Origin of the sequence: Cryobacterium gelidum, assembly GCF_004403985.1 — a bacterium.
Classification (GTDB): Bacteria; Actinomycetota; Actinomycetes; order Actinomycetales; family Microbacteriaceae; genus Cryobacterium; species Cryobacterium gelidum.
In genome coordinates this window covers 228,947-344,005 of the sequence record NZ_SOHL01000003.1, presented here as the reverse complement: position 1 = coordinate 344,005, position 115,059 = coordinate 228,947, and the positions used below count along the sequence as shown (strand labels likewise).

Sequence of the window (115,059 nt, the reverse complement as noted above, 5' to 3'; positions counted from 1 at the left end):
TCCGTTGGGGTGCCAACGTCGTGCACAAAGGCAACGCCAAGGTACACGTCTCCGGCCACGCCAGCGCCGGCGAGCTCGTCTACTGCTACAACATCGTCAAGCCGGTCAACGTCATGCCCATCCACGGTGAATGGCGTCACCTCACGGCCAACGCCGACCTCGCCATCCAGACCGGTGTCCCCGAAGAGAACGTCATCGTCGTCGAAGACGGCGTCGTCGTCGACCTCATCGACGGCCACGCCAAGGTCACCGGCCGTGTCGTCGCCGACTACATCTTCGTCGACGGTATGACCGTCGGTGGCGCATCCACTGCCGCGATGGAAGACCGTCGCAAGCTCGCCGAAGACGGCACCATCACCATCCTCGGCATTCTCAACGCCAAGACCGGCACGCTCTCCGAGCCCGTCGAGTTCCTGGCGCGCGGATTCGTGCACGACGACGAGTGGGTCAAGGGCGCGACCAAGGTCATCGATGAGGCCATGAAGGCCGCGAACCGCATCAAGATCGTCGACGGCGCCGAGCTCGAAGACCTCTTCACGCAGTCGGTGAGCCGTTGGATGAACCGCAAGTACCGTCGCAGCCCGGTTATCACCTCCGTGGTCGTCGACGCGTAACCAGCACTGACAGACACGCAAAAGGCCGCATCCTCAACGAGGATGCGGCCTTTCTTTTTCATCGAACCAGTTACATGAAGTCGTCGGCCGTGGCGTTGGCAATGTCGATCAGCACGAGCTTCGGGTTCTCCTTGGCGATCGCCTGCAACCGCCACGGGGTGCTGAACAGAGCGAGCAGCGTGCCGTCCGAGCGGGTGAAGACTTCCACCTGACGGGTTCCGGCAAGCACGAGAGCGCTCTCCCTGTCGGTCTTGCGGGCCACCTGGTACGGGAGCGCTTCCATGCGGATATCAGCGTGGAAATCGTGCACCATGCGGTCTTCGACGACCTCGAACTGCATCGGACCGACCGCTCCGAGCACCGGTGCCTGTTCGCCGCGCACCTCGGAGCGCATCACCTGGATGATGCCCTCATGGTCGAGCTGGTCGATGCCACGGCGAAACTGTTTGTGCTTGCTGCTGTCGACCGGACGAATCGCCCGAAAGTGTTCGGGGGAGAACAACGGGAGCGGCGGAAACTCCACGCGCTCGTCTTCGAAGATCGAGTCGCCCACGCGCAGCGCCGACGCGTTCACCAGCCCGACGATGTCGCCCGGCCAGGCCTGGTCGGTGACGGTGCGTTCCTTGCCGAAGAGCTGCTGGGCGTATTTGGTGGCAAAGGGGCGACCGGTTGCCGCGTGGGTGACGACCATGCCACGTCGAAATTCGCCGGAGCAGACGCGCACGAAGGCCACGTGGTCGCGGTGCGCCGAGTTCATCCCGGACTGCACCTTGAAGACGAAACCGGAGAACGGCGACGTGACCTTGCGCGGGTTGCCGTCGATGTCGATGCGGGCTTCGGCGGGCGGTGCGAACTCGACCAGGGTGTCGAGCAGCTGCTGCACCCCAAAGTTTGCTACGGCGGCGCAGAACAGCACCGGGGTGGTCTGCCCGTCGAGGAACAGCTCGGAGTCGTGATTCTGGGACTCCGCGTCGAGCAGTTCAGATTCTTCGACAGCGGATGTCCAGGCCGGGCCCTCCTCGATCGCCGCGTCGGCCGCATCCAGCCGCACCGATTCGGCCACGGTCGCGCCGCCCGCGGTGCGGGTGTAGCGCAGAAAGTCGCCCGAGCGGCGATCGAGCACGCCGCGCAGGTCGCCGGCTTCGCCGACCGGCCAGTTCAGTGGAGTCGGCAGCAGTCCGGTGCGGGTTTGGATCTCATCCATCAGGGCCAGGGGAGCGTCGCCAGGGCGGTCCCACTTGTTGATGACGGTAATGACGGGAAGCCCGCGCTGCTTGCAGACCGCGAACAGCTTCATCGTCTGCGGCTCGAGGCCCTTGGCCGCGTCGACGAGCATCACCGCGGCATCCACTGCGGACAGCACTCGAAACGTGTCTTCGGAGAAGTCGGCGTGGCCGGGGGTGTCGACCAGGTTGATCACGGCGTCGTGGTATTCGAACTGAATCGCGGCGCTCGTCACGGAGATGCCGCGGGCCTTTTCCATCTCCATCCAGTCCGAGACGGTGCCACTGCGGCCGGCCTTACCGTGCGTGGCGCCGGCGGAGGTGATTGCGCGGGCGTGCAGCAGCAGGGCTTCGGTCAAGGTCGACTTGCCGGCGTCGGGGTGGGAGATCACGGCGAAGGTGCGGCGCCGGAGGGCTTCACGGGGAACCTGGGGGTTGGGCACGTCGGCGAGGGTGGTCATGGCTGCTTTCCTGCGGCTGGTTCGGGCAGGATACCTCGCCAGCAATCAGTCGATTCGGTGGCCGGCGGCCCAGGGCGGATGTGCACCTGCACACTCGGCCCAATTTTCGCGCAACGGCAAGTCTAACAAATCAAGCGTGTACCGACTTGCGGGACCCGACCGACTCGCAGAACACCAGTCGCAGAAACTGCGCGCATGCCGACTGGTCGCCATCGACGCCAATGTGCCCGCAATCGACGTACATTTTGGTAACGATTAGGCGTGCCGTCCGGAAATGTCGGTGGGCTCGTCTATGGTCGGGCCAAGAGCAGATGACGAAGAGAAAAAGCGGTAGACGACCGATCCGGGCTAACCCGCCAAGAGGAGAACATCATGACCCGACAGGCTGTTTCGTCCTCTCTCGATGCGATGGCGATCGACCGATCGGAGCAGGACGAGACCACGGTCGGCGCAGGCCCGGTTCGTCGCCGGATAGCGGGAACCGACTTGTGCGTGCACCCTCTGGCCCTGGGCTGCAACGCCTTCGGCTGGACGGCGAGCAATGAAGCGTCCCTGGCTATTCTCGACGCACACCACGACCTCGGCGGCAACTTTCTCGATACCGCCGACAGCTTCGCCGCTGGGCGCAGCGAAGTGATCATCGGGTCGTGGCTGCGTTCGCGCGGCACGCGCGCCGACACCGTACTGGCCACCAAGATTGGTCACAATCTCGACAATCCCGGACTGACCCAGCGCAGCATCGTGGCCGCCGTCGAAGCCAGCCTGGTGCGGCTCGGAACCGACTATCTCGACCTGCTCTACTTTCACTTCGACGACAAAACCGTCAATCTCGAAGAAAGTCTCGTTGCCGTTGACGCCCTCGTGCGCGCCGGCAAGGTGCGTTATCTCGGGGCCAGCAATTTCTCGGCGGAACGGCTCATGGAAGCCCGTGTGCTCTCGGCCCTCGGCCTGCCCAAATTCGTCGCCGCCGAAACGCCCTACAACCTCGTGCACCGCGCCGAGCTCGAGAAAGACGTCGCCGTCGTGGCCCGCGCCCAGGACCTCGCCATTATGCCGGGCTTTGCTCTCGCCCACGGTTTTCTGGCCGGCGCGTTCCGCACCAAAGCGGATGCCGCCGGTACCGCACGCGGGCAGCTCGCTGCGGTCTACCTGAACCGTCGATCGCTGCGCGTGCTCTCCGTGGTCGACCGCATTGCGGCCGCGCATACCGCGGCGCCGGCGTCGATCGCCCTGGCATGGCTGCTCGCTCGGCCCAACGTGGTGGCGCCGGTCGCCGGCGCTGGACGGGGCGACCAGGTACTCTCCCTGGTCGCGGCGGCCGGCATCCGTCTCGGCCGTAACGACCTGATCGATCTCGACCGGGTGTCGGCCCACTGAGCGCTGACACTACTGGGCGTTTGTACTACTGAGCGCCGGCACTACTGAGCGCTGGTCCTCGTCTGTTAGGCGCCGGACTCGTCGAGTACGCGCTGGATGGCGCGCAGCAGAGCGGTATGGGCACCGATCGGGTCGCCGAGGTTGGCGCCGGCGAAAGCGCCGTCTCGGGCGAGAAAGAAGTCGTCGGCCGCGTCTCCGGGGCGAGCGTGGCCCATGCCGCGGAACATGTCTTCGATCGATCGAACGTACCAGTCGCGGTGTGCGGTGACCGCCTGGCGCACCGGGTGGGTCGGGTCGGTGAACTGAGCGGCGGCGTTGATGAAGGGGCAGCCGTGAAAGCCGTCGCGAATGACCTGCGCCGAGATCTCGCTGACGACGCCGCGCAACCGCTGCTCAGGGGTATCGAAGCGGGTGTCGAGGTTGGCGAGAAAATCGCGGGCGATCCGGTCCCTGCCCTGCAGGTACACCACGATGAGGGCGTCTTTCGAACGGTAGTACTTATAGAAAGTGGCTTTGGTGACCTTGGATTCACTGATGATGCGGTCCACACCCACGGTGTGCACTCCCGCGGTATAGAACAGACGGTCGGCGGTGGCGAGAATGCGCACTTTGGCGTGCGTCGCCGGCCGAACGGGTTCGGTTGTCATCGTGGTCATTCGGCACTCCTTCGTCGGGGGATGACATCAGCCCCAGCTGAGCGCAAATCCGGAAGTTTCCCGGCCGGCTCCCAGACTGTAACACACCCTAGACAGACCAGTCTGTGGTAACGGACCACCCGGGCAGTTTCGGCCAAACTGGGGGGTCGCACTCCGGCACCGGTCTCCCCGATCGGGTCTTGTAAGGTGGTGGATGATATGAACGGTGCAGTCGACTTTCCCCTAGATCAGGCCGAACTCTCGTTTCGGGCCGCCGGCGATGCTCTGGTACGTCGCACCGTTCTGCCGAGCGGGGTACGCATTCTCAGTGAGCAGGTACCGGGTGCTCGCAGCCTGACCATTGGCTACTGGGTAGCCGTCGGGTCCCGTGACGAACAACCGGGGCACTTCGGCTCCACCCATTTTCTCGAGCACCTGCTCTTCAAGGGCACGCCAACGAGGTCCGCCCTCGACATCGCGATCTCCTTCGACGCGGTCGGCGGTGAACACAACGCCATGACCGCCAAGGAATACACCTGCTACTACGCCAAGGTGCAAGACCGCGACCTCGGCATGGCCATTGACGTTCTCACCGACATGCTGACCTCCTCAAAATTGGACGCCGGTGAGTTCGAAACCGAACGCGGTGTCATCCTCGAGGAACTCGCCATGGCCGACGACGACCCGGCCGACGTGGCCAACGAGCGATTCTTCGAAGCCGTGCTGGGCACGCATCCGCTCGGGCGACCGATCGGCGGCAGTGCCGACGATATTCGCGGCGCCACCCGCACCGCCGTGTGGGAGCACTACCAGGCCAACTATCGCCCGCAAGACCTCGTCGTCACCGTCGCCGGTGCCGTCGACCACGATGTGCTCGTCGCCGCCGTCACTCGCGCACTCGACCGTGCCGGCTGGGACCTCAGCATTCGCCACACCCCGGTCAGTCGTCGCGGCGGTGCCCCCGCCGAGATTCAGCAGGGCCAGGCACTGACCATCGTCAAACGTCCGCTGGAGCAGGCAAACCTGCTGCTGGGCATGCCCGGACTGCTGGCTACCGACGAGCGTCGCGTCACCATGAGCGTGCTCACCTCGATCTTCGGCGGTGGCATGTCGAGCCGCCTGTTTCAGGAAGTGCGGGAGAAGCGTGGTTTGGCCTACTCGGTCTATTCGTTCGCGCCCGGTTACTCCGACGCGGGCCTGTTCGGCATGTATGCCGGCTGTACTCCGGCCAAAGCCGGGCAGGTCGCCGAGCTCATGCTCAGCGAACTGCACCGCCTTGCCGATGGCGGCGTCACCGCCGACGAGATGCAGCGGGCGTCTGGCCAGCTGAGCGGAGCATCTGCTCTGGCCCTGGAAGACTCCGACACTCGCATGTCACGGTTGGGACGCTCCGAGATCACCCTCGGCGAGTTCGCCGACCTGGACGAAGCACTGCGCCGTCTTGCGCGCGTCACCGCGGCCGACGTGCGGGAGCTCGCCGCTGAGCTCGCGAGCGGCCCGGTATCGATTTCCGCGGTCGGCGCCCTCGAAGACGACGCGTTCTCGGCTATCCTCCCGGGCTGATCGCCCCAACACAGCTTCTGAACGCTCCGGCCCGACCGGATTCCCCACACGTGAAATGGACAATGATGCCCCAGTACATCTACCTGGTACGCCACGGCGAGCAGCAGGATGCCGAACACGGCCTGCACGACGGCCCGCTGTCGCCGCGGGGCAAACGCCAGGCACTCTTGATCGCCGACCGGCTCAGCGGTGTGCCATTCTCGGGGGCCTGGCATTCGCCGCTCCAGCGGGCCGCTGAAACCGCCGAACTCATCACCAAACGCCTGCCGGCCCTGCACAGCGAGGCCTCCCCGTTGCTGTTTGATTGCATTCCGTCCGGGCGGGCACCCGAAACACCGTCGGCCTACCATCCCTTCTTCGGCTCGGTCACCGACGATGAGATCGACGCCGGTCGCGCCCAGATGGAAGACGCCGTCGCGGAATTTCTGCAGCCCCGCCGCACTCAGCGCCACGACCTGTTGATCACCCACAATTTCGTGATCGCCTGGTTTGTTCGTGAGGTGCTCGGGGCTCCCGACTGGCGTTGGGTCGGTATCAACCAGGCCAATTGTGGCTTGACCGTGCTGCAGCAAAAACCTGGCCGCCCGTGGACACTGGTCACCCACAACGACCTCGGCCACCTGCCGGTCGAGCTGCGTACCGGGCTGCCCGAACCGTTGATGTTCTAAATATCCAGACGCTTGCCGTACCAGTGCGTGGCATTGGGATTGTCATTGTAGGAGGGGATGCTCTCGTACCCGGTGCTGTGATACAGCGCCCCGGCGATGGCGAGGCCCACATTCGTGTCGAGCACAACCTCGGCGGCTCCGAGGTGCGCCGCCCGTTGCTCGAGCTCAGTCAGTAGCATGCGCCCCCACCCACGCCGGCGGGAACTGGGTTGCATCCACAGGTGCTTGACCTCGAACCGCACCGGCTCGTTCTCGGCATTTTCCAGCCGGCGGATGCCCCCGCACCCGACGTACGCGCCGCTCGCGTCGTCGGCCCGGTCGTCTTTTTCATCGAGTACCACGAGGAACACGCCGTGCGGGGGCACGAATTGCTCGGCCAGCGGATAGGTCGGGTGGTAGGTGCCCTGAGCTTGCCGAAACGACAATTCGGGGCTGCGAAAATATTCGGTGAGCAGGGTGAGGGCGGCGGCATCCGCGACGGACACGGCCTGAAACTGAGGCATCTCCCTAGGCTATGGCGCGGGCACGTGATGCCGGATTGAATTGATAGATTGGTGTCATGACAACGACGGTGGCCATTATCGGCGCAACGGGCAAGATGGGCCGCCTGGTCTCCGACTTGATCGACCGAACCGAGGGCTTCGAGGTCGTCGCCCGGCTCGACTCGCACAGCGAGCTGAGCGAAATGCTCGGGGCGCAGATCGCCGTCGATCTGACCCGGCCCGACGTGAGTCGTGATGTCGTCGACTATGCAACCGCGCACGGTTTGCGGGTGCTTGTCGGCACCTCCGGCTGGAGCCAGGACGGTATCGCGTCCCTCAGCCGCAGACTCGCGGGCCGCGACGACACCGGCGTCATCATCATTCCGAACTTCTCAATCGGGTCGGTGCTCGCAACGGCGTTCGCTGCCCTGGCCGCCCGGTTCTACGACTCCATTGAGATCGTCGAGGCTCATCAGCCATCCAAGGTGGATTCGCCGTCGGGCACGGCCGTGCGCACCGCCGAATTGATCGGTCGGGCACGCGCCGACCTCGGCCCGGTCTCGGCGCCGCATACCGACCAGCGTGCCCGCGGCCAGCAGGTCTCGAGCGTGCCCGTGCACAGCCTGCGCCTGTCCGGCCTGCTGGCCCGCCAGGACGTGTTTCTGGGCGGCAACGGGGAGACCATCACCATCAGCCACAACACGCTGTCCCCGAGCGCCTACGAGAGCGGCATCCTGCTGGCCCTCGCGGCAGCACGAACCATTACGGGTGTGACAGTCGGCCTCGACCAGATCGTCGACCTGGGGTTTGATTCCGCCGTTGCTCCTGCCAACGATTCGGGAGCCTCCTGATGAAGGGCAAGATCGCTGTCATCGTCATGGCGGTACTGCTCGTCTTCTACCTCGTTCTGGCCGGAGTGCGCGCCACGCTCTTTATTCAAAGCGGTGAGCCGGTCGGTATCCTCATCGGGTTGGGGCTGCTCATTTTGCCGCTGATTGGCTTCTGGGCGCTCGTGCGTGAGGTTGCGTTCGGCATCCGCTCGGAACGTCTCGTGCGTCAACTCGACGCGCTCGGGGGACTTCCGGCCGCCGACCTGCCAACACGCCCGAGCGGTCGTCCCTACCGGGACGCCGCCGACGAGCATTTTCCAGCCGCGCGGGCCGAGGTCGAGGCCGAACCCGGGAACTGGCACGCCTGGCTGCGGCTCGGCCTCGCTTATGACGCGTCGGGCGACCGCAAGCGTGCCCGCCGAGCGATCCGCACCGCGATCGCCCTCGAGCGCGCCCCGAAGTAGCCGCAGGCTACCAGCTACGGCTGGCGCAGCATCCAGGCGATCGGCTACGGCTGGCGCAGCATCCAGGCGATCGCGGTGGCCGGCGTGCGATGGGCGAACTCGAACCCGTCGCCCAGTAGTTTCTGGGCGCTGACCTGCTGGTCGGCGAGCAGCAGTTGGCGGGCGGCGTCCTGCAGCAGCAGAGTCAGGATTCGCTCAGGAACCGGCAGGAAAAACGGTCGGTGGAGGGTGGTGGCGAGCCGGCTGAGGATGTCGTTTGAGGTCGCCGGGGTGGGCCCGACCAGGTTGACCGGGCCGACGAGCGTCGAGGTCAGCAGATGCACGATGGCGGCAGCCTCGTCGTGCAGGCTCACCCAGGCCCAGTGCTGGGTTCCGCCGCCGAGCGGTCCGGCCAGGCCGAGTTTGGCCAGGGGCAGTACCGGTTTGAGTGCACCGCCCTTGGCGAGCACGAGGCCGGTGCGCAGCGTCACCACCCGCGTCGGTTCCGGCGCGAGCTGGGCCGCGGCCTCCCACTGGATGACGACATCGGCCAGAAAATCGGTTCCGACAGCGGATGTCTCGCTCAGGATTTCCCCCGGCCGATTGCCGTAGACCCCCACGGCCGAGCCGTTCAGCAGGACCGTCGGCGGAGTGGCCGCCTGCCCCAGCGCGTCGGTGATGGTACGGGTGGCCAGCAGCCGGGAGCTCAGGATTTCTTTGCGATAGCCCGTCGTCCACGGCAGCCGCGCCAGCGAGGCCCCCGAGAGGTTGACCACCGCGTCAATGGTGTCAAGCACGCGCGTATCCAGAATCCGGGCGGCCGGATCCCACCGAATCTCGTTCTTGCCGACGGCTTCCCGGCGTACCAGACGTACCGGGGTGTGGCCAGCGCCGGCCAGCTGCCGGCTCAGCTCCCGGCCGATGAGGCCGGATGCACCGGCGATCAGAACGCGCACCGCAGGGTCCTAGGCCAGCTCGGCTTCAATGGTGATGGGGATGCCCGCGAGTGCCTTGGAGATTGGGCAGTTGGCCTTGGCGTCTTGGGCGAAGACCTCGAACTCGGCCTCGGTCATACCGGGGATCTTAGCGCTCACCAGCAGGTGGCTGCCGATAACCCCGGTGCCGGCGGCGAACGTCACGGCGGCCGTGGCCTGGATGCTCTCTGGCGAGTAGCCGGCTTTGCCGAGCGCGTTGGCGAGGGCCATGGAGAAACAGGACGCGTGGGCGGCACCGAGCAGTTCTTCGGGGTTGGTGGTGCCGGAGACCCCCTCAGCGCGCGCTTTCCAATTCACGGAGAATTCGGCGGCGTGCGAGGAATCCAGAGTGACGGTGCCGGAGCCGGACATAAGATCGCCGGTCCAGACGGTGGTTGCTTCACTGGTGAGCGTCGTGGGCATGGTGTTACCTCCAGGTGATGTGCGTCCCACCCTATCCGTCGCGCGTGCCCCGTGAACGTGTCCCGTCTGAGAATTGCCTGAGGCCGCAGACGAGCCCGCACCACAGCCAATGCACCAGGTTCGGTGCGTCCTTAGCTGTAGTAGGGCGTTCTGGCGGTGTGACTCATGCTTGCCTGGCCGGTCGGCCGCCCCGGTTCAGCACACCGAACCGCACGAGCAGAAGGAAGATCTGGCAGCCCAGGCAGTAATCGAAGACCGCGTTCAGAAAAGCCGCGACGAACGCCGCGGCCGCAGCGATGCCGATGGAACCGGGCACTCCGGCCAGGCCCAGAACGAGACCAACCAGGCACACTGCCAGGCCGACAGCCTGCGCGAAGGTTGGTGGGGCAGCATCCTCGAGCTCGGTCGGAGGTGCGAGGCGCGGTCGAACGAAGCGCTTGAACACCAGGCCGTACGGGTGACGCCCGGCCCCGGCCAGGGCGCCCCACGCAAACAGCGCGGTAATGGCCGCCAACAGAGCCAGCGCGGCAGCGGATTCACCGGTAAGCGAGAGAAATACCACAGCCAGCAACAGCACAGCCGTGATGGCCGCGCCGAAGCGGGGCCCACGAGGATCGAGTGGGGGGCGACGGCCCGTGGGCGCGGTCGCTGCCTTAGCGGTTGATGTTTCAGCGGTCGACATGCGAGCTCCCTGGCGTGGTGGTGAGTGTGCGGGTGGCGGTGTTCTGCGCGATCGCATCGAGCGTCGCGCTGATGTCGGCCCGGTTCGGCGGGCCGCCCACGCGGGCCCGTACCCGGCCGGCCCCGTCCAGAATCAGTGTCGTGGGTGTTTGCAGGATCGAATACCGCTTGGCGAGATCGGCGCGGTGGGTGAGATCCACGTCCACGTGCACGACACCGGGGCGGGAATCCGCCACGGTGCCCAGCAGCCGGCGGGTGCCAGGGCAGCGGGCGCATAACTCGGTCGAAAATTGCAGCAGGGTTGCCGCGGGACCGAATGCGGTCGTGGTGGCGACATCCGCTGGCGTGACGATGTCACCGGTCACGCGGGATACTCGCCCCTGGCGTGCCCGCCACAGGAGCCCCAGAACGGTCGTGGCAGTCAGTAGCGCGAACAGCAGTCCGATCGCTTCGAGTGGTTTCATATCCTCGACGCTACGTGGGTGCGGGCCTGTTCGGGGGACTGTGACGAGACATTACGGGCACGCCCGGGCGGGACGGCCGGCAGACCGGCTAGCCTGAGGCCGTGGCCGATGTTGAGTTCCGATCTGAAATGACCGTGGAGCTGGTGCGCGCGAGCGCCCACGACTCCGACGTATTGTTTGCCGCCCGGGTGTCGACCCTGGGGGAGCAGACCCTGGAGCAGAGCCAGCTCGACGGCTTCGAGAGCGAGGCTGACGAGAAGCGTGATCGCGGGCTGATCAACTACCTCATGCGCGATCGGCACGGTTCGCCGTTCGAACACAACTCGATGACGTTCTATGTGCGCGCGCCTATTTTTGTGTTTCGCGAGTTCATGCGGCACCGCATCGCCTCGTACAACGAAGAGTCGGGCCGGTACCGGGAGCTCAATCCGGTATTTTATGTGCCGTCCGCCGAACGCAACCTCCTCCAGGTCGGTAAGCCGGGCGCGTACGACTTTCTGCCCGGCTCTGCCGAGCAGACCGCGCTGGTGCAGCAGCAGACCCGCGTCGCCGCAATCCATGCCTACGAGGCGTACCAGCGGATGCTTGAAGCCGGCATCGCCCGCGAGGTCGCTCGTATCGTGCTGCCGCTCAACATCTACTCGTCGATGTACGTCACGCTCAACGCGCGCTCACTGATGAACTTTCTCAGCCTGCGCACCAAACGCGAGGGCTCATCGTTTCCATCGTTCCCGCAGCGCGAGATCGAAATGTGTGCCGAGCAGATGGAAACCCACTTCGAGACGCTGATGCCACTGACCTACGCCGCCTTCAACAAGAACGGGCGCGTCTCGCCGTAGCGCTTCGCGAGAGTAGGAAATATGCCGGTCTGACCGATTCGATCGGGCCTTTTTTTGCGCGCTCACGGGGCACCGAGCGAGGAGGCGATAGCCTGTACCTCGTGTCTACCTCTACGAATCCCTTTGGCCAGGTGCTGGTCGCACTGGTCACCCCGTTTACTTTTGATGGCGAAGTGGACTGGGCCGGGGTGGAGAAGCACATCGACGACGTCATCAATGCTGGCGCCGACGGCATCGTCGTCACCGGAACAACCGGCGAGACCAGTACCCTGACCGACCCAGAGAAGATCCGCCTGGTCGAGGTCGGCAAGTCCGTCGCTGACGGCCGTGCCAAGATCATCACCGGCGGTGGTTCCAACGAGACCGCCCACGCCATGCAGCTCGCCCGCCAGAGTGAGAAGGCCGGTGCCGACGGCAACATGATCGTCACCCCGTATTACAACAAGCCGACCCAAGCCGGCATCCTCACCCACTTCCGCATGATCGCGGATGCGACCGACCTCCCCGTCATTCTCTACGACATCCCCGGCCGCACCGGTGTCGCTATCGCCTACGAGACCATCCTGCGCGCGGCCAAGCACCCCAACATCCTGGCCATGAAAGACGCCAAGGGCGACTTCGCCCAGGTCAGCCGGGTGCTCAACCAGACCGACCTCATGTACTTCTCCGGCGACGATCCCAACGTGCTGGCCCACTTGTCGATCGGCGCGACGGGACTGATCGGCGTCACCGGGAACATCACAGCGACCCCGTACCGGCACATGGTCGACGCGGTCAACCGGGGCGACCTCAGAGTCGCCACCGCCGCCCATCAGCAGCTCGAACCGCTCGTGCGCGCCGTGATGACCCACGTACCCGGCACCGTTGCCGTGAAGTACATCCTGCACGGCCTCGGTCGCATCGGCAGCCCACGGGTGCGCCTGCCCCTGGTCGGCCCTGAAGACTCCGAAGCGGCCCAGATCGAAGATGAACTCTCGCTGGTGCAGAACATTCCCGGCGTGGACTTTTCCAACTTCAGGCCCGACCGAAACGCGGCCGCCGGTGGATCGTTGCCCAAGGTAGCCGGTACTACGCGCTGAAGGCGCAGAGCTGGCGCAGGGCTGGCGCAGTCGGGCGACTCAACCCGACGCGGTGTCGCGTCCCCGCTCACTCCGGATATGGCCGGCCATCCCGGGAGCCAGCCATTTCTCCGGGTCGAGTCGGCCACAACCGCCGTCGACCGGCGTGCGTCGGACCCGGGAACGTGCAATCCTGTCCGAACGCACGTTCGCACAGAAATCCAAATATATCTGAGAAACTCTCGACTCTGGCTCAGGGTTTTGGTAAAATGAGGGCATGAGCCAGAGCGGCGACATCCCCGAATCGGGCTTCGTCGATGCGTTCTTCGCGGCCCACGGAACCTGGCCGGTCACGGCCGAGGAGCGCGCCGAGTTCAACGCTGCCGAGTTCAACGCTGCCGAGTTCAACGCTGCCGAGTTCAACGCTGCCGAGTTCAACGCTGCCGAGTTCAACGCTGCCGAGTTCAACGCTGCCGAGTTCAACGCTGCCGAGTTCAACGCTGCCGAGTTCAACGCTGCCGAGTTCAACGCTGCCGAGTTCAACGCTGCCGAGTTCAACGCTGCCGAGTTCAACGCTGCCGAGTTCAACGCTGCCGAGTTCAACGCTGCCGAGTTCAACGCTGCCGAGTTCAACGCTGCCGAGTTCAACGCTGCCGAGTTCAACGCTGCCGAGTTCAACGCTGCCGAGTTCAACGCTGCCGAGTTCAACGCTGCCGAGTTCAACGCTGCCGAGTTCAACGCTGCCGAGTTCAACGCTGCCGAGTTCAACGCTGCCGAGTTCAACGCTGCCGAGTTCAACGCTGCCGAGTTCAACGCTGCCGAGTTCAACGCTGCCGAGTTCAACGCTGCCGAGTTCAACGCTGCCGAGTTCAACGCTGCCGAGTTCAACGCTGCCGAGTTCAACGCTGCCGAGTTCAACGCTGCCGAGTTCAACGCTGCCGAGTTCAACGCTGCCGAGTTCAACGCTGCCGAGTTCAACGCTGCCGAGTTCAACGCTGCCGAGTTCAACGCTGCCGAGTTCAACGCTGCCGAGTTCAACGCTGCCGAGTTCAACGCTGCCGATGATAATGCGGAGGGCTGCAACTCGGAGGGCGGCAACGCTAACGGTTCCGCCTCCAGCCCAGCGGGTGACCTGGATCCGTTCCAGTGTCGACAATCGCAGTTCGTGGATCGGGCGGTGTATTTCGAGAGGGTCATCGCATGGGCGCAGGCGGGCAAAGCGGATACCCTCGCCGAGGCCTGGCATTACACGTCCAGTACCGCCGAGACGGGTCGGCCCCTGGCAGGTCCGGGCCGGGAGCATGACTGGGATGCGACGTTTGCAGCGCAGCAGGGCCTGATCGCGGAGATGGCGTGCGCGTTGCGCATCCCGTATGGCACCGCGTCTGGGTTGATTCGGCAGAGCCGGACCCTGGTCGAAGACCGGCCCCGCACCCTGGGCGCCCTCCGGTGCGGGCAGATTTCGCTGCGGCAGGCGGGGCTGCTGCTGGACCAGCTTGATTCGGTGCCGAAGCCCGCGCAAGCCGGGCTGGAGGCGGTGTTGCTGCCGCACGCGATGAAACTCACCGCGGCGCAAATCGAGGGTACGGCCCGCAAGATCCGCGAACACTTCCATCCCGACAGCATCACCGTTCGCCGGGCTCGGTGTCTGGCAGACCGAAAAGTCCTGCTCTACCCCGATAACGACGGCATGGCCACGCTCTGGATGCGCGCCGCCAGCGATGACCTCACGGCCGTGTATCACCGCGTCACCGACGCCGCCCTCAGCTTGCAGGGTCCGGATGAATCACGCACCCTCAGCCAGCTCCGGGCAGATGTCGCCATCGACCTGCTCGCCCGCGGCGTCACCGCCACCGGCCTCGGCGCCGGTATCGGAGCCACGGTGAACGTGACCGTGCCGGTGCTGACCCTGATGGGTAAGAGCGAGGAGCCGGGCGAGTTGGACGGGTACGGGCCGATCGATGCGGAAACCGCCCGCCGGCTCGCCGGCACCGCGACGAGCTTCCTGCGCATCCTCACCCACCCGCACACCGGCATCGTCCTGGACGTCAGTGCTACCGCGTTTCGGGTGCCGGCGGCGCTGAAGAAGTACCTGCAACTACGCGATGGAACCTGCCGGTTCCCCGGCTGCAACCGCTCCGCCCGGCACTGCGACCTCGACCACACCCGCGACACCCAATTCGGCGGCCACACCACCGCCACCAACCTGCATCATCTCTGCCCGGCCAACCACAACCTGAAGCACTTCAGCGCCTGGACCGTCACCGCCACACCCGACGGCACCCTGAACTGGACCAGCCCCGCCGGCAAGCACTACGCCACCGACCCCACCACCCGCATTCGCCCCCACCCACAACACACAGCACCACCAGCACCACCAACGCCAGCAGCACCAACACCACCAACACCAGCACCGCCCGCACTGGCCCAGCCGAATCCGCCCCTGCTCGACCCATGGAACTCCGCTTGGCACATCGACGACCCCGTCCCCCAACCGTTCTAATCCGCCCGATCGCCGGTGCGCCCGGCCGCATGCCCTCGCCTGCTCGCGGACAGAAATCTCACCTCGATAGACTGTGCCAACGCTTACCCCTCCTCAACCGCATCGACGCGGAAAGGTCTTTCATGCCCCGAACGGATTCGATTGACAGCCACTCGGGTGAGAAGACGGTCGCGGCGCCCAGTGCTGGCGCCGCATCCGTTGGCACAGACGATGAGGTGCTGCTGCAGCGTGGCGGACAGCTGGCCCGCATCATTCTGAACCGGCCACAGGCCCTGAACGCGCTGACCCACGGCATGATCCGCTCCATTGCCGCCGCCCTCACCGAGTGGGCCGACGATCCCGCCGTGCACACCGTTCTCCTCACCGGGAACGGAGACCGCGCCCTCTGCGCCGGCGGCGACATTGTGTCGATCTACCGCGACGCCCGCACGGATACCGGCGGCGACCCCGACGAGAATGCCCGATTCTGGGCCGACGAGTACACGTTGAACGCCCAGATCAAACGGTATGCCAAACCATTCGTCGCCCTCATGGACCGCATCGTGCTCGGCGGCGGAGTCGGCCTCTCCTGCCACGCGTCCCACCGCGTCGTGACCGAACGCACCACAGTCGGCATGCCCGAAACCACCATCGGTTTCGTGCCCGACGTCGGTGGAACCTTCCTCTACTCGCGGATACCCGGCGAACTCGGCACCCACCTCGCCCTCACGGCCGCGACCATGACGGGCACCGATGCGATCGCCCTCGGCCTCGCCGACAGCTACGTCGACTCCGCCCGGCTCGATTCCCTGGTCGACGCCCTCAAACGGATGCCCGCTGCCGCTGCCATCGCCCAGCACGCCGCGTCGGCTGTGCCGCCGGCACCGCTCCTGGCGGAGCGCGCCTGGATCGACGAGTGCTACGCCGGCACCGACCTGCCCACCATCATTGACCGGTTGCAGAAATCGCCCGTCGCAGCAGCCCGCGAGGCGTCCGCCGCGATCCTAGCCAAGTCGCCGACCGCCGTCACGGTCACCCTCGAATCGCTCCGCCGCGCCCGCGCCCTCGGCAGTCTCGAGGAGGTCCTCGAACAGGAATACCGGGTGTCCCTGCGCATGGTGGCCGGCCACGATGTCCTTGAGGGTATTCGCGCCCAGGTCATCGACAAGGACCGCAATCCCTTGTGGCAACCGAGCACACTTGACGCCGTTTCCGGCGCCGACGTACAGGCACGCTTCGCATCGCTGGGGGAGCGCGAGCTGCGCTTGCCGCGCGTGCATACCAGCGGCAACGAACCCAGCGAGCAAGAATCCACCGAACGAGAGGCTACGGCGTGAGCGACACGACCCCGACTGACACGACCCCGACTGACACGACCCCGACTGACACCCATTTCTACGAAAACATTCTGCTGGAACGTCACGGACGCGTCGGCGTGATCACACTCAACCGGCCCAAGGCGCTCAATGCCCTCAACTTCGCCACGATGCAGGACGTCGTCGGTGCCGCCACCCAGCTCGACGCCGACCCCGAGATCGGCGCGATCGTCATCACCGGGTCGGAGCGGGCCTTCGCGGCCGGCGCCGACATCAAGGAGATGTCGACGATGAGCTATATGGACATGTATCTCAAGGATTGGTTCGCCGGCTGGGACACACTCGCCGCCGTGCGCACCCCGGTCATCGCCGCGGTCTCCGGTCACGCCCTCGGCGGCGGCTGCGAGCTGGCCCTGATCTGCGATTTCATCATCGCCTCCGACACTGCCACCTTCGGGCAGCCCGAGATCAAGCTCGGTGTGATTCCCGGCATGGGCGGATCCCAGCGTCTCACTCGCGCCGTCGGCAAGGCCAAGGCGATGGAAATGATCCTCACCGGCCGCACCATTGACGCGGTCGAAGCTGAACGCATCGGCCTCGTCGCCCGCATCGTGCCCGCCACCGACCTGCTCGCCGATGCCCTCGCGACCGCGGCCGACATCGCCGCGAAATCGGCGCCGATCGCCATGCTCGCCAAGGAGGTCGTCAACGCGGCCTACGAGTCGATGCTGAGCGGCGGCATCCACTTGGAACGACGCCTGTTTCACTCGGTGTTCGCCACCGACGACCAGAGCGAGGGCATGGCCGCCTTCATCGAGAAGCGGCCACCGGTTTTCACAAACCGCTAACGCCCGCTCGTCCAGCGGTACTCGTTCTCGGGCCGCCCCGGCGTGCCGTAGCGCGGTGCGCGCAGCACGAGGCCGGAGTCGGCGAGATACTCGAGGTAGCGCCTCGCGGTCACCCGTGACAGCCCGAGTGGCTCCACCAGCTCACTCGCCGACACCGGCGCGGCTTGGGCCTGCAGGAAGGAGACCACCGGGCTCAGCGTCGAGTCGGCCAGACCCTTCGGCCGCGGGATATCGGTCGGTGCGCGCAGGCTCGCAAACGCGTGATCAACTGCGGACTGCGTCACGACGGATGCCTGCGCGTCAAGTTTCGTACGAAAGTTCCGGTAACTAGACAATTTCGCAGCGAAGGTCGAATAGGTGAAGGGCTTGATCAGGTACTGCACGACGCCGGCCGCGATCGCTCCGCGCACATTGTCGAGGTCGCGGACGGCGGTGATGGCGATGATGTCCGTGGCGAGGCCGGCCGAACGGATGCGCCGACTCACGTCGAGCCCGTGGCTGTCGGGCAGGTTCATGTCCATGAGCACGAGGTCGATCGGGTTTCCGGCCGAGGCAGCGGCAGCGACGCGACGAAACGCGTCCTGCCCGGTGCTCGCCGTGCCGACGAGCTCGAAACCCGCCAGACGGCCGATATAGGCCGCGTGCGCCTCGGCGGCGAGCGGTTCGTCCTCAACGACGAGCACGCGAATGACCGCAAGCCCGCCGTCAACCATGATCGCCCCCCGCCGTGGTCACGACCGAACGAGTAAGGGCCGGAATCGTCACGGTGAAGACGGCGCCCTCGCGCCGGGCGATGGTGAGCGTGCCGCCGAGGCGGGTCACCGCCTGCCGAACCAAAGCCAGGCCGAGACCGCGGCCGCCGATCGAACGGCCCGGCGCCGGGCCGCCCATCCCGTGTTCGCCCGTGGGGCCTGTTTCCGTGAAGCCGGCGCCCTTGGTGCTGAAGCCGAGACGAAGCACATCGTCAATGATATCGGGAGCCACGCCACAGCCGCTGTCGGCGACCTCGATCATCACGGCCTGCTCGGTAGATGACACCGTGACAGACACCCGACGAGGGTCCGGGCCAGCGGCCGCCGCATCAAGAGCATTGTCGACCAGATTGCCGAGCACGGTCACCAGATCCTGAATCGACAGCCCGGACTGGGCGAGCGTGCCCGACGCCGTGACGGTCAGGGCGATTCCCAGCTCATTGGCCTGCGCCGATTTGCCCATGATCAGGGCGCTGATCACCGGTTCGTCTACCGAACCGACCATCTCATCGGCGAGCCGTTGGCTCAGCTCGAGATCTTTCGTGGCGAATTCGAGGGCCTGATCGGTGCGGCCGAGCTCCATCAGCGACACGATCGTGTGCAAGCGGTTGGAATGTTCGTGGGTCTGCGCCCGCAACGCGTCAGACAGGGTCTGCATCGACTGCAACTCGCTGCCGAGGTTCTGCAGGTCGGTGTGGTCGCGAATCGTCGCCACGAATCCCATCGGGGTTGCCCTGGGTCGAGTCGCCGAAGTCGACGAGGCGATCGCTGGCTCCTGGCTGACCACGAGTACCCGCGTGCCGGTGATATGAATCTCATCGAGCGCGGTTCGGCCGCTGCGCAGTAACTCGCCGAGGCTCGGCGGCAGACTCAATTCGGTGAGGGTTGGCGGTCGCTCGTCGCTGCCCGCAGTCGGCCGCGGCGGAATTCCGAGCAGGCGCGACGCCTGATCGTTGTACAGGACGAGGTCACCGCGCAGGTCGACCAGCACAAGCCCCTCACGAACCGAGCGCAGTACCGAATCGTAATAGACGAATAGTTGCGCGAGACGTTCCGGTCCCCAGCCCAGGGTCACCCGGCGTAGGTAGCGCCCGAGCAGCCAGGTCACCGCTGACCCCGACGCGAGCAGCCCGAGAGCCAGACCGAGCACCGAGGGCAACCGGGCGTTCAGAGCGATCGTGATGTTGCTCGTCGTGGTGCCCACCGCGACGAGCGAGCGCACGGTGCCGTCGGTATCCGTTACCGGCACCACGGCACGAACGGATGGCCCGAGCGTTCCCGTGCTGATTTCGGTGAAGGAGGTTCCGGAAAGAGCCGGCTCGATGGCGCCGATGTAGTCCCTGCCGATCTCTGTGTCGGTGGGGTGGGTCCAGCGGGTACGGTCCGGGGCCATGATCGTGATGAAATCGAGCCCCGCGTCGGCGCTCAGCTGGAGCGCATAGGGCTGCAGGGACGCGCTCGGGTCGGCCGACTCACTCGCCGCGAGCACGAGTGGACTGTCGGCGATGGCGGTGGCGACCGCGAGCATCCGGTTGCCGGTCTCGATGTAGCCGCGATCACGCGCGTCGACGAAGAAGGCCGTTCCGACGAAGACCGTGAGCACGACGATGAACAGTGCGTGCGCGAAAAAGAGCCGTCGAGCGATGCTCCATTCCTTACGCACTGCCTGCCTCTTTCGTGAGCTCGTGAACAATATGACCGTAACCGTGCGCGAGTGCGCTGCGTCGACCAGTGTGGAACGACTTGCACCGACCGGAGCCCGTGGTGGGCCAGGTTAAGCCTAGACATAGGAGTCTGACATGGCATCGACGCCATCAACCGAAACCAAACTCAACAAATCCGGTAAGCCGAAGAAGCGAATCGACTCATCCCACTACCTCTACATGGCCGTCATCGTCGCGGTTATTCTGGGTATCATCGTCGGCTTGGCCTGGGGCGGACCGGAGGGATTCGCGGTCTCGCTCAAGCCGCTCGGAGATCTGTTCATCGCCCTGATCAAGATGATGATCGCCCCGATCATCTTCTGCACGATCATTCTCGGCATCGGCTCCATCGCCAAGGCAGCCACCGTCGGCAAGATCGGTGGCCTGGCCCTCGGCTACTTTCTGATCATGTCGACCTTCGCACTCGGCATCGGACTGGTCGTGGGAAACATGATTCATCCGGGCGAGGGCATCAACCTGTCGGATGCCACCTTTGAGGCCACCGAATCAGCCGACACCAAGTCGTTCCTGCTCGGGATCGTTCCCACCACCCTGTTCTCTTCGCTGACCAGCGGTAATATTCTGCAGACGCTGCTCGTGGCACTCATCGCCGGCTTCGCGCTGCAGCGCATGGGCCCGGCCGGCAAGCCGATTCTCGATGGGCTAGCCCACGTGCAGGCTCTGGTCTTTCGCATTCTGATTATGGTCATGTGGCTCGCCCCGATCGGTGCTTTCGGTGCGATCGCCGCGGTCGTCGGTGCTACCGGCATCCAGGCCGTCATCAGTTTGTTCACGCTCATGGCCGCCTTCTACATCACCTGCATCATCTTCATCGTGGTCATCCTCGGCGGCCTGCTCAAACTGGTCACGGGTGTGAACCTGTTCAAGCTCATGCGCTACCTCGGCCGGGAATACCTGCTGATCGTATCGACGTCGTCGTCTGAAGCCGCGCTGCCGCGACTGATCGCCAAGATGGAACACCTCGGCGTCTCCAAGCCCGTCGTTGGTGTCACCGTGCCCACCGGCTACTCGTTCAACCTCGACGGCACCGCGATCTACCTCACCATGGCCTCGCTGTTCATCGCCAACGCGCTCGGTCAGCCGCTCGCCCTCGGCGAACAGATTGGGCTGCTCCTCTTCATGATCATCGCCAGCAAGGGCGCCGCCGGAGTGTCCGGCGCCGGCCTCGCCACCCTGGCCGCGGGCCTGCAGGCCCACGCCCCGCAACTCGTTGGCGGCGTCGGCTTCATCGTCGGCATCGACCGCTTCATGTCTGAAGCTCGCGCGCTGACCAACTTCACCGGCAACGCCGTGGCAACCGTCATGATTGGCTCCTGGACCAAGGAACTCGACCGGGTGCAGGTTGATCGCGTGCTGGACAAGCTCGAACCGTTCGACGAACGCACCATGCTCACTCATGGTCATGTCAGTGCCGCGGAGAGCCAGCGCACTGCCGAGCAGGCTGCGCAGTCCAAGGTGTTGGAACGCGCCTAAGCAGAAAACGCGGGCATTAGACTCGCGCTACGGGTGTCGTCCGGAGAAGTCGTCCCGGGCGACACCCTCTTTTTTGCTGTGCTCTTTTCGGTGCACCGAAAAGTCGGTATGTTAGGATTGTTGACGGTCTTACAACCTTCACCAGGACGCGCAGGCGTAGCCACCATTTGAGATGGAACGGCCGCCTGCGTATGGTGAGGCGGCGACGGACGCGGTCCCATGATCGCTCCAGCCCACGCTGATTCTCGCGTTCGGGCCGCTCGGTGCCTACCCGTCCGACAAAAGAGCACAGCGCTTCGTAGACCGTGAAATCGGCTACGGGGGCGTGCACCGGAGAACGCGTGACCGACAATATCCCTCATCCAGGATCCATCGCCGTCAAGGCAAATCACCTCTATAAAGCCTTCGGGCGCCGCCCGCACGAAATCGTCAAGAAGCTCAAAGCGGGCAAGAGTCGCGCAGAGACCTCTGCCCTCGGAGTGGCCGCCGTCATTGACGCCTCATTCGAGGTCAAGAAGGGCGAAATCTTCGTCGTCATGGGCCTGTCCGGCTCGGGCAAATCGACTCTCATCCGCATGCTCAACGGACTGTGGGAGGCCACCTCCGGCACCGTGACCGTCGGCGGCACCGATATCACGGGTGTTTCCGCCAAGGAACTGCGCGACATACGTCGCAAAAGCATCTCGATGGTGTTCCAGCACTTTGCCCTGCTGCCGCACCGCACGGTGATCGACAACGTCGCCTATGGCCTCGAAATTCAGGGCATGGGCCGGGAACAACGCCTCGCGAAAGCGCAGACGATCATCGATCTGGTCGGTCTGGCTGGCTGGGCAGACAACCTGCCCTCGGAGCTGTCCGGTGGAATGCAGCAGCGAGTCGGTCTCGGCCGTGCTCTCGCGGCCGACACCGACGTACTGCTCATGGACGAGGCCTTCTCGGCCCTCGACCCGCTGATTCGCCGGGAAATGCAGGAGCAGCTCATCGAACTGCAGGCCGCGCTCGGCAAGACCATCATCTTCATCACCCACGACCTGAACGAGGCCATGTTTCTCGGCGATCGCATCGCCGTCATGCGCGATGGTCGCATCGTGCAGATCGGCACGCCCGAGGAGATCCTCACCGACCCGGCCAACGACTACGTCGCCCAGTTCGTGCAGGATGTCGACCGGGCGCGCGTGCTCACCGCCGCGAGCGTGATGGAACCGGTGCGTTCGGTCATCACGAAGACCGCAGGCCCACGGGCGGCGCTGCGGACCATGCGCGACCTGCAGACATCCGTCACTTTTGTGCTCAACCGCGACCGCAGCTTCGCCGGTATCGTGCGCGACCGCGATGTACTGAAAATGGTCAAAGCCGGCGAGACCGATCTGCGAAGCATCATTCGTGACGACGCTAACGCCGTGCTCCCCGAAACCGCCCTGGTCGACCTCGTCGAGCCCTCGGTCGAGAGCGAATTGCCGATCGCCGTCGTCGATGAGAAGAACCGTCTGCTCGGCGTAATTCCTCGCGTGACCCTGCTCGCCGCCATCGGGAACGTCACGACGAATACCGGCCCACTACCGGTCGTGATGCCGCCTGCCACCATCTCGATCAGCCAGATCACCGACATATTGGGCGATACGGCCGATGACGCCCTGCTCAATGCCGAAGGAGCGCGCGCATGACCGACTTTCGTCTTCCCCTGGGTTCCCTCATTGAATCCTTCGTCGACTACATCACCGATACCTTCGGCTTTCTGTTCGGCTTCATTCGGGCACTCTTCGATGGCGCCTACGAATCCGTGGAATTTCTGCTCGGAGCGCCGCCGTTTTGGGCGATCATGCTCGTGCTGGGCGTACTCGCCTTCGGAATTCGTGGCTGGAAGTTCGCGGTCGGAACGGTTGTCGGCCTCCTTGTCATCCTTGGCGTCGACCAGTGGGAGAACGCCATGGACACGCTCGCCCTCGTGCTCGTCGCGAGCGTGCTGGCGATTGTCATCAGCGTTCCCGTTGGCATTCTCGCGGCCAAGTCCACGCTCGCCTCGAACATCATCCGCCCGGTACTCGACTTCATGCAGACCATGCCGGCGTTCGTCTACCTCATTCCGGCCCTCATCCTCTTTCGCGTCGGAGTGGTACCCGGCATCGTCGCGACCATCATTTTCGCGATGGCTCCCGGCGTGCGCCTGACCGAGCTCGGCATCCGCAGTGTGGATCAGGAAGTCGTCGAAGCCGGGCAGGCTTTTGGAGCGTCCCCGTGGCGTATCCTGCGGCAGATTCAGTTGCCGCTGGCCACCCCGACCATCATGGCCGGCGTCAACCAGGTCATCATGCTCTCGCTCTCCATGGTGGTTATTTCCGGCATGGTCGGAGCGGGCGGTCTCGGGGCGCAGGTTGTGGCAAGCCTTAACCGCATCGACATCGCGCTCGGTTTTGAAGCTGGACTGGCCGTCGTGATCCTCGCGATTTTCCTCGACCGCATTACCGCGTCGCTCGGCAGCACCGATTCAACGGGCTTCTTCGGCGGCCTCCGGCACACCCTGCGTGCGCGTCGGGCCACCGATGCCATGGCATCCACTGCCGAGCCCGCTCGCGCCCCGCAGCCGGTCGGTGAACCGGCCCGAGCCTGACCGGCGGCAACGCAGGTTTACGGATGCAGCCGCATCCGTTCAACAGTGCGGCTTTCGCCGTATGCACCAAGCGTCAACCCCAGTCACCCACAGCAGGTGGCACGAAAGGAAGACCCATGAAGAACCGTTCTCAATCACGTATCAAATCGAGCTTGGCACTGGGAGCCGTTGGTATTCTGGCTCTCACCGGCTGCGCCGCCTCCGGTGAGACCGAAACCGTCGGAAACGGCAATGACGACCAGAAGGATATGTCGATCGCCGTGTTCAACGGCTGGGATGAGGCCATTGCAGCCTCCGAGCTGTGGAAAGCTATTCTCGACGAGAAGGGCTACAACGTCGAGCTTAAGTACGGGGACGTCGCGCCGGTGTACTCCGGCCTGTCGACCGGTGATTACGATCTCAACCTGGATGTCTGGTTGCCGGTAACGCACGCATCGTACCTCGAAAAATATGGCGACGACATCGTCGACCTCGGTGCCTGGAACAAGGAGTCGCGCAACGCGATCGCGGTCAACGCGGACGCCCCGATCGACTCGCTCGAGGAACTCGCGGCCAACGCCGACCTGTTCGACAACCGCATCGTCGGCATCGAGCCCGGCGCCGGCTTGACCCTCGCGACCACGGACAACGTTATTCCGGGCTACGGCCTCGAGGACATGGAATACCTCACCTCGTCGACGGCGGCCATGCTGACCGAATTACAGACGGCCACCGACAACGGCGAGAACATTGTCGTCACCCTGTGGGAGCCGCACTGGGCCTATAACAAGTTTCCGCTCAAGAACCTCGAAGACCCGCAGGGAGCCCTGGGCGGCGTGGAAAGTATCCATTCCTACGCCAGCACCGACTTCAAGACGGACTTCCCGCAGGCGGCGGAGTGGATCGAGAACTTCGAGATGGACCTCGACACGTTGTACTCGCTTGAGCAGGCCATGTTCGTCGACTACGAGGGCCAGGACTACGCTCCGATCGTTGCCCAGTGGATGGAAGACAACCAGGAGTACGTGGACGGCCTTACCAGCTAGTCACGGTTTCGCACGACGAACGGCCCGCGTCTTCGGACGCGGGCCATTCTGTTTATTGTCGCGGCGGAGTAGAACTTGCCAATGGATACATGTTGTTGCAATGTCTTCGCTGTGACCAGTCACCGGGTTGGCATTGAGTTCATCGGCGTGACCACCGGTAGAGCCGAGGCGGTGAACGCCATGTCGAGCGTGGAATCCCCGACGGTGTCGATCAAGCCGAGTCGCGCCAGATGATAGGGGTCTCGAGCAGGATGCCGTCGGCCGGTTGCTCCTCACCGCGCAGCTGGCCGAGCACGCACTCGGCTGCTCGCTCGCCCAGGCCGAAGGCTGGCTGGTGCACGGTCGAGAGGTGTGGCTGGGTGCGCAGCGCCCAGGAACTGTCGTCAAATCCGACGATGCCGACGTCACCGGGCACGCTGCGCCCGGCATGGCGGAGCGCTTCGAGTGCTCCGGCAGCCACGGCGTCAGAAGCCGCGAACACCCCGTCAATCAGTGGGTCACGTTCGAGCAGTGCGCACATGCCCTTCACCCCATCGGTGAAGGTGTAGAGCGGTACTCGGGCAACGAGAGCCGGGTTGAAGCGGTCGCCCAGGGCATCCGTGAAGCCGGCCAGGCGGTCCGCGCCGGAATCGCGATCGAGTGCGGCGGCAACCATGCCGATGCGCTGGCGTCCGGTCTGCATGAGGCGTTCGGTGATCGCGCGCGCCGATGCCCGGTTGTCGATGCCTACGAACGGCAGAGGGCTCTGCTCTGGCGGATGTCCAACGAAAGCGGCCGGAAGGCGCAGCTTCTCGATAACGCGGGTGATGGGGTCTTCCCGGCGGGCGGAGACGATGATGACCCCGTCGACGAAACCACCGCTGAGATAGCGGGCGACGCGGTCGGTGTCGCGCTGGGAGTCGATGACGAGGCTGACCATCTGGTAGTCCGAGCGGGAGAGCACGGTGTTGGCCCCGAGCAGGATGCCGCCGATGTTGGGGTCATCCAGAAATAGTGAGTGTGGCTCGTGCACGATGAAGCCGACCGCTTCCGAGCGCTGCATGACCAGGCTGCGCGCGGCGTTGTTCGGTACATAGCCGACCTTCTCGATGGCGGCTTCGATGGCAGTCCGGGCTGAAGCCGAGACGTAGGGCTCGTCGTTCACGACCCGGCTGACCGTGCCGCGGGACACGCCGGCCTCGACGGCGACATCGTGGATCGTCGCGCGTTTGCGTCGAGACGGGATTGTCACCATTTGATAACCATAACGCTCCGGAACGAAGACCGCGCTTGACAGGATCGGCGGGATATACCTAATCTGTGTACGTTCACAGAAAACCCAACGGTGAGTTTTGCTCCCGACTCTGTGCACGTTCACAGAGTCGTCAGCATGGTGTCGCCAACACGGCGTACACACCACGGTCAGGGAGCACATGAATTCGCGAACAGCCTCTTCGAATGGTTCGGCTCCGGTGACCCCATTCGTCCACGAGGGGTTCGCCTACGGCTGCGACTACAACCCGCAGCAGTGGGGTCCCGACGTCTGGATCGAAGACGTGCGCCTCATGCACGAGGCCGGCGTCGACCTGGTGGCCATCAACATCTTCGGCTGGTGCGACATTGAGCCGCACCCCGGGGAGTACGACTTCACCACCCTCGATACGATCATCGAACTCCTGCACAGCAACGGCATCCGGGTCAACCTCGGCACCGGAACCTCGTCCCCTCCGCCATGGTTGACCGCGCTGCACCCCGAGATCCTCCCGGTGAGCGATGACGGCACCACACGATTCCCTGGCGGTCGGCAGGCTTGGTGCCCGAGCTCGGCCGTGTTCCGCGAGCACGCGCTCGCCCTGGTGGAGCAGGTCGCCAAGCGTTACGGCCACCACCCGGCCATCGCCCTCTGGCATGTGTCCAACGAACTAGGCTGCCACAACGCGCTTTGCTACTGCGATGAAACCGCGGCTGCGTTCCGCCTCTGGCTGCAAGCACGCTACGGCACGATCGACGCCCTCAACGCAGCCTGGGGTACCTCGTTCTGGAGCCAGCGCTACGGCCAGTGGTCCGAGATCCTCACCCCGCGGCTCACGCGCTCCAGCCGGAACCCCGGCCAGGTGCTTGACTTCCACCGGTTCAGCTCGGCCGAACTGCTCGACTACTACCGCCGCGAGACCGCGGTGCTGCGCCGCCACACCAACGTAGCCGTGACCACCAATTTCATGGTCACGGCGCACATCCGCAACCTCGACTACTGGTCCTGGGCCGGCGACATGGACATCGTCGCCAACGATCACTACCTCGACCACCGCCTCGCCGATCCGGCCATCGAACTCGCCTTCGCCGCCGACCTCACCCGTGGGCTCGCCCAGGGGAAGCCCTGGCTGCTCATGGAACAGGCCACCGGCGCCGTCAACTGGCAGCCGCACAATCTGGCGAAGGTGGCAGGCGAGATGACCCGCAACTCCCTCGCCCACGTCGCCCGTGGCGCCGACGGCATCTGCTTCTTCCAGTGGCGCGCTTCCCTGCAGGGCTCAGAGAAGTTCCACTCCGCCCTGGTGCCTCACGCCGGCACCGACACCGTGCTCTGGCGCGAGGTCGTGGCCCTGGGGGCGACCCTCGATCGTCTCGCCGAGGTCGCCGGCAGCCGGGTCGTCGCGGATGCCGCGATCATCTTCAGCTGGGAGGCGTGGTGGGCTGGCGACGGAGAATCCCGTCCCTCCCATGCGGTGCGCTATCTCGACCAGGTGCACGCCGCCTATACGGCCCTGCACCAACTCGGCGTAACGGTCGACATCGTCTCGCCAGACGCCGACCTTTCGGCTTACCGCCTCGTCGTCGCCCCGTGCCTCTACCTGGTCTCTGACGCGCAGGCCCAGAACCTGGGTTCCTATGTCGCGGCCGGCGGCCACGCCCTGATCACTTTTTTCAGCGGCATCGTCGACGAAGACGACCGGGTGCGCACCGGTGGCTACCCCGGCGCGTTCCGCGAGATCCTCGGCATCACGGTGGAAGAATTTTCCCCACTGCTGCCCGGCCACGTTCTGACCCTCGACTCCGGCGCGCGCGCGAGCCTCTGGAGCGAACGCCTGCGGATCAACACTGCCGAGGTGATGGCGCGCTACCTTGACGGGCCGCTGCCCGGCATCCCTGCCATCACCCGCAACGGGCACGGAGGCGGCACCGCTTGGTACGTTGCGACCGCGCTGGCGGCCGGTGCCCTGAGGGACCTCGTGCGCACGATTGCCGAGGAGGCACGCGTTACCGCGGTTGGCCCGGAGAGTGCGGGAACCATCGAGGTCGTTCGCCGAGTGAAGTCCACCAGCAGCTACCTGTTCATCATCAATCACGGTCACGGCGACGTTGAGCTTCCGGCCTGCGGCCACGAACTCGTCACCGATGCACCCGTCGGTCGAATCGTGCGCGTGCCCGCCGGAGCCGTCCGCGTGATCAGAGAGGACCCCGCATCATGAGCGCACCTGCCGGTCCCCTGACGGATGCCCCGGGCAACGCCGCCCGGAAGCCCCGCGCCGCCCAGCCAGCCAAGGCCCGCGGAGCGAAGCCCCGCGTGCAGCACAAGGGAGCGATCCTGGCGTTCGTGCTCCCGTTCGGCGCACTGTTTGCCCTGTTCTACCTGGTGCCGATCGGCTACGCGATCTACCAGTCTCTGCTCGTGATCGAGCGTGAGGGCACCTTCGGCCAGGCCACACAGGTCTTCGGTGGACTTAGCCAGTACATCCTGGTCTTCCAGAACGGGCCGTTCTGGGCGTCGATCAGTCGGGTGCTCGCCTTCGGCGCCGTGCAGGTGCCGATCATGCTCGGCCTCGCACTGGTATTCGCCCTGCTGCTGGACTCGCCGCTCGTGCGCGGCAAGAAGTTCTTTCGGCTGGCGTTCTTTGTTCCCTACGCGGTGCCCGGCGTCATCGCCGCGATCATGTGGGGCTACCTCTACTCACCCAACCTGTCACCGTTCAGTGCCGTCACCGAGAACATCAACTTCCTCTCGGCGGACCTCGTGCTCTGGGCCATCGCCAACGTCGTCACCTGGGTGTTCGTGGGCTACAACATGCTCATCATCTACTCGGCGCTGCTGGCAATCCCGGCTGAACTCTACGAGGCCGCCCGCCTCGACGGCGCCGGCCAGCTCCGCATCGCCTGGTCGGTGAAGATCCCGCTGATCATGCCGGCCATCATCCTGACCGCGATCTTCTCGATCATCGGAACCCTGCAACTGCTGGCCGAACCCCAGGTGTTCCGCAGCTTCAGCTCGGCCGTCACCAGCACGTTCACCCCGAACCTGACGGTCTACTCCACCTCATCCATCCCAAACTTCAACCTGGCCGCGGCGTTCTCCGTGGTGCTGGCCCTCGCGACGTTCATCCTTTCGTTCACGTTCCTGAAGTTCACGCAACGGAAGGAAGCCAAGTGAGCACCCTGAGCACCGTGACCTCCACCACTGTCGGCAAGTCGGCACGCAGCATCCGTTCCCGGCAGGGCAAGACGCCGCGCGCGCAGCGAGAGAGCCCGTTCGCTCGGGTCAGCGCCATGGTCGTCATGGGCGTGTTCACGCTCTACTTTCTGGTGCCGATCTGGTGGCTGGTGGTCGCGGCCTCGAAGAACCGCTCCCAGTTCAACAGCACGAACCCGCTCTGGTTCGCCGACTTCTCCCTGTTCGAGAACATGGCAAACCTGGTGGCTTACCGTGACGGCGTCTACCTCAAGTGGATGCTCAACAGCGCGCTGTACGCCGGTGGCGGCGCCCTCGTTGGTACGCTCATCGCCGGTATGTGCGGGTACGCCCTGGCCAAGTACAACTTTCCGGGCCGTGAACTGATCTTCAACGTCGTGCTTGGCGGCGTGCTCGTGCCCGCGACGGCGCTGGCGCTGCCGCTGTTCCTGATCTTCAGCCAGATCAGCCTGACGAACACGTTCTGGTCGGTGTTCCTGCCCAGCCTGGTCAGCCCGTTCGGGGTCTACCTCGCCCGCATCTACGCCTCGGCCAGCGTGCCCGACGAACTGATCGAGGCCGCCCGCCTCGACGGCGCCGGCGAATTGCGCACCTTTTTCACCGTCTCGGTGCGGATGATGGTGCCCGCCCTGGTCACGGTCTTCCTCTTCCAGTTCGTCGCCATCTGGAACAACTTTTTCCTGCCGCTGATCATGCTGCGCGACGAAACCCTGTTCCCGGTCACGCTCGGCCTCTACGCCTGGAACTCGCAGGTCAACCAGATCCCTGTGCTGCGCGACTACGTGCTGATCGGCGCGCTGCTGTCGATCATCCCGCTGATCATCATCTTCCTGCTGCTCCAGCGCTTTTGGCGTAACGGCCTCAGCGCCGGGTCAGTGAAATAACCACCCCAGCCACACCACCCCGGCTGGATATTCCAGTCGGCTCATTCCCTCCACCAAGAGAAAAGAAGGACAATGCGAATCAAGAAGAGAGCAGCCACCGTCGCTTTGCTCACCGCAGCCACGGTCGTGCTGGCCGGCTGCGCGTCAGGCTCGACCACACAGGACGGCGGCGACGCCGCAGCCTGTGCACCCTCCGACGGCAAGGTCGACCTGACCTTTACGACCTGGATACCTGGGATCGAGGAAGTCGTCAAGATCTGGAACGATGAAAACCCCGACATTCAGGTGAAGGTGCAGACCGGCCCGAACGGAAACGGAGGCACCTATCAAAACTTTTTCAATCAGCTCAAGGCCGGCAACGCGCCCGACCTCGGCCAGATCGAATACGACGCCCTCCCGAACTTCCGCGTACAGGACGGCCTGACCAACCTCGCTTCCTGCGCGGGTGTACTCGACGCCCAGGACAACTTCGTGGACTGGACCTGGGGTCAAGTCAACTTCGGCGAAGAGGACGCCGTCTATGCGGTGCCGCAAGATGCCGGCCCCATGGCGATGTTCTACCGCGCCGATCTCTTCGCGGCCAACAACATTGCGATCCCCACTACGTGGGAAGAGTTCGCCGTTGCAGCGGAGGCGGTACGCGCCACCGGCGGGTACATCACCAACTTCTCGCAGAGCGACATCAACCAGTTTGCCGGATTCGTCTGGCAGGCCGGCGGAACCTGGTTCGAGAACGACGGTGACAACTGGACCGTCGATCTGACCAGCCCGGAGTCCGTCAAGGTTGCCAACTACTGGCAGGACCTGATCGACCGCGATCTCGTTTCAACCAACCCGCCGTGGACCGACGAGTGGAATAACGCCTACAACACCGGATCCGACTGGACCTGGAACTCGGCGGCCTGGGGTGCGAACTCCATCGTCAGCGGTGCTCCGGATACCGCCGGCAACTGGTCCGTCGCGCTCTCCCCGCAGTGGGCTGATGGCGAGAGCGCCGCTGGCAACTGGGGTGGCTCGTCCACCGCCGTGTTCAAAGGATCCGAGCACCCCTACGAGGCTGCACAGTTCGCGCTCTGGCTGAACACCTCTGATGAGGCGCTCACGATGCTGAACAAATCGGCCAACCTGTACCCGGCCGCCAAGAGTGGCCTGGAACTGCCGGCCCTGAAGGAAGGCGTCGAGTTCTATGGCGGCCAGGCGATCTACGATGTGTTCGCCGAGGCGTCCGCTCAGGTATCGCCCGACTTCATCTGGGGCCCGACCATGACGCAGGTCTATAACGACACCTCCGACGGTTTCAAGGGTGCAGTCACCGGTAACGGCACGCTGACGGATGCCCTCACGAGCGCCCAGCAGAGCACGATCGACGCCCTCCAGGCACAGTCGATCCCGGTCAACAAGTAGCATCAGCATCACTGTGTCGATTCCCTACCTCCGTGCCGCGGGCACCAGCCTGATGCTGGATGCCCGCGGCACGGGCGTGCCCGTCATCGTGCACTGGGGTGCCGACCTGGGCGAATTGACCGGCGCTATGCTGACCACGTTGGCCGACGCATCCGTGCCGTCGATCGCGCCAAGCTCGATCGACGTGCCCCTGCGGCTCACCCTGTTGCCCACCCTCGCGCAGGGGTGGAGCGGACGACCGGGAATCAGCGGTTTCCGGCCCGGCCGGGGCGGCTCGGCCATCGATCTGCGCCTGGTAAACGTTCGGGCGGGCGAGCGCCCCACGGGGCGCTTCGCATTGCCAGGAACCCAGACCCTGACGCTCCTGCTGGCGGATGCCGCGGCCCAGATTTCCGTGCGCACCGATCTTGAAATCTCGGTTCAGGGGGTGCTTCGGCTGCGCCACACCGTGACCAACACGAGTACCACCGCCGGCGACGCAGCCTTCGAACTGGGTTCGCTCGACGTCATACTGCCGGTACCCGGTCGGGCCGGGGAACTGCTTGACTTCACCGGGCTGTGGACCCACGAGCGTCGGCCGCAGCGCAGCACACTCGGCCACGGTGTGTGGAGCCGCGAGTTCCGACACGGCCGCCCCGGGCATGACGACTCCTATCTCATGGTGGCCGGTACACCCGGATTTGGTTTTCGTTCCGGGGAAGTGTGGTGCACTCATCTTGCCTGGAGCGGTGACAAGCGCGCCTGGGCTGAGAACAGCCCCCTGGGCTTTTCGCTGCTCGGAAGCGGTGAACTGCTGGCTCCCGGCGAGCTGGGTGTGGCCGCCGGTGCAAGCCACAGCACCCCGTGGACCGTGGCCGTGTACTCGGATGCCGGGCTCGACGGGCTGTCGGCGCGGCTGCATCCGTGGATCCGCTCGTGGTCGACCATTCGGACGCCGCGCCCGGTCGTGCTGAACACATGGGAGGCCGTCTACTTCGAGCATGATCTGCCAACCCTGGCGCGCCTTGCGGATGCCGGGGCGCAGACCGGCGTGGAACGCTTCGTCCTCGATGACGGCTGGTTCACCGGCCGCAGGGATGATCGCCGTGCCCTCGGCGACTGGTTCGTCGATCCCGTGACGTGGCCCAGTGGCCTGCATCCTCTGATCGAACGCGTGCACGCGGCCGGCCTGGATTTCGGCCTCTGGGTCGAACCGGAGATGGTGAGTCTCGACTCGGAGGTTGCCCGTGCGCACCCGGAGTGGGTGCTCGGCGGCGTCCCGGAACCCTCAGCCACTGAAACACCGGCGCTGACCTGGCGGTTCCAGCGTGTGCTCGATCTGAGCCACCCGGACGCCTTCGCCTGGGTCTTCGCCCGACTCAACGCTCTGCTCACGGAGTACCCGATCGCCTACCTGAAGTGGGACCACAATCGCGACCTGCTGGCCGCCTCCGCTCACCGGCAGACTGCGGCGCTCTACAGTCTGATCGATGCGGTGCGCGCGGCACACCCGGGCATCGAGATCGAGTCCTGCGCGTCGGGGGGAGCCCGGATCGACCTTGGAATCCTCGAGCGCGTCGACCGGGTCTGGACCAGCGATACCAACGACCCGTTCGAGCGACAGCAGATCCAACGATATACGGGCGTGCTCGTGCCGCCGGAATACCTCGGCGGGCATCTCGGCGCGGCGACGGCGCACACCACCGGACGCACCTCCGAGCTCAGTTTTCGGCTGGCGACCGCCCTGTTCGGTGCGGCCGGCATTGAGTGGAATCTCATCGATGCGAGCGCCGAAGAGCTCGGGCAGATTGCCGAGTGGATCACGCACTACAAGCGGCTGCGCCCTCTGCTGCACTCCGGTGTTGTCGTGCGGGCCGACCCGAGCGACCCCGCCCTTGTGCTGCACGGCGTCGTCTCGCGCGACCAGAATTCGGCCCTCTTCGCCCAGGTGGCTCTCGCAGCCCCGCATGACGCCGTTCCGGAGCGGATGCGATTTCCCGGGCTCGCGCCCGAGCGGCGCTATCGAGTGACGCCCCTGCTGCTCGGCGGCTCCCCGCGCACAATCCAGGACGCACCGCCAGCGTGGTACGCCGCGTTGGAGGGCTCGACCGCAACTTTAACCACCCTCGCCGATGCTGCGAGTGGCGGTGGCGGTGGCGGTGGCGGTGGCGGTGGTGGCGACGGTGGTGCGGTCACGCTGACCGGAGCGGTGCTCGCTCTCGTCGGGCTGCCCGCGCCGCTGCTTGCCCCGGAGCAGGCCGCACTTTTCGCCATCGACGCGGTTGGCTGAGCGAGTCTCGCCTCTCCGAGAGTTAGGCGGCCTCGAGCTCGCGTACCTGCTGCAGCCAGCCGTCGAACAGGTCGCTGTTGAAGTCGTCGACGCTTTTCAGCTTGAATTCGCTCATCTCCGCCGACCCGCTCGCGTTGAGCTTGCCCGAGTCATCGGTGATGGCCTGGCCGCGCCAGAACAACACGGTCACAAAATTCGGATACGCCTTGAATCCGACTACCGGTAGGTCATTCTCGAGCCAGACCGGATGTCCGTGCCATAGTTCCGTCGATGTCTTCGGCAGGCCCAAGTCGAATTTATCGCGGAGCAGCCCGACGACGCTTGCCAGCGGCTCGGTGGGAGCGGCAACATATTCGTCGATGGTCGTCGGCTTGAGAGCGGACGCGACGAGTGTCGGATCGGCGACCTGAAATTTGGTGGGAGTAAACGTCGAAGTGAATGTGGATGTCAGGTGAATAGCCTCTTTCGGTGGTCAAATTCACGCCTGGCCGGTGCCGGGCATGTTGGTACCTGCACTCCACACTGTCACGCCGATGCACCCTGCGGCTGGGCAGACGCTCAGGAACCGGTCCCCGCTGGGCAAAAAAACACCGCCCTTCGGCCCACAGGTCGACGGGCGGTGCCCAGGTAGAGGAGTTGCTTTTCAGGCCTTCGGGCCGCCCTCGGCAGCAAGAATATCGATTACGAACACGAGGGTGTCGGTGCCCGAAATGCCCTGGGTGCCGGCTTCGCCGTAGCCGAATTCCGGCGGAATCACGGCGAGGACCTGCGAACCGACGGTCTGGCCGACGAGCGCCTGGGTGAAGCCTGGGATCACGCCGCCCGTCGGGAAGACGGTGTACGGGGAGCGGCCCCAGGAGGAGTCGAAGGTTTTGCCGGTCGCCCAGAGCACACCGGTATAGGCCACTGCCACGCTCGCGCCGTCGGTGACGACCTTCCCATCACCCTTCTTCAGGGTGGAGATCTTCAGATCCGTGGGAGCATCGGTGGCGGGAACGGTTACGGTCGGTGCGCCATCAGCAGCAAGAGCGACCGTCGGGAGACCGGCCTCGGCAGGCTGGTCGGTTCCTGACGCCTTGGTCGGTACGGATTCGATCACCTTGACGACGTCCATGACAAAGATGACGGGCTCGCCCGCAGCGACGCCGGTGGTGCCCTGATCTGTGAAGGCATCCGCTGCCGTACTCACGGTCACGATCCGGTCGCCCTCGACGGCGCAATTGGCCGATCGAACAAGACCATGCAGCAAGCCGGTGTCGTTGATGGGAATGACGAGACTGGCTCCATCGGTGGAGTACGTCGTCGGCTGTACGATTTTCTCGGTTTTGGCGTTGTAGAGGGTGATCGCGACTTCCACGATCGAGTCTTTCTTGGCCGTGTCGGTGCCGCTTCCCTCAATCGCCACCGTGCGCTGGGTGGTGGTGGGCGCGAGCGGTGCATCGATCGCGATGTCGAGGGGCGCGCCGAAATCACCGGTGACCTTGACGCTGTCGGAGAGCTTGCCCGGTTGCGTGCAGTCCGCAGAGGGGGAACTGGCAGCGGCCGCATCCGTTGCTTGAGGAGTGTCGCTGCTTCCACAAGCGGTCAGTGCGAGCGTCAGGCCCACAATGGTCAGGAGTGCGGGAATTTTCGACACGGGGCCTCTTTCGAGAGCGTAGCTGCGGGTAGGCATTTTTCGGTAGCTGTCTGGTGGCGCGAACGCCCAAAGACCTACTCTGCCACGGATCGCCTATAAAGCGGCTGAGTGAATGCCCCGGCGTGCCGCCCGGGCCGGGGCCGGTCAGTCGTCGAGGCCGCGGGCGACCAGGGCTTCGCCCAGGGCATCCGCTGCGTAGAGCGACCGCACGACCACCGGAACGGCGATCGACAGGAGCGAGCCCCGCGTACCGCGGGCCGTGCGGGCCTCGAAGACCTCGCGAACGATATCGCTCACCAAGGGAATGCAGCGGATGGTGAGCGCGACGAGCAGTCCTACCCGGTCGGTGTCGATGAACCGGCGGAACGGTCGCAGCAGTTTCTGGAACGCTTCGAGCACGGCGGTGACCGTCGTGGTCATCGTGAACAGGGTGGCGAGGGCCACCGCCACGAGCAGACGGCCCGCCATCAGAGCGGCGACCGTCCAGCCGGAGAGCAAACCCTGGATTGGCACCGTGACCAGCAGGATCAGCAAAATCGGGGCGATCTGGGCTGCGGCCGCTCGCACCGGAACTCGCGCCGCCAAAAACAGCAGCACGACGCCGGCCGCCGCACCGCTGACGATCCATGGATTGGGCGAGGACCCGATCAGAACGACGCAGAGCGAGAGCAGAAACAGCTTGAGCAGAGTGGGCGCTCGGTGAATGAGCGAGGTTCCAGGGCTGTACAGGCCGATCATCTGCCGCTTCTCACTGCAGCAGGGCGCGATACGCCGCCAGGGCCTGCGCGGGCGCGCCGTCGGCGACGACCATGCCCTCCTCGATCACGATCACGCGGTCGAATTCTTCGACCAGATGCAAGTGGTGGGTGACGACGATGACCTGCTGGGGAAGCGTGTGCAATAGCTCACCGATGCGCCGGGCATTGCGGGCGTCGAGCAGGGTCGTCGGTTCGTCGGCGACGATCGTGGCTGGACGTGCCACCAGGACGGAGGCGAGGGCGAGCAGCTGTTTCTGCCCGCCGGAGAGGCGGTGCGCCGGGTGTTCGGCGTGCTCGCTCAGTCCGAACTGTTCCAGGGCGGCCGCCGTGCGCTCAGCGATTTCGGCGGGGGAGAGGCCGCGTCGGCGCAGGCTGAACGCCACGTCTTCCTGAACGGTGGGCATCACGATCTGGTTGTCGGGATTCGTGAAAATAAACCCCACCTTGCGGCGCACGTCGCGGGCGTGGCGGGCCACGTCGAGCCCGTCCACCGTCACGGTGCCGCTCGTCGGAGTGACGAGCCCATTGATCATGCGCACGAGCGTGGATTTGCCCGATCCGTTCGCGCCGACGATGCCGATGCGATGCTCGGTCAAGCTGAGATTCACGTTGCGAAGCACGCAGCGGTCACCGAATGACTGCCCGACCTGCTCGAAGCGGATGCTGCTCACGCGTCAGTCAACTTCCCGACGGCCCTTCGGCAGCGCGATCAGACCGGGGTAGGCCTTGTGGACCTGGCGGGCGACCAGCACGGTCACGATGACCTTGATCAGGTCTCCGGGTATGAACGCGAGGTTCAGGCCGATCGTGGTCACGAGCGGCAGGCCGAGGTTGAGGGCCATGACCGGAATACCAACCAGGTAGACGGCGACGATGCCGCCGAGAATCGTGGCGCCGAGGGCGGGCCAGAACGGGTATTTCGGCAGCAGGCGGGCGGTGAGGTATCCGGTCACGGCAGCACCGAGCAGCCAGCCGTAGAGGTAGCCAGCGGCCGGACTGACTGTGAAGACGCCGATGCCGCCACGAGCGCCGGCGAGCAGGGGGAGACCCACCGCCGTCAGAACGAGAAACAACAGCACGGCGAGGGTTCCCTTGCGCGGACCGAGAATGGCCCCGGCGAGCATCACGCCGAGGGTCTGCAGGGTGATCGGCACCGGCCCGATGTTAAGGGGTCCCGCCAGGCCGAGTGCCGCGATGAGAGCGGAGAAGATGGCGATCTGGGCAAGATCGCGGGCGGGCATAATGCGCCCCGTCGGGGCGCTCGAACGAACGGTGTCAGTCATGGTTTTAAATCTAGAATTTGGCCCACACCCGCTGCTGAAGAATACCTACAACAAAATGCCGGGAAGTGTAGAGGTCGTGATTGTGATCAGGAGCCACCGGCCATAATAGCATCCGCTGCGCGCACCAGAGCCAGATGCGAGAGCGCTTGCGGGGTGTTGCCCATCTGGTGCCCACTGGTCACGTCGTACTCCTCCGAGAGCAGCCCGACGTCGTTCACGAAGCCGAGCAGCCGGTTCATGAGCGCATTGGCGTCGTCGAGTCGTCCCGACGTGGCGTATTGCTCAACCAACCAGAAGGAGCAGGCCAGAAACGGATGCTCACCCGGCGGCAGTCCGTCCACCGCGGTGTGCGTGCGGTACCGCAACAGCAGCCCATCCCGCATGAGGTCGGCCTCGATCGCGGCCACGGTGCCGAGCATGCGTGGATCGGTGGGTGCGCAGAAGCCGACCTGCGGGAGCACCAGGAGCGAGGCATCCACTTCCGTGCTGCCGCAGAACTGCATGTAGCTATTTCGATCCGCGTCAAAAGCGCGAGTCTCGATGTCGGTGCGCACTGCGTCGCGCAGGGCCTTCCAACGGTGGAGCGGACCGTCCAGGCCGCACTCTTCGATGCCCCGCACCGCGCGGTCGAAGGCGGCCCAGACCATCACGCGCGAGTGGGTGAATTCGCGAGGCTGGCCGCGGACCTCCCAGATGCCCTGGTCCGCGCGGCGCCAGTTCTTCTCGAGAAAGCTCATGAGAGCGCGCTGCAGTGGCCAGGAGAACTCGTTCTCGCGCACGCCCGCAGTACGCGCAGCATGCAGGGCCACCATCACCTCGCCGATCACGTCGGATTGGAACTGGTCGACCGCGCCGTTTCCAACACGCACGGGGGAGGCGCCCTGATAACCGGCCAGGCCGGTGAGTTCATGCTCGGGCAGGTAGCGCTCCCCGGAGAGGCCGTACATGATCTGTACGTCGCCCGGATCGCCGGCAATGGCACGCAGCAGCCAGGCTCGCCAGCCGTCGGCCTCCACCTCGTAGCCGTGGCTGAGCAGAACCGCGAGCGTGAGCGAGGCGTCGCGCAACCAGACGTAGCGGTAGTCCCAGTTGCGGGTGCCGCCGATCTGCTCGGGCAGCGAGGTCGTTGCGGCCGCCACAATGCCGCCGGTTCGCTCATGCGTCAGTGCACGCAGCACGAGCAGCGAACGAACCACCTGGGCGCGCAAAGGTCCCTGATGGCTGCAGCACGACGCCCATTTCCGCCACCAGGCGCAGGTCTCGGCGTGGGCAGCATCGATGTCGATGGCGGGTGGCGTATCGCGGTGCGAGGGATACCAGGTCAGATGCGCGTCGATCGTGTCGCCGGTGCTGACGTCGAAATGGGACACGTGGCGGTGGTCGGCGGCGCGCAGATCAGGGCCGCGCACCACGATGGCGTCGGGCCCCGCGATCGCGACGAGGCCGTGCACCGACTCACCCTTGAGCTGGCGCACCCACGGCATCGTCGTGGCATAGCCAAAGCGGATGCGCAGATCCTGGGTCATGTGCACCGTGCCGCTGATGCCGCGCACCCGGCGCACCAGGTCGGCCCGGCCGTTGCCGTGCGGCATGAAGTCGAGTACCTCGACCTGGCCGGTGGTCGTGGTCCACACCGTGGACAGCACGAAGGTATCGCCCTGATAACTGCGGCTGGCGGTGGCGGTCGTATCGGCCGGGGCCAGCAGCCAACGACCGTCGTTCTCATCGCCGAGGAGCGCACCGAACATCGAGGCGGAGTCATAACGCGGAAGGCATAACCAGTCGATGCTGCCGTCTCGACCGACGAGCGCCGCCGAGTGACAATCACTGATGAGTGCGTAGTCCTCGATATTGAGTGCCATCAGGCCATACTGTCAGCACCAGAGTGAGAATTGGCCGACGATCGGGCACCGAAGATCGTCCCGATGTGGTCAGGCGACGAGACGGGCCGAGGCGAGAGTCGCGGAGGCCTTATCGATCCAGGCAGCGGATGCTGCAGCCAGGTCGTCATCGCTGGTTTCGATCCGAGTGGCCTCAATGGGCGGGGCGTCGACCGGGGCTGCCGCGCGTGGCGAGGTCTCGTTCACGGCCGGTTCGTTCCAGGTCGTGATTGGCGCGGGCGTCCAGGACAGCGCGGTGGGCTCGCCGCGGCTCTCGCCGCGCAGGGCTGCTTGTTTGGTCGTGATCGCCTCGGTCAGCTCGGTCGCGATCTCCCGTGCCTTCAATCCGTGGAAGATGACCTCGGTGTCGTCCGCGCTGCGGGCCACCAGAGTCCAGGCGCCGTGCTCGCCGACCAGGGCTGTGAGCTTGTCGTGCAGCAAATCGAAAATTTGCTCGTCGTGCAGCACCGGAGCAGGGGCAACCGTGAGCGCAGCATTCGCGGCCAAACGTCGGCGTCGGCGACCAAACATGACAAACCCCTTCGAGTGCACGGCGTTTGAGCCACACCGTGTGCAGCCGCATTAGCTGCACTTTTCATTTTCGGGGACGAATCGTCGTCTCGCCGGGGGACACGCCGCCGGACAGGCCAATTCGGATCTGAATTCAGCTCTCGATTCGACGTTCATTCGCGTCTTCGATGATCGTGCCGATCGCGACGGCGGCGCTCAGTCCCCAGCCGAGCCACAGCATCACGAGGCGCCAGTCCCGCGGACCGTGCCGCGTGGCCTGTACGGTGTTCCATCCACCGGCAATGACGCCGATCATTGCACTGCTGAACACGAATTTTCGCATGTCAACCTCCGGAATCAGGCTACCCGGCACCGGCCCGACCGTGGATAAGCTCGCAACCGACTTTTGCTGGGAAGAACCCGTGAGCTGATCGACGAGACTCCGGGCGCGTCAGTCGCGCCCTGAACGGCTGTGGGCCGGACTGATAACGTTGGGGGGCAGCACAGGCGCGCACCCCGGGTGTGCCCGGAACGGATGATCCATTACACTTCCAGCCGAATCCACACGGTCGCAGATCGACCCATCCCCCGTCGTGCCCGCCGATGCCCCGGCCGGCACGTACGTTCTTGTCGTCGTCTCCAACCGGCTGCCGGTGGATTACGAAGAAGCCGAGGACGGCTCCGTCAACTGGCGCACCTCGCCCGGCGGGTTGGTCACAGCGCTCGAACCGCTGATGCGTTCCTCGCACGGAGCCTGGGTGGGCTGGCCGGGTGTCGCCGATCGCGATTTCGAGCCGTTCGAGAATGACGGGATCTCGCTCGTGCCGGTGCGGCTCAATGAAGCAGACATCGAGGACTACTACGAGGGTTTCTCCAACGACACGCTCTGGCCGCTGTATCACGACGTCATCGCACCGCCGAGCTTTCACCGCGAGACGTGGGAAGCGTATATCGCTGTCAACCGCCGATTCGCGGCGGCGGCCGCCGCGGTCGCAGCCCCCGGGGCAACGGTCTGGGTGCACGACTACCAGCTGCAGCTCGTGCCGCGCATGCTGCGCGAAGCCCGTCCCGACCTCGTCATCGGTTTCTTCAACCACATTCCCTTTCCGCCGTACGGGATCTTTGCGCAGCTGCCCTGGCGCAAACAGATTCTGCACGGGTTGCTCGGCGCCGACGTCATCGGCTTTCAACGGCTGGCGGATGCCGGTAACTTCTCCCAGGCGGTGCGTCGCCTCTACGGCTATCCCACCCGCGGCGTCGTCATCGATGTGCCGATCGGTGAGACCGACCAGGGCGGCCAGAACGGGGAGTCCCGCCGCGTCATCGCCAAACACTTTCCCATCTCGATCGACTCGGCCGGCTATGAAGAACTTGCCCGACGCCCCGACATTCAAGCCAGGGCTCGCCAAATTCGCGAAGACCTCGGCAACCCCAAAACCCTGATGCTCGGCGTCGACCGGCTCGACTACACCAAGGGCATCGGCCACCGTATCAAGGCCTTTGGCGAGCTGCTCGCCGACGGTCGGTTGAGCGTCGAAGACGTCACCCTGGTGCAGGTCGCCAGCCCGTCCCGCGAACGCGTCAGCACCTACATGGCCCTGCGCGACGAGATCGAACTCGCCGTCGGCCGGCTCAACGGCGATTTCTCGACCATCAGTCACACCGCCATCAGCTACCACCACCACAGCTATCCGCGCGAAGAAATGGTCGCGATGTACCTCGCCGCCGACGTCATGCTCGTCACTGCCTTGCGCGACGGCATGAACCTCGTCGCCAAAGAGTACGTGGCCGCGCGCTTTGATTTTGACGGGGTGCTCGTATTGAGCGAGTTCGCCGGCGCCGCCGACGAACTCAAACAAGCTATTCTCATCAATCCGCACGACATTGATGGCACCAAGGACGCCATCGTGCGAGCGGTCGAGATGCCCAAACGGGAGCGCACGCGGCGCATGCGGTCGCTGCGACGCAAAGTCGCCGAAAACGATGTCGCCGCCTGGTCGGATTCCTTCTTGAGAGCGCTCACCGGCGGCGCGGCCGTGCCCGCCGGCATTTCCGACGACCTCGACCTGGCCCTGCAGAGCATTGCCGGCGCCGAGAACCTGCTCATCGCCCTCGACTTCGACGGTACCCTGGCGCCCCATGTCGACCATCCCGAAGACGCCCGTGCCATCGCCGGCAACCGAGAAGCCGTGCAGGCCCTGCTTGACCTGCCGGGCGTGCGTGTTGCCCTCGTCTCCGGACGCGCCCTGGTGAGCCTGCAACACGTCGCCCAGCCGCAGAGTTCGGTACTGCTCACCGGCTCGCACGGCATCGAGGTGCAGCTGGACACCCCCGAGATCGAGCTCAACCTGCTTTCCTCCGAGCTCGAGCAACTCGATACCCTCACGCGGGTGCTCGAGAGCATCTCCGGCTCGATCGCCGGCACCACAATCGAGCGCAAGCCCGCCGGTCTGGCCCTGCACACTCGCCTCGCAACCGAGGAAGACGGCGAGAGAGCCGAGCGTCAGGCTCGTGAGCAACTGGGTGATCAGCTGCCCGGGCTGACCATTCGAGAGGGCAAGAACGTGCTCGAGTTCTCGGTGCGGTCGAGCACCAAGGGCGACGCCCTGGAGAAGCTGCGCAACTACACCGGCGCCGACCGCGTGTTCTACGCCGGTGACGACGTGACCGACGAGGATGCCTTCGGGGCCCTGCACGACGACGACCTCGGGCTGAAAATTGGGCAGGGTGCCACCCTCGCCGGTTACCGGGTGCGCAGCCCGCACGAGGTCACCCAGGTTCTGGTGCGCATCGCCGCCCTGCGAGCAGGGCAGGCGCACTGACCGGTTCGCTGCGGCCCGTGAACTGAATCGCGGGGGCCTGCCGAGGTTCTAGACTCGGAGGCATGTCTGAGATCGATGTGAAACCCCGTAGCCGCGACGTCACCGACGGGATCGAGGCCACCACATCTCGTGGCATGCTCCGTGCTGTCGGCATGGGCGATGCCGACTGGGAAAAGCCCCAGATCGGTATTGCGAGCTCGTGGAACGAGATCACACCCTGCAACCTCTCGCTCGACCGCCTGGCGCAGGCGGCCAAGGAGGGCGTGCACTCCGGCGGCGGTTACCCGCTGCAGTTCGGCACCATCTCGGTATCCGACGGCATCTCCATGGGTCACGAGGGCATGCACTTCTCCCTTGTCTCCCGTGAGGTCATCGCCGACTCGGTCGAGGTCGTCATGCAGGCTGAACGTCTCGACGGCAGCGTGCTGCTTGCGGGCTGTGACAAGTCGCTGCCCGGCATGCTCATGGCCGCCGCCCGACTCGACCTCGCGAGCGTGTTCCTCTACGCCGGATCGATCGCGCCGGGCTGGGTCAAGCTCTCCGACGGCACCGAAAAAGACATCACCATCATCGACTCGTTTGAAGCCGTCGGCGCGGTCAAGGCCGGCCGGATGAGTGAAGCGGATGCCAAGCGCATCGAGTGTGCGTTCGCTCCCGGCGAGGGTGCCTGTGGTGGCATGTACACGGCGAACACCATGGCCAGCGTCGCGGAAGCCCTGGGAATGAGCCTGCCCGGCTCGGCGAGCCCGGCATCCGCTGATCGTCGCCGCGACTACTTCGCCCGCCGTTCCGGCGAAGCCGTCGTCAACATGCTGCGCCTCGGCATCACGGCCCGCGACATTCTCACCCGCAAGGCGTTTGAGAACGCCATCGCCGTGGCCATGGCCTTCGGTGGCTCGACCAACGTCGTGCTGCACCTGCTCGCCATCGCCCGTGAGGCCGAGGTTGAACTCACCCTCGACGACTTCAACCGCATCGGCGACCAGGTTCCGCACATCGGCGACCTCAAGCCCTTCGGCAAATACGTCATGAACGATGTCGACCGTCAGGGCGGCGTTCCCGTCGTCATGCGGGCGCTGCTCGAAGCCGGTCTGATCCACGGCGACGCGCTCACCGTGACCGGTAAGACCGTGGCCGAGAACCTCGCCGAGATCGACCCGCCCGCTCTCGACGGGGAGGTGCTGCGCACCCTGGACAACCCCATTCACAAGAGCGGTGGCATCACCATTCTCAAGGGCACCTTTGCGCCGGAGGGTGCAGTGGTCAAGACCGCCGGATTCGATGCCGCAGTGTTTGAAGGACCGGCTCGGGTGTTCGAGCGGGAGCGCGCGGCGATGGACGCCCTGACCGCGGGCAAGATCTACAAGGGTGACGTCGTCATCATCCGCTATGAGGGCCCGAAGGGCGGTCCGGGCATGCGGGAGATGCTCTCGATCACGGCCGCCATCAAGGGCGCAGGGCTCGGCTCCGATGTACTACTATTAACGGACGGTCGATTCTCAGGCGGCACAACCGGACTGTGTATCGGCCACATAGCACCCGAAGCGGTGGACGCAGGTCCCATCGCCTTCGTGCGCGATGGGGATCTGATACGGGTCGATATCGCCGCTCGCACGCTCGACCTACTGGTCGAGTCCTCCGAGTTGGCCGCCCGCCGAGATGGCTGGGCGCCCCTCCCGCCGCGCTACACCCGCGGCGTACTCGCAAAGTACGCCAAGCTCGTGCATTCCGCCGCTGAAGGCGCCATCACCGGCTAGCCAGCGTGTCCAGAGTGGGCAGGCTCAGAGATGAACGAAACGACCGATTTTGAAGTTGGGATTCAACGACCATGACCACGGAAACCACTCCCGTGCCCTCGGCTCCCGCGTCTGCGGAACCGGAGATGCTCACCGGCTCTGGCGCGATCATTCGCACCCTCGAGCTGCTCGGCGTCACTGACGTCTTCGGCATCCCCGGCGGCGCCGTCATTCCGCTCTACGACGAGCTCATGACGCAAACCAAGATTCGCCACATTCTGGTACGCCACGAACAGGGCGCCGGCCACGCGGCTGAGGGCTATGCCTCCGCGACCGGACGCGTCGGCGTCGCTATTGCCACCAGCGGCCCGGGTGCCACGAACCTCGTCACCGCCATAGCGGACGCCTACATGGACTCGGTTCCGTTGCTCGCGATCACCGGCCAGGTGTTCTCCACTTCGATGGGAACGGACGCCTTCCAGGAGGCCGACATCATCGGTATCACCATGCCGATCACCAAGCATTCCTTTCTTGCCCGCCGCGCCGAAGAGATCCCGGCCGCGATCGCGTCGGCGTACCACATCGCTTCCACCGGCCGCCCCGGCCCGGTGCTCGTTGACATCACCAAGGACGCGCAGCAGAACCTGGCGCCGTTCATCTGGCCGCCCAAGCTCGACCTGCCCGGCTACCGCCCGATCGTCAAGGCCCATGGTAAGCAGGTGCAGGCCGCGGCTCAGCTGCTGCTGGCCGCGAAGAAGCCTGTGCTCTACGTTGGTGGCGGCGTCATCCGCGCCCACGCCTCGCCCGAACTGCTCGAGCTCGCTGAGTCGACCGGTGCACCGGTCGTGACGACACTGATGGCTCGTGGTGCCTTTCCTGACTCGCACCCGCAGCACCTCGGCATGCCGGGCATGCACGGCACGGTCCCGGCCGTGCTCGCGCTGCAGGAGAGCGACCTCATCATTTCGCTCGGAGCACGCTTCGACGACCGGGTGACCGGAAAGATCAGCGAATTCGCGCCCACCGCGAAGATCGTGCACGTCGACGTCGACCCGGCCGAGATCTCCAAGATTCGAATGGCCGATGTGCCCATCGTCGGTGATGCCAAGGACGTCATCGCTGACCTCATCCTGGCCTATGCGGATGCCGCCAAGGGCGCAGCACCCGACAGCATCGTGCCAGACACCGCCGAGTGGTGGACCTACCTGCGCGGCCTGAAAGAAGAGTTCCCGCTCGGCTTCACCGAGCCGACCGACGGACTGCTGGCCCCGCAATACGTGATCCAGCGTATCGGCGAGCTCACCGGTCCCGAGGCGGTCTATGCGGCCGGCGTCGGTCAGCACCAGATGTGGGCGGCGCAGTTCATCAAGTATGAGCGACCCAACTCGTGGCTCAACTCCGGCGGCGCTGGCACCATGGGCTATTCCGTTCCAGCCGCGATGGGCGCCAAGGTCGCCGAGCCCGACCGGGTGGTCTGGTCGATCGACGGCGACGGCTGCTTCCAGATGACCAATCAGGAACTCGCCACCTGCACGATCAACAAGATCCCGATCAAGGTCGCGATCATCAACAACTCGTCGCTCGGCATGGTGCGCCAGTGGCAGTCGCTGTTCTACGACGGACGCCACTCTTTCACCGACCTCAACACCGGTCATGGGACCGCCATGGTGCCCGACTTCGTCAAAATGGCCGATGCTTATGGCGCGCTCGGAATTCGGGTCACCAGCAAGGACCAGGTGGATGACGCCATCAAACTGGCCCTCGCCACCAATGACCGGCCGGTCGTGATCGACTTCATCGTCAGCCCCGGTGCCATGGTCTGGCCGATGGTTCCGCAGGGAGTCAGCAACAGTTTTGTTCAGTACGCCAAAGACCACGCACCGACCTGGGAAGAAGAGTAACCGTGACGAGCCACGTTCTGAGTCTGCTCGTCGAGGACAAACCCGGCCTGCTCACGCGCGTCGCCGGCCTGTTTGCGCGTCGCGGCTTCAACATTGAAAGCCTCGCCGTGGGACACAGCGAGATTCCCGGCCTCTCCCGCATCACGATTCTCGTCGACGTCGACGACGTGCCACTCGAGCAGGTGACCAAGCAGCTCAACAAGCTGATCAACGTCATCAAGATCGTCGAGCTCGACGTGGCCCAGTCGGTGCAGCGCGAACATCTGCTGATCAAGGTCAAGGTCGACAACACCACCCGGTCGCAGGTACTCGAGGCGGTCAACCTGTTCCGGGCCCGCGTCGTCGACGTGGCCACGGACGCCGTCGTGATCGAGGTCACCGGCGACAGCGGTAAGACCCAGGCGCTGCTGCGGGTGCTCGAACCGTTCGGCATTCGGGAGCTCGCCCAGTCGGGTCTGCTGGCCATCGGCCGCGGATCGAAGTCGATCACCGAGCGCGTCTTCAAAAACTAACGTTTTCAGTTTTTCTAACCATCAATGCACGAGGAGAGATACACATTGTCTGAGATTTTCTACGACAAAGACGCCGACCTGACGATCATCCAGGGCAAGAAGGTGGCCGTCATCGGGTACGGCTCGCAGGGTCACGCCCACGCGCAGAACCTGCGCGACTCCGGCGTCGAGGTCAAGATCGGTCTGAAGGACGGCTCCAAGAGCACGGCCAAGGCCGAAGAAGCCGGCTTCACCGTGCTCTCCACAGCGGATGCCGCTGCCTGGGCCGACGTCATCGTCATCCTCGCTCCCGACCAGGTGCAGCGCCACCTCTACAAGGACGACGTGCTGCCGAACCTGAGCGCCGGCAAGGTGCTGGTGTTCGGACACGGCTTCAACATCCGTTTCGGCTACATCACCGCGCCGGACGGCGTCGACGTCGTCATGGTCGCGCCCAAGGGACCCGGCCACACCGTGCGCCGCGAATTCGAAGCCGGTCGCGGCGTTCCCGTGATCGTCGCGGTGGAGAAGGATGCCTCGGGCAACGCCTGGCCGCTCACCCTCAGCTATGCCAAGGCGATCGGTGGGCTGCGTGCCGCCGGCATCAAGACCACCTTCACCGAAGAAACCGAAACCGACCTGTTCGGCGAGCAGGCCGTGCTCTGCGGCGGTACCTCACAGCTGATCCAGTACGGCTTCGAGGTTCTCACCGAGGCCGGCTACCAGCCGCAGGTCGCCTACTTCGAGGTACTGCACGAGCTCAAGCTCATCGTCGACCTCATGTGGGAGGGTGGCATCGCCAAGCAGCGTTGGAGCGTGTCCGACACTGCCGAGTACGGCGACTACGTCTCCGGCCCGCGCGTCATCGACCCGAGCGTCAAGGAGAACATGAAGGCCGTTCTGGCCGACATCCAGAGTGGCGCGTTCGCCGAGCGCTTCATCGCCGACCAGGACAACGGCGGAGTCGAGTTCCTCGCCCTGCGCAAGAAGGGCGAAGAGCACCCGATCGAAGCCACCGGCCGCAGCCTGCGCAAGCTCTTCGCCTGGAACGCGTCAACCGACGACGACTACACCGACGGCTCGGTCTCGCGCTAAGTATCCGCTGAATCGATCTGCTGTACCCAGGGGGCCCTCGTTCGCGAGGGTCCCTTTGTGCGCTACGCCTGAAAGACCGGTGAGTATGGCTGTCAACAGCATGAGCACACGCGCCTTAGGTGTGTGGCGACGCCGCAGCGCGACGGCCGCCATGGTCGGCGTGCTGCTCTACGTTCTCGTCGACGTCGTACTGCAGCTTCTGCCGCCGCACTACAGCCCGATCAGCGACGCCGAGAGCAATCTCGCCGTCGGTCCCTACGGCTGGATGATGAACCTCAATTTTCTGGGCCGGGCGGTAACGTCGGGCGCCGTCGTCGGAGCACTTTTCGCGACGGCGCGCACGAATCATCCGCGTGCCCGCGTGCCCTGGCCCCGCCTCCTGGGTGCGGGCCTGGCACTGTTGGCGCTTGGCGGCGTCTGCTCGGGTGTGCTCGCCTTCTTCCCGACCGATGTGGTGACTGCGGAAAACGACGCAGCAGCGGTCACGGCCGATCACGGCGTGGTGGCCGTGACAACGGCCGGTACCGTCCACCTCGTCGTGGCCACTGTGGGCTTTGTCGTCGCCTTGGTCGCGCTGGTGCTGCTCACCGCCTGGCTCTATCAGAGCGGACAGCTACCCGCGGCCCGGGGCCTGGCCCTCACCTTCACCACCCTCGCCGTGCTGGGCCTGTTCTTTCTCGGGCTCAGCCTCACTGTGCAGCCCGCGTTGTTGGGGCTCGCCGAGCGTGTCTGTCTCCTCGGCATCCTGGGCTGGACATATTCGGTTGCCGGCGGCATCCGTCGTCTCGATCAGCTCAGCATGGAAAAACACGCGACCGACGATGAGTCGCGCAGGCGATCGCGGTATACGATCAGTGCACGTTCGCGCGGCTGAGTGCCCTGAAACGGCGGTACGACCCCCGACAACCCGCTTCGGCTGAACCACGACACTCCACCGGCGTCGAACGGCACTCCCTGACCCAACACGTAGACTTTCATCACGTTGGGGGCGAGAACATCGCTTTTTTCAGGTCCTGTGCCCGGATGCACAGCTGTGCCGCAGCGTGGGGGGCGTCTGTCACCAGATGTGCCACGCGCTGGGGGGCCATCCGCTTCACTCGCGTAAGGCCGGCACCACCATGACCTCAGGCAATTACACCGACGACGACAAGCTGGTCGCACCAGCAGCGCCAGGCGATGGCCCAGTACCCAAGTGGAAGGTCGTCGGCCCCGGCCTTGTCGTGGCCGCCACCGGTGTGGGAGCGGCCGATATGGTCGCTACCCTCGTGGCCGGCTCGCGCTACGGCTACGCCCTGCTCTGGGCGGTCATTCTCGGCGTGATCCTTAAGATCGTGCTGGTCGAGGGTGCCGGCCGATACACCCTCGCCACCGGCAAGACCATCTTTGAGGGCTGGCGGTCCCTCGGCAAATGGACCACCTGGTATTTCGGGCCGTACATCATGTTGTGGGGCTTCGTCTACGGGGCCACGGCCATGTCCTCGGCCGCCCTGCCCCTCGCGGCACTGTTCCCGGTCTTTCCACTGCCGGTCTGGGCCGTTCTCATGGGTCTCGCCGGTCTCACCATGGTCTGGTTCGGCCGCTACGCCTTCTTCGAGAAGGTCACCGCCGTGCTCGTGGGCATCATGTTCATCACGGTCGTCGGTCTCGCCGTCATCGCCGTGCCCAACTTTCCCGACATGCTCGCCGGCCTCGTGCCGATCATTCCCGAGGGCGGCGTGCTCTACACCCTCGCACTGGCCGGCGGTGTCGGCGGCACCATCACCCTCGCCGCTTACGGCTACTGGCTGCGCGAAAAGGGCTGGTCCACCCCGCGCTGGATGAAAGTCATGCGCATCGACAACCGCATGGCCTACGTCATGACCGGCCTCTTCGTCGTCGCCATGCTCGTCGTCGGCGCCGAGGTGGTCGCCGCTGCCGGCATCACCCTGAGTGCGGGCGACAAGGGATTGCTCGACCTCTCCACGGTGCTCAACGAGAAGTACGGCGTCGTCGTCGGAACCGGGTTTCTGGTGGGCTTCTGGGCGGCATCCTTCTCATCGATCATCGGTGTGTGGAACGGCGTGAGCCTCATGTTCGCCGACTTCTGGGGCAACATGCGCGGCAAGAAGTCTGGCCACCCCGACACCCTCGTCGGTGGCAAGTACTTCAAGTTCTACCTGTTGTGGCTCACCTTTCCGTCAATGATCCTGTTCCTGCTCGGTTCACCGATCGGCCTCATTCTGGCCTATGGCGTGCTCGGCGCACTGTTCATGCCGTTTCTCGCCGTCACCCTCCTGGGACTGTTGAACGGCAAGCGCGTCCCACGGGATTGGCGCAATAAGTGGTTCACGAATGTGGCGCTCGGAATCTGCGCGCTGCTGTTCATCGTGCTCGGAGTGCAGCAGCTGATCACGGCCCTCGCTCCGCTGTTCGGCTAGGTGGCAACCGGATACTCTGTATGAATGAACGCCACACGCGACGACGATGCGCTGAACTGGGCCGGTGACGATGATCCGACCCTGGCGCCGGGAGACAACGGCAAGGCAGCGCCGAACACGACCGCCCTGCCCGAGGGGTGGACCATCCCGCACCAGACGGTTTCGGCCAACCTCCCGGCCGCAACCGGCCAGACGACGGATGCTGACGCCACCGCAGCTGAAACCGCCGAATCTGACGACGCCGCAGCTGACGGCGCGGCACCGAGCTCCGCCGCCCTGGTCGGCATGGGGATCCTGGCCGGCATGTACCTGCTCTATACGATCGGGTGGTTCATCGGGGTTGCACGTGGTGCAGCGCCCGTCGGCGACCCGGTCGCTGAATTTATGTTCTCGCTCGGCGCCTGGTTGGCGGTCGCAGCGCCCCTGGTCTGGTTCGGCGTCACCTGCTGGCTCACCAGGAGCCATCAGCGGGTCCGACTGGTCTGGCTGCTGATCGGGGTCGTCGTGCTCGCCCCGTTGCCCTTCATCATCGGATCGGGAACTGGCTCATGAGCAACGCACACAACGGCACCCGCGACGACGCCGACACGATCACGGCCACCCGGCGTCAACCGCCGCGCTGGCTACTGCTCGCTATCGCGCTCTTCTTCGGGCTGTTCTATGCCTACGACGTCTGGGAAGCCGTCGGCAACCTGGTCGGCCTGAACCTGCAAGCGCAGTCCCTCGATACCCAGCTGAGCGGCGTCGGCTGGGCAGTGCTGATGTTTGCGGTGGTCCTGCCGATCCTGGTCTACGCCCTGGCCTACTGGCTCGGACGCAATCGGGCCTTCGGAGTGCAGGCACTGACCCTCCTCGTCGGGCTCTGCGCGGTCGCCGCCGTCTCGCTCGACATTACCGCCGCGTTCACCCTGGGCCGATTGATCCTCTAGAAGTCAGAGCACCGCCAGAACGATCAGCACCATCAACGCCAGCTGCGCGATGAGTCGGGGAACCAGGGGAATCGCCACCCGCCCGAACCGTTTCGGGTGGCGCGCGGCATAGGCGTTGGCGGGAAACACCGCCGCGAGAAAGAGCACGAGCGCCCCGGCGGCCACCGCCATGGTCGGGGGATACAACAATCCCAGGCCACCGGCCACTTCACACAGCCCCGTGAACACGACGAGATTGACCGGGCTGGCCAACCCCCTGGTGCGCAGGCGCGGCGGTATCATCGCCGCCATCGTGCGTTGCACCGAGGGGAAGAAGTGGGTGATGCCGGCGCCGATGAAAATCAGTGCCAGGATCACGCGCAGCACCAGTTGGAGTCCGTCGATTACGTCGCTGCTCATTGGTCTATTGTGCAGCCGGTAGGGTGGGATCCGAGTAGCGCCCTTCGTCGCGCCACCGACAAATGCAATCTAAGGATCCGATTTTATTGTCGAAGCCCGTCGTCCTGATCGCCGAAGAACTTTCCCCCGCCACCGTCGATGCCCTCGGGCCCGACTTTGATATTCACCACGTCGACGGCACGGATCGCTCCGCGCTGCTCGCCGAGCTGGCCACCGCCCAGGCCGTCTTAGTGCGTTCTGCCACCAAAATGGATGCCGAAGCCATCACGGCTGCGCCCTTCCTCAAGGTCATTGCCCGCGCGGGCGTTGGCCTGGACAATGTAGACATCAAGGCCGCCACCGCGGCCGGCGTCATGGTCGTCAACGCTCCCACCTCCAACATCATCTCGGCTGCGGAGCTGACCGTCGGACACATTCTGAGCCTGGCCCGTCACATTCCAGCGGCCTCGGGCGCCCTCGCCGACGGACAGTGGAAGCGGTCCAAGTACACCGGCGTCGAGCTCTACGAAAAGACCATCGGCATCATCGGCCTCGGCCGGATCGGTGCTCTCATCACCTCCCGTATGCAGGCCTTCGGCACGAACGTCATCGCCTACGATCCCTACATCACCTCGGCCCGGGCCCAGCAGCTCGGTGTGACCCCGGTCACCCTCGACGAGCTGCTCGCGCAGTCTGACTTCATTACCATTCACATGCCGAAGACTCCCGAGACCACCGGCATGATCGGCGCAGCCCAGCTCAAGCTGATGAAGCCGACCGCGTTCGTCGTGAACGTCGCCCGCGGCGGACTCATCGACGAAGAGGCGCTGCATGAGGCCCTCGTCGCCGGCACCATCGCCGGCGCCGGCCTCGACGTGTTCGTCAGCGAACCGCCGACCGGCTCGCCGCTGCTCGGACTGGACAACATCATCACGACCCCGCACCTCGGCGCTTCCACCGACGAAGCGCAAGAAAAGGCCGGCGTCTCCGTGGCCAAGTCGGTGCGCCTCGCGCTCTCCGGCGAGCTCGTTCCCGACGCGGTCAACGTGGCCGGCGGGGTCATCGACCCGTACGTGCGCCCCGGCATCCCGCTGGTGGAAAAGCTCGGCCAGGTATTCTCCGGCCTCGCCGCACACAGCCCGCTCACGAGCGTGGACATCGAGGTGCGCGGCGAGCTCGTCGAGTTCGACGTCAGTGTGCTCAAGCTCGCCGCGCTCAAGGGCATCTTCACCAACGTGGTCAGTGAAACCGTTTCCTACGTCAACGCTCCGCTGCTCGCCGAGCAGCGCGGTGTCACCGTGCGCATGCTCACCGACGCCGAATCGCCCGAGTACCGCAACGTGATCACCTTGCGCGGCGCCCTCGCCGACGGTTCTCAGGTTTCCGTCTCCGGTACCCTCACCGGTACCAAGCAGATCGAGAAGATCGTTGAGATCAACGGCTACGACGTGGAGGTTCCGTTCGCCAAGAACCTCATCGTCATGCTGTACGCCGACCGTCCCGGAATCGTCGCCGTCTACGGTCGCGAATTCGGCGAGGCCAACATCAACATTGCGGGCATGCAGATCGCCCGCCACGAGGCTGGCGGCAAGGCGCTCAGCGTACTGACCGTCGACTCCGAGGTTCCGGCCGGGCTGCTCGCCTCGGTGCGTGCCGCGATCGACGCCGAGATCATGGTGGAGATCGACCTCACCGACTGACCCCCTGCGCGGTCGAATGCGGGCGTGAGAACGGACACACGAGTGGGCGCCTGCCATGCGGGCGCCCACTCGTGTGTCCGGGTGCTAGCTGCTCGCTGCTAGCTGCAAGCCGCTAGGTGCTCGGCAGGAGTCGGCCGATCAGGGCGATCAGCCGGGTCATGGCCTCGTCCGTGTGAGTCGGTGGCGTCAGTTCGCGCTCGGCAAGCGAGCTGTTGACATAGAGACCGTCACTGATCAGCATGATCGCCTGGGCGGTATCCGTGTCGTGCACAGCGTCTTCGATCACCGAGAGCCAGCGTCGGCGAATCTCGGTGAGCACCTGCCTGGCGCGCAGATCCCGGCCCTGGGCGAGTCGAGACCCGGCGATGTAGGCTCGGTCGAGCGGGCTACCGGTATGCACCGAGGTGCGAATGAGGTAGTCGACCGGGCCGGCCGGGGCCGTGCGGATGTTCTCGGCGTCTTCGCGGGCGAGCGCAACGAGGCGGGCCAGCATGGCGTCGACCAGGGCGTCCTTCGACGCGAAGTGATACAGCAGTCCGCCCTTCGAGACGGCGGCGGCCGCCGCCACGGCGTCAAGCGTCGCCGAGCGTTCCCCGCCCTCGACCAGCAGTTCCTCGAACGCGTCGAGAAGGCGATCCCGGGTGGGAACGGGCGGCGCGGCGGGATTTTTGGACATAAGGGCCATGGTAACGAACACGCAAACTGTCGGTGGGGCACACGAGCGGACTAGACAAGTATACCGTCTAGCCGGTACAGTAAAATCTATTGTCTTGATTAGGAGCCGGTCGAGCAAGAGCACAGAAAGTGATGTAGATCGTGTCTGTCCCCGCTGTTCCCACTAACGCCATCGCCCTGACCGCCCGGGCAATCGGGGGAGCGGCATCCACCCTGCCGGAACGGCAGGACCGTCGACGCTGGTGGGCGCTCGCCGTGCTGATGCTCCCGGTACTGCTCGTGTCGATCGACAACACCGTGCTCAACTTCGCGCTGCCGGCGATTTCAACGGCGACCCGACCGACCGGCGTGCAGCTGCTGTGGATGGTCGATATCTATCCGCTCGTGCTCGCCGGGCTGCTCGTGGCCATGGGCAATCTCGGCGACCGCATCGGGCGACGCCGCTTGCTACTCATCGGCTCCGTCGGATTCGGTGTGGTGTCGGTGTTCGCGGCGTTCTCGCCGAGCGTCGAGGGCCTGATCATCGCTCGGGCGGCGCTCGGATTCTTCGGTGCGATGCTCATGCCGTCGACCCTGTCGTTGCTGCGATCCACCTTTGTCGACCGTGACCAACGCCGCCTCGCCATTGCCATCTGGGCCACGGGCTTTGCGGCCGGCAGCGCGCTCGGCCCGGTCGTCGGAGGCATCCTGCTCGAGCACTTCGCCTGGGGATCCGTGTTCCTGATCGCCGTGCCGGTCCTGTTGCCGCTGCTGGTGCTGGCACCGATCCTCGTGACGGAGTCGCGCGATCCGAAACCCGGTCGCATCGACATTGTGAGCATCGCCCTGTCGCTGGGTACCATGTTGCCGATCGTGTACGGCATCAAGACCATCGCCGAGACCGGTGTGAACGTGCTCACCCTCGCTCCGGTGGTCCTCGGGCTGATTCTCGGACTGTGGTTTGTGCGTCGGCAGCTGCGCCTGCCCAACCCCATGCTCGACATGGGTCTGTTTCGACGCGGCGCGTTCAGCGGTGCCGTCGGTGTCAACCTGCTCAGTGTGACGGCCCTCGTCGGCTGTCTGTTCTTCATTTCGCAACACCTGCAACTCGTGCTCGGACTCTCACCGCTCTCGGCCGGGCTCGTGCTGGTGCCCGGCCTGGCGGCGATGATCGTGGCCGGACTGCTGATCGTGCCGATCGCCCGACGGGTGCGCCCGTCCCGGGTGGTGCCGATGGCGCTGCTGATATCGGTCGCCGGGTTCGCGTCGATCGCGCTGCGCGGTGGGCAGATCGATGCCGTCTCGATCGGTTTCGCTTTTGTTTTGCTCGGTATCGGAATCGGCGCTGCCGAGACCGTGTCCAACGAGTTGATCGTGGCGACCGCGCCGGCGGACAAGGCGGGGGCAGCATCCGCCGTATCGGAAACGGCCTACGAGCTGGGGGCGGTACTCGGAACAGCGGTGCTCGGCACCATTCTCACCGTGTCGTATCGCGCAGCGGTGCTTTTGCCCGAGGGCCTGAGCGCGGCCGAACGGGTTGCCGCCGGCGAAACACTCGGCGGAGCCGTGGCTGTCGCCGAGCACCTTCCGGCCGGTATGGCGGAGCAGCTGCTCGATTCGGCGCGGCATGCTTTCGACAGTGGTGTGGGACTGACCGCCTGGATCGGCGTTGCGCTCGTGCTCGCTGCGGCCGTCGTGGCGCTTGTCGCCCTTCGACGCGCTCGCTAGCCGCAGCCCACTAGATATCGTCGATCGAGCTCTCGCGGCGCGTGACCTGGTCGCCGTTCGCCGGATCGGCGATCGTGCGGGTCGTACTCACGCTGCTGCGACGGCGGGTCATCAGGACCAGGCCGAGGATCAGCACGAGTGCGCCAGCCGCGAGCAGAATGTAGCCGATGAGCTGCAGGTTGACTCCGGTGATGGTCAGGTCGAGTGCCCACACCAGGACGGCGCCGACGACCAGGAGAAAGATTCCAAGTCCAATACTCATGATTACCCACTTTCACTTGGTGGTGCGCTTCGCTCCAGCCTAGGCACTTCGGTGAGAAAGGTAAGGTTTGTCTATAAGCAATCCAAGTTATTGTCGACCGGTTCGGAGTCGCATGTCTCGTACTATCAAACTCGCTGTCATTCCCGGAGACGGAATCGGACCGGAAGTTGTCGCCGAGGCCGTGAAGGTGCTCGCCGCTGTCATCGCCCGCGACGACGTCACGATTGACACGAGCACGTTTCAACTAGGCGCCGCGCGGTTCCTCGAAACCGGGGACGTTCTCACCGAGACCGACCTCGCGTCGATCCAGCAGCACGACGCCATCCTGCTCGGCGCTGTCGGTGGTGTCCCCGGCGATCCGCGCCTGAAAGACGCGAATATCGAGCGGGGGCTGCTGCTCGGCCTGCGCTTCGCACTCGACCACTACGTCAACCTGCGGCCGTGCACGATCTACCCCGGTGTCACGAGCCCGCTCGCGATCCCGGGCGTCGTCGACTTCGTCGTGGTTCGGGAGGGCACCGAGGGCCCCTATGTCGGCAACGGCGGCGCGATCCGCCGTGGTACCCCGCAGGAGGTCGCCAACGAGGTGTCCGTGAACACCGCCTACGGAGTCGAACGCGTCGTACGGTACGCCTTCGAAGTGGCCCAGGGACGCGAGCGCAAACGACTCACCCTCGTGCACAAGACCAACGTGCTCGTCTTCGCCGGCAGCCTGTGGCAGCGCATCGTGAACGAGGTGGCTGCAGAGTACCCCCAGATTACGGTTGACTATCTGCACGTCGACGCGGCGACGATCTTCTTCGTGACAAATCCGAGTAGATTCGATGTACTCGTCACCGACAATCTCTTTGGCGATATCCTCACCGACTTGGCAGCGGCAATCAGCGGCGGCATCGGCCTGGCGGCCTCCGGCAATATCAACCCGACGGGTCGCTTTCCCAGCATGTTCGAGCCGGTGCACGGCTCGGCCCCCGATATCGCCGGCCAGCAACTCGCCGACCCGACCGCGGCCATCCTCTCGGTAGCGCTTCTGCTCGATCACCTCGGGCTGACGGATGCCGCGGCCCGTGTCAACGAGGCGGTGGCCGACGACCTGCTGCGTCGGTCCGAGACCGCCCCGCTACGACGCAGCACCGCTGAGGTGGGAGACGCCATCGTGACCCTATTGACAGACAAGGTACTCAAATGAGCAAGACCGACTCGACAGTGACCTACCCGCTGAGCTTCGCCCTCACCCCGTCGACCGACGCCCGCGCCGAAGTCGAACGCGAGGAGATTCTCGCCGACCCGGGCTTCGGCAAGCACTTCACCGACCACATGGTCACCATCGATTGGTCGATCGAGGCCGGTTGGCACGACGCCCGCGTCACGCCGTATGGCCCGCTGCTGCTCGATCCCGCCTCGTCAGTGCTGCACTACGGCCAGGAGATCTTCGAGGGCCTCAAGGCCTACCGGCACGCCGACAACTCGATCTGGACCTTTCGGCCCGAGAAGAACGCCGAGCGGCTGCAACGCTCGGCGCAGCGCCTCGCGCTGCCCGAACTCTCGACCCCGGACTTTATCGAGTCGGTCAGGCAGATGATTGCCATCGACGGCGACTGGGTGCCGTCCGCGCCCGAGACCAGCCTCTACCTGCGCCCGTTCATGATCGCCAACGAGAGCTTTCTCGGGGTGCGCGCCGCCCACAAGGTGAGTTTCTACGTGATCGCGAGCCCGGCCGGTGCTTACTTTTCCGACGGCGTGGCCCCGGTGAAGATCTGGCTGTCGACCGAATACTCCCGCGCCGGTCGCGGTGGTACCGGCGCCGCCAAGTGCGGCGGCAACTATGCCGCCTCGCTGCTGCCCCAGATGCAGGCGTACGAGAATGGCTGCGCCCAGGTGCTCTTTCTCGACGGTGAGACCGGAACGCACGTCGATGAACTCGGCGGCATGAACGTGTTCTTCGTGCACGGCACCGACACGATTGTCACGCCTCGCCTGACCGGATCCATTCTCGAAGGCGTTACCCGCGACAGTATCATGCAGCTTGCCCGCGACCGCGGTATGACCGTGGAAGAGCGCGAGGTGACGCTGGCGGAATGGCGTGAGGGCGTCGCATCCGGTGCCATCACCGAGGTTTTCGCCTGCGGAACCGCCGCCGTCGTCACCCCGATCGGCCAGCTCAAGGCCAGGGACTTCACGGTCGGTGAACCGGATGCCCCAGCGGGCGCGATCACGCTGTCGCTGCGCCAGGAGCTCACCGACATTCAGTACGGACGCCTGCCGGACCGTCACGGCTGGCTCACCCGCCTCGACTAAACTGAACCTTTTGGTCCGCTTCGGCGAGGCTACGACAGGTGGGAACGAGACACGTGAAGATCGCACGATACAGCTACCAGGGTGCCATCGCGTTTGGCATCGTCGATGACGATGAACTGGTCGTTCTGACAAGTGACCCGATGTTCGCCGGATTCGACACGACCGGTGACCGGGTGGCCCTGGCCGACGTGAAACTGCTCGCTCCGGTGATTCCTCGCTCGAAGATCGTCGCGGTGGTGAATTCTTCGCCCGAACCTGCTTTCGTTCTGCGGCCGAATACCGCCGTCGTGGGCCCTGGCGATGCCATCGTGCTGCCGGCCGCCTCCGACCAGGTTGAGGTCGACGGCCAGCTCGCCATCATCATCGGCAAGATCGCCAAGAACGTCTCGGCAGCGGATGCCGCGAGTCGCGTCTTCGGGTACACCGTGGCAACGGTCGTGACTGCCGCCGACCTCGCCGAGCGCTCGGTAACCCGCGCCGGTGCCTTCGACACCTTTTTGCCGCTCGGACCGATCATCGAGACCGACTTCGACGCGGCGGCCACACCGTTGCGCGGGCTCATTAACGACGAGGAGTTCCAGGCGGTGGAATTCGGCGACGACGACGCGACTCCGACCGAGGAAACCGTTGCGGCGCTCGTCGCGTTCGCCTCGAGCGTGTTCACGCTGCTGCCGGGCGACGTGATTCTGGCCGGGCCGATGGACACGGCGGCAGCCGTCGTCGATAACGACACGGTCTCGATGTCGATCGCCGGCATCGGAACGCTCGTGAACCCGGTGGTTCGCCCGGCCTGATGCGCGCGGCCTGCCGCGTGCGCCTGGAATGCGCGGGCACCGGTCAGGGACGGAGAGCGGCGAGGGCCAGTGCCACGTCGTCTTCGTCGTTGAAGAGGTGGAAGGCGACGCGGGCGCGACCGGCCCGACCCGAGGCGGTGAGGCCGGCGGTGGTGAGGCGCGCGAGATCGCGGCCACCGGCATCCGGCCAGCTGATGATGGCTTGACCGAGTCGGGGCAGCCCCAGACCGTCAGAGAGGGCATGACCGAGGCCCACAGAGTGGGCGCGGACCTCGGCCAGATCGAGGCTGCGGAACAGGTCGATGGCCGGCTCGGCGCCGACCCAGGCGGGCCAGGCCGGTGACACGTCGAAGCTGCGGGCATTGGAAGCGAGCGTCATAGCCGGGCCGTAACAGGACGCCCATGGGTCGTCTCCGGCGTACCAACCGGCATTCACGGGGTGCAGGTATGCAGCGAACGCTTGGGAGACGGTGAAGAAGGCCACTCCGCGCGGTGCGCCGAGCCACTTGTAGCTGTGGCAGATGGTCGCGTCGAACATGGCGGCGTCGACGGGCATCCACCCGGTCGCCTGGGTCGTGTCGCACAGGGTGAAAGTGCCCGTGGCCCGCGCGGCGGCGGCAATGGCGACGCTGTCGGCCACGGTTCCGGTGGCGGACTGCACGAGCGAGAATGCCACCAGCCAGGTGTTCGTGGTGAGGCTCGCGGCGAGGTCGGCCAACTCCACCTGACGCACGGTCACACCGCGGTGGGCCTGGGCCAGGAAGGGGAAGACCATTGAGCTGAAGTCGCCGATCGGCAGCACGACTTCGGCGCCGTCGGGGATGCTCGCCGCGACCGTGCCGGCCATGACCGAGGTCTGCGATCCGATTGCTACCCGATCGGGAGTGACGCCGACGAGCTCGGCATAGCCAGCACGCACTCGTTCGACCACCGCGCCGTAGTGGGAGGCGCAGGCCTCGCCGCGGGCCCAGGCCGCGGTATCGGCTCGCATCGCGGCGGTAGTGGCGATCGTCGGCAGCCCGAGGGTGCAGGCGGCGAGGTAGCCGCGACCGGCGGTGTAGCGGGTTCGGGCGTCGGCGAGGGTCACGGTGCTCGTGCGCGTCGGTGCGGAGATCATGAGACCAGTCTTGCCACGAGCTATTCATGCGACAATGGCCAGTTTTCGATGCAATGTATAAGTTTTCGTTATGATTAGCGGCATGAGCCACCTGCCCGGGCAGAGTCCCGATCTCGATGCGCACGCCCTGCGGGTCGTTCGAGCGGTGAACGAAACCGGCTCCATCACTGCCGCCGCAGCTGCCCTGGGCTACAGCCAGCCGGCCGTGAGCCAGCAGCTCAACCGGCTCGAACGCCGGCTCGGCCTCGCCGTGGTCGAGCGGGTCGGCCGTGGCGTCCGCCTCACCGAGGCCGGCCTCGTGCTCGCCCGGCATGCCGTGACGGTGGCTAGCGCGCTCGATGCCGCAGCGGAAGAGATCGCCGAGCTACAGGGGCTGCGCTCCGGGCTCGTGCGTCTGGCGGCGTTCCCGTCAGCATCCGCCACCCTGGTGCCGAGCCTCCTGGCGCGGATGAAAGCGCGGCACGCCGAGATCAGCATCACCTATCTGGAGGCCGAACCGCCCGAAGCCGTTTCCGCCGTGCGGGAGAACCGCGCCGACCTGGCCATCACGTTCAGCTACCCGGGGGACCGGGTGGATCCGCACCGGGCGAGCGCACAGGGACTGCGGGTGGCGACCCTGCGCCGAGACGAGATGCTGCTCGTGCTTCCGGTCGGGCATCCGCTCGCCACAGGCGCACCCGGCGCCATTGACCAGCCCGCCGTCGATCGTGCGGCCATTGATCTGGGTGATCTCGCCGACGAAAACTGGGTGGCCGGCTGTCCCCGCTGCCGCGGGCACCTGCTCGACCTCTGCGATCGCCGCGGATTCGCCCCGCGCATCTCCTATGAGACCGACAATGTCGCCGCCGTGTTCGGTCTGGTCGAGGCCGGTATCGGCGTCGCGTTACTGCCGGCCCTCGCGATCGAGTCGGTCGGCGCTCGCGCCGGTGTTGTGATTCGCGCCACGACGGGGCGTGACCATCGCACCCTCCACGCCGTGATGGCGGTCGGCGCCGAGCGCGTGCCGGCCGTGGCAGCCGCGCTGCGCACGCTGGTCGGGATCTCCTCGCCCGTGGTCGGAGTGCCGCGCAACTAGAATCAAAAGTAATGTCTGACACCACTGCACACCCGTTTTCTACCGCCACCGGAACCGACGTTCGCGTGCGGTTCTGCCCCTCGCCAACCGGAACGCCCCACGTGGGCCTCGTGCGCACCGCCATGTTCAACTGGGCATACGCCCGGCACATGGGCGGCACGATGATCTTTCGCATCGAGGATACCGATGCCGCCCGCGACAGCGAGGAGAGCTTTCTGCAGCTCGTCGACGCCATGCGGTGGCTGGGACTCGACTGGGACGAAGGCGTGGATGTCGGCGGGCCCCAGGCGCCGTACCGCCAGTCCGAGCGCTACGACATCTACCGCGGCGTCATCGAGCAGCTGAAGACGAGCGGCCACATCTACGAGAGCTTCGTCACCGGCGAGGAAATCGAGGCCCGCAACGTGAGCCTCGGCCGTGACCCGAAAATGGGCTATGACAACTTCGAGCGCGACCTGACCGATGAGCAGAAGGCCGCGTACCGTGCGGAGGGTCGGTCCCCGGCGCTGCGCCTGCGGGTGCCAGACACCGAGCTCTCCTTCGACGACCTCGTGCGCGGTGAGATCACCTTCCCGGCCGGCTCGTTCAGCGACTTCGTGGTCGTGCGTCCGAACGGGCATCCGCTCTACCCCTTCGTCAACCCGGTCGATGATGCTCTCATGGGCGTCACCCATGTGCTCCGCGGCGAAGACCTGCTCTCGTCGACCCCGCGCCAGATCGCGCTCTATCACGCGCTCATCGATATCGGCGTGACGACCTTCGTGCCCCGCTTCGGCCACCTGCCCTACGTCATGGGCGACAAGAACAAGAAGCTGTCCAAGCGTGACGCCGAAGCGAATCTGTTTCTGCACCGCGACCGCGGGTTCATTCCCGAAGGCTTGCTCAACTACCTCGCGCTGCTCGGCTGGTCGCTCACCCACGACCGCGATGTGTTCTCGATCGACGAGTTCACGGCCGCGTTCGACGTCGTGAACGTCAACCCCAACCCGGCGCGATTCGACCTCAAGAAGGCCGAATCGATCAATGGCGACCACATTCGCCGGCTCTCGGCTGCCGACTTCGCCGCCCGGCTGGTGCCCTACCTGGTGACCGCCGGAGTGCTCGGAGAGACCCCGACCGAGGCCGACCTGGCCTTGCTCGCCCAGGGGGCACCGCTCATCCAGGAGCGCATCGCGCTTCTCGGCGAAGCGCCCGCCATGCTCGGTTTTCTGTTCGTTTCCGGCGACGATCTGACCCTCGAAGCGGATGCAATCGCCTCGCTACCGCAGAACGCCGCCGACATTCTCGGTGCATCACGCACCGCCCTCGAAAGCATTCCAGAATCGGAATGGATCACCGACCGGGTGCACACGCTGCTCACCGAGACCCTCATCGAGGGGCTGGGCCTCAAGCCGCGCGTCGCGTTCGGACCGCTGCGCGTCGCGCTATCGGGCCGCAAGATCTCCCCGCCGCTGTTTGAATCCATGGAAATTCTTGGACGGGCCGAGACCCTGGGCCGCCTCGATCGGGCGCTGGTCGTGACCACTTCTGCCTGACTTCGTGGTCGGGGCCGGTGAGACTCGCCGAGGAGCGCCTCGGTTTGGCCTCTCCGGCCCGAGTGGGCTAGGCTACTACTCGGCCCGATCTTCGGATTAGGCATTGGGGTATGGTGTAATTGGCAACACGGATGATTCTGGTTCATTTGTTCTTGGTTCGAGTCCAGGTACCCCAGCACTAACCCCTGAGTTTCCGCGGAAACCAGGGGTATTTTTTGTTTCCAGACACACCGTTTACGGCCCGAAGTGCCACTTGCGTGCCAAAAACGATTCCCAGACGCCAAATTGGTGACAACGATGCCGGTTAGCCCGGCCAACTACGCGTCGCTGCGTACGAGGTCGGAATGCCGTGTCGCACCCCATTGTCATGACCGATGACGACGTACAAATCATGACCGGGCAGCAGGTCGCCGACCTGTTGCGTGTCTCGCCTCGTACGCTCGAGGAGTGGCGGCAGACTCGAACCCACCGTACTCATCGCGAGCACGATTACGCAGACTCGGGCCGAAGGACTGCGTAGAAAGCCTTCACCGAAACGATCCCGGCAGAAGCGGCGCATCGCCTTGCCGAGCTTCGCGGCGACCGCGATGCGCCGGCAATTGTCAGAGGTAACCCGAGACAGGGAGGCAACCCGAGACGAGGAGGCGACAGCAGTCCTTTTGAACCTGCGGCCCCTTGCAGAATCAGAGCGATTCTGGACGCCACCGAAAGTCTCGGGAACTCGCGGATTCCCTTGAATTTACAGGGAACCGGTTGGTTCATCACCTCCGATTGTACACGGACATTTTCGGTCGGTCACCGTTGATTCAGGTGGGTAAGTGATGGGCAACTGCATCAGCTCGCACCAAGATGCGAGTCCTGTTCCGCTAGCGGAAGATAACAAGGCCATCGTCGATGTCGTTTCTTCCATGGACTAGACACTGTTCGGAGGGGCTGCTGGCTGCGAGTCCTTCGTCCGTGTCGGTGACAATTGATCAGAAGTTTAGAGTGTCACTCGACAAATCGCCGCCCGCGCGTATTATCGGGACGATACTGGCTCTGTCGAAAAGGAGGCTGCAATGTTCGAGTATTTAGCGCTCGACTCTTGGCCCGCGGAGGTGTGAGGCTTGAGTGACTCCGACTCCACACTCGATGGGTCCACGCCGGGATCATCGGGACCCCAAAACGCCAGCGAGGACGGGGTTCGGTCGCCAACATCGGGTTGGATGACGCGAACCCTTCCGCTCGCGGTCAGTGCTTTGTCGCTCCTCGTCGCGGCTGCGTCGGCGTTCTTCGCGTATGGTGCATCGCAGGATGCGTACTTGAGCGACCGCCGAAGTGAGTTGATCGCCGTCGTTACACAGCTGAACGAAAATGTCCTGAATGGTGAGCTTGAGGAAGGATCTGAGTTTCTGATTGCTCAGGCCGTCTGGCTGGCGGGGACCGTCCCGGATGTGCCTTCGGCGGTTTACCGGCAGATCGCAACAGCAATCGTCAATGAAACACCGACCTATCAGGAGAACGCCCTTCCCCTGCTCGAAGAGGCTATGAAGCTTGCGGCTTCTGACGAGGACGAGTACGAACAGGTTGCCGCCCTTCGGGTGCGCGCCGGCATTTACGAAGCGCAGGGAGACTTGGAGCGAATGCGGAAGGACTATGCGGATGCGATCGAATTGTCCGCGGCCTACAGTGGCCCCAATCTCCAACGGCGGCACACCGTTCCAGCTTTCACCCACGCCTTCTGGGGCTACGCGGAAATCCGCGCCGGAGAATGTAAGGCTGCCGCGGACCAGCTGGCGGCGGCTCGCAAACATGCAGAAATCATCACCGGCGCGAATTTGGACGAGTGGGTGAACGGTCTCGACGCACAAGTGACGGCGTGCTCGCAATGAATTAGCGGCCTTCTCGTTTAGGAGCCGCAAGCGTGGCGACGAATAAATAGATCGTCGAGGGTGACCGACTCAAGACCTGTGCGATCTGTAGAACCCCGGCGTTCTGTGCCCGCAGGATCACGATCTCGTCTCGCTCGACGAAGGTCAAAAACCTCCCTGAAAGCGGTGCTCTGCTGATGTCTCGCATCCCGCCAGCATGACGGAACGACCGTGTCCCGACCGGCGCCGACACGCCGGCCCGCTCGCCAGCGTTCTCGCTCGAGAGACCCTGCCCGACGAGGTTCCGAAATCTTACCGGTGCTCCGGGCGCCACGTCGGCGGCCGGTCTGGCGACCGCCTCGGCTCCCGCCCGAGTTGCGTGGCCATTCAACCTTTTGGACGTTCCATAGTCCACCATGTCGTTTAATCACTCGAAGTCTCGATCCCACCGGAGTGGGCCGAGCGCGCATCGGACAATGCATTGGAAGCCAGCTCTTCACGCCATCACCTTCCTGACCGCTGGCCGAACGCAGAATCGTACTGAATGAAAAACGCCGGAGACACAGTTACCGAAACACTCCGCGGGACGTGACCCGCGCCGGAGCGGCGGCGCCATCCGATAGGAGGTCGGGGTCATGAATGACAAGATGTCTGAGCTTGTCAAAGGTGTGCGGTTGGAGGCCGCGCGGATCGGAAATTTCTGCGGTGTATCTCCCCTTTCTGCATTGCGGCAACTAAAATCAGGGCCAAATATCGGGGCGCTGCTGAAGGTCGTGGAAAGGATATGGACGACTGTCGACATGAGCACCCCCGCGCACGCCGCCTCCGCCGTGCGCCAGACGCTGCCGGCCCGAGTGCTTTGTGTCGGGCGCCGCGCCCTGCAGATGGAGGTTGCGATCTGGCAGAGTTTCTGGAGATTCCTGACTTGACGACCGCGCGTGCCCGCGGGCGCTAGCCCCTTCGGGTACGTTGGCCCGGTGCGGAGTCTGCTGATCGTGTTCATCGTGCTCTCGGCCGTTGAGATCCCGATCGTCGAAAAGGCGGCCGTCACTCGTGGCGATGCCGGCCTGCACCCACGCCACCGTGACGGTCGCGGCAAACCGAGGGGTAGGCTACTCGCTATTCGGCAGTCTCGTTGGGGTCTTCATCCAGCCGGCTCTCGGTCGCGCTGCCGACCTGCAGGGCTTCGGCGCCTCCCTCGTGATCGGCGCTGCCGTCGAACTCATTTGGACCCATTCTGGAAGCACCTCGGCGACACCAGCACCATGCCAGTGGATGTCGCTGCTCCCGCCGCATAGACCGAATCGCTCTCATCCCGCCCTGAGTAAGATCGTCACTATGTCCAACGAGCAAGTGGAACTCATGGCCACCGGTGAGACGCAGATCGACAATGGTATTTTTCGCGTGACCAAGTGGACGATTGAACCGGGAGGTGCCATTCCGATGCACGTTCATAAATTCGAGTATGCGGTCGTGCCCCTCGTCAACGAAACCATGCACGTGATCAACTCCGACGGCTCAGAGATCGTCGCGGAAATTCGTACTGGCCAGAGCTACACCCGGCCGGCTGGAGCCGAACACACCGTCGAGAATCGTGGGTCGCGAGCCATCGAATTCGTGGAAGTTGAAAAACTCGTCTGACGACTCACCTACTGGGTCTGGTATTCAATCTGGTCGTGCAAGGCCAGCGCCTGGCTCACCCAGCAGCCCTAATCCGGACTCGCCGTCGTCATGGGTGGCCCGGGGTGGCTCGCCACATTCGCTGCGGACATGGGCGTGTGGATCATGATGATGTTCACCATGGACTACGCCGCACTCGGAAAGCGTGAGGACACCAAATTCCACCAGCGGTGGAGCTTCGGCGGGGCGGTCTACATTCTCGCTTACGGTTTCAGCGCCTTAGTGGGCATCTTCCTCACCTTCACCATCCCGGGACTCGAGGCTTCTGAAACTGGCCTCGCCGGTGTGGGCGCGACGTGGGGCCCCATTCTCACCGCTGTCGTCGCCTCCGCCGTTTACGGTGGGCTGTGGAAGACCACTGCGGGTAAGACGGCTCTGGTCACGGCGCTTGCCGGTACCAAGTAACAGGATTGCCTTGGTGCTGCGGCGGGGGAGTGCCTTCGGGCATTCCCCCCGTTGCTATTTGTCGTCAAGGTCGACCAGACGCAAAGCAAACAGGCAAGTGGCCTGACCTTCCACGGAGCTGAGGTTCAAGCGCAACAGCGATTCGATCTTGCGCAGTCGATAATTGAGCGAGTTGCGATGAATGAACAGCGCGCTGCAGGTCTTCGACGGCTGTGCGTCATTGCGCAGGTACGCACGCAGCGTCTCCACCAATGGGCCGGTGCGCTTCGAGTCATATTCCCAGAGCGGGGCGAGAAATTTGCGCGCTGACTCCTTTGACCCCCGTCCGGCGGTCGCCGTGACGACGGCGCTGAGTCCGAAGTCCGGGGCAAGCTGGGGCCGATCGATCCTTTGCACCATTTGGAGAGCGTGCACCACCGACAATCGAAGCTCAAACAGGCTGAGCGTGGGACGTTTCAGAACTAGTGGCTGCCGATCATGGATGTGGAGCAGCCGCTCGACGACGATATCGAAGTCAACACGAGGGTTTTGCGCCAGCGCGACCATACGGTCGCCGAACTCGGTAACCCGAACAGTCTGAAACTTGTCGTGCAGGGCAACCCGCAATTGCCAGGATGTCGAGGCGAACTCGCCGCTCATATCCGCGACCAGAACGGTCGTCTCCGCACTCGCATCCAGGCCGATGTCCTGAAAGGTCCGCCTCACGTCGAGATGCGTCGCTTCCTCCCACGACTGGCAGGCGATCACAAAATTCTTGATCTCGTGCTGACGGCTGGCATCAACAATCACCGATCGGTTGAGTTGCAGCGCAATGATGGACGCGACCGGTCCCAGCAGGGAGGCGAGTGGGCTGTCGCTGTCCTTGTCTCGGATGGCCAAGCGGCAGGGATTATTGAGTCCCATCGGCAGGGGAATATTCAACACTCCCACCTCCGGCTTTGTTCTGATTCCCTCCGTCCACGACGCGATTGCCGGGTATTGCGCAATCACCGTGCCATAGGCGTCGTAAACGGCCAAGGGAGACTGGATCGTGTTGAAGATGGTGGCAAGCAGGGTCACCACCTCGGCATCCTGGTTGGCAAGCCGGGCGCATTCATCGGCAAGCGTCCAGCCCTGGTTGACCACGGCCAGCCGTTCGGCGTGCATAACGCTCTCAATGAAGCGATTCACCTGCAATGGGGGAACCGCTGCAGGCACTTCCAGCAGCGGGATATCCCGCCTAGTGCAGGCGGCGACCAAGCCGGGAGGAAGGACGCGATGGGCCATCCCCGTCGCGAAGACTATGGCGCAGACGGGTACCTCGGCGAGGCGCTCAACGAAAGCGTCCCAGGTACGCTCATCGGAGAAATTCATTCCGATACCGCTGGTGAGTAGCAACGCATGCGGATCAAGGAACGGCGTGGGATCCATCAGTTCGGTGGGAGCGCATCCGCTGAGTTCGGTCGCCAGACGCGCCTCCGACGAGGGCGTTTGCAGCAACAACTGCAGGGACCGTTCCAGAATCAGGTCGACAACGCGCATCTGAAAATCCAGTCTAATCGGCAGTTTGCACAAAGTTTTTCGCAAGCTTAGTGCAGATGCCCACTGGGCCGTGCCGCCTGCGCACCGTAGCGTGGGGGGATGGTAGATGTGAACAGCAGGTCGAACATCAGCGTGAACTCCGATATGGGGGAAGCCCTCGGCATTCACAGTTTCGGAAATGACGAAGCCCTTATGAAACTGGTCGACGTGGCGAACGTTGCCTGCGGCTTTCATTCCGGAGATCCCGACGCAATGGACACCACCGTTGCGCTCGCCCGCCAGCACGGGGTGCTCGTCGGAGCGCATCCGGGGCTGCCTGACCTGGTCGGGTTCGGTCGCCGCGAAATGAAGTTGATGCCCTCCGAGGTGGAATCGATCATTCGGTACCAGGTGGGCGCACTCGTTGGTTTTCTGCACAAGTACGACATGCCACTCAACCACATCAAGCCGCACGGTTCCCTGTTTGGAATGCTGTCCCGTGATGAGTCGCTCATGCAGGCGGCAGCGAAGGTTGCCAAGTCGTATGGTGTGCCGATTTTCGGTCTTGCCGGCACCGCGCACGAGACGGTTACCGAGCGCGAAGGCGTGGAATTCGTATCGGAACTCTACGTGGACTTGAACTACAACGCTGAGGGTGGCCTGATAATTCTCCGTCGCCCGGAGAACGCTGACCCGGCTCAGGCTGCCACCCGGGTGCGCCGGGCACTCGCGGACGGTACGGTGCTGGCCAACGACGGTACCGAACTCCAGATCCCCTTCGGCAGCGTGTGCGTGCACTCCGACACCTCGAACTCTCCAGCCGTCGCCGGTGCCGTGCGTGAGGCGCTCGGCCGATGATTCACCACGCCCGATGGGTGCCCCGAGCGGCTTCCGCGTGCGTTTCCACTCCCAACCGCTCGATGAAAGTGAACCCATGAGCCACCAGATCATCTCCCCGCTTCCCGGAATTTTCTATCGCAAGCCCGGTCCGGGCAAAGACCCCTACATCAACGAGGGCGATACCGTCTCGGCAGGGCAGACCATCGGCCTCGTGGAGATTATGAAGCAATTCAGCGAAGTGCGCGCCGAATTCGACGGTGTGCTCGAAAAATTTGAGGTCGACGACTTCGGCGTCGTCAACCCCGGTGACGTGATCGCCCTCACCTCCTGAACGTCGTCTGCAGAGATCCGCGCCGCCCCGCCATCGATCACGTTTCACTCGACTCACTGGAAGACTCAATGAAAAAACTCCTCGTAGCCAATCGCGGCGAAATCGCCGTTCGAATCATCCGTACCGCTCGCGAAATGGGGCTCGTGACCGTCGCGGTCGTGAGCGAAGCCGACAAAGCCTCTCTCGCCGCAGACCTGGCCGATGAGGTCATCGTGGTGGGGCCGGCCCCGGCGGGGCTCAGCTATCTCAACCACGATGCCGTGTTGAAGGCCGCCCTCGCCAGCGGCGTGGATGCCGTTCATCCCGGTTACGGTTTCCTGTCCGAGAATGCCGAGTTCGCTCGCAAGGTACTTGCCGCCGGTCTTATCTGGGTGGGGCCCTCCCCGGAGTCGATCGAACTCATGGGAGACAAGTCCCGTGCTCGACGGGCGGCGCTCGACGCTGGTGTTCCGACTCTCCCCGGTACCGAAACGGCACTGCAGGACGACGATGATCTCGAAGCCATTGCGGCACGCATCGGATACCCCCTGGTGGTCAAGGCGTCTGCAGGGGGTGGGGGGCGCGGCATCCGTCTGGTGGAAGACTCGGCACAGTTGCGCGCGACGGTGGAGATAGCGCAGGCGGAAGCGCTCGGTGCCTTCAACTCTTCCGATGTGTACTTCGAGAAGTTCGTGACGCAGGCCCGCCACGTTGAGGTGCAGATTCTGGGAGACGGTGAGACGTACGTGCACCTCGGGGACCGAGACTGCTCCATGCAGCGCCGGCAGCAGAAAATTCTGGAGGAAGCCCCAGCGCCCAGCCTGCCGGACGCCGTACGGGAACGGATGCGCGACTCATCGGTGGAGCTGGCGCGCAAGGCGAACTATGTCGGCGTGGGTACCATCGAGTTTCTTTACGATCCGGCCAGCCATGAGGTCGCGTTCATTGAGATGAACACGCGTATTCAGGTAGAACACACCATCACCGAGGCCATCACCGGAATGGACCTGGTGCGTGAGCAGTTGCGAATCGCCGCCGGTCAGAAGCTCGACATCACGCAGAGTGACGTTCACTTCGTCGGCCACGCGCTGGAATTTCGCATCAACGCAGAAGATCCCGACAACAACTTCATGCCGAGCCCCGGCCTGATCAAGGCCATGACCCTGCCCGGAGGCGCGGGCGTACGTTCGGATTTCGGTTTCACCGCGGGCAAGACCGTGGCCCCGTTTTACGATTCGTTGCTCGGCAAGATCATCGTCTGGGCACCGACACGGGAGCTGGCCATCGCCCGGTCGCAACGGGCCCTTGACGAAGCGCAGATTGACGGTGTCAAAACCACCATCGGGCTGCTCCGCGCACTGGTTGCCCTGGATGACTTCGCCGAGGTCAACCACCACACCAAATACATCGAGACCGTCTTAAGCCCGTTGGGAGACGCCGCATGATGCAGCAGACCATGGCCCGATACACCTGGGGTGGCGACGAATTTCTCTTTGTCGAAATCACTGAGGGCATGTCACTCGAAGCCAACTTCATCTCCAACAGCATCGCGAATGCCTTGGAATTGCAGCAACTCGCGGGCATCGTGGATATCTGCCCGGCCAACGCGTCACTCCTGGTGCGGTTCGACCCGGACATCCTGGACTGGCAACAACTCGAACGAGCAGTACGCGCCCTGGAGCAGGAGGTGCGAGCGGCCACCGACAAGGTTCTCCGAACGCGCATCATCGAGATCCCCGTTTGGTACAACGACCCGTACACGAACGAAACCGGTGCCCGGTTCCGTGAGGGCTACCATCAGCGGCCCGAAGGCAACGACCTGGACTATGCCGCGGAGGTGAATGGGCTGGCCGATGCCGAGGAATTCATCAAACGGCACCATGAAACTCCGTGGCTGGTATCCATGGTGGGCTTTGTGGCCGGTCTGCCCTTTCTCTACCAGCTGGTCGAGCGCGAGCAACAACTCCAGGTTCCCAAATATCTCAGCCCCCGCACGGATACCCCGGCGCTGACGGTCGGCTACGGAGGCTGCTTCAGCTGCATCTACTCGGTGCGCGGTGCCGGTGGGTATCAGATGTTCGGCGTGGCGGCCGCCCCGATCTTCGATCCGGCCCAGCGACTGGACGACTTCTCGGACTTCATGATTTTCTTCAAGCCGGGTGACATTGTGAAGTTCAAGCCGATTGACGAGGCAGAATATCGGCGCATCCAGACAGAGGTCGATGCCGGAACCTTCCGGTACCGACAAACACCCATTGATTTCGATTTGAGTGCGGCCCTGGCCGACCCCAATAAGTACACCTTGTCGCTTCTGGAGGCACTCAATGGCATTTGACGTTCTCGAGCCCGGCTTGTCCACAACAGCGCAAGACCAGGGACGTATCGGTTACTACAAATTTGGCCTTCCGCAGGGCGGGTCGATGGACCAGTATTCGGCCACTCTCGCCAACCGTCTAGTCGGTAACACGGTGTCTGATGCGGTGCTGGAGTGCACCTATATCGGTCCCAAACTCGTGTCCACAACCAACGCGGTCATTGCGGTAACGGGGGCTCCGGTCGATGTGTTCGTCAACGGCCAGCTCATACCCCAATACGAACGGATCGAGCTTTTGGCTGGAGACGAGCTGAAATTCGGTGTGATCCAGGGCGGCACCAAGTACTTTATCGCCGTGCACGGTGGAATCGATGTTCCGGAGGTTCTCGGTTCGCGCTCGACCTATCCCATCGGAGCCATCGGGGGAGTCGACGGGCGTGCGCTCGTTGCCGGAGACGTGGTTCCGGTTGGTGTCGGCTCAGATAACGGCCTCCCAGTGGTCACGTCCATCGCCGTTGATGATCGTCCCGTCTTTTCCAAGGATGTGAAGGTGCGCGTCATGCTCGGGCTGTACGATCACAACCTTTCTGCCAAAGGATTGGACAGCCTGTTGAACAGCGAATGGATGCTAACTCCTGTTGCTGACCGGATGGGACTACGGTACAGCGGACCCGGAGTTGAGTGGAAAGACCGCGAGCAGCCCTTCGGAGCCGGGCAGGATCCTTCGAATATCGTCGACGCCGGATACGCTGTCGGTTCCATTCAAATTCCCGGCGGTACCCAGCCCATCATCCTGCACCGCGACGCTGTCTCCGGCGGCGGGTACGCTATGGTCGCCACGGTCATCTCCGCGGATATGGATCTGGTCGCGCGTTGCGCGCCGGGCACGAAGACCCGATTCGTCGCTGTGAACATGGAGGAAGCGCTGGCTGCGCGCCAGGAAAACAACGCCCGAGCCGCCCGAATCTGGTCTTAATTGGGCGTCGGTCGGTCGCGATTAGTCCGGCTGTCTGAGCAACACCGACCGCGATCCTGACGAAACGCTGGTAGTCGGTAGGTCAGGAAACGTCGAGATTTGATATTGCGCCACGTTCCGCTCTGCGGCCTGCGCGCTATGAATGTTTCACGCACCCTGCGCCACCGCCAGCGTTCCCTCGTTGGCGCCCGTCTCGGTCACGGGGCACGCCCCGACCATTCATCTGCCTGAACGTCAGGCCCCGTCACTGGCCCGCCCCGAGCAGCTCCTCACTCCGTTCGGAGGTTCCTGATGAGCACCACCACCGCCAGGACCACCGAACCGGCCGCGCACGCCGCGATCACCGCCGACTGCAAGGCCCTGGACCTGCCCGGCAGCCAGGAGTTCGCCGAGCCCCTGGCTGATGCCGTTGCCCGGCAACACCACACCCATGCCCGCTACGTCGCCGAATTGCTCGTCCAGATCATCACAGCCCGGGAGGAACGCGCATCCATCGCCTGCGGCTCCAACGTCCCCCTTCAGCGAATGGGCCGCATCTACAGCGATTCCCGATTGGCTGCTACGAGCGCCTGCCCGCGCATTCGTGGAGCCTGAGCGCACTCATCCGGTCGAGATGGGTATTGACGGGGAAGAGTACACGACGCGCATCTACCGCCGCGCGGCCGCGATGCTCATTGAGCGGGCGGCTGGGATTGTGCTGGCCTCACGACTGCTCGGTCACGCGAACGAGCAGATCACCAGGAACAGCCACGTAGGCACGGCTGACATGGTCGACCGGGTGACGGCCGAGTTCCTAGACGCGGTGCTCGGTGGTTGACCACAGTCGACACGAACCAAACGCGTAGCTCAAATGCTGTCCAACTGGCTTGCCAGCGCGGGCTCTAGAACCCCATGAAGGGGCTATTTCGTTCGTCGAGACCAGGTTCTCGGAGCAGATTGGCAGGGTGTACCCAACCTCAGATCCGCGATGCGCAGACGCTCGTCCTGGCCCAAGTAGAAGCAACCACCGTTCAATTTCGGTGCGTCCACTGACTGTCTCATGGCTCCATCCGGGAACTTCGACTTGCATCTTTGAAAAAAAGTTTGACTGCGTTACGAATCGTGTGTCATAGTTCAGACCACCAGACCATCAGATAACCTACCTTCGCAACATCTTGAATAGAAAAGAGACAATGTTGTCCTCGCTCGATTTCACATACGAAAACATTGACAAAGTAATCAATCGGTCCTCCTGGGTGTCGCCTACGATCGACCCGAAGAAAACGATGTTGCTCGTGCTCGACATGCAGAAGGCCTGCGCCGAGGTCGGCGGGGCCATGTACATTGAAAGCGTCGGCGGCGCGCCGGAGGGTAAAGACACCGTTCAGCCGGTCCTCAATGTGCTCAATGCTTGCCGGGAGATCGGTATCCCCGTTGTCTGGTCCCTCTGGGGGCTGCGCGGCGATGGTAAAGACGCCGGATTTGCCGACGTCAAGTGGGGCTTAGAGGGCCAGCTGGACAACTTCCCGGGCGCTTGGGGCAACGGCGGTGACGAACTAGTCGACGAACTGGTTCCGGCGTCGGATGAACCCGTTATGCGTAAGCACCGCTTCTCCTCGTTCTTCGGTACGCCGCTAAACGAGTACATGCGGCGCGCTGGTGCTGACACCCTCGTCGTGGCCGGTCTCTCCACCGGCAACTGCCAGATCGCTACAGCTATCGACGGTGCAAACCAGGACTACAAGATCATTGCGCTGGCAGACACCACCGCAGCAATCCCCTCGGGCCAGGACGACCCGCTCGGTTACGGCCAGCACTGGGAAGCACTGCGCAACATTCAGGCCAACCACGGCGATGTGCGCACCAGTATCGAGTTCCTCGAGATGCTCGCCAAATAATTCACTTCGCCGTTCACCCCTCGCGCCCCACAAGACAAGATGTAGAAGGACACCAGTAATGACACTTTCCGGAAAAAACGTTGCTCTGTTGATCGAGGATGAGTACCAGATCCTTGAAGGCTGGTACCCCAAGCTTCGCCTCGAAGAGGCCGGAGCGAAGGTTACCGTCGTCGGTAGTGGAACCAAGAAGAGCTACGACTCCAAGGAGCACTATCCGATGGACGTGGATGTTGACGCTGCGGACGTTACCTCAGCAGATTTCGACGCCGTCGTAGTCCCGGGTGGCTTCGCGCCCGACAATATGAGGCTGCACCCCGAGATGATCGCTCTCGTTCGTGATGCCCACGAGTCCGGCAAACTTGTTGCGTCGATCTGCCACGGCGGTTGGATCTTGGCGTCTGCTGGCGTGCTCAAGAATGGTCGAAAGGCAACGGGCTACCTGCCCATTAAAGATGATGTGGAAAACGCCGGGGGAGTCTGGGTTGACGAATCAGTTGTCATAGACGGCAACGTCATCACCTCCCGCACTCCGGTAGATCTGCCCGCATTCGGTGCGGCGTTGGTTTCCTACCTCGAGACTCACTAGGTAGCACGCGGCCCAGATGAGTTGCCGGTTCGTTCATTTCACCGACAACTCATCGTCGGATCATCCGGCGGACGACGACATCCGCATCTGATGACCTGAACAAAAGCAAATAAGAAGTCACCAACGTCGTCTCAAGGAGGAGAACAAACATGCTGAATCGGAAAAAGCCCGAGATCGTCGACGCGATTGTCGTGGGGCTTGGGGCTAACGGCGGTACCGCTGTTAAAGTGCTGGCTGAGGCTGGCCTGAAGGTGGTGGGCTTCGACCGTGGTCCATGGCTGCGCCCCCTGGAGCATTATTCCGGCGACGAACTGAAGTTTGTAAATCGTGACTACATGTGGCCGGACCCGAAAATGTTCCCACGCACGGTGCGCTACGACGAAAACGCAGTCGCGGAGAGGTTCCCCTTCTCGCCTCTCCCGCAGATGGTCGGCGGTGGCACCAACCACTGGGCCGGCTGGGTACCGCGCCCTCGCGAGTCTGACTTCATGATGCGTTCCCTTCACGGTGACATCGAAGGCGCTAGCTTGGCGGACTGGCCCTTTCGTTATGAGCACCTCGAGCCTTACCTCACCAAGGTTGAGTGGGCGTTTGGTGTATCCGGCATCGCGGGTGCTGACAAATATGAACCACACCGCAGCAAGGGGTACCCCAGCCCCCCTCTCCGACCGACTCAGTACGGCAAGCGCTTTTACGATGCCTGCAACAAAATGGGAATTAACGCCTTCCCCATCCCTCACGCCATGGTGACCAACAAACACAATGGACGCGACCCGTTCAATCAGACCAGTTTCTGGAACCAGTACGGTGACCCGAGCGGTGCCCGCTCCAACACCCTGACCTCCTTCATTCCCGAAGCTGTGGCAACTGGGAACCTGGAGGTACGCGCCGAGTGCTTTGTGCAGTCGGTGAAGTTGGGTCGAGACGGCAAAGCCACTGGCGTCATATACATCGATCCGGACGGCAACGAAGTGGAGCAGGACGCGCGCGTTGTCATTCTGACTCTCGGTGCCATCGAATCCGCCCGCCTTATGCTGATGTCGAAGTCCCCGCGGTTTCCCGATGGCCTCGCCAACGGCAGCGGTCTAGTGGGGAAGAACGCTACCTTCCACGAATATCTCTTCGCGGTAGGCCTCTTCGACAAAGACATTGACGAGCCACTCAACGGCTTTGCCGGCAACTACATCAGCGGCGGTTCGCTGGAGTTCTACGAGACCGACGAGAGCCGTGGCCACATCGGCGGTTCCATCATCTCCGCCTCTCAAACCTGCCATCCAATCAACTGGGTCTTTCCGGGCCGTCCGACCTGGGGCGAGGCGCTAAAGGATGCCGATCGCAACTACTACAACTACGCGATGAAGATTGGTCTAATCCTGCATGACCTTCCGGTGGAGTCCAACCGTGTGGACCTCGACCCGACGGTTAAGGACGCCTTCGGCCTGCCGGTTGCGCGCATCACGCACAGCCCGCACCGCAACGACATCGCCATGGGTAAATGGCAGGTCGACAAGAACGTCGAAATTCTGGAAGCGGCCGGAGCACGCAAGACCGTTCCCGTCTACCTCGACAAGATGACTGGCAACACGTGCCATCAGCACGGCACCGCCCGTATGGGTGCCGACCCAGCCAAGAGCGTGCTGAACGAGTGGGGGCAGGCCCACGAAGTGGACAATCTTTTTGTTCTGGATGGATCCGGCTTTCCAACGGCCACTGGCGTGAACCCGACGCTGACCATGATGGCCAACGCCTGGCGTTGCAGCGAGTACATTGCCGAGGTTTATTCCAAGGGACGCGAAGAACGTCTCGTCCTCTCGAACAGTATGCGTTGAACTAGGAAGGAACATACTCGTGACTTTGAAATCAGACTGGGAGATCGTTGGGGCTCCGGTCGACCCGGACTCCACCGACCGTCTTTTCTTTACCGCCCACGAATGGGCCACCGTGGAAGCCGCGACGGCGCGGATCATGCCGACCGACCAAGACGCGGGCGCACGCGAGGCCAAGGTTGTAGTTTTTATTGACCGTTATCTCTCGGGCATCGACTACGTCTACGCAGCCGCCGACGGCAGTGGGTTCCTGAAGATAACAGGAAAATATGCAGATGCTTGGCGGGCACGAATGAACGAAATGCAAAACGTCTATCGACATGGCCTGGCCCAGCTGGATGCCCTGGCGGAGGCAGAAGGGGGTAAGCGCTTTGCCGAACTCAGCGACGAGGGGGCAGACCGCGTGCTGGAGCTCCTGTCCGGAGCCCCGAAGCCCGGCCACGTGACACTCGGCACGAAGGAGCCGGTCACGACATTCCTGCAGGGTTCCTTTGACGAGGGGCTCGACTTCTTCAGCGCCATCTGCCTACACACGCGCCAAGGTTTCTATTGTGATCCGGTCTACGGCGGCAATAAGGATCAGATGGGCTGGAAATTCATCGGATTCCCGGGGCCTAAGTCACTCAAGGACACCATGGACGGCACCTACAGCACCGCCGAGTATTTCTATCAGGGTGACTTCGATTGGGAAGACCTAATTCCGCAGCTACGGGCCTACCGTCAGGCGGGCGGCACGCTCTAACCAGCTGCAATATGCAGCGGCCACCGGGAATCCGGTAGCCGCTGCTAACTAGACAAGGGAAAATCATGAAGATCACTGAGGTCACGGCCTTCCCCGTGGGGGTCGCACTCGATGAACCACTGCGGTGGGGTGCGATGGCCGTCAATTCCAAAGGCGGGATTGTCGTGCGTATTCGCACTGACGAGGGTTTCGAAGGAATCGGGGAAGCGGGATTCTCATCGGAGTACTTCTCTACCGTTGGTCCTATAATCAACACTCAACTCGGCCCGATGATTATCGGTCGGGACCCTCAGGACATAGCGGCGCTTTGGCAGGACATGCTAAACGCGACCCACATGTGGGGGCGACGTGGCATCGAAACCTACGCTCTGAGCGGCATCGACATTGCCCTGTGGGACCTGCTCGGCAAGGTGAGTGGTCAGCCGGTATACCGCTTGCTCGGAGCGGCCAAGTCGAAGGTGCGTGCCTATTTTGCCCCCTCGCTGAAGGCTCCCCAGCTCGTGGTTGAGGAAGCCATTCAGGCCGTCGAGCAGGGCTTTACCGCCATGAAACTTCGCCACGGTCCCGATCTCAAGGCCGGTGTCGACATGGTCGCCGCTGTCCGTGCGGCCGTTGGGCCAGACGTTGACATCATGGTCGACGCCAACATGGCTTTTGATAGGCGAGAAGCTCTTACGCTGGCCCGCGAGCTGGAACAGCTTCAGGTGGCGTGGTTGGAAGAGCCGATTCTGTCTCGCAGTCTCACCCAATACGTGGACGACCACACCTGGCTCTCCGACCGGGTTTCCATCAATCTCGCCGGCGGAGAATCCCTATTGACGCGGTTTGAATACCTCGACCTGCTCAAACGCAAAACGTTCGATATTCTCCAACCTGACTGCACCAGTGTAGGTGGAATCTCGGAGGCCAAGCGAGTCGCCGACATGGCCAGCTCGTGGAACATCAAGTGCGTTCCCCATATCGCCTGCTCCTCGGGAACGGGTATCGCCTTGGCAGCCGGGCTGCACCTCATTTTATCTTGTGACAACGCCCCCATGATCGAGTACGACGCCTACGGCGGACCTGGTTGGGATGGCCTGCTTGCTTCGCCGCCCATCCTGAGAGATGGCTTCCTCGAGGCGAGCGATGCTCCCGGTTTGGGGATCGAATTGACCACTGATGCCTATGGTCGATTTGCCCTCACGACCGTTGCGGCGCTGGTCTAGGCTCTGTTCCCAGTCGGCCTGAAAGTATTTGCAGTAGACTCTTAGTGTTCATACCTCCAGACCAATAATATGCCAGAACTTCTATTGTCTTTATAGCCATATTCCGCAGGGAGACTTCATGTGTGCCAACAAGCTGATCGAACGCGTACCCCGGGTCAAGTTAGCGGACGCCGTGGCACTTCAACTAGAACGCCTCATTCTCGAAGGGGAATACGGAGTCGGAGCAAAGCTTCCCCCGGAACGCATTCTCGCTGAGGACTTCGGGGTGGGACGCAGTTCTATGCGGGAAGCGCTCCGTATGGTGGAGGCCGGTGGTCTGCTCAGAACCGACCACGGCATCGGTGTGTTCGTCGTTAGCAATGAGAAAACGACGCTGCTGCCTTCGGACATGATTTTGACCGGTGATTACTCGGTTCCCGATCTTTTCGAAGCGCGCTTAGCTCTCGAACGGGAGGGTGCTTCGATCGGGGCGAGAAGGATATCTGCAGAACAGGTAGCAAACCTACGCAGAATTCTTCAAAAGGCCGCAGTTCCGGGCATCACTGACGACGCATTCATCAAGCTGGACGGTGAACTTCACCAAGCAATTTCTGCCGCAAGTGGCAACCAGCTACTCGTTGACCTGTCCAAAAGCATCGAGCACTTATTCGTGATGTATTCACACCGGGTGATTCGACTGCCTGGGCGCCGGGAAACGGCTCATGCGGGTCACATAAAAATAGTAGAGGCCGTCGCGGCCGGAGACTCCGCGGCCGCCGAAATCGCCGTGACCGACCACCTGACTGAAGTTCAAAAGGATATCCAGATGCACCTTGAGAGTGCCTCGTAAATCATCTGCTAGCGCGCACTGCAGCCTACCGATGCGAAATGTGGCACTGACGAGGCCGAAGCGGGTCCGACAGCGCAGAATCGTCTCCTACAACTCTTAAATCGGCTCTCCCTCCAGAAACTTCTTGACAACCCAGAACTATGCTGAAAGAGTTCAGACCACCTGATTACCTCTTAACCAGATCTCCGCTCTAGTGAAGTCGCCATCCTAGGTACCTTCGTCCTCATTACATGCAAAGGAGCATGAATGTATTCCACCGATATGAAGATGGCATCAGAGCCCAGGCTCGGCACGTTGCCGGCGATCGTGGAAGCTCGCGGGCTGGGTAAGCGGTACCCCGGGGTCGTTGCCCTTGACGATGTAAGTCTGGTCCTCCGCGCAGGAGAGATCCATGCCCTCCTTGGAGAAAATGGGGCCGGCAAGTCGACTCTAATTGGCCTGTTGTCCGGAATTACCTCTCCCGACAGTGGAGAGATGCTCGTCGACGGTCAAGTGCGCAATTTCACCAGCCCCCGGCAGGCCCAGGACTTGGGTATCAGTACCATCTACCAAGAGCAGACCTTGGCTCCTCACCTGACTGTGATCGAGAACGTATTCTTCGGCCGCGAACTCAAGCGCGGTCCGTTCCTAGATGAACGGGCCATGCGTCGCCGTGTTGAGGCTCTCAGTGACGAATTCGGTCTGAGCAAAGCTGACCTGGAGCTGCCGACGGGTAGCCTCGGAGCCCTCAAGCAGCACGTTGTACAGATCCTCAAAGCGCTTGCTTTCGACGCTCGAGTGGTTATCTTGGACGAGCCCACGTCCGGCTTGGAAGACAACGAACGGCAGATGCTGTTTGATCACATGCTGCGCATGCGAGAGCGTGGTGTGGCCATATTGTGGGTGACTCACCGCCTTGATGAATTATTCGGCCTTGCGGATGTGATTACTGTTCTCCGTGACAGCCGTTGGGTGGCCCACGTGACCCCGGCCGACCAGACCCCCGACTCTCTGGTGCGACTTATGGTTGGCCGCACCCGCAATTTAGGGGAGTTGTCCAGTGTGCATGATGGGCGCGTGACCTCCTCAGGCACCGAGCAGGCAGAGGTGCTGCGGATGAGTGACGTCACTCGGCTGCCCCTGCTGCGGGACATTTCGCTGACGGTGCGACAGGGCGAGATTCTTGGCATTGCCGGCATCGCCGGCGCCGGCCGCACCGAATTGGCCCGAATCATTCTCGGCGCGGACCGCCCCGACAGCGGTGAGGTCTTCGTTCGAGGCCGCAAAGTTTTGATCAAGAATCCCCAACAGGCCACCCAGCTCGGAATCTACCTCGTTCCGGAGGAGCGAAAAACGCAGTCCATCCTGGGCACGATGTCGATCGAGCAGAACATCTCCATTTCTAGCTTGAACACGGTCTCGACTGGCGCCATCGTGCTGAACAACCGCAAGGAAAGGACCGCGGCCCGGCGCATCGTCACGGAGCTGGGCATTCGATGCAGCGCTGTGACGCAGAAAATCGGCACTCTCAGCGGTGGAAATCAGCAGAAAGTGATCATCGCACGCAGCCTTTTCAGCCAGCCGTCGCTGCTGATCTTTGATGAGCCGACCCAGGGGATCGACGTTGCCGCAAAAACCGACATCTACCGCCTCATCTATGAGTTCGTTGACCAGGGCGGCGCCGCAATTGTGATCTCCTCCGAATTGCCGGAACTCGTGAGCCTTAGTGATCGCATTGTCGTCATGCGTGAAGGGCGTCTGGTGGGCGAACTCGCCGGAAGTCATAGAAATACCGGTGTCGAATCCGATAACGAACTGGCGGAAAACATCATGGCTTTGGTGGCCCGGGCAGCGAAGCAAACCAATCCCGCTGCGGCCGAAGCAGATTCAACAGCTGTAAATTCAGCGCAGAAGAACCGAGCAGACGAGGAAACACGATGAGTGTCCGGGAACGACTGACTCAGGTGGTCGCGATCGACGGGTTACCCGTCGCCGCTGGGCTGGTGCTCGCCACGGTCTTCTTCACCATGACCTCGCCGTTCTTCCTGACTCAAGAGAACATCGCCAATCTGCTGACCCAGTCGATATTCATCATTATTCTCGCGGCGGGCATGACCTTTGTGCTCATCGTGGGTGGGTTCGACCTATCCGTGGGCGCGGCCACGGGGCTGAGCGCCGCAACTACAATGCTGGTCCTGATGAACGACGGGCCCCTGCCGCTCGCGGTACTGGTGGGTGTTGGAACAGGAATGATTTTTGGAATCATCAACGGCTTCGTCATCGCAGTGATGGAGATCAACGCCTTCATCGTGACGCTGGCGACGCTCAGCATCGGAGCCGGTGCCCTGCAGGTGCTCACTAACAGCACGCAGCTGACCGGTGTGGCTTCGCCCGCGTTCGCCTGGCTCACTAAGGGGAGCATTTTGGGCATCCCGAGCGGTGTGGTGATCACGCTGATCATCGTGGCCGTACTCGAGTGGGTGCTGCTCTTCACCACGTTCGGCCGCAGGGTCTTCGCCGTCGGCACGAATCCTCGGGCCGCCTTCTTAGCCGGTGTGTCGGTACGTCGGCTCACCTTCAGCGTTTATTTGCTCTCGGGCACGATCGCCGGACTTGCCGGCGTGCTCTTGGCTTCACACTTGAACTCGGTGCAGCCGGGCCTCGGCCAGGGGTATGAATTGAGCGCCATTGCGGCCGCGGTTTTGGGAGGCGTGTCGCTTGCGGGTGGCCGCGGGAGCGTCTGGCGAGCCGTTATCGGTGCGCTGTTTTTGGCCACCATGGCCCAGGGACTGCAACTGATCGGGGTTGATCCGCTGTGGTTCAGCATCGTTACTGGCGCCAGCATCGTCATCGCCGTGGCCTTCGACCGCGCGGTACAGAAATGGGTCATCAAACAGTTGGCTGCAGCCACCCGAAAACGTGACGTTCCGGCTGAGACGGATGACTTGAGCTCCGTTTCTCCCGCAGTTCCATCAACATCCGGTACCCGTTCGTCCGTGAGGAACACGATATGAAGCCCACTTCCGCCCCGAGCCCGCGGTTCACCCGACTCATGGCGAACCCAAGTTCTGGTGCCATCTTTCTGCTGGTCATCCTCATCGTCGTCATGTCGGTGGCCTTCCCCAATTTCTTCACCGCTATCAATGCAAGCAACGTCTCCAACCAGATGGTGTTCGTCTTGTTGTTGGCAATCGGCATGACCGTGGTACTGATCACCGGGGGCATCGATCTCTCGGTCGGCTCGGTCATGGGATTAAGCGCTGGGGTCGGGGCCTACTTGATTACTGGCGGTGCGCCGCTGATTCTCGGCCTTGTGGCCACGATGGCAGCAGGAGCGTTTCTCGGCTTGGTCAACGGACTCATGATCACCCGGCTGGGACTGCCCGATTTTATCGCCACTCTGGCAATGCTCGGTGTAGCTCGCGGAGCGCTGTTCTTGTGGACCGGGGGTATACCGATCATCGGCTACATGCTGCCAGAATACTACGTCATCAGCGGCCTCGCGCAACCGTTTGGTTTCATCACCGTGCCCATCCTGATCGCAATTGTCGCCGTTGTCATTGTCGCCGTTGTATTGAAGTACACGAGTTACGGACGGCACGCCTATGGGCTCGGCAGCAACCCTCACGCCGCCGTGCTCTCGGGCGTCCCCGTTGCCAGAGTAAAGGTGATCGCCTACATGATCAGCGGGCTGATGGCCGGGGTGGCCGGCATGATCATGGCCGGGCGTAACACCACTGTCGCCCCCACTATGGGTCTCGGTTACGAAGTTGCCGCCATCGCGGCCGCAATCATCGGGGGTGCCGCACTCGGTGGCGGCCGGGGAACCGCCTTCGGGGCCGTAATCGGGGCCCTGGTGCTCAGCCTTACTGCGAACGCCATCAACATCGCTGGGGTGAGTTCGAGCTGGCAGCAAATTGTGACCGGAGGGGTTTTGCTCCTGGCCGTTCTCTTCGACCGAATGAGTTCGCTCATCAGAGCTCGCTCGGTACGGCTCACGATGAGGCTGGCACACGCCTGACCTTGCCGGTACACCCAGACCGTCGACTCCGACGAGCTGAAACTCACTACACAAAGCGAAAGGTAGAAAAAGTGTCTGCTTCAGAAAACATTTCCGAGCCCAAGAAAAGCGGAGTATCACGCCGTAGCCTGCTCACCTCGATGGGACTGGGGGCTGGGGTTATCGCCACGACGGGTCTTCTCTCGGCATGCACGACGGTGGCCTCAACCGGATCCGGCGCCACTGGTGGTGGCGTCGCGGCCGGCAGCATAGGCGGCTCGTCTTACGACGCCGAAATCAAGAAGCTCGTCGCTGGTCGTGAGCTTCAAATTGGCTGGACCCCTCCGATTCTGTCGGAGTTCTTCAAGCAGATGGAAAGCGCAGCCTTCGGCAGGATGGCAGAGCTAGAAGCGGCCTACGGTGTGAAGTGGAAGTGGGAACGCTCCTCACCCACCGGGAACTTTGATGCTGTCGAGCAGCAGATCAGCACCGTACGCGGTTGGACCACCCGCAAGTTCGACGCGGTCCTGGTGTGCACCGGAGCAAACTTCGCCACGATGCAGGACGTCTACCAGGAAGCTTCGGCTAGTGGTACGGCCGTTTTTCAGTTCAACCAGCCCGTGGAGATCTATGCGCCAGAGCAGATCAGCACTGTCTCCAACATCGGCTATGACAATCGCTGGCAGTCGGGCTATCTGGCCGGCAAATTTATCGCGGACACGCTCGGCGGCAAGGGAACGGTCATTCAAATCATGGGCCCGTCGGGATCCGATTGGACCAAAGCTCGCCTGATTGGATTTGCCAAGGCTATGGAAGAAAACCCCGGCATGAAAGTTCTCGGCACCGCCGACGGTGGCTATGTTCGGGAGAAAGGCCTGAACGCTGCTCAGGACCTGCTCACCCGGTTCCGTGACGTGAACGCCATCTACGGTGAAAACGAAGATATGGCCCTCGGAGCGCTGCAGGCCGTGGACGCAGCCGGGTTGAAGTCGTGGGACGGCAAAGAAGGCATCGTTATTGTCGGCGCCGACGGCCTGATTTCGGGCATGGACTCCATCGCCGCCGGCAAACTGACAGCCACCATCGACGTGGGATCCGTAGATCAGGGGCGCACCTTCATCGACACGATTTTTCAGAACGTTGTACTGGGTGAATCGGTCGGCAAATTCATCAATGTCCCCACCCGGGTCGTAACCAAGAAGAACGTAGCGGCAGCTCAGGCGTACATCAATAATGCCCTGCAGCCCTCCAAAACGTACTAGTTCTTGGCATTGAGCTGATTTGGCCGGTCCGAAGCGTCGTTCTGTTACCAATAGCAAAGGAATAATCCACACCATGGCACTTCGGGCCAGCACCTCACGTACCTTTCCTTCCTCCGCTCTTCTCGAATTCCCACTTATTGCCGTCCTGCGGGCACCACATTCACGCAACTATGCCCCGGTCGTTCGTGTTCTCGCTGCCGCGGGCATTCGGTCCATCGAGTTGACCTTGAGCACACCGGGAACTGTCGAACTTTTCCCAGAACTTCGCCAGCTCATCCCTGCCACTGTGGACCTCGGCGTAGGCACTATTACTAACCTGAATCAGGCAGAACTCGCTTTGGAGGCGGGAGCCGACTTTTTGGTGACTCCCACAATGAACGTCGACTTAGTGCATCTAGCGTGCGACCGAGGCGTACCGGTTTATCCTGGCGGTCTTACGCCCACAGAACTACACCAGGGCTGGACGGCTGGCGCCACGGCGGTGAAGATATTTCCGGCGTCAACCGTAGGCGTTGACTATGTTGGGCAACTGCGCGGTCCCTTTCCTGATATTCAGATCATTCCTTCCGGTGGGGTAAATCTGGATGATGTGCTGCCTTGGCTTCGCGCGGGGGCGCTGGCGGTCTCGGTGGGGGGGCCACTCATTGGGGATGCCTTCACGGGCGGCAGTCTGAACGAAATGAAGAAAAGAGCCGATCGCGCCGTGCAACTTATTGCCAGCCACCGGAGCTCTTCATGATTGAAGGCGTCCCGTCAAACGGCGATCACCTCGGAGGTGTCGTGACGTTTGGCGAAACCATGGGACTCTTTCGAGACCCGGTGCCCGGAATGCTCGCTCTCAGCCGCCACGTTCAATTGGGGATGGGCGGCGCGGAAAGCAACGTTGCAATTGCACTAAGCCGCCTCGGCACCCCCGTCACCTGGCTCGGTCGGGTGGGGCGCGATAGTCTCGGGGATCTTATTAGGCGGGAGCTGGCCGCTGAAGGCGTGAACACGGTCGTTATAGTCGACGATGACGCCCCCACGGGTCTAATGATCAAGGAACGCCGGATGGCCTCGGCCACCAGAGTGTGGTACTACCGAGCGGGAAGTGCCGGTTCTCGACTTGAGCCCGCAGACATCCCGGAGGACCTAATTCGTGGAGCGGGCCTGCTGCATGTCACCGGCATAACCCCCGCTCTGTCGGAGTCCGCCGCGCAGGCTACCCGCCACGCCATGCGTATTGCCCGCGAAGCCGGAGTCCTCGTTTCATTCGACCTCAACTACCGTTCGAAACTGTGGGGTGCTGCAGAGGCTCGTCACACATACCTCGACCTGATCGGGCTCGCAGATGTCGTCTTTGCAGGCGAGTCCGAAGCAGCCATCGCCGTAGGCGTTACCGGAAGTGTGGCTGAGACCGCTCGACGGCTCGGTGATCTAGGTCCAAAACAGGTCATCATTAAACTTGGCGAGCACGGATGCTTCGCAAGCGTCAACGAGGTCAGTTACGAACAGGCCGCCGTCACCGTCACCGTTGAAGATACCGTGGGCGCGGGCGACGGATTTGTTGCGGGCTACTTATCCGAGCTTCAGCGTGGCTCACCAGTAGCGGTCCGTCTGGTAACGGCCGTGTCCGTTGGCGCCTTCGCGTGCACGGTAGCCGGCGATTGGGAGGGAATGCCTTTTCGAAGCGAACTCGGCCTCCTCGGCGCGACGGAACCCGTGATCCGCTAGCCTTAGCCAGCAAAGCGGTGTGGGGCCAGGCCGGTTACCTGCGGATCGACTACAAAGATCGACCCGGCGAGTGGTTCGCGTTCGAGTTGATTCGGCGTTAGCCCTGCACGGGCCGACGTGATGAAGAGTTGATCTAGGCGCGCACCGCCGAAAGCAACACTGGTGACCCGCGAGACGGGCAGATCAATCACCGTCAACAGCTCACCTGTGGGACTATACCGACGTACGCTGCCACCGTCCCACATCGCAACCCACAAGCAGCCCTGCGTGTCGACGGCCATTCCGTCAGGAGTGGCCACTTCATCGGGGGTTTGCACAAGAGTTCGACTGTTGCTCAACGATCCGGTACTGGGTTCGAAGTCCCACGCGACAATTTGTCGAGTCAGGGAGTCAATGTAGTACATGGTTTGACCGTTAGGACTCCAGTCCAGGCCGTTCGAGATCGACACCGGTGAAATTATCTTCGATGAGACCAGATCGGCCGATACACGGTAAAGGCTTCCAGCCCCAGGGCGCAAATTAGTGTCCATCGTGCCGACCCAGAGCCGGCCCGCGGGGTCACAAGCGCCGTCGTTCATGCGGTTAGTTGGGCGATCCAATTCGATGGGAAGAGCCAGCTCGAACGCCCCCGTCTCGAGATTGGCAAAGCCAATCCCGTCTCGCACCGCACAAACAACACCGCCAAACCGCCGACCTACCACTGCCCCGACCGGCTGGCCCACGCTCATGCTGTCGTCACTGCCGGAAACCGGATCAAAATAATGGATCTCTCCTCTGGGAATATCTACCCAGAGCAGTTGCGCCCGCTCGGTATCCCACCAGGGACTTTCGGCAATGTCGGATGCGGCTTCGAGCGCCACTTCAACCTTGTGAGAAGCGGGGGAGCTCATGTTCGGTGTGCGCACGAGTCAGATTAGAGTGGTCGCGGCTGCTCGAAGCACCAGGGCCATTGACGTGGCGCCTGCATCGGCGTAGCCGATAGTTCGGTCACCAAGATAGCTCGCCCGTCCCTTGCGAGCAGCCAAAGCCACGGTGCTGTCCCGCCCGGCCTCGGCGGCTTCGGCCGCCATTTGCAGGGCGCTGGCCAAAGTTTCGCCCGCGACTAAAGCATTATCTAGGGCAGCGATAGCCGGCGCTAACGAGTCATAGAGAGTTTTATCACCGACCTGCGCTCCACCGCGATCGATGATTCCTTGGCCCCCAGCTCGAAGCATCTGGGCGAAAGTAGCGCCGTCCACCCACTTGAGTTCCCCGCTTGCTAGCGCCATGCGCAAGAAGAAGGTGCCATAAACAGCGCCGCTAGAACCACCTACGATGTCGACGATCGTCGAACCCACATGTTTGAGAAGTTCGCGCGGTGATGTCATTTTTTCGCTGAAGCCTGACGCAGTCGCGGCCGTGAAGCCGCGTTCCAAGTTGGAGCCGTGGTCGGCATCCCCACCCGTCGCATCCAAATCATTCAACGTGTCGATGTGCACGTCGATCAGACGGGAACATTCGCACATCCAGGCGGCTAATTGTGCGGTATCTACGCGACCATTCATGCTAACGCTCCCCACGTAATCGAGGAAGTACGCACCGGTGCATCCCACAAAACTGTCATTTCGTCGTCAAGTTCGAGAATGGTCAGGGCTGCCCCGGCTTGGTCGAGGGAGGTGACATAGTTCCCCACAAGGCTGCGCACCGGGTTCAGCCCTGCCGAGCGGAGCGCTTGATCACACTCTCCGTAGAGCACGTATAGCTCGCTAAGCGGGGTCGCGCCCATCCCATTGACCATAACGAGCAGCGCAGCGCCCGGAGTTGGCCGCAGATCGGCCAGGACTTCAGCAATCATGGTTCTGGCGATTTCTTGGACATTTCTCATAGCCACGCGTTCCCGACCGGGTTCACCGCTAATACCGATGCCGATTTCGATCTCGTCATCGGGCAAGTCATATATCGGCTTTCCGCGAAGCGGCGGCGTGCACGAGCTTAAACCAACCCCGAATGTGCGCGTGCGGGCATTCACTCGGCGAGCAATACACGTTACGGATGCCAGGTCATCGCCGCGCTCGGCCGCAGCCCCCGCGATCTTTTCAACCAGCACGGTAGCTCCTAGCCCTCGTCTTCCGGCCGTACCTGGCATGTCCGGAATGGAGACGTCGTCGTCAATAAGCACGGAGTCAATCGCAATTCCTTCGAAAGCAAGCAGTTCGGTGGCCATACCGAAGTTCATCACCTCGCCGCTAAAATTCTTGATCACATGTAGTACTCCAGAGCCTTGGTCCGCTGCTCGTGTCGCGGCCACGATCTGTTTCGGAACCGGGGAGGTGAAAATTTCGCCGGGGCAGGCAGCGTCGAGCATGCCGTGACCCACGAAACCGGTATGGAGCGGCTCGCAACCAGAACCTCCCCCCGCAATCAGCCCGACCTTGCCGGTCCGGGGATCCGCTGCGCGCACAATGATGCGGTGGGCGGCATCAAATTTCACGATCGTCGGATGCGCTGCGGCCAAACCTACGAGGTAATCCGTCACGGCATGCGCCGGGTCGTTCAGGAACTTCTTCATCGAGGGCACCCTTCGCTCCATCGCGTGGTTCTGAATCCAAACACCGCAGCGCTGCGTCTCCGGTGAGAACAGGTAATCAGGTGGTCTGAACACTAATGGACGTAGATGTTCGTGTCAAATGACCGATTCAACGCGCCCAGTGAGTTTGTTAAGGTGCAAATTGTCTGGGTTGATGCGTACTCACCTGATCAACCGATCCGCTCACTTCAAAACCTTGTGGTGAGGAAACCTTAAATCCCGGAATATCTTTGGGGGTTTCTCGCGAGTAGCGCTTGATATTAGTCGAACGAGCCAACCATCGAACGGGGGGCACAGCACGCAATGTGCAAGCGCGCACGTGTTTGGCATCATCTTGGGCGTCACCGCCCGCATCCACTTTGCAGTGCGACCGTTCGTGCCGACCAACATTGTGTTTGACGCGATTTACACCCGCCGCGGTCTCATGTGGGGCGTGCTGGCGATCCTGCTCTCAGTCCCGTCCGCAGTTGCGGTAGCGTCAGGCGCCGGACAGTCCTACAAGGACACATGCGCGAACACACCTCTCGGCTTTCGCTCCTTGCTGGAGAACCAGTTTTGTCCGTCGCCCAGAAGACTCGCAGGCATACTCACGCCGTAATCCAAGCGTGTGAGAACGGGCTAGTTAGGCGCGGAGAGGAGTATCCACAAGGGCGATGCGTTGACCTTGACCTTGACCTTGACCTTGACCTTCATAACTTTTTACCAAGCTGTGCGATACCAAATCGGGCTGCAGAAACTGGGCAAGATTCGACCAAATGAGTGACAGTAAGCCACTGGAACCGTTCCGAGCCTAGTTGACGGGTCGTTCCTAGCGGAATATTCAAATTGCCCCGTGAATATTGGCGTAGTCCACTCGCCCGAATGGCGTCAGAACACTGCACCGATGCGCTCACGGAACGCGCCGAAGCTTGTCCCATGGACCATTGCGGGCTTACCGATATCGACACCCCGCCACATCCTAATGTGACCAGAAACGCGCCCAGAACCCCGGAATGCGACCAGAATCCGCCTGTAGATCTCCGTACAATGCATACACTAAAGAGCATGACGACCGTGGAATTCCGCCCCTTTTGCGGGTTCGCGACAAGACCAAGACGACTATCATCCATTCTTGATTGAGTCCAGGTACCCCAGCACTAACAGGCGCAGGATTCCGCGGCGAAATCACTGATCGCCCATCCTTTTCTTCAGGCCCAAAACAGGGCCGATTACCGGAAATTACAACAAAAACCCTCTTCGGGGCTGCTGGTGGCTTCTGCTGCCCGGGCCGACACGGGCCTGTCACGGCACAGGCGGGCTGCTTATGACGTCGTTCGCGCACCTGTTGGGTATGGACGCAGCGACGCAAATCACTCCCACGTTTCTCACCCAGTGCGGGCTTTCCGAGCTGCTCCGTCTGCCCGAGCGCACGCTGGAGGACTGGTGTGTGATGCAGGCAGGGCCGCCGTATCCGAAGCTCGGCCGGCACGTGCGGTACGACCTGCAGGATGTGCTCACCTAGGTTCAGGAGCATCGGCATGGTTAGGACGCAGATTCTCGCTGGTGAACTGGGCAACATCGTCGTCGATGTCCCTCCGAGCGGCCGGTATCGTGCTCGCGCATCCATGCGTCACGACAGTAGCGCCGTGCATCGCCTCTCTGCCGTGGACGACACCGAGGAGAGGGCGCGCGCCGATGTCAGTCGGCAGGCGATGGCACTGACTACCGGTGGCACCGGAGCGCTTGCGCCGTCGAGCACGATCGCTGACGCCGTCGAGCTGTGGCTTTAGCAGATCCTCACCCGTGCGAAGGCGGGCAGCCTGTCGTACTAGACCCATGAGTCCGACGAGACGACTGCCCGCGTAATCATTGTGCCTCGGTGCGGGGGGAGTGCGGCTGATTGGGTAGCGGCCTGTTGGATCACTTCCTCCGAGCATGCGTTGCGGTCGATCCAGCTCGCCGATGAATCGGTCGCAGAGTTGTCGAAGTTGCTTGGTTTTGACGATGACATCGTCGGTCCGATGACCGCGACTAGCAACCGGATTCGTGGGCTGCTGACCCAGATCCATCCAGCGTTGGCGCGCGTCGTGGGCCCGCACCTAGACCACCCGGCCATGCTGGATCCGCTCCAGCATCACCCGTCACCGGCATCGATGAAAGCTGTCGGCACCACTCGGATGGCCACTCGGCTGCTGAAGCTGGCCTCACGGATGGGCCGCCGCCTCGCGGAGGAAAGCACTCACGCACTCGGTGAACAGACCGTCGTGGTCGTCGGCACCCTTGCCGCTGCGACGGTCCTGCAGCGCTTGGCTGGACAGCTCGCCGCCCTTCGCCGGCAGCGGTCTGATTTCGCCGTCGAGGTCGAGAAGCTGGTGGAGGCGCACTTCTTCCCCTTGCCCAGACGAGCATGCCCGGAGTCGGCGTCAGGACCGCAGCCCGGCTCTTCACCCAAGTCGCCGGCAGGCACTTCGAAACCGCCGGCCACCTCGCCGCTTATTCCTGTTCGCCTTCCTGCTGGCCATGACGCTGATCAGCCGTGGCGCCACCCGAGAGGACAGGTGATGACCTACACCACTGCGATTCCCCGTCGGTGCAAAATGTCAAAAAGCACACTGCGCAACCGCCCGATCCTGCACGCCCTGCTGATCCTCGGTACCGTCACCATGACGTTTCTTGTGCCTTGATTTGCGCTCCTGCAAAGCGGTTCCAGGGCCCATACCTCGGTTGCATGGATTTTCGAGTGGATTGATAATCCACAGGCAGATCCCCAGTGGGGCTCATTGGGTCATCTCGTGAAGAGAATTCTCCAGATGCAAAAGGCAGCTACGAGGACCGAGAGGATGAGGCTGAAATTGAGCCTAAGCCAGAACGTGCGAAACCACGGGGTGAGCGCCAGAGCCGCGAACATGCATACCCCCGCAACGATTGCCGCCGTGACTCCGTTTGACGCGCTTGGTGATGCGAATCCTCCGGGGTCACCAAGGCACTGATCGATCCCGCAGCGCTCGAATCGCGCCAGTGAAGCCGCAACATAACCGGGTGCTAATGCCAGAGGCACCGCCCAGAGGAGGTGCAGACTGTGTCGGCTGACATGTCCTTTGTCGACGTCATTCATTGTGGACCGTGACCATGCCAGAGGCTTTGACGCAGCCGACGTGTCCACTTGCGTTTATGGCCTTTGGGCCATTGATTGAGCGGGCGCCGGGAGTAATCAGTCTGAGTGTACTTCTGGAGTCCGTTGTGATCTTCGCTCCGACCGTGATTGCGCCGGCCTGGCAAGAAACACTGGAACCAGGAACAACGAGGTCCATGTAATGCTGTTGGCCGTCGCCAGCAACGAACTTCGTACCATTCAGGGTGACCACGACCCGGCCGACGCCGACTAGCCACAGGTCGTCAAGGTCTGCGGGTTCGGTGAGATCATCGATGACCACCAGCCACGGTCGGTCAGTACCCGCCAGGAAACTTAGGAACCGTCGAGCTAGGTTTTCCGGACCGCTGTCTGCGTCGGCAAGGTCGAGCTACACGGTGGCGGCGTACCCGATGATCACCGAGACACGCGATTCTCCGGATACCCACACTCGCACGTCCGCTGAGCTGGACGTGTAGGCGCTGACGGCCAATTGGGACTTTCCCATACCCCCACCCCCGCAGAGAACCGGTCGCAAGGTGCCAGTGATCTTGTCCTCAATATCTCTACGAGGCTTGAAGGCCGACGCCAAGGGCGGCGACGAACCGGCCACCATTAGCCAAGCGGCCGGTCGGCGAGGCGTGACATTCTCCATGTGGGCGTGATCATCGATGACGCCCACATGTGCATTTCCGTTGACGGTCACATCGTGCATCGGTCGCCCCCGTCTCTTGGCCCGTAAGTATCAAGCATCGCTCTCCGGTTGTAGTCAGTTCTCGACATGACCATGGTCCCCGATCATGCCGACGGTGTCACCGTTTACGGTGACCGTGTGTTTCGCTGTCCCTCGCCGCGTTGGCTTCCTCCAGAAGATTGTCAACGGATCGACAGCGTAGGCCGCCGGCATGCTGCCGAGGGGCGCCAAGAGCGCCGTCACCGCGCCTAGGGCCAGGAAAAGCTTCGGCTTACAGAATTACCCCCGTGTAGTAGCTGTAGCAGGATACTTCGGACAGGTGGAAAAGCGACGCGGCTCATTGCCGCGATGAATCGGTGTCAAGCTACATGTAGGGCGCCCCGCGCACGTACCCCCACTTCGCGCCAGCACAAGGCGCGTGGGCGAGGAGTTTTTTCGGCTAGGTGCCCGCGTTCAGGACGGGCGCACGCTCAACGCCACCTGGAGACCAACCAGCTCGCTGCTCACCGTTAGCTGGTTCGCGTAGCCGTTCTCGGTTGCGTACCCGATGCACAAGGTCGTGGGCCCGGTTGCCGTGGCTGGCCGCTGACACGTCCCCTCCACGGAGAAGATGACGTCCGCCGGAGCACCAATCTGTTCTACATCTTGGACGGTCACCGCCGTGTCTGATTGCCAGCGCCGGGCGATACTCGGACACGGGTTCGTGCTCATGCACAGAAATTGTTCGCGGCGGACGATGTCGTCCAGCGGCTCCCAGTCCCCGGGGATTGCCAGCCTCGACATCTGCGCCACGAACTCGTCGGTGACCCGGTCCTCGAGGGATCTGACGATAGAGAACGCCGACAGTGCGATGACAACGATGCAAACGAGTATTGCACCCAAGATCTTCTTCATGGCATCCCCACTGAACTTGGAGCAATGATGTACGAGTCGACGCGGTGTGACAGCTCCTGCACTCTATCGGCCACAGGCGAAAGCCTCCCGCCCCTAAACGGGTGCGGAATCTAAGGAACACCCGAGAGCTCGGTGTCTCGTAGGACGAAGCCCAGCGAAGCTCCATTGCCGGCAAAGCGTAGCTGCCAGGTTGAGCTCGGAAGGAGTCTTGAAATCGGAGGGCTACTCGGAGGCTGAGCCATCGGCGACACCGCGTGCCGTCGCGTCAGCGCCCAGAACGAGTCGGTCATCGGGCGTCTTCCGTACGAGAAATGTTGTGGGCCTCCAAGTCCACCGTTGGTCTTCCTTATGCTGCCCACATATCCAATGTCGGCGCGACGGTGACAGAGCCTGTCTCTTGATCGGTGTTCCGGCTTGACTCGCTGGACTGGGGTCTAACTGAGTCACGCCGACGGGACCGGCGTGTCCGGTGATTTCCACGAGTAGGCCCGCGCACCATGGTGCTTCGATTAGTTCAAGTGAATTTAAGGCTCGGGATGACTCAGCCCTTGGCCGGTTTTGGGCGGAAGTGATTGGTTGGGGTGTGTCCAGCGATGGATCGGGCGTGACCGACGAGCTGCGGGTGTCGGTCCGTATCCGGAGTTTGTTCGCATGCCCGATATAAGCGTGTGGACTCGCATCCACCTCGACCTGCGACCGTACCCATGAACAACCAACCGGCTGAGGTGGCCCGGCCGCGCGCTCGTGGTGCGGAAGCGGCTGATATTGGGCAGGACGACGTGCGCAACGGATGGAGCGCTGCGATGACCGTGAGCCGCGATCACCGATCGTGGTCGAGTCGGTGGATTCGTCGCGGTCGCCGATGAGGGTGGAGAGGTCGTGCAGGTCGCTTGAGTTGGATCGGCTCCGCCGATCACGATCTTGACGATCGAGGAGTCCCAGATGGTTCCGGCCGCGTTGTCGCTCCACTTCGTGCGTGCTTCCGCGAGGGACTGCAGCACCGGCATGGTCGTAATGCCGGTGCCGCCGCCTTCCGCCATGAGCGTGGGAAGCAAGGGGAGTGGCGCCAGGTTGCCGAACTCGTCGAGGGCGAGCAGCGGCGGGTCGAGTCGTGCACCCGCGCTTCGAGCCGCGATGCGGCGCGCGGTCTCCATGAGGTCCTCGACAAACGCCGACACGAGTGCGGCCGAGTTGTTCGACCCCGCGCCAATTGCGAGCAGGTAAAGAGTGCCATTGCTGCGCAAGAACCCGCAGGGTCGAACTCCTCGCCTTCCGGCGGTGATACGGGGTCCAGCACTCGCGGGTCAGCCAAGGCACCCAACGACAGGGAGACACCTTGCCAGATTGAATCGCGTGTGCATGGGTCGGCTTCGAGCATGGCCCGGAACGCGTCGCCCCAACCGGTGGCCGCGGCGGGAGTGCTCAGCAGGATGGAGACCGCGTCATGGGCGGCGGCCGGGCCGAGAGTCCACCGAAACAGTTCGGCGGGCGGGCAGTGGTCGAGCGCTGCGGCGTGCAGCACACGATTGCAGGGCTGTGCGGGTTTTGGCTTCCCAGAATCCTCGGCCGTAAAGACCGCCGGCTGCCAGACCGGTTCCGGTGGCGAGCCCCGCTGCGGGGATCATGCCCGTGAGCGGGTCTTCGCAACCGCGAATCGTTGACCACCGCAGCCCAACGGGCACGCCGGCCGCCAGCTGTTGCGGATCGAACACCGCGACGGGTTCAAGCTGGTGACGGGCTCGCAGCGTGGTCGTGAGGTTATTGGGGCGCGTCGAGGTGGTCACGACCGGGCCGATGACCAGGATCGAGTCCTCGCCGCTCGCCAAGACCTCGGTGTTGCGCGATCGGCCGATTCGATACCCAACGTCGCTGGGGCCGGCTTTCGTGAGGGACGGCCGAAGGTGCGCTGCGCGCTTGAGGATGCATCTCGCTATGCAGGAGTCCATTGCGCGCGTGCCCACGAACCGGGTTGCGCTCGAGGATATCCGGGGTGCTGCTTATATCGTGCGGCTGCGCATTGCGACGTCCATCCCAGCGATTTCGGCAGCGGAATTTGATTTGATCAGCCGAAGTCTTGGCAACCACCACTGTCAGAAAGCTCGATTTGCGGATACTCTTCGCCGCAAGCGTGCGTGCGTGCGAAAAATGCCAATGCATTTGGCTGAGGGCCACGTATCACCGCTGTCGCATTGATCGTCGGGATCGTCCCGATGGGCGAGGACACATAGGAGTGAATCGTGAAGAAGAACATCAAGCTGGTGCTCGGCGCGAGTGCAGCCGCGCTAATCGCCTTGTCGCTGGGCGCTGCGCCAGCGTCAGCGCATGTCCCGAAATCGGTGCGCGGTAACGTGGTGCTGACCGCCCACCTCACGGAGCTTAACGACTCAGGAGCGTCGGGTAAGGTCATCGCCGTCGTTCGCGGCGAGACAATCCGGGCGATCGGAATCCGCGCGAAGGGTTTGACGCCCAATGCTCCCCACGCCCAGCACATCCACTACGGCCAACAGGCCATGAATGAGTGCCCTACGCTGGCGTTGGACAGTAACGGCGACGGACGACTGAACACCGCTGAGGGTGTTCCGGCCTACGGCCCCGTTGTTGTGTCCTTGAACACCAGCGGAGACACCACGCCGGCCAGTTTCCTGGACGTGTCCCGGTTCCCCGTCTCGAAAAACGGCACCTATAGCTACCTTCGCACCAACATCCGATTCACGGACGTGGCCGGAACTGGCTACCCGGGAGCCGGAGGGCTCGGCACTGCCGCGCAGATCGCCAAGGCCATTCGCGGTGGCGAAGGCGTCGTAGTGATCCACGGAAACGACTACGACGGCAACGGAACGTACAACTTCAGCGATCCCCAGGGTGCGAGCGAGCTCGACCCCACCCTCCCCGCTGAGGCGACCGACCCGGTCGCCTGCGGAGTTCTGCACTAGACAGAAGCGTCTGGCCAAGGTTGAGGTCCAGGCGCCGTGCGAGCGCGCACAGCGCTGTACGGTCCTGGATCTCATCCTTCGATAGAACGCCTCTATTCCGGCGCCTGCTCGGGCCTGCTCGGGCCGGTAGCCGTGTAAGCCGCTTGGTGTTCCGCGGCGAGAGAACCGACGTCGGAGTCGGACGCGCTGGCGTTCCATACCGCGCCAGCCACGACGACGCCTACTTCCCAGACCGCACCGCTACACAGGCCCCCGGAGACGCCCTCACCACCGTTGGCAGCCTCTGCGTGAACGCGAGGCCAGAAGACAATCCCCGATGAACTCACGAAAAGTACCGCTGACCACAGTGACAACGTGCTGTACGGCGGCTAACCGCAGTCGGGCGTTGCGTTCGCGGGGTTCGAGATCGACGCGATCCATGCGGAGCTAGCTGAAAACCTCGCGCCGCCCGCGAGCGGTGAGAAGTTCAAGCGGGTGTGCAGATGCACTGCTGACTCGTTGGGATGTCGGCCAAAACGTCGTCGACATGCATGTCGCATCCGGTCCAATCAGCGAGGTCGGTATCGCCTCCTCGGGGGTACTTTGACACCGTAAACCAATGCCGGAACGGCCAGGAATGACCCGCCCCCCACTGACCACGCCGAGAAGCACACCGACGATCACTTCGAGAACCAGCGCGGCCAGGATCATGCGTGCGGCGCCAGCTGAGCGAGAACATCGCTCGCCGTGGGCTGGGCTGGCTGCGGCCAGTACATCGATTAGGTAATGCGCGGCGTGCCACGCAACCAACAATGCGCCGGGCACGTGAACGAAAAATCGACCGGATCATTCTGGTCCCGGTTACTCGGACGCTAACGCATGACAATGGCCGGGGGTGGGGACATCCTCGTTCCGAGGTCTGGTATAGGCGCGGCTTTCGCGTCAGAAAAGAGCGCCGCGACGCGCTGCGTTGCACAGATTCAGCGACAAAGCCCGCACCGTGCTTCAGCGGACCAGAGCGCACATTACTCGCTTCTGTTTTCTCCTTGGAGAGCGGCTAGCGCGGCGAGAAGACGTCCATCGGCTTGATCGGCAACGTTCTGTATCCCTGGAGAAGTGCTCAACTGGACCATGGTTTGTGGGTTGATGGCTTGCACCGTGGTGGTATTCGCTGATGGACTGCGTCGGATGACGACGTTGCACGGAAGCAGCAATCCCATGTCAGGATCTGCGGTGAGTGCTTGTTCGGCGAGGGCCGGGTTGCAGGCGCCCAGGATCAGGTAGTCGCCCAGTGTGTGTGCGCTTTCCATGCCGAGTTTCGTTTCGAAGGTCGCGTGGACGTCGATTTCGGTCAGAACGCCGAATCCCTGGTTGGCGAGTTCTTCCCGCACTCTGGAGACGGCTTCTTCGTAGGGCAGCGAGACAGTGATGGTGTGTGCGTAGTTCATTCGTTTCTCCCGATCCATTTTCTTGAATTGATGGTTGCGGTGGGTCAGTTCGCGGTGATGACTCCCGCCATTCCGCTGTCTTCGTGGTCAAGGATGTGGCAGTGATACAGGCTGCGTCCGCTGAAGTCGTCAAACGCGATACGCACGCGCACGGTGCTGCGTGCCGGAATGTTCACGACGTCCTGCCACATAATGGATTCGACGGGCTGGCCTGACTGTTCAATGATCTGCATCGGCCACACGTGCAGGTGCATGGGGTGATCGAGCGGGCTGGTATTTGTCAGCATCCAGTCCTCCACGCTGTCGAATTGCACGGTCGTGTCGATCCGGGTGGCATCGAATACCTGGCCGTTGATCGTGGCTGACATCATGCCCCCACTCATTCCTCCGCCCATGCCGCCGTCCATGTTTCCACCCATGCCGTTGCCTGTGTCCCCGCCCATTCCCATCGCGAAGATCAACTCGCGTCGGGCGGTTACGGTAGCCGCGCGTAGGTCACGTGGAACGGGCTGGCCGGGTATGGCGGCGACTGTGGCGACGGCGTCACCGGCCACGGTGAATGTGGCCAGCGCGATGTCGTCGGCTCCAGCGGAGCCTGCGCCTCCCATCATCATCCTGCCGGAATGGCCTCGATCATAGGCGTGGGCGCGCAGTACGGAGGTGCCGGCTGTGCCGGTGACGAAAAGGTCGGCCCGGTTGCCAGGAGCCAGCACGACCTCATCGACTTCGTGCGCGGCTTCGAAACGTCCGGAGTCGATTCCAAGAAGGGACATCTGCTGCCCGTCGAGGCGCAGTCGCAGGTAGCGGGACACGCAGGCATTGATGATGCGCCATCGTTCCCGTTCGCCAGGACGGGCAGTCATGCCGGAGGTGAGCTGTCCGTTGACGAGGACCAGGTCTCCCTCGCGTCCGGACATTTTCTCCATCGCTGTGGCCGCCGGAATAGTTCCCGTGGAATCGAGGGTGATGTCGGAGATGACGAGGACGCGTTCCCGGCTGGCGGGGATGGGGTCGGCGTCTTCGACGATGATGGCGCCGTAGAGCCCGCCGAATACCTGATCGGCCACGAAACCGTGGTGGTGCGGGTGATACCAGTACACGCCCGGCGGATGATTGGCGGGCAGGTCGTACTGGTAATCAAAGGAGTCGCCGGCTGCGACGGTGACAAACATGTTGTCGCCGTTATTCTCGGGCGACACGTGGAGGCCATGCACGTGCAGGTTGCTCGGGTCTGCCAGCCCATTGCGAAGGCGCACCCTGAGGGTGTCTCCCGCTCGAACGCGCAGGGTGGGGCCGGGCACGCCCCCGTTGTAACTCAGCGCACGCACGTCACGGCCAGCGATGGTCACCTGTTGGGGGGAAGCCTCGAGATCAACGGTAAGAGTGCCGCTGACGCTTCGGAGCTCCGGGGGCTCCATGAGGTCGCTTCCGAACGGAGATGCCGGTGACGTAGTCGACGGGATCCGTTGATTGACGAAGAAACCCGTTCCACCCACAGCTGTGCCTGCAATCCCCAGTCCGCCGAGGATCAGGGCGCTCCGGCGACTGAGATCGGGCACTACCGGCCCTCCTCGAGCACCCGCAACTGATCACGGAACTGCTCCGCAGTGAGCTCTCCCCGAGCGAATCGCTCCTCGAGAATCTGCCTGGCACTGACGGCACCAGCTTGCCTGGGAGCGGATCGCGTGTCATCGCTCCCGGACTTGTTCGACAGTAACCGAACAATGACATAAATGAGCACGGCGACGCCTGCCAGGGCCAGCAGTCCGAACCCCCAGGACCATCCCATACTTCCGTTACCCCACATCATCTGAGTTACTTCCTTCCGTTCACTGATCCGCAATGCCACCATATACCCCTAGCGGTATAAATTGTGGTCTTGTGAAAGCCATGACTTGCAGCATTGGAAGACCTTGCTGGAGGCATTGACCTGAGGCTGTCGGCCTGCGTGCGGGTCTCCATGCCGGAACCAAAAACGAGCCGGAAACCCCGCAAAGCGACCGGTATCGGAGCCTGCGCCTTCCTACTGGCGCATAGCGTGGAAGGCCTGACCACCGCGGAAAACCGCGGAATTCTGCGCCAGGAGCTACAGGCCAGTGTCTACAGGCCAGGAATGAACAGCGCGACCGTTCGATCGAGGGACTCGTTCAGGGCCGATGCCAGGACCGCGTCGTCTTCGGTGTCGGTGGGCGGCACCGCGCTACTCGTACCGCAGCGACTCGATCGGGTTTTGCTTGGCCGCCCGCTGGGCTGGCAGCGTGCCGGAGAGAAAAGCGATCAGCATGACCAGACCGATGACGAAGGCCACGGATGCCGGCTCGAACAGCAGAATGTTCAACCCGGGCAACCCCGAGAGCAGTCCCTGTGACAGCACGGCACTCAGGGCCGAGCCGAGACCGATGGCCACACCGGCCCCGATGGCACTGCCGAGGAACCCGATGACGATGGCCTCGAGGCTGAACAGGGTGTACACCTTGCCGCCGCTCATGCCCATGGCCTTCATCAGACCGATCTCCCTGGTACGTTCCTGCACGCTCATCAGCAGGGTGTTGATGATGCCGAACGCCGCGGCGATCAGGGCAATCACGGCGAAGGCGTTGAGCACGCCGACGATGCCGTTGATCACCGTCTGCACGGCCCCCAGCTGGTCCGCAATGGTGCTCGCGGTGTAACCCTCGGCCGCGAGATCCGTCTTGAGCGCGGTGACGGCATCCGCTGACAGCGCGGTGTCGAAGTGAGCGACAGCCACACCGTAGCTCGTGACCGCGGTCTCGATACCGCCGGACTGCGCATCGGCCAACTCGGCGATCAGTGCGTCGTTGGCCCCCGCGCCCGAAGCGAGCAGGCTCTCGAGTGAGACGCCGACGATGGTGGCATTCACGGTGTGCTTCTCGCCGAGAATATCGGTGATGCCGATCGAAACGGATGCCCCCACCGCGTCGTCCGCCGACGCGAACCCGAGCGGCTTCACAAAGGTGTCGGGCAGCACGAGCTGCGCCGCGGTGGCGCCGCCATCGAGCTGCGCGCCCGCCGTGAGGTCGGCGGTGGTGACTGCCGAGGTGGCATTGATGCTGAACTCGTACTGCGATCCGGAGTCGTATTCGATGTAATCGGGCAGCACCGATCGGATCGGATCGACCGAGACGATGCCGGCGGTATCGCCAATCGTCGTGAGGTCGGCGGCCGTGAGCGCCTTGGTCGTGGTGCCGGGAGGCCCCTGCTGGCTGGAGACGGATGCCGAACTGCTCGCGTCGTACTGGACCGGGCCGTCTCCGGCAGTGGTTGCGTCGCTCGCCTGCGTGATGATGAACACGTCGGGGGAGCCCAGGGAGCCCACCTGGGCGTCGACATACTGACTGACTCCCGCGCCGACGGCATTGGTGAGTGTGAGCGTGAAGGCGCCGACGAAGATGGCCAAAACGGTCAGGGTCGTGCGGAGCTTGCTGCGAAAGGTATTGGAGATCGCGGTGGCGACGAGGTCTTTGGTTCTCACGCTGTACCTCCGCCGATGACAAGTGCGTGGGCACCGGGGTTGTGTGTCTGGGCAGCGTGCGACACGACGAGTCCGTCGCGAATGTAGATCTGGCGATCACAGCGGGCAGCGAGTTCCTCGTCGTGGGTGACGATGACGAGCGTGATGCCCTGGTTGCGATTGAGCTCGAACAGAATGTCTTCCACCACGGCGCCGGTGGCGGTGTCGAGGTTTCCGGTCGGTTCGTCGGCGAAGATCACCCGTGGCGCATTGACCAGGGCGCGACCGATCACGACGCGCTGCTTCTGACCGCCCGAGAGGGTCGTGGCCTTGCTGCTGGCCTTGTCGGCCAGTTCGAGCTGTTCGAGAACTTCCATGCCGCGGCGGCGGCGCTCCTTGCCGTCAACGCCGGCGATCTTGAGCGGCAGAATGACATTCTCGAGCACACTCACGTTGGGGGTCAGAAAGAACTGCTGAAAAACGAAGCCGAACTCCTTGTTGCGCAGCTCGTTGACCGCGCGCTTGGCGAGCGACTTGGCCTCCCTGCCGGCAACCTCGAGCGTTCCTCGGTCGGGCTCGTCGAGCAGCGCGAGCAGGTGCATGAGGGTCGATTTGCCTGACCCGCTCTTTCCAACGATGGCCACGGTCTCGCCGGGTGCGATCTGAACGGAGACGCCTTTCAGAGCGTCGAAACGGCTCGCACCCGACCCGTAGGATTTCTCCAGGCCCTGCGCATCAATTACCCACTCGGAGTCCATCGTGCTTCCCTCGGTTCTGTGCGACCCACATGGGCCATATGTGCAGTAACTGCACTCTAAATTGCAGTCGCCGCAAGTTGACTGAGGGCGGGTCGTTTTCGAGCGGATGCGGCAGTCGGGTGGGTCTACAAGTCGAGGCTTTCACCCGGTTCCAGCGGAAAGAACTCGCCGCCGCCCTGTTTCGTGACGCCTTGAATTCGCGCGTTCGACAAGTCTTTTCCGGCGCGGGAGAGCAACATCTCGTGGGTAGTGAAGCTGCGCTTGGGCTTCACGGCCAGAACGTAGTCCATCGCCTCACTGAGTTTCATCCAGGGCGCTGCGGCCGGTACGGCGAGCGTGCCGACCTCGACCCCCTCGGGAATCGTGAAAGCGTCCCCGGCGTAGTACAACTCGTCATTGACTAACACCCCCACGTTGTCGATGACCGGGATCGATTCGTGGATGACCGCGTGCGTGGCTCCGAAGAAACGCAGCGTGAATGGAGCGACCAGGACGGTATCGCCGGCCTGCACCGTCGTGACATCGAGATCGGCGTTGACGGCGGCAATGGCCCGAGCGACGCCGGCCGGCGCGAAAATACGCAGGTCGGAGTTCGTTTCTACGATGCGGCCGAGCTGATCGGGGGTCCAGTGGTCGGCGTGTTCGTGGGTGATGACCACGGCAACGGCATTCGCCGTGTCGCTGAGCGCGCTGGTGAACGAACCGGGGTCGATGTAGAGCTTCTTGCCAGACAGTTCCAGGATCAGGGCGGCGTGTTCGAGCTTGGTCAGTTTCATTCCCCGAGCTAACCCCGATTCGCGTCGTGGCGCAACGGCATCCGCTTTCTGGACGTCGTTCCTGCACGTACGAACGGGGTGACGCCCACCCGCGGCGACGCGCCGCGTGCGCTCGGTTTGGATGTGCCCTCGTGCGTGTGGCATACTCGGTAAGTTGCAAAACGGCCCCATCGTTTAGCGGCCTAGGACATCGCCCTCTCACGGCGGTAACGCGGGTTCGAATCCCGCTGGGGTCACAATTGCCCGGTTGCCTTCTTCTGCGAAGGCGCCGGGTTTTCTTGTTTTTAGGCCGTCGCGGGGTGTGGTCCGCCGTGTATAGGCTCGTAACCATGGCCACAGTCATTCTCGTGCGACACGGTCGCACCACAGCCAATGCCGATGGAGTGTTAGCCGGTCGTACCCTCGGGGTCAGGCTCGACCAGTTCGGGCGTGACCAGGCCGCCCGCACGGGGGAGCGACTTGCCCCCGTTCCGCTGGTCGGTGTGGTCTCCAGTCCGCTGGAACGATGCCGACAGACGTCGGACCAGATTCTTGAACGTCAGCCTGGCGCACTGGTGACCACGGTGGAGGAGGGGATCACGGAGTGTGATTACGGACTCTGGCAGGGTCGCACTCTTCATGACCTCGCTCACGAAAAACTGTGGTCGGTCGTGCAAACGCAACCCTCAGCTGCCGTTTTTCCCGGTGGCGAGTCGATGGCCACCATGCAGGCCCGCTCGGTCGCCGCCATTCGACGCCGCGATGCGGAGTTCGAGTCGGAATATGGACCCGATGCCGTGTGGGTGGCGGTCAGCCACGGTGACATCATCAAGTCGATCCTGGCCGATGCGCTCGGCATGCACCTCGACCTGTTCCAGCGCATTTCTGTCGGTCCGGCCTCGGTGTCGATCGTGCGCTACGGGCCCAATCGTCCCAATGTCATCGCCACCAACACCGACTCCGGCGACCTGTCCTGGCTACGCGCGAGTAGTCCCGGAGCCGACGCGCCGGTCGGCGGCGGGGCCGGTCCTGAGGCGCCACAGAGATTGCGCTCCTAAAATATTCATATGCCCACAATCGTCTACGAATTTGCCTGGCCCGATCGCGTCGTCATCGGCACGGTCGGGCTGCCCGGATCACGCACGTTCTACCTGCAGGTGCGCACCGGAGCCCAAATTGTCAGTATCGCCCTGGAGAAACAGCAATCTGCGCTGCTCGCCGAGAAGCTCACCGAGCTGTTGGAGCAGCTGATGACGCACGACGGCAACCCCTTCAGCGTGCCAGCCACCACGCCCATCGAACTCGTCGACAACGACCCACTGGAACAGCCGGTCGAGGAGCAATTTCGCACCGGCACGATGAGCCTGGGTTGGGACCCGCGCACCGCGCAGGTCGTGATCGAGGCGTATCCGCTCACGCCGGACGACGACGAGGACGCGGACGAGGACAGCGCCCCCGATGCGCAGCCAGCGGAAATGCTGCTGGTACGCCTCCCCGTTGGCACCGCCCAGGCCTTCGCGACACGTACCCGCGAAGTGGTGGGCGCCGGCCGACCCATTTGCGTTCTCTGTGGTACACCTGTCGACGCAGCAGGGCACGTCTGCACCCTTCCCGGCGATAACTGATGGTGCCGGAGGCCGAGCGGGGCAATGCGGATCTGGTCAACGCGGGTCTCGAGCTCACCGGACGCATCCGGACGGCCTCGAATGCGACCTTCCTCGGCAGCATCGGCGATATCGCGGTCGTCTACAAGCCCATCGCGGGCGAGCGTCCATTGTGGGACTTTCCCGACGGTGACCTGGCCCACCGCGAAGCCGCGGCCTACCTGGTCTCGGAGGCACTCGGCTGGAACGTCGTACCGCGCACCTGGTTGCGCGATGGTCCCTTAGGCGTCGGCATGGTGCAGCTCTGGCAGGAACCTGATCCCGAACAGACCGCCGTCGACCTCGTGTTGACCGATGCAGTCCCGGATACGGGCTGGCGTCACGTTTTGGATGGTCAGGACGAGCAGGACCGTGCGGTCAGCCTCATCCACGAGGATTCTGTTGCCCTGCGACGGATGGCAGTCTTCGATATCGTCGTGAACAATGCCGATCGCAAGGGTGACCACATTCTCGCCATGACGAACGGACACCGTCACGGCGTCGACCACGGACTCACGTTTCACGTTGACGACAAGCTGCGTACGGTTTTGTGGGGCTGGCTCGGTGAAGATCTCACCGGCGACGAGCTGGCCGGGATCGAACGGGTGCGCTCGCAGCTGGCGGGCGAGCTCGGCGAGACGCTCACTGGGTTCGTCAGCGACCTCGAGGCCGCGCAGCTCGCGGCGCGCTGCGACCGGTTATTGGCCGAGCGCCGCTTTCCCGCTCCGCGCCGTGACCAGTCCGCCGTGCCCTGGCCGCTGTTCTGAAGTGGGCGGTGATCAGCTCACAGCCCGCGTCAGGAGGGCTGCGATCGTTACTTCGTCGGCTTCGCTCAGCCCCGTCAGGGCGAAGGCTGTCGGCCAGATCGTTCCGTCGTCGAGGTTCGCCTCATCGTTGAAGCCGAGCGTGGCGTACCGCGTCTTGAACTTCTGTGCGCCCTGAAAGAAGCAGACGATGTTGCCGTCTCTGGCATACGCGGGCATCCCGTACCAGAGCTTGGGTGACAGGCCCGGTACGGTCGCCATGATCACGGCGTGAAGGCGCTCGGCGAGAACGCGATCCGCATCGGGCATCTGGGCAATCGCAGCGAGTACCGCGCTCGTGTCCTCCGCCTCCTTGTTCGTTGCCCGGCTGCGGCGCTTCTCTGCCCGCAGTTCGGCGGCGCGCTCCTTGATGGCAGCCCGTTCCTCCTTCGAGAAGCCCGTTGACGGTTCGCTGCTGGCCGCGGTAGCGGCGGGCTTGTGCACGTTCTCCATGGCAGAATCTCCAATTCTCAGATCGTCGGCTCAAACGCCGAGCAGGACTAACACGTGGCAGACGACGTAGACGGCCAGACGATCGCCTGGAGCAAGCCGAGGATGACGCCCCAGAACACACCATCGCCGACAGAGTACCCGCCGAGACCGCCCGGCAACACCCGAATGTCAGCCGGTTTGCAGCGCGCTTCGTGGCCCCGCCAGGCCGGTAAAGTTTCGCGAGTCAGCGGGCTGGTTCGCTGGCCGTGAGACGCCAGAGCGAGGTGACTTCGTTTCTCCGCACCGCGTGCAGCGGGTCGTTCGTGTCGCTTGCGCGGGAGTGCCCGGCGGGTGCTTCGAGCGCACCAAGCACCCGGAGGCCGGCGGTATCGATCACGTTCATGAGGTCGTCACGGGAGCGGAGCCCGACCAGTTCGGCGAAATCCGAGAGCACGAGCCAGGCTTCACCACCGGGTTGCAGATGGTCGAGCACACCGGCCAGAAATCCTTTGAGCATGCGCGAGCCGGGGTCGTAGACGGCCGCGTCGAGCAGTGAGTGTGCGGTCGCCGGAATCCACGGCGGGTTGCAGACGATCAGATCGGCGCGCCCGTCGGGAAACAGGTCGGCCAGCCGCACCTCAACCCGATCATCGAGCTTCAGCCGCGAGACCGTTTCCCGAGCGGATGCGACGGCGCGCGGTTCAATATCAGTCGCGACCACCCGGGGCACGCCCCGGGTGGCGAGCACCGCCGCAAGCACCCCGGTACCGGTGCCGATGTCGAAGGCGACCCGTGGCGTGCCCAGCGGAGCGCTGGCCACGAGGTCGACGTATTCGCTGCGCACCGGAAAAAACGTGCCGTAGTGCGGATACACCTTGGCGTTCAGCGCGGCGACGGGAATGCCCTTGGTGCGCCACTGGTGTGCGCCGATCGTGCCGAGCACCTCGTGCAGCGACACAACGGATGCCTCGGTGATGCTTCCATAGGCATCAACCGTGGCCGCGACCACGTTGGGAGCCCGGCGCAACCCGATGACGTTGCCGTCATCCAATGGAACGAGCAGCAGGCCGAGAATCCGCGCCCGGTGCGAGCGATTCTGGCGATAGCGGTAGAACAGCTCGGCAGTCGTGCGCTCGATGCGATCCGGGCGCGGCCGCGTGCGGTGCTCCAGGGCCGTCAGAATCTGGCGGGCGTTCTGGAAGTCCCCGTTCCAGAGCATCCCGACACCCTGCGAGGCCAGCCGGTAGGCGGCATCCGCTGTGATGGTGTCGTCGACGGGCACGACGCGCTTGGGAGCCGACGCACCATTGGCCGATTGCCAAAGAGCGGAGGCAGCGTGACCGTCCTGGGACCAGCCGATGTATTCGCGCGGGGTGTCTGCGGCCGTCATCGAAGCCGGTCCATAGTCATAGCCTCCAACTATAGGCCGCGGCGAGGTACGACATCGATGCTCGCCTGCGTCGTGGCGACCGGCCCCGGCAGCCACTCGCAGCTGGCCGCGTGCGCGTGCGGGCCGTTCCACTGATAAGATTTTCCAAGCGAAGGGGAGTATCCCTCTGGGCCCGATCGGGTTCTATGTCGCGATCGTCAATACGGGCCGCGCAGTAGGGGCCCCGGTCGTGGTGGCATCGATGGGCTCCGTTCGGGTGTTCTCGGTGCGGGAGAGACTTTCGGGTTTTTGCAACACCCGACTCCCGTAATTTCTTGAAAGGCCCCCGTGGAACTCGCACTCCCTCTTTGGTTCGAAATTGGATCCCTGGTCCTCTTGACCGTCATCCTCGTCGCCGACCTGCTTATCGTCTATAAGCGTCCGCACGTACCCAGCATGCGAGAAGCCAGCCTTTGGGTGGCGTTCTATGTCGGGCTCGCCCTGATCTTCGCTTTGCTGATGCTCCTGCTCGGCGATGCCGAGCATGCCGGCCAGTTCCTGGCTGGCTGGCTCACCGAGTACAGCCTGAGCATCGACAACCTGTTCGTCTTCGTCATCATCATGGCCCGGTTCTCGGTGCCCAGAAAGTATCAGCAGGAAGTGCTGATGGTGGGCATCATCATCGCCCTCGTGCTGCGCGGAATCTTCATTCTGCTCGGCGCCCAGCTGATCGAAAGCTACAGCTGGATCTTCTATATCTTCGGCGCGTTCCTGTTCTACACCGCCGTCAAGCAGGCGTTCTCGTCTGAGGAAGAAACGGAAGACAAGGAAAACGGTGTCATCCGTTTGCTCCGTCGTCGCATTCGCATCTCGTCGGAATTCGACGGCTCCAAGGTGCGCACCCGGATCGACGGCAAGAAGGTCTTCACTCCGATGTTGATCGTGTTCATCGCGATCGGCACGACCGACCTCATCTTCGCCCTCGACTCGATTCCGGCGATCTTCGGAATCACGACGAGCCCGTTCATCGTGTTCACGGCGAACATCTTCGCCCTGATGGGCCTGCGCCAGCTGTACTTTCTGCTCGGCGGACTGCTCGAACGACTCGAGTACCTCAAGTACGGTATCGCCGTCATTCTCGGCTTCATCGGTGTCAAGCTCGTGTTGCACGCACTGCATGAAAATGAGGTCGCGTTCATCAACGGTGGTAACCCTGTTGAATGGGCTCCGGAAATTGGCACCTGGACCTCGCTCGGCGTGATCATCGGAAGCATGGCCGTGGCCACCATCGCGAGCCTGATCAAGGCGCGCCATGATGCCAAGAAGCGTGGACACACGCTGGCCGAGGAGATTTCGGCTAACGTTCACGAATGATTGATGGGGGCCGCGCGTCGGCGAACGGGGGATGGTCATGACTCTGAATCAGCAGAGCACCATTGAAGTCTCCACCGCCACCGCCCGGCTCTCGTTCAGCGCGCGGTCCGAGGTCGGCAGCGTGCGCAAGATCAATGAAGACAGCGTCCTGGCGCAGTCTCCGGTCTTTCTCGTTGCCGACGGCATGGGGGGCCACGCCCAGGGAGACGTCGCCAGTCAGACCGTGCTGCGGGTGTTCGACGAGCACATTGCGCGCGACCTGCCGTCGACTCCGGAACGTATTCTCGATGCCATCCACTCCTCGAACGATGCGGTGCGCGATCTCAGCGCCGCCGATGACTACGGCACCGCCGTGTCGGGTACGACCCTCGCCGGCATCGCCTTCGTCGATGCCGGCGACGATATCGGCTACCACTGGATGGCCTTCAACGTCGGCGATTCCCGTGTCTACACCTGGGCTGAAGGCGTACTGACCCAGCTGTCGATTGACCATTCCGCCGTGCAGGAGATGGTCGACGCTGGCCTGATTTCGACCGAAGAAGCCGAGAATCACCCCGAACGCAATGTCATCACGCGGGCGATCGGCGCCGACGAGTTCGTCGATGCCGACGTCTGGCTATTGCCGGCCCTGGGAGTGCACTCTTTCCTGATCTGCTCGGACGGGCTGACCAAAGAACTCGACGACGCGGCGATCGCGCGCATACTCGCCATGGACATCGGCTCGGATGCAGCCGGACGCAGCGTCGCTGACGTTCTCGTCGATGAAGCCATCGACCATGGCGGGCGCGACAACGTGAGCGTCGTCTACCTGGAGTCGACGTTCGACTGACGCGTTCGACGGGCTGCGCGCGAGCCGGGTTGCTGGGCGAGGTGTTAGCCTGAACCCGTGGTGCTGAGTCGACTTCTTCTGTGCCGCGACGAGTCCCTGTCCTGAGGCCTCACTCGTCGCGGAGTTCGGCGTGGCTGCCATCGATTCGTGAGGAAGACGCTCAAAATGACCAACGTGATACCCGCTTCGCAAGTTAGCTCCCGCACCGGCCTGCGCACGATCGCCGAGAAGGTATGGGACCGGCACCTTGTCACCAAGGGTCAGGATGGCACGCCCGACCTGATCTACATCGACTTGCACCTGCTGCACGAGGTGACCAGCCCTCAGGCTTTCGATGGCCTGCGCCTCGCCAATCGAGCCCTGCGTCGCCCCGATCTGACGATCGCGACCGAAGACCACAACACGCCAACGCTCGCCATCGACCGGCCCATCGCCGACCCGACCAGCCGCACCCAGATCGAGACCCTGCGTCGCAACTGCGCCGAGTTCGGGGTGCGCCTGCACTCACTCGGTGACATCGAGCAGGGCATCGTGCACGTCGTCGGCCCGCAGCTGGGGCTCACCCAGCCCGGCATCACCGTGGTCTGCGGCGATTCTCACACGTCAACTCACGGCGCATTCGGCGCCATGGCGCTGGGCATCGGAACGAGCGAGGTCGAGCACGTCATGGCCACCCAGACGCTGCCGCTGAACCCGTTCAAGACGATGGCCATCACGGTCAACGGCAGGTTGCGTACCGGGGTTACCGCGAAGGACATCATCCTCGCTGTGATCGCCAAGATCGGAACCGGCGGGGGAGCCGGCTACGTGCTCGAATACCGTGGTGAGGCCATTCGCGCCCTCTCCATGGAGGGCCGCATGACCATCTGCAATATGTCGATCGAGGCCGGCGCCCGCGCCGGCATGGTCGCTCCCGACCAGGTCACCTACGACTACCTGCAGGGTCGCGCCCACGCGCCCCGCGGGGCCGACTGGGACGCGGCCGTCGCCTACTGGCAGACCCTGGCCACGGATGACGGCGCGACCTACGACGCCGAGGTCATCATCGACGCGAACGAGCTCGAACCGTTCGTCACCTGGGGCACCAACCCCGGACAGGGCGTGTCCCTGAGCGGATCGGTTCCCAACCCCGCCGAAATCGTCGACGCCAACGAGCGTTCCGCGGCCGAGCGGGCCCTGGAATACATGGACCTGCGGGCTGGTACTCCCATGAAGCAGATTCGCGTCGACACCGTTTTCCTCGGCTCGTGCACCAACAGCCGGGTCGAAGACCTGCGCGCTGCCGCCGAGATCATCAAGGGCAAAACCAAAGCCGAGGGAGTGCGCATGATGGTTGTACCCGGCTCTGCCCGGGTGCGCATCGAGGCCGAAGCCGAGGGACTGGACAAGATCTTCCTTGATTTTGGAGCCGAATGGCGTTTCGCCGGCTGCTCGATGTGCCTCGGCATGAACCCCGACCAGCTTGAACCCGGCGAACGCTGCGCCTCAACCAGCAACCGCAACTTCGAAGGTCGTCAGGGCAAGGGCGGGCGCACCCACCTGGTGTCGCCCCTCGTCGCGGCGGCCACGGCCATTCGCGGTACGCTCAGCAGCCCGTGGGACCTCGTTTCGGATGGAGACCAGTAGCATGCAGAAGTTCACCACCGTCACCGGCATCGCGGTACCGCTGCGCCGGTCCAACGTCGACACCGACCAGATCATCCCCGCCGTGTTCCTCAAGCGTGTCACGCGAACCGGCTTTGAAGATGCCCTGTTCGCGGCTTGGCGGCTCGACCCGGATTTCGTCATCAACAAGAAGGAATACCAGGGCGGCCGCGTGCTCATCGCCGGCACCGACTTCGGCACCGGCTCCTCCCGCGAACACGCGGTGTGGGCCCTGCGCGATTACGGCTTCGACGTGGTCCTCAGCCCCCGGTTCGGCGATATCTTTCGCGGTAACTCCGGCAAGCAGGGACTGCTCGCCGGGCAGATCAGCGAAGCGGATGCCGACACCCTGTGGAACCTGATCGAGTGTGACCCCGGGATTGAGCTGACCGTGGATCTGGTGAGCAAAACCGCGCGTGTCGGCGATCTGACCGTGGATTTCGAAATCGACGATTACACTAGATGGCGGCTGCTCGAAGGTCTTGATGACATCGGGCTGACGCTGCGTGACGAAGCGCGAATCGATGAATTCGAAGCGACGCGCGAGTCGTGGCTGCCCCGCACCCTTCCCGCGCTGTCCGTCGAATCGACCTCTACGCCTTAAATTGCACTAGTTTGCATGGCGCTAATCTGCACCAGGACAGGTATTTTGTGAGCACTCTCAGCGACGCCCGGCGTGATCAAGAGGCGAAGGATTTGAACGAAGCCAGGCGCCACGACGACGCCAACGAGCGGGGGAGCGCACAGAACCATGGAGCATCCGTTGGCCTCAGCTTCGATAAAATCACCATTCGCGGCGGTATCCCGCTGGTCGGCCGGATCGAGTTGAAGGGGGCGAAAAACCTCGTCACCAAGGCCATGGTCGCCGCCCTGCTCGGTGAAACCCCCAGCGTGCTCAAGGACGTTCCGAACATCAGCGATGTTCGAATCGTTCGTGGGCTGCTCGAAGTACACGGCGTCAAGGTGACAGAGGGCGACGAACCGGGTGACCTCATTCTCGACCCGGTCAACGTGGAGAGCGCGCACTTCGCCGCCATCGACGCCCACGCCGGATCCTCGCGCATCCCCATTCTGTTCTGCGGACCGCTGCTGCACCGGCTCGGCGAGGCGTTCATTCCTGACCTCGGCGGCTGCCGCATTGGTGACCGACCGATCGACTTTCATCTCGAGGTGCTGCGCAAGTTCGGTGCTGTCGTCGAGAAGCAGCCCAACGGCATCCGCATGTCGGCGCCGAACGGTCTCAAGGGCGCCAAGCTCGAGCTGCCCTACCCGAGCGTGGGAGCGACCGAGCAGGTGCTGCTCACCGCGGTACGGGCCGACGGCATCACCGAACTCAAGGGTGCGGCGATCGAGCCCGAGATCATGGATCTCATCAATATTTTGCAGAAAATGGGCGCTATTATCACGGTCGACACCGACCGGGTGATTCGCATCGAGGGCGTCGAACGCCTGACGGGCTACCACCACCGTGCGCTGTTCGATCGTAACGAAGCGGCGAGCTGGGCTGCCGCTGCCCTCGCGACCAACGGCGACATCTTTGTCGGCGGTGCCCGCCAGCCCGAAATGCTCACATTCCTCAACGTCTTCCGCAAGGTCGGTGGCGCTTTCGACATCTGCGACGACGGCATCCGTTTCTATCATCCCGGCGGCGACCTCAAGCCCGTCATCATCGAAACGGATGTTCACCCCGGCTTCATGACGGACTGGCAGCAGCCGCTCGTCATTGCCCTGACGAAGGCGCACGGCACGTCGATTGTGCACGAGACGGTCTACGAGCAACGCTTCGGATTTGTCGATGCGCTCGTCGACATGGGCGCGACCATCCAGATTCACAAGGAATGCCTCGGCGGGCATCCGTGCCGCTTTGGTCAGCGCAACTTCAACCACTCGGCCGTCATCACCGGCCCAACCAAGCTGCACGGCGCCGACATCGTCGTGCCCGACCTGCGTGGTGGCTTCAGCCACCTGATCGCGGCGCTCTCCGCCGATGGCACCTCCACGGTCAGCAACGTGGGAATCATCAGCCGCGGTTACGAGAACTTCATCGGCAAGCTGCGGCTTTTGGGGGCGGACTTCGATCTCGAAGGATAATGGGCGCGTGCCTGAAAATAATGCCGTGCCAGAATTACCCGTGCCACCGACCCGAATCCGTTCGGAGAAGAGCCGGCCGTCGGCGTTCTGGATTCTCGCCGGGGTGATTCTGCCGGTGATGAACCTCGTGGCTCGTTACGAGATCATCGATGCTCACAAGTTTCCGCGCAGCGGTGCGTTTGTCTTTTCCCCGAACCACTACAGCGAGATCGATCCCGTAGTCATGGGCGTCGTCGCGTGGAAGCTGGGGCGGCTGCCGCGGTTCCTGGCGAAGGCATCCGTTTTCAAGATTCCTGTGCTTGGCTGGGTGCTGGGCAAGTCGGGCCAGATTCCGGTGCAGCGCGGCGGGTCGGTGCGCGGCAGCGAACCGGTCAAGGCGGCGCAGCGCCTGGTCGCGAAGGGCCAGATGGTGGTCGTGTACCCGGAAGGCTCGCTCACCCGCGACCCCGACCTGTGGCCGATGCGCGGTAAGACCGGCGCCGTGCGCATCGCGCTCGAGCAGGGGATTCCGATCGTGCCCGCCGCCCACTGGGGCACCCAGCACCTGATGGAGCGGTATTCCAAGAAGATCAACCTGTTTCCGCGCAAGACCATCACCGTGAAAATCGGCGACCCGATCGACCTCGCCCAGTTTCAGGGCCGCAGCCTCGACACGGCCACGCTCAACGAGGCGACCGCGGTCGTGATGGTGGCCATCACTGCGCTGCTCGAAGACCTGCGCGGCGAGAACGCTCCGGCCAAGCGGTGGAATCCGTCGGAGCACAACCAGAAAGAGACCGGTCGTTTTGACGCCTAGAACCCTCCCGCAGCCCAAGATTCAACCAGGCACTCGGGTGGCCGTTCTCGGGGCCGGCAGCTGGGGAACGACCTTCGCCAAAATTCTGACGGATGGCGGTGCCGACGTCGTTCTCTGGGCCCGCCGTCCCGAATTGGCGCGCGAAATCTCCGAAGCACGCCGTAATAGTGACTACCTGCCGGGGGTGAATCTGCCGGTCGGCCTGCGTGCAACGAGCCGCCTCGACCTGGCCCTGGCCGGCGCCGAAATGGTCTTCGTCTCGGTGCCGAGCCAGTCGCTGCGCGAAAACCTGAAGCAGGTCGAGCCCTACCTGGCCGAGAACGCGATCATCGTCTCGCTCATGAAGGGAGTCGAGCGCTCGACCGGTATGCGGATGAGTTCGGTGATCGAGGAGGTGCTGCGCATCGGCCCCGATCGCATTGCGGTGATCAGCGGGCCGAACCTCGCGCTCGAAATCGCCAAGGAACAACCCACCGGCGCGGTCGTCTCATCTTCGAGCCTCGAAACCGCGCAGGCCGTGGCGAAACTGGCTACCAACCGGTACTTCCGCTCCTATATCAACACCGACGTCATCGGTACCGAGTTCGGTGGGGTGCTGAAAAACCTCATCGCG

General features: G+C 63.5%; 108 protein-coding genes, 2 tRNA genes and 2 pseudogenes (2 of these 112 only partly in view). 75 read left to right on the top strand and 37 right to left on the bottom strand.

The genetic code is table 11. The features are described 5' to 3' along the window. A protein-coding gene (locus E3T50_RS01785; RefSeq protein ID WP_134463821.1) for a ribonuclease J crosses the window boundary here: on the top strand, positions 1–614 show its final stretch. 1,072 nt of this gene lie to the left of the window's left edge; only the last 614 of its 1,686 coding nucleotides appear in the window; the start codon falls outside the window, past its left edge; it ends in the stop codon at positions 612–614. A 70-nt stretch (positions 615–684) separates the two neighbouring features. Here the strand turns inward: E3T50_RS01785 and E3T50_RS01780 are convergent, their stop codons facing one another. Continuing rightward, positions 685–2,298, bottom strand: a complete 1,614-nt coding sequence (locus E3T50_RS01780; protein ID WP_134550284.1) for a peptide chain release factor 3 — start codon at positions 2,296–2,298, stop codon at positions 685–687. Positions 2,299–2,670: 372 nt separating this feature from the next. Here E3T50_RS01780 and E3T50_RS01775 point away from each other — a divergent pair, with 372 nt between their 5' ends. Continuing rightward, on the top strand, positions 2,671–3,675 hold the full coding sequence (locus tag E3T50_RS01775; protein WP_134550283.1) for an aldo/keto reductase: 1,005 nt from the start codon (positions 2,671–2,673) through the stop codon (positions 3,673–3,675). Between the two features lie 65 nt (positions 3,676–3,740). On the opposite strand, the gene E3T50_RS01770 is transcribed toward E3T50_RS01775, so the two are convergent. Continuing rightward, on the bottom strand, positions 3,741–4,331 hold the full coding sequence (locus tag E3T50_RS01770; RefSeq protein WP_134550282.1) for a TetR/AcrR family transcriptional regulator: 591 nt from the start codon (positions 4,329–4,331) through the stop codon (positions 3,741–3,743). Positions 4,332–4,529: 198 nt separating this feature from the next. Between E3T50_RS01770 and E3T50_RS01765 the strand changes: the two genes are divergently transcribed. Beyond that, positions 4,530–5,873, top strand: a complete 1,344-nt coding sequence (locus E3T50_RS01765; protein WP_134550281.1) for a M16 family metallopeptidase — start codon at positions 4,530–4,532, stop codon at positions 5,871–5,873. A 65-nt stretch (positions 5,874–5,938) separates the two neighbouring features. Then, complete coding sequence (locus E3T50_RS01760) at positions 5,939–6,541, top strand: histidine phosphatase family protein (protein ID WP_134550469.1); 603 nt, start codon at positions 5,939–5,941, stop codon at positions 6,539–6,541. On the opposite strand, the gene E3T50_RS01755 is transcribed toward E3T50_RS01760, so the two are convergent. Then, positions 6,538–7,044 carry a GNAT family N-acetyltransferase gene (locus tag E3T50_RS01755; protein ID WP_134463813.1) on the bottom strand — a complete coding sequence of 169 codons (507 nt, stop codon included), beginning with the start codon at positions 7,042–7,044 and terminating at the stop codon, positions 6,538–6,540. The genes E3T50_RS01760 and E3T50_RS01755 overlap by 4 nt on opposite strands. A 56-nt stretch (positions 7,045–7,100) precedes the next feature. Here E3T50_RS01755 and dapB point away from each other — a divergent pair, with 56 nt between their 5' ends. Then, entirely contained in the window at positions 7,101–7,874 is a 774-nt protein-coding gene (gene dapB, locus E3T50_RS01750; protein ID WP_134550280.1) for a 4-hydroxy-tetrahydrodipicolinate reductase, read from the top strand. Further along, positions 7,874–8,317, top strand: a complete 444-nt coding sequence (locus E3T50_RS01745; protein WP_134550279.1) for a tetratricopeptide repeat protein — start codon at positions 7,874–7,876, stop codon at positions 8,315–8,317. Before dapB ends, E3T50_RS01745 begins: the two co-directional genes overlap by 1 nt. Positions 8,318–8,361: 44 nt before the next feature. Here E3T50_RS01745 and E3T50_RS01740 read toward each other — a convergent pair whose 3' ends face one another. The 4 genes from E3T50_RS01740 to E3T50_RS01725 all read right to left on the bottom strand — a co-directional run bounded on the left by E3T50_RS01740 (position 8,362) and on the right by E3T50_RS01725 (position 10,838). Then, positions 8,362–9,252, bottom strand: coding sequence for a TIGR01777 family oxidoreductase (locus E3T50_RS01740; protein WP_134550278.1), 891 nt, complete (start codon positions 9,250–9,252; stop codon positions 8,362–8,364). 9 nt (positions 9,253–9,261) lie between these two features. Beyond that, positions 9,262–9,693, bottom strand: coding sequence for an OsmC family peroxiredoxin (locus E3T50_RS01735; protein WP_134463805.1), 432 nt, complete (start codon positions 9,691–9,693; stop codon positions 9,262–9,264). A 163-nt stretch (positions 9,694–9,856) separates the two neighbouring features. Beyond that, on the bottom strand, positions 9,857–10,375 hold the full coding sequence (locus E3T50_RS01730; RefSeq protein WP_134550277.1) for a DUF4395 domain-containing protein: 519 nt from the start codon (positions 10,373–10,375) through the stop codon (positions 9,857–9,859). Then, positions 10,362–10,838 carry a TlpA family protein disulfide reductase gene (locus E3T50_RS01725; protein WP_134550276.1) on the bottom strand — a complete coding sequence of 159 codons (477 nt, stop codon included), beginning with the start codon at positions 10,836–10,838 and terminating at the stop codon, positions 10,362–10,364. Before E3T50_RS01725 ends, E3T50_RS01730 begins: the two co-directional genes overlap by 14 nt. A gap of 128 nt (positions 10,839–10,966) precedes the next feature. Between E3T50_RS01725 and thyX the strand changes: the two genes are divergently transcribed. From thyX to E3T50_RS01700, 5 genes are all read left to right on the top strand, one after another. Further along, the gene (thyX, locus tag E3T50_RS01720) at positions 10,967–11,677 is read left to right on the top strand and encodes an FAD-dependent thymidylate synthase (protein WP_241990723.1); all 711 of its coding nucleotides are present in this window, start codon (positions 10,967–10,969) and stop codon (positions 11,675–11,677) included. 101 nt (positions 11,678–11,778) lie between these two features. Next, entirely contained in the window at positions 11,779–12,756 is a 978-nt protein-coding gene (dapA, locus tag E3T50_RS01715; RefSeq protein WP_134463797.1) for a 4-hydroxy-tetrahydrodipicolinate synthase, read from the top strand. A 256-nt stretch (positions 12,757–13,012) separates the two neighbouring features. Beyond that, on the top strand, positions 13,013–15,238 hold the full coding sequence (locus tag E3T50_RS01710; RefSeq protein ID WP_134550274.1) for an HNH endonuclease signature motif containing protein: 2,226 nt from the start codon (positions 13,013–13,015) through the stop codon (positions 15,236–15,238). A 122-nt stretch (positions 15,239–15,360) separates the two neighbouring features. Continuing rightward, on the top strand, positions 15,361–16,554 hold the full coding sequence (locus E3T50_RS01705; protein WP_134550273.1) for an enoyl-CoA hydratase/isomerase family protein: 1,194 nt from the start codon (positions 15,361–15,363) through the stop codon (positions 16,552–16,554). 68 nt (positions 16,555–16,622) lie between these two features. After that, the gene (locus E3T50_RS01700) at positions 16,623–17,381 is read left to right on the top strand and encodes an enoyl-CoA hydratase (protein ID WP_241990722.1); all 759 of its coding nucleotides are present in this window, start codon (positions 16,623–16,625) and stop codon (positions 17,379–17,381) included. On the opposite strand, the gene E3T50_RS01695 is transcribed toward E3T50_RS01700, so the two are convergent. Next, entirely contained in the window at positions 17,378–18,094 is a 717-nt protein-coding gene (locus E3T50_RS01695; protein WP_134550271.1) for a response regulator, read from the bottom strand. The genes E3T50_RS01700 and E3T50_RS01695 overlap by 4 nt on opposite strands. Then, positions 18,087–19,796, bottom strand: coding sequence for a sensor histidine kinase (locus E3T50_RS01690; RefSeq protein WP_134550270.1), 1,710 nt, complete (start codon positions 19,794–19,796; stop codon positions 18,087–18,089). The genes E3T50_RS01695 and E3T50_RS01690 overlap by 8 nt, the downstream gene beginning before the upstream one ends. A 136-nt stretch (positions 19,797–19,932) precedes the next feature. On the opposite strand from E3T50_RS01690, the gene E3T50_RS01685 reads away from it, so the two are divergent. From E3T50_RS01685 to E3T50_RS01670, 4 genes are all read left to right on the top strand, one after another. Further along, on the top strand, positions 19,933–21,330 hold the full coding sequence (locus tag E3T50_RS01685; RefSeq protein ID WP_134550269.1) for a cation:dicarboxylate symporter family transporter: 1,398 nt from the start codon (positions 19,933–19,935) through the stop codon (positions 21,328–21,330). Positions 21,331–21,671: 341 nt separating this feature from the next. Further along, a complete protein-coding gene (locus E3T50_RS01680; protein WP_198417920.1) occupies positions 21,672–22,994 on the top strand; it encodes a quaternary amine ABC transporter ATP-binding protein in 1,323 nt (440 codons plus the stop codon). Beyond that, complete coding sequence (locus E3T50_RS01675) at positions 22,991–23,938, top strand: ABC transporter permease (protein WP_134550268.1); 948 nt, start codon at positions 22,991–22,993, stop codon at positions 23,936–23,938. The genes E3T50_RS01680 and E3T50_RS01675 overlap by 4 nt, the downstream gene beginning before the upstream one ends. A 116-nt stretch (positions 23,939–24,054) precedes the next feature. Then, positions 24,055–24,963 (top strand): glycine betaine ABC transporter substrate-binding protein, encoded by a 909-nt coding sequence (locus E3T50_RS01670; protein WP_134550267.1) that lies wholly within the window; start codon positions 24,055–24,057, stop codon positions 24,961–24,963. Between the two features lie 211 nt (positions 24,964–25,174). Here E3T50_RS01670 and E3T50_RS01665 read toward each other — a convergent pair whose 3' ends face one another. Continuing rightward, complete coding sequence (locus E3T50_RS01665; protein WP_134550266.1) at positions 25,175–26,197, bottom strand: LacI family DNA-binding transcriptional regulator; 1,023 nt, start codon at positions 26,195–26,197, stop codon at positions 25,175–25,177. A 178-nt stretch (positions 26,198–26,375) separates the two neighbouring features. Between E3T50_RS01665 and E3T50_RS01660 the strand changes: the two genes are divergently transcribed. From E3T50_RS01660 to E3T50_RS01640, 5 genes are all read left to right on the top strand, one after another. After that, positions 26,376–28,412 (top strand): beta-galactosidase, encoded by a 2,037-nt coding sequence (locus E3T50_RS01660; protein WP_134550265.1) that lies wholly within the window; start codon positions 26,376–26,378, stop codon positions 28,410–28,412. Continuing rightward, positions 28,409–29,368 carry a carbohydrate ABC transporter permease gene (locus E3T50_RS01655; protein WP_134550264.1) on the top strand — a complete coding sequence of 320 codons (960 nt, stop codon included), beginning with the start codon at positions 28,409–28,411 and terminating at the stop codon, positions 29,366–29,368. Before E3T50_RS01660 ends, E3T50_RS01655 begins: the two co-directional genes overlap by 4 nt. A gap of 116 nt (positions 29,369–29,484) precedes the next feature. Further along, on the top strand, positions 29,485–30,291 hold the full coding sequence (locus E3T50_RS01650) for a carbohydrate ABC transporter permease (protein ID WP_134550467.1): 807 nt from the start codon (positions 29,485–29,487) through the stop codon (positions 30,289–30,291). A 72-nt stretch (positions 30,292–30,363) separates the two neighbouring features. Next, on the top strand, positions 30,364–31,695 hold the full coding sequence (locus E3T50_RS01645) for a sugar ABC transporter substrate-binding protein (protein ID WP_134550263.1): 1,332 nt from the start codon (positions 30,364–30,366) through the stop codon (positions 31,693–31,695). A 13-nt stretch (positions 31,696–31,708) separates the two neighbouring features. Next, positions 31,709–33,964 carry an alpha-galactosidase gene (locus tag E3T50_RS01640; RefSeq protein WP_134550262.1) on the top strand — a complete coding sequence of 752 codons (2,256 nt, stop codon included), beginning with the start codon at positions 31,709–31,711 and terminating at the stop codon, positions 33,962–33,964. A gap of 22 nt (positions 33,965–33,986) precedes the next feature. Here the strand turns inward: E3T50_RS01640 and E3T50_RS01635 are convergent, their stop codons facing one another. The 8 genes from E3T50_RS01635 to E3T50_RS01600 form a co-directional block, all read right to left on the bottom strand. Further along, on the bottom strand, positions 33,987–34,253 hold the full coding sequence (locus E3T50_RS01635; RefSeq protein WP_134550261.1) for a DUF1801 domain-containing protein: 267 nt from the start codon (positions 34,251–34,253) through the stop codon (positions 33,987–33,989). A 354-nt stretch (positions 34,254–34,607) separates the two neighbouring features. After that, a complete protein-coding gene (locus E3T50_RS01630) occupies positions 34,608–35,600 on the bottom strand; it encodes an FKBP-type peptidyl-prolyl cis-trans isomerase (protein ID WP_166784173.1) in 993 nt (330 codons plus the stop codon). A 144-nt stretch (positions 35,601–35,744) separates the two neighbouring features. Further along, the gene (locus tag E3T50_RS01625; protein WP_134550259.1) at positions 35,745–36,338 is read right to left on the bottom strand and encodes a CbiQ family ECF transporter T component; all 594 of its coding nucleotides are present in this window, start codon (positions 36,336–36,338) and stop codon (positions 35,745–35,747) included. Positions 36,339–36,348: 10 nt separating this feature from the next. After that, positions 36,349–37,029 (bottom strand): energy-coupling factor ABC transporter ATP-binding protein, encoded by a 681-nt coding sequence (locus E3T50_RS01620; RefSeq protein WP_134550258.1) that lies wholly within the window; start codon positions 37,027–37,029, stop codon positions 36,349–36,351. Positions 37,030–37,032: 3 nt separating this feature from the next. Further along, entirely contained in the window at positions 37,033–37,641 is a 609-nt protein-coding gene (locus tag E3T50_RS01615; RefSeq protein WP_134550257.1) for a biotin transporter BioY, read from the bottom strand. Positions 37,642–37,727: 86 nt separating this feature from the next. Beyond that, entirely contained in the window at positions 37,728–39,503 is a 1,776-nt protein-coding gene (locus E3T50_RS01610) for a glycoside hydrolase family 15 protein (protein ID WP_134550256.1), read from the bottom strand. Between the two features lie 69 nt (positions 39,504–39,572). Beyond that, positions 39,573–40,052 (bottom strand): hypothetical protein, encoded by a 480-nt coding sequence (locus E3T50_RS01605; RefSeq protein ID WP_134550255.1) that lies wholly within the window; start codon positions 40,050–40,052, stop codon positions 39,573–39,575. A 133-nt stretch (positions 40,053–40,185) separates the two neighbouring features. Then, entirely contained in the window at positions 40,186–40,374 is a 189-nt protein-coding gene (locus tag E3T50_RS01600; RefSeq protein ID WP_134550254.1) for a hypothetical protein, read from the bottom strand. A 199-nt stretch (positions 40,375–40,573) separates the two neighbouring features. Between E3T50_RS01600 and E3T50_RS01595 the strand changes: the two genes are divergently transcribed. The 9 genes from E3T50_RS01595 to E3T50_RS01555 all read left to right on the top strand — a co-directional run bounded on the left by E3T50_RS01595 (position 40,574) and on the right by E3T50_RS01555 (position 51,422). Next, positions 40,574–42,853: a bifunctional alpha,alpha-trehalose-phosphate synthase (UDP-forming)/trehalose-phosphatase gene (locus E3T50_RS01595; protein ID WP_134550253.1), complete on the top strand. Its 2,280-nt coding sequence runs from the start codon at positions 40,574–40,576 to the stop codon at positions 42,851–42,853. 62 nt (positions 42,854–42,915) lie between these two features. Then, complete coding sequence (gene ilvD, locus E3T50_RS01590; RefSeq protein ID WP_134463751.1) at positions 42,916–44,610, top strand: dihydroxy-acid dehydratase; 1,695 nt, start codon at positions 42,916–42,918, stop codon at positions 44,608–44,610. A gap of 71 nt (positions 44,611–44,681) precedes the next feature. Then, positions 44,682–46,490, top strand: coding sequence for an acetolactate synthase large subunit (locus E3T50_RS01585; RefSeq protein ID WP_134550252.1), 1,809 nt, complete (start codon positions 44,682–44,684; stop codon positions 46,488–46,490). A gap of 2 nt (positions 46,491–46,492) precedes the next feature. Beyond that, the gene (ilvN, locus tag E3T50_RS01580) at positions 46,493–47,002 is read left to right on the top strand and encodes an acetolactate synthase small subunit (RefSeq protein WP_134463747.1); all 510 of its coding nucleotides are present in this window, start codon (positions 46,493–46,495) and stop codon (positions 47,000–47,002) included. Between the two features lie 45 nt (positions 47,003–47,047). Further along, a complete protein-coding gene (gene ilvC / locus E3T50_RS01575) occupies positions 47,048–48,076 on the top strand; it encodes a ketol-acid reductoisomerase (RefSeq protein ID WP_134463745.1) in 1,029 nt (342 codons plus the stop codon). Positions 48,077–48,176: 100 nt separating this feature from the next. Further along, on the top strand, positions 48,177–48,950 hold the full coding sequence (locus E3T50_RS01570; RefSeq protein ID WP_166784172.1) for a DUF998 domain-containing protein: 774 nt from the start codon (positions 48,177–48,179) through the stop codon (positions 48,948–48,950). Between the two features lie 244 nt (positions 48,951–49,194). Then, on the top strand, positions 49,195–50,493 hold the full coding sequence (locus E3T50_RS01565) for an Nramp family divalent metal transporter (protein ID WP_134550250.1): 1,299 nt from the start codon (positions 49,195–49,197) through the stop codon (positions 50,491–50,493). Positions 50,494–50,517: 24 nt separating this feature from the next. After that, the gene (locus E3T50_RS01560; RefSeq protein ID WP_134550249.1) at positions 50,518–51,045 is read left to right on the top strand and encodes a DNA polymerase III subunit gamma/tau; all 528 of its coding nucleotides are present in this window, start codon (positions 50,518–50,520) and stop codon (positions 51,043–51,045) included. Beyond that, on the top strand, positions 51,042–51,422 hold the full coding sequence (locus E3T50_RS01555) for a hypothetical protein (protein ID WP_134550248.1): 381 nt from the start codon (positions 51,042–51,044) through the stop codon (positions 51,420–51,422). The genes E3T50_RS01560 and E3T50_RS01555 overlap by 4 nt, the downstream gene beginning before the upstream one ends. A gap of 3 nt (positions 51,423–51,425) precedes the next feature. Here E3T50_RS01555 and E3T50_RS01550 read toward each other — a convergent pair whose 3' ends face one another. After that, the gene (locus tag E3T50_RS01550; RefSeq protein ID WP_134550247.1) at positions 51,426–51,821 is read right to left on the bottom strand and encodes a DoxX family protein; all 396 of its coding nucleotides are present in this window, start codon (positions 51,819–51,821) and stop codon (positions 51,426–51,428) included. Positions 51,822–51,907: 86 nt separating this feature from the next. On the opposite strand from E3T50_RS01550, the gene serA reads away from it, so the two are divergent. Further along, positions 51,908–53,500, top strand: coding sequence for a phosphoglycerate dehydrogenase (gene serA / locus E3T50_RS01545; RefSeq protein WP_134550246.1), 1,593 nt, complete (start codon positions 51,908–51,910; stop codon positions 53,498–53,500). 112 nt (positions 53,501–53,612) lie between these two features. On the opposite strand, the gene E3T50_RS01540 is transcribed toward serA, so the two are convergent. Beyond that, the gene (locus tag E3T50_RS01540) at positions 53,613–54,176 is read right to left on the bottom strand and encodes a TetR/AcrR family transcriptional regulator (protein ID WP_134463731.1); all 564 of its coding nucleotides are present in this window, start codon (positions 54,174–54,176) and stop codon (positions 53,613–53,615) included. Between the two features lie 176 nt (positions 54,177–54,352). On the opposite strand from E3T50_RS01540, the gene E3T50_RS01535 reads away from it, so the two are divergent. Beyond that, positions 54,353–55,882: an MFS transporter gene (locus tag E3T50_RS01535; protein ID WP_241990721.1), complete on the top strand. Its 1,530-nt coding sequence runs from the start codon at positions 54,353–54,355 to the stop codon at positions 55,880–55,882. Between the two features lie 10 nt (positions 55,883–55,892). Here the strand turns inward: E3T50_RS01535 and E3T50_RS01530 are convergent, their stop codons facing one another. After that, positions 55,893–56,144, bottom strand: coding sequence for a DUF6458 family protein (locus E3T50_RS01530; protein ID WP_134550245.1), 252 nt, complete (start codon positions 56,142–56,144; stop codon positions 55,893–55,895). A 112-nt stretch (positions 56,145–56,256) separates the two neighbouring features. On the opposite strand from E3T50_RS01530, the gene E3T50_RS01525 reads away from it, so the two are divergent. Genes E3T50_RS01525 through E3T50_RS01515 form a run of 3 tightly spaced genes read left to right on the top strand, consistent with a single transcriptional unit; the run spans position 56,257 to position 59,236 of the window. Beyond that, complete coding sequence (locus E3T50_RS01525; RefSeq protein ID WP_134550244.1) at positions 56,257–57,333, top strand: 3-isopropylmalate dehydrogenase; 1,077 nt, start codon at positions 56,257–56,259, stop codon at positions 57,331–57,333. Next, positions 57,330–58,442 (top strand): branched-chain amino acid aminotransferase, encoded by a 1,113-nt coding sequence (locus E3T50_RS01520; RefSeq protein WP_134550243.1) that lies wholly within the window; start codon positions 57,330–57,332, stop codon positions 58,440–58,442. Before E3T50_RS01525 ends, E3T50_RS01520 begins: the two co-directional genes overlap by 4 nt. Positions 58,443–58,495: 53 nt before the next feature. Beyond that, on the top strand, positions 58,496–59,236 hold the full coding sequence (locus tag E3T50_RS01515) for a fumarylacetoacetate hydrolase family protein (RefSeq protein ID WP_134550242.1): 741 nt from the start codon (positions 58,496–58,498) through the stop codon (positions 59,234–59,236). Between the two features lie 43 nt (positions 59,237–59,279). Here E3T50_RS01515 and E3T50_RS01510 read toward each other — a convergent pair whose 3' ends face one another. Next, entirely contained in the window at positions 59,280–60,353 is a 1,074-nt protein-coding gene (locus E3T50_RS01510; protein WP_134550241.1) for an aminotransferase class V-fold PLP-dependent enzyme, read from the bottom strand. Between the two features lie 82 nt (positions 60,354–60,435). Between E3T50_RS01510 and E3T50_RS01505 the strand changes: the two genes are divergently transcribed. From E3T50_RS01505 to E3T50_RS01485, 4 genes are all read left to right on the top strand, one after another. After that, a complete protein-coding gene (locus E3T50_RS01505; protein ID WP_174844711.1) occupies positions 60,436–61,428 on the top strand; it encodes a LysR family transcriptional regulator in 993 nt (330 codons plus the stop codon). An 11-nt stretch (positions 61,429–61,439) separates the two neighbouring features. Then, positions 61,440–62,963: a glutamate--tRNA ligase gene (gltX, locus tag E3T50_RS01500; RefSeq protein WP_134550239.1), complete on the top strand. Its 1,524-nt coding sequence runs from the start codon at positions 61,440–61,442 to the stop codon at positions 62,961–62,963. Between the two features lie 104 nt (positions 62,964–63,067). Then, positions 63,068–63,139: transfer RNA gene (locus E3T50_RS01495), tRNA-Gln, on the top strand. Between the two features lie 1,029 nt (positions 63,140–64,168). Next, positions 64,169–64,834 (top strand): hypothetical protein, encoded by a 666-nt coding sequence (locus tag E3T50_RS01485; protein WP_134550238.1) that lies wholly within the window; start codon positions 64,169–64,171, stop codon positions 64,832–64,834. Position 64,835: 1 nt separating this feature from the next. On the opposite strand, the gene E3T50_RS16090 is transcribed toward E3T50_RS01485, so the two are convergent. Further along, entirely contained in the window at positions 64,836–65,021 is a 186-nt protein-coding gene (locus tag E3T50_RS16090) for a helix-turn-helix domain-containing protein (protein ID WP_206751306.1), read from the bottom strand. Positions 65,022–65,448: 427 nt separating this feature from the next. On the opposite strand from E3T50_RS16090, the gene E3T50_RS01475 reads away from it, so the two are divergent. The 3 genes from E3T50_RS01475 (at position 65,449) to E3T50_RS16490 (ending at position 66,898) form a co-directional block, all read left to right on the top strand. Further along, on the top strand, positions 65,449–65,742 hold the full coding sequence (locus E3T50_RS01475) for a hypothetical protein (protein WP_134550236.1): 294 nt from the start codon (positions 65,449–65,451) through the stop codon (positions 65,740–65,742). Between the two features lie 409 nt (positions 65,743–66,151). Continuing rightward, entirely contained in the window at positions 66,152–66,454 is a 303-nt protein-coding gene (locus E3T50_RS01470) for a cupin domain-containing protein (RefSeq protein ID WP_198417919.1), read from the top strand. A gap of 129 nt (positions 66,455–66,583) precedes the next feature. Beyond that, complete coding sequence (locus E3T50_RS16490) at positions 66,584–66,898, top strand: hypothetical protein (RefSeq protein ID WP_241990688.1); 315 nt, start codon at positions 66,584–66,586, stop codon at positions 66,896–66,898. Positions 66,899–66,952: 54 nt separating this feature from the next. Here E3T50_RS16490 and E3T50_RS01460 read toward each other — a convergent pair whose 3' ends face one another. Further along, complete coding sequence (locus E3T50_RS01460; RefSeq protein ID WP_166784170.1) at positions 66,953–68,419, bottom strand: helix-turn-helix domain-containing protein; 1,467 nt, start codon at positions 68,417–68,419, stop codon at positions 66,953–66,955. 99 nt (positions 68,420–68,518) lie between these two features. Here E3T50_RS01460 and pxpA point away from each other — a divergent pair, with 99 nt between their 5' ends. The 19 genes from pxpA to E3T50_RS01365 all read left to right on the top strand — a co-directional run bounded on the left by pxpA (position 68,519) and on the right by E3T50_RS01365 (position 86,857). Then, complete coding sequence (gene pxpA / locus E3T50_RS01455) at positions 68,519–69,256, top strand: 5-oxoprolinase subunit PxpA (protein ID WP_134550234.1); 738 nt, start codon at positions 68,519–68,521, stop codon at positions 69,254–69,256. A gap of 76 nt (positions 69,257–69,332) precedes the next feature. Continuing rightward, positions 69,333–69,569 carry an acetyl-CoA carboxylase gene (locus E3T50_RS01450; RefSeq protein ID WP_134463697.1) on the top strand — a complete coding sequence of 79 codons (237 nt, stop codon included), beginning with the start codon at positions 69,333–69,335 and terminating at the stop codon, positions 69,567–69,569. A gap of 68 nt (positions 69,570–69,637) precedes the next feature. Beyond that, a complete protein-coding gene (locus E3T50_RS01445; RefSeq protein ID WP_134550233.1) occupies positions 69,638–70,993 on the top strand; it encodes an acetyl-CoA carboxylase biotin carboxylase subunit in 1,356 nt (451 codons plus the stop codon). After that, entirely contained in the window at positions 70,990–71,883 is an 894-nt protein-coding gene (locus tag E3T50_RS01440) for a carboxyltransferase domain-containing protein (protein WP_166784169.1), read from the top strand. The genes E3T50_RS01445 and E3T50_RS01440 overlap by 4 nt, the downstream gene beginning before the upstream one ends. Then, positions 71,873–72,838: a 5-oxoprolinase subunit C family protein gene (locus E3T50_RS01435; protein ID WP_134550232.1), complete on the top strand. Its 966-nt coding sequence runs from the start codon at positions 71,873–71,875 to the stop codon at positions 72,836–72,838. Before E3T50_RS01440 ends, E3T50_RS01435 begins: the two co-directional genes overlap by 11 nt. Positions 72,839–73,129: 291 nt before the next feature. Further along, entirely contained in the window at positions 73,130–73,432 is a 303-nt protein-coding gene (locus E3T50_RS01430; RefSeq protein WP_134550231.1) for a hypothetical protein, read from the top strand. A 19-nt stretch (positions 73,433–73,451) separates the two neighbouring features. Beyond that, a complete protein-coding gene (locus E3T50_RS01425; protein WP_134550230.1) occupies positions 73,452–73,655 on the top strand; it encodes a hypothetical protein in 204 nt (67 codons plus the stop codon). A 355-nt stretch (positions 73,656–74,010) separates the two neighbouring features. Further along, positions 74,011–74,715, top strand: a complete 705-nt coding sequence (locus E3T50_RS01420) for a cysteine hydrolase family protein (protein WP_134463687.1) — start codon at positions 74,011–74,013, stop codon at positions 74,713–74,715. A 58-nt stretch (positions 74,716–74,773) separates the two neighbouring features. Beyond that, positions 74,774–75,301, top strand: a complete 528-nt coding sequence (locus E3T50_RS01415) for a type 1 glutamine amidotransferase domain-containing protein (RefSeq protein ID WP_134463685.1) — start codon at positions 74,774–74,776, stop codon at positions 75,299–75,301. A 149-nt stretch (positions 75,302–75,450) separates the two neighbouring features. Beyond that, positions 75,451–77,130 carry a GMC family oxidoreductase gene (locus E3T50_RS01410; RefSeq protein ID WP_134463683.1) on the top strand — a complete coding sequence of 560 codons (1,680 nt, stop codon included), beginning with the start codon at positions 75,451–75,453 and terminating at the stop codon, positions 77,128–77,130. A gap of 19 nt (positions 77,131–77,149) precedes the next feature. Continuing rightward, positions 77,150–77,869 carry a gluconate 2-dehydrogenase subunit 3 family protein gene (locus E3T50_RS01405; RefSeq protein ID WP_134550229.1) on the top strand — a complete coding sequence of 240 codons (720 nt, stop codon included), beginning with the start codon at positions 77,150–77,152 and terminating at the stop codon, positions 77,867–77,869. 65 nt (positions 77,870–77,934) lie between these two features. Next, positions 77,935–79,074, top strand: a complete 1,140-nt coding sequence (locus E3T50_RS01400) for a mandelate racemase/muconate lactonizing enzyme family protein (protein WP_134550228.1) — start codon at positions 77,935–77,937, stop codon at positions 79,072–79,074. A gap of 118 nt (positions 79,075–79,192) precedes the next feature. After that, on the top strand, positions 79,193–79,903 hold the full coding sequence (locus E3T50_RS01395) for a FadR/GntR family transcriptional regulator (protein ID WP_134550227.1): 711 nt from the start codon (positions 79,193–79,195) through the stop codon (positions 79,901–79,903). 246 nt (positions 79,904–80,149) lie between these two features. Next, positions 80,150–81,823, top strand: a complete 1,674-nt coding sequence (locus tag E3T50_RS01390) for a sugar ABC transporter ATP-binding protein (protein ID WP_134550226.1) — start codon at positions 80,150–80,152, stop codon at positions 81,821–81,823. After that, complete coding sequence (locus E3T50_RS01385) at positions 81,820–82,896, top strand: ABC transporter permease (RefSeq protein WP_134550225.1); 1,077 nt, start codon at positions 81,820–81,822, stop codon at positions 82,894–82,896. The genes E3T50_RS01390 and E3T50_RS01385 overlap by 4 nt, the downstream gene beginning before the upstream one ends. Then, entirely contained in the window at positions 82,893–83,903 is a 1,011-nt protein-coding gene (locus tag E3T50_RS01380) for an ABC transporter permease (protein WP_134550224.1), read from the top strand. Before E3T50_RS01385 ends, E3T50_RS01380 begins: the two co-directional genes overlap by 4 nt. Positions 83,904–83,974: 71 nt before the next feature. Continuing rightward, a complete protein-coding gene (locus E3T50_RS01375; RefSeq protein WP_206751305.1) occupies positions 83,975–85,144 on the top strand; it encodes a sugar ABC transporter substrate-binding protein in 1,170 nt (389 codons plus the stop codon). A gap of 73 nt (positions 85,145–85,217) precedes the next feature. Then, complete coding sequence (locus E3T50_RS01370) at positions 85,218–85,883, top strand: bifunctional 4-hydroxy-2-oxoglutarate aldolase/2-dehydro-3-deoxy-phosphogluconate aldolase (protein WP_134550222.1); 666 nt, start codon at positions 85,218–85,220, stop codon at positions 85,881–85,883. After that, entirely contained in the window at positions 85,880–86,857 is a 978-nt protein-coding gene (locus tag E3T50_RS01365; protein ID WP_134550221.1) for a sugar kinase, read from the top strand. The genes E3T50_RS01370 and E3T50_RS01365 overlap by 4 nt, the downstream gene beginning before the upstream one ends. 2 nt (positions 86,858–86,859) lie before the next feature. Here the strand turns inward: E3T50_RS01365 and E3T50_RS01360 are convergent, their stop codons facing one another. Genes E3T50_RS01360 through dhaK form a run of 3 tightly spaced genes read right to left on the bottom strand, consistent with a single transcriptional unit; the run spans position 86,860 to position 89,405 of the window. Then, the gene (locus tag E3T50_RS01360) at positions 86,860–87,762 is read right to left on the bottom strand and encodes an SMP-30/gluconolactonase/LRE family protein (protein WP_134550220.1); all 903 of its coding nucleotides are present in this window, start codon (positions 87,760–87,762) and stop codon (positions 86,860–86,862) included. A 3-nt stretch (positions 87,763–87,765) separates the two neighbouring features. Next, on the bottom strand, positions 87,766–88,401 hold the full coding sequence (gene dhaL, locus E3T50_RS01355; protein ID WP_134550219.1) for a dihydroxyacetone kinase subunit DhaL: 636 nt from the start codon (positions 88,399–88,401) through the stop codon (positions 87,766–87,768). Next, complete coding sequence (dhaK, locus tag E3T50_RS01350) at positions 88,398–89,405, bottom strand: dihydroxyacetone kinase subunit DhaK (RefSeq protein ID WP_134550218.1); 1,008 nt, start codon at positions 89,403–89,405, stop codon at positions 88,398–88,400. The genes dhaL and dhaK overlap by 4 nt, the downstream gene beginning before the upstream one ends. Before the next feature lie 1,321 nt (positions 89,406–90,726). On the opposite strand from dhaK, the gene E3T50_RS01345 reads away from it, so the two are divergent. The 3 genes and pseudogenes from E3T50_RS01345 to E3T50_RS01335 form a co-directional block, all read left to right on the top strand. Next, positions 90,727–90,924 (top strand): MerR family transcriptional regulator, encoded by a 198-nt coding sequence (locus E3T50_RS01345; RefSeq protein WP_241990687.1) that lies wholly within the window; start codon positions 90,727–90,729, stop codon positions 90,922–90,924. Positions 90,925–90,940: 16 nt separating this feature from the next. Beyond that, complete coding sequence (locus E3T50_RS01340) at positions 90,941–91,192, top strand: hypothetical protein (protein ID WP_134550217.1); 252 nt, start codon at positions 90,941–90,943, stop codon at positions 91,190–91,192. Positions 91,193–91,336: 144 nt separating this feature from the next. Then, a pseudogene (locus tag E3T50_RS01335) lies at positions 91,337–91,902 on the top strand (IS110 family transposase); the annotation flags it as partial. Between the two features lie 1,777 nt (positions 91,903–93,679). Here E3T50_RS01335 and E3T50_RS01330 read toward each other — a convergent pair. Together E3T50_RS01330 and E3T50_RS01325 are read right to left on the bottom strand one after the other, a co-directional pair. Next, a complete protein-coding gene (locus E3T50_RS01330; RefSeq protein WP_134550216.1) occupies positions 93,680–94,120 on the bottom strand; it encodes a hypothetical protein in 441 nt (146 codons plus the stop codon). Positions 94,121–94,906: 786 nt separating this feature from the next. Beyond that, positions 94,907–96,051 (bottom strand): annotated as a pseudogene (locus E3T50_RS01325) (type IV secretory system conjugative DNA transfer family protein); the annotation flags it as partial. Between the two features lie 306 nt (positions 96,052–96,357). Between E3T50_RS01325 and E3T50_RS01320 the strand changes: the two are divergent. After that, entirely contained in the window at positions 96,358–97,053 is a 696-nt protein-coding gene (locus tag E3T50_RS01320) for a hypothetical protein (protein WP_134550215.1), read from the top strand. A gap of 1,004 nt (positions 97,054–98,057) precedes the next feature. On the opposite strand, the gene E3T50_RS01315 is transcribed toward E3T50_RS01320, so the two are convergent. The 6 genes from E3T50_RS01315 to E3T50_RS01290 all read right to left on the bottom strand — a co-directional run bounded on the left by E3T50_RS01315 (position 98,058) and on the right by E3T50_RS01290 (position 103,486). Further along, positions 98,058–98,480 (bottom strand): DUF302 domain-containing protein, encoded by a 423-nt coding sequence (locus E3T50_RS01315; protein WP_134550462.1) that lies wholly within the window; start codon positions 98,478–98,480, stop codon positions 98,058–98,060. 44 nt (positions 98,481–98,524) lie between these two features. Then, positions 98,525–100,039 carry a multicopper oxidase family protein gene (locus tag E3T50_RS01310; protein WP_134550214.1) on the bottom strand — a complete coding sequence of 505 codons (1,515 nt, stop codon included), beginning with the start codon at positions 100,037–100,039 and terminating at the stop codon, positions 98,525–98,527. After that, positions 100,039–100,290: an SHOCT domain-containing protein gene (locus E3T50_RS01305; RefSeq protein ID WP_134550213.1), complete on the bottom strand. Its 252-nt coding sequence runs from the start codon at positions 100,288–100,290 to the stop codon at positions 100,039–100,041. The genes E3T50_RS01310 and E3T50_RS01305 overlap by 1 nt, the downstream gene beginning before the upstream one ends. Positions 100,291–100,680: 390 nt before the next feature. Beyond that, complete coding sequence (locus E3T50_RS01300; protein WP_134550212.1) at positions 100,681–101,973, bottom strand: ABC transporter permease; 1,293 nt, start codon at positions 101,971–101,973, stop codon at positions 100,681–100,683. Further along, positions 101,970–102,710, bottom strand: a complete 741-nt coding sequence (locus E3T50_RS01295) for an ABC transporter ATP-binding protein (protein WP_134550211.1) — start codon at positions 102,708–102,710, stop codon at positions 101,970–101,972. Before E3T50_RS01295 ends, E3T50_RS01300 begins: the two co-directional genes overlap by 4 nt. Positions 102,711–102,835: 125 nt before the next feature. Further along, a complete protein-coding gene (locus tag E3T50_RS01290) occupies positions 102,836–103,486 on the bottom strand; it encodes an MBL fold metallo-hydrolase (RefSeq protein WP_134550210.1) in 651 nt (216 codons plus the stop codon). A 163-nt stretch (positions 103,487–103,649) separates the two neighbouring features. Here E3T50_RS01290 and E3T50_RS01285 point away from each other — a divergent pair. The 4 genes from E3T50_RS01285 (at position 103,650) to E3T50_RS01270 (ending at position 105,875) form a co-directional block, all read left to right on the top strand. Further along, positions 103,650–103,722, top strand: a tRNA-Glu gene (locus E3T50_RS01285). A gap of 93 nt (positions 103,723–103,815) precedes the next feature. After that, the gene (locus E3T50_RS01280) at positions 103,816–104,523 is read left to right on the top strand and encodes a histidine phosphatase family protein (RefSeq protein WP_134550209.1); all 708 of its coding nucleotides are present in this window, start codon (positions 103,816–103,818) and stop codon (positions 104,521–104,523) included. A gap of 9 nt (positions 104,524–104,532) precedes the next feature. Next, the gene (locus E3T50_RS01275) at positions 104,533–105,090 is read left to right on the top strand and encodes a DUF3090 domain-containing protein (protein WP_134464884.1); all 558 of its coding nucleotides are present in this window, start codon (positions 104,533–104,535) and stop codon (positions 105,088–105,090) included. Next, entirely contained in the window at positions 105,090–105,875 is a 786-nt protein-coding gene (locus E3T50_RS01270) for an SCO1664 family protein (RefSeq protein WP_134550208.1), read from the top strand. The genes E3T50_RS01275 and E3T50_RS01270 overlap by 1 nt, the downstream gene beginning before the upstream one ends. Positions 105,876–105,887: 12 nt before the next feature. Here the strand turns inward: E3T50_RS01270 and E3T50_RS01265 are convergent, their stop codons facing one another. Together E3T50_RS01265 and E3T50_RS01260 are read right to left on the bottom strand one after the other, a co-directional pair. Beyond that, the gene (locus tag E3T50_RS01265) at positions 105,888–106,364 is read right to left on the bottom strand and encodes an iron chaperone (protein ID WP_134550207.1); all 477 of its coding nucleotides are present in this window, start codon (positions 106,362–106,364) and stop codon (positions 105,888–105,890) included. Between the two features lie 223 nt (positions 106,365–106,587). After that, positions 106,588–107,733: a methyltransferase gene (locus E3T50_RS01260; protein WP_134550206.1), complete on the bottom strand. Its 1,146-nt coding sequence runs from the start codon at positions 107,731–107,733 to the stop codon at positions 106,588–106,590. A gap of 327 nt (positions 107,734–108,060) precedes the next feature. Here E3T50_RS01260 and E3T50_RS01255 point away from each other — a divergent pair, with 327 nt between their 5' ends. The 7 genes from E3T50_RS01255 to E3T50_RS01225 all read left to right on the top strand — a co-directional run. After that, the gene (locus tag E3T50_RS01255) at positions 108,061–109,086 is read left to right on the top strand and encodes a TerC/Alx family metal homeostasis membrane protein (RefSeq protein WP_134550205.1); all 1,026 of its coding nucleotides are present in this window, start codon (positions 108,061–108,063) and stop codon (positions 109,084–109,086) included. 37 nt (positions 109,087–109,123) lie between these two features. After that, a complete protein-coding gene (locus E3T50_RS01250; protein WP_134550204.1) occupies positions 109,124–109,915 on the top strand; it encodes a PP2C family protein-serine/threonine phosphatase in 792 nt (263 codons plus the stop codon). Between the two features lie 165 nt (positions 109,916–110,080). Then, positions 110,081–111,541 (top strand): 3-isopropylmalate dehydratase large subunit, encoded by a 1,461-nt coding sequence (gene leuC, locus E3T50_RS01245; RefSeq protein ID WP_134550203.1) that lies wholly within the window; start codon positions 110,081–110,083, stop codon positions 111,539–111,541. 1 nt (position 111,542) lies between these two features. Continuing rightward, positions 111,543–112,163: a 3-isopropylmalate dehydratase small subunit gene (leuD, locus tag E3T50_RS01240; RefSeq protein ID WP_134550202.1), complete on the top strand. Its 621-nt coding sequence runs from the start codon at positions 111,543–111,545 to the stop codon at positions 112,161–112,163. Positions 112,164–112,342: 179 nt separating this feature from the next. Next, entirely contained in the window at positions 112,343–113,650 is a 1,308-nt protein-coding gene (gene murA / locus E3T50_RS01235; RefSeq protein WP_241990720.1) for a UDP-N-acetylglucosamine 1-carboxyvinyltransferase, read from the top strand. A 25-nt stretch (positions 113,651–113,675) separates the two neighbouring features. Further along, a complete protein-coding gene (locus tag E3T50_RS01230) occupies positions 113,676–114,446 on the top strand; it encodes a lysophospholipid acyltransferase family protein (RefSeq protein ID WP_420898701.1) in 771 nt (256 codons plus the stop codon). Between the two features lie 37 nt (positions 114,447–114,483). After that, a protein-coding gene (locus E3T50_RS01225) for an NAD(P)H-dependent glycerol-3-phosphate dehydrogenase (protein WP_134550201.1) crosses the window boundary here: on the top strand, positions 114,484–115,059 show its 5' portion. It continues 528 nt past the right edge of the window; 576 of the gene's 1,104 nt are visible here — the first part of the coding sequence; its start codon is at positions 114,484–114,486; the stop codon falls past the right edge of the window.

Coding starts and splice junctions, on each gene's coding strand:
- E3T50_RS01780 (WP_134550284.1), bottom strand. CDS start 2,298: ATGACCACCCTCGCCGACGTGCCCAACCCCCAGGTTCCCCGTGAAGCC.
- E3T50_RS01775 (WP_134550283.1), top strand. CDS start 2,671: ATGACCCGACAGGCTGTTTCGTCCTCTCTCGATGCGATGGCGATCGAC.
- E3T50_RS01770 (WP_134550282.1), bottom strand. CDS start 4,331: ATGACCACGATGACAACCGAACCCGTTCGGCCGGCGACGCACGCCAAA.
- E3T50_RS01765 (WP_134550281.1), top strand. CDS start 4,530: ATGAACGGTGCAGTCGACTTTCCCCTAGATCAGGCCGAACTCTCGTTT.
- E3T50_RS01760 (WP_134550469.1), top strand. CDS start 5,939: ATGCCCCAGTACATCTACCTGGTACGCCACGGCGAGCAGCAGGATGCC.
- E3T50_RS01755 (WP_134463813.1), bottom strand. CDS start 7,044: ATGCCTCAGTTTCAGGCCGTGTCCGTCGCGGATGCCGCCGCCCTCACC.
- dapB (WP_134550280.1), top strand. CDS start 7,101: ATGACAACGACGGTGGCCATTATCGGCGCAACGGGCAAGATGGGCCGC.
- E3T50_RS01745 (WP_134550279.1), top strand. CDS start 7,874: ATGAAGGGCAAGATCGCTGTCATCGTCATGGCGGTACTGCTCGTCTTC.
- E3T50_RS01735 (WP_134463805.1), bottom strand. CDS start 9,693: ATGCCCACGACGCTCACCAGTGAAGCAACCACCGTCTGGACCGGCGAT.
- E3T50_RS01730 (WP_134550277.1), bottom strand. CDS start 10,375: ATGTCGACCGCTGAAACATCAACCGCTAAGGCAGCGACCGCGCCCACG.
- E3T50_RS01725 (WP_134550276.1), bottom strand. CDS start 10,838: ATGAAACCACTCGAAGCGATCGGACTGCTGTTCGCGCTACTGACTGCC.
- thyX (WP_241990723.1), top strand. CDS start 10,967: ATGACCGTGGAGCTGGTGCGCGCGAGCGCCCACGACTCCGACGTATTG.
- E3T50_RS01710 (WP_134550274.1), top strand. CDS start 13,013: ATGAGCCAGAGCGGCGACATCCCCGAATCGGGCTTCGTCGATGCGTTC.
- E3T50_RS01705 (WP_134550273.1), top strand. CDS start 15,361: ATGCCCCGAACGGATTCGATTGACAGCCACTCGGGTGAGAAGACGGTC.
- E3T50_RS01695 (WP_134550271.1), bottom strand. CDS start 18,094: ATGGTTGACGGCGGGCTTGCGGTCATTCGCGTGCTCGTCGTTGAGGAC.
- E3T50_RS01685 (WP_134550269.1), top strand. CDS start 19,933: ATGGCATCGACGCCATCAACCGAAACCAAACTCAACAAATCCGGTAAG.
- E3T50_RS01675 (WP_134550268.1), top strand. CDS start 22,991: ATGACCGACTTTCGTCTTCCCCTGGGTTCCCTCATTGAATCCTTCGTC.
- E3T50_RS01670 (WP_134550267.1), top strand. CDS start 24,055: ATGAAGAACCGTTCTCAATCACGTATCAAATCGAGCTTGGCACTGGGA.
- E3T50_RS01665 (WP_134550266.1), bottom strand. CDS start 26,197: ATGGTGACAATCCCGTCTCGACGCAAACGCGCGACGATCCACGATGTC.
- E3T50_RS01660 (WP_134550265.1), top strand. CDS start 26,376: ATGAATTCGCGAACAGCCTCTTCGAATGGTTCGGCTCCGGTGACCCCA.
- E3T50_RS01655 (WP_134550264.1), top strand. CDS start 28,409: ATGAGCGCACCTGCCGGTCCCCTGACGGATGCCCCGGGCAACGCCGCC.
- E3T50_RS01650 (WP_134550467.1), top strand. CDS start 29,485: ATGGTCGTCATGGGCGTGTTCACGCTCTACTTTCTGGTGCCGATCTGG.
- E3T50_RS01645 (WP_134550263.1), top strand. CDS start 30,364: ATGCGAATCAAGAAGAGAGCAGCCACCGTCGCTTTGCTCACCGCAGCC.
- E3T50_RS01625 (WP_134550259.1), bottom strand. CDS start 36,338: ATGATCGGCCTGTACAGCCCTGGAACCTCGCTCATTCACCGAGCGCCC.
- E3T50_RS01615 (WP_134550257.1), bottom strand. CDS start 37,641: ATGACTGACACCGTTCGTTCGAGCGCCCCGACGGGGCGCATTATGCCC.
- E3T50_RS01610 (WP_134550256.1), bottom strand. CDS start 39,503: ATGGCACTCAATATCGAGGACTACGCACTCATCAGTGATTGTCACTCG.
- E3T50_RS01605 (WP_134550255.1), bottom strand. CDS start 40,052: ATGTTTGGTCGCCGACGCCGACGTTTGGCCGCGAATGCTGCGCTCACG.
- E3T50_RS01600 (WP_134550254.1), bottom strand. CDS start 40,374: ATGCGAAAATTCGTGTTCAGCAGTGCAATGATCGGCGTCATTGCCGGT.
- ilvD (WP_134463751.1), top strand. CDS start 42,916: ATGTCTGAGATCGATGTGAAACCCCGTAGCCGCGACGTCACCGACGGG.
- E3T50_RS01585 (WP_134550252.1), top strand. CDS start 44,682: ATGACCACGGAAACCACTCCCGTGCCCTCGGCTCCCGCGTCTGCGGAA.
- E3T50_RS01570 (WP_166784172.1), top strand. CDS start 48,177: ATGAGCACACGCGCCTTAGGTGTGTGGCGACGCCGCAGCGCGACGGCC.
- E3T50_RS01565 (WP_134550250.1), top strand. CDS start 49,195: ATGACCTCAGGCAATTACACCGACGACGACAAGCTGGTCGCACCAGCA.
- E3T50_RS01560 (WP_134550249.1), top strand. CDS start 50,518: ATGAACGCCACACGCGACGACGATGCGCTGAACTGGGCCGGTGACGAT.
- E3T50_RS01555 (WP_134550248.1), top strand. CDS start 51,042: ATGAGCAACGCACACAACGGCACCCGCGACGACGCCGACACGATCACG.
- E3T50_RS01550 (WP_134550247.1), bottom strand. CDS start 51,821: ATGAGCAGCGACGTAATCGACGGACTCCAACTGGTGCTGCGCGTGATC.
- E3T50_RS01540 (WP_134463731.1), bottom strand. CDS start 54,176: ATGTCCAAAAATCCCGCCGCGCCGCCCGTTCCCACCCGGGATCGCCTT.
- E3T50_RS01530 (WP_134550245.1), bottom strand. CDS start 56,144: ATGAGTATTGGACTTGGAATCTTTCTCCTGGTCGTCGGCGCCGTCCTG.
- E3T50_RS01525 (WP_134550244.1), top strand. CDS start 56,257: ATGTCTCGTACTATCAAACTCGCTGTCATTCCCGGAGACGGAATCGGA.
- E3T50_RS01520 (WP_134550243.1), top strand. CDS start 57,330: ATGAGCAAGACCGACTCGACAGTGACCTACCCGCTGAGCTTCGCCCTC.
- E3T50_RS01510 (WP_134550241.1), bottom strand. CDS start 60,353: ATGATCTCCGCACCGACGCGCACGAGCACCGTGACCCTCGCCGACGCC.
- E3T50_RS01505 (WP_174844711.1), top strand. CDS start 60,436: ATGAGCCACCTGCCCGGGCAGAGTCCCGATCTCGATGCGCACGCCCTG.
- gltX (WP_134550239.1), top strand. CDS start 61,440: ATGTCTGACACCACTGCACACCCGTTTTCTACCGCCACCGGAACCGAC.
- E3T50_RS01485 (WP_134550238.1), top strand. CDS start 64,169: ATGACGCGAACCCTTCCGCTCGCGGTCAGTGCTTTGTCGCTCCTCGTC.
- E3T50_RS16090 (WP_206751306.1), bottom strand. CDS start 65,021: ATGCGAGACATCAGCAGAGCACCGCTTTCAGGGAGGTTTTTGACCTTC.
- E3T50_RS01475 (WP_134550236.1), top strand. CDS start 65,449: ATGAATGACAAGATGTCTGAGCTTGTCAAAGGTGTGCGGTTGGAGGCC.
- E3T50_RS01470 (WP_198417919.1), top strand. CDS start 66,152: ATGTCCAACGAGCAAGTGGAACTCATGGCCACCGGTGAGACGCAGATC.
- E3T50_RS16490 (WP_241990688.1), top strand. CDS start 66,584: ATGGGCGTGTGGATCATGATGATGTTCACCATGGACTACGCCGCACTC.
- E3T50_RS01460 (WP_166784170.1), bottom strand. CDS start 68,419: ATGCGCGTTGTCGACCTGATTCTGGAACGGTCCCTGCAGTTGTTGCTG.
- pxpA (WP_134550234.1), top strand. CDS start 68,519: ATGGTAGATGTGAACAGCAGGTCGAACATCAGCGTGAACTCCGATATG.
- E3T50_RS01450 (WP_134463697.1), top strand. CDS start 69,333: ATGAGCCACCAGATCATCTCCCCGCTTCCCGGAATTTTCTATCGCAAG.
- E3T50_RS01445 (WP_134550233.1), top strand. CDS start 69,638: ATGAAAAAACTCCTCGTAGCCAATCGCGGCGAAATCGCCGTTCGAATC.
- E3T50_RS01440 (WP_166784169.1), top strand. CDS start 70,990: ATGATGCAGCAGACCATGGCCCGATACACCTGGGGTGGCGACGAATTT.
- E3T50_RS01435 (WP_134550232.1), top strand. CDS start 71,873: ATGGCATTTGACGTTCTCGAGCCCGGCTTGTCCACAACAGCGCAAGAC.
- E3T50_RS01430 (WP_134550231.1), top strand. CDS start 73,130: ATGAGCACCACCACCGCCAGGACCACCGAACCGGCCGCGCACGCCGCG.
- E3T50_RS01425 (WP_134550230.1), top strand. CDS start 73,452: ATGGGTATTGACGGGGAAGAGTACACGACGCGCATCTACCGCCGCGCG.
- E3T50_RS01420 (WP_134463687.1), top strand. CDS start 74,011: ATGTTGTCCTCGCTCGATTTCACATACGAAAACATTGACAAAGTAATC.
- E3T50_RS01415 (WP_134463685.1), top strand. CDS start 74,774: ATGACACTTTCCGGAAAAAACGTTGCTCTGTTGATCGAGGATGAGTAC.
- E3T50_RS01410 (WP_134463683.1), top strand. CDS start 75,451: ATGCTGAATCGGAAAAAGCCCGAGATCGTCGACGCGATTGTCGTGGGG.
- E3T50_RS01400 (WP_134550228.1), top strand. CDS start 77,935: ATGAAGATCACTGAGGTCACGGCCTTCCCCGTGGGGGTCGCACTCGAT.
- E3T50_RS01395 (WP_134550227.1), top strand. CDS start 79,193: ATGTGTGCCAACAAGCTGATCGAACGCGTACCCCGGGTCAAGTTAGCG.
- E3T50_RS01390 (WP_134550226.1), top strand. CDS start 80,150: ATGTATTCCACCGATATGAAGATGGCATCAGAGCCCAGGCTCGGCACG.
- E3T50_RS01385 (WP_134550225.1), top strand. CDS start 81,820: ATGAGTGTCCGGGAACGACTGACTCAGGTGGTCGCGATCGACGGGTTA.
- E3T50_RS01380 (WP_134550224.1), top strand. CDS start 82,893: ATGAAGCCCACTTCCGCCCCGAGCCCGCGGTTCACCCGACTCATGGCG.
- E3T50_RS01370 (WP_134550222.1), top strand. CDS start 85,218: ATGGCACTTCGGGCCAGCACCTCACGTACCTTTCCTTCCTCCGCTCTT.
- E3T50_RS01365 (WP_134550221.1), top strand. CDS start 85,880: ATGATTGAAGGCGTCCCGTCAAACGGCGATCACCTCGGAGGTGTCGTG.
- dhaL (WP_134550219.1), bottom strand. CDS start 88,401: ATGAATGGTCGCGTAGATACCGCACAATTAGCCGCCTGGATGTGCGAA.
- dhaK (WP_134550218.1), bottom strand. CDS start 89,405: ATGAAGAAGTTCCTGAACGACCCGGCGCATGCCGTGACGGATTACCTC.
- E3T50_RS01345 (WP_241990687.1), top strand. CDS start 90,727: ATGACGTCGTTCGCGCACCTGTTGGGTATGGACGCAGCGACGCAAATC.
- E3T50_RS01340 (WP_134550217.1), top strand. CDS start 90,941: ATGGTTAGGACGCAGATTCTCGCTGGTGAACTGGGCAACATCGTCGTC.
- E3T50_RS01330 (WP_134550216.1), bottom strand. CDS start 94,120: ATGAAGAAGATCTTGGGTGCAATACTCGTTTGCATCGTTGTCATCGCA.
- E3T50_RS01315 (WP_134550462.1), bottom strand. CDS start 98,480: ATGAACTACGCACACACCATCACTGTCTCGCTGCCCTACGAAGAAGCC.
- E3T50_RS01305 (WP_134550213.1), bottom strand. CDS start 100,290: ATGATGTGGGGTAACGGAAGTATGGGATGGTCCTGGGGGTTCGGACTG.
- E3T50_RS01295 (WP_134550211.1), bottom strand. CDS start 102,710: ATGGACTCCGAGTGGGTAATTGATGCGCAGGGCCTGGAGAAATCCTAC.
- E3T50_RS01290 (WP_134550210.1), bottom strand. CDS start 103,486: ATGAAACTGACCAAGCTCGAACACGCCGCCCTGATCCTGGAACTGTCT.
- E3T50_RS01280 (WP_134550209.1), top strand. CDS start 103,816: ATGGCCACAGTCATTCTCGTGCGACACGGTCGCACCACAGCCAATGCC.
- E3T50_RS01275 (WP_134464884.1), top strand. CDS start 104,533: ATGCCCACAATCGTCTACGAATTTGCCTGGCCCGATCGCGTCGTCATC.
- E3T50_RS01270 (WP_134550208.1), top strand. CDS start 105,090: ATGGTGCCGGAGGCCGAGCGGGGCAATGCGGATCTGGTCAACGCGGGT.
- E3T50_RS01265 (WP_134550207.1), bottom strand. CDS start 106,364: ATGGAGAACGTGCACAAGCCCGCCGCTACCGCGGCCAGCAGCGAACCG.
- E3T50_RS01260 (WP_134550206.1), bottom strand. CDS start 107,733: ATGACGGCCGCAGACACCCCGCGCGAATACATCGGCTGGTCCCAGGAC.
- E3T50_RS01250 (WP_134550204.1), top strand. CDS start 109,124: ATGACTCTGAATCAGCAGAGCACCATTGAAGTCTCCACCGCCACCGCC.
- leuC (WP_134550203.1), top strand. CDS start 110,081: ATGACCAACGTGATACCCGCTTCGCAAGTTAGCTCCCGCACCGGCCTG.
- leuD (WP_134550202.1), top strand. CDS start 111,543: ATGCAGAAGTTCACCACCGTCACCGGCATCGCGGTACCGCTGCGCCGG.